The sequence below is a fragment of the Paenibacillus sp. JJ-223 genome (assembly GCF_927798175.1).
GTDB lineage: Bacteria > Bacillota > Bacilli > Paenibacillales > Paenibacillaceae > Paenibacillus > Paenibacillus hubeiensis.
Window position 1 is genome coordinate 288,358 of the sequence record NZ_CAKMMP010000004.1, and the last position, 97,087, is coordinate 385,444.

Sequence of the window (97,087 nt, forward strand, 5' to 3'; positions counted from 1 at the left end):
CGCTTATTACAGGCGCGATCGCGCTCTTTTTTCCGAATGTTCCCATTAGCCATGTCGCGGGCTGGACCGCCATCGCTGTCTGCGTACACGTGTTTACCGATCTGTTCAATACGTATGGAACCCAGGCGGGCAGGCCGTTCACGGAACGCTGGATTGCCTTGAACGTCATTCACATCTTCGATCCGTTCATGTTCGCTTCCCATGTCGTGGCCATTCTCTTATGGGCTTTCGACCTTGTCGCACCTGCTCCGATGTTCATCACGCTGTACGTCGTGATCGCATTGTATTACGTCTGGCGCGTGGCCGCTCATGCCAAAGCCGTCGCGAAGGTGAAACAATTGGATCAGGCCAAGGGCAAAACGAAGGCCCATTACATGGTCATCCCTACGATTTCGTGGAATCAATGGCATATCGTGAAACGGTATGCTGACGGCTCCTATGATATCGGCAAGATGGAGCACGCTCAACTGATATGGAATCTCCATGCAACGTCATCGACCCATGCCGCCGTGGAAGCGTCACGGAAATCACCCGAGGTGGCTGCGTTTCTGTATTTCACGTCCTATGCCGTCGCTGAAGTCGAAGAGCTGTCCGCAGGGTATAGAGTCCGGTGGGCGGACGTAAGATATCGGCATCGCAAGCAGTATCCTTTCGTTGCCGTCGTCGTTATGGATCGAAATTTCGAAACGATTGATACGTACGTCGGCTGGTTAAGCGAAGAGAAGATGAACAAAAAACTTTTATCTGCCCGGTCTTGACGAAAGTTGCGGGGAAGGGCAAAATCAAACATAGGAGCCGGTGCAAAAGCAAAGCCCGGAGCGTTTCCCGCTCCGGGCTTTTTTTGGAGATATTGGTACTGCGAAAATTATGATGGATTATTTGCCAGACCCAGCCAGAGACTGCTCAGCCAGTTGGACCAGACGTTTAGTGATATATCCACCCAGAGAACCTGTTTCGCGGGACGTGTAGTTACCGTAGTAACCATCCTGTGGGATTGTTACGCCCAGTTCTTGCGCAGCCTCCATTTTCAATTGTTGCAGAGCTGCTGTTGCTTGAGGTACCACCAAGTTGTTAGAACGAGATCCTTGAGCCATATTTAAAATCTCCTTTCAATCTGTGTCTGTGATGTATTGCAAGCTTGCAAGATTATTATGGCTCTCCCGTATCAGGTTATACGGAATTTTCAACAAAATCATGATGGAGGTTTTTCCCAATGAGCAAAGGCTTGTCTTTATGGTTTGCGTTTTCGTCCATTGTTTTGTTAACGGTTACAGCAATTACGATGTCTTATTCCGGTTGGCTTGCTGCACTTCTGTTTGTGGCATCTATCGGCAATATCGGCTGGGGCTTTGTCATTCGCGCCAAAAAAGAGCGCCAATCCTTGGGATCGCCGAATTCCGCATCCTGAGTATTCCCAAGCCTGCTGAATTTTTCAGGCTGCAAGAGAAGCCGCCATTCGGCATTTTTTATGACAAAAGGAGCGAATCGCCCAAGCAACCATTGCCGGCGAATCCCGCTCCTTTTTGTCATGTTCGCAGAATCCTTCCGCAAGATGGCTCAAGCCTACTTGCGTTTAGGCACAAACCCCATGCGTTCCTTAACTTCGCGAATGGTTTTGTCGGCCACTTCTTCGGCACGGCTTGCCGAAACCGCCAAGATTTCGGTCAGTTCGCCCGATTCGCGAATTTCGCGATACCGCTGTTGCAGCGGCTCAATGACCGAAACGACGGCTTCTGCCAATTCCTTTTTGAAAGGACCGTACATTTGCCCCTCGAAGCGCTCAGCCACTTCGTTCAGCGTAATTCCCGCGCATTCCGCATAAATGGTCATCAAATTGCTGACTTCAGGTTTGTTCGCAGGATCATACACGACCTCGCGTCCCGAATCCGTCGTGGCACGGCTGATCTTTTTGCGGATTTCGGCCGGTGTGTCCAGCAACGAGATGTAACTGCCCGGATTCGGGTTACTTTTGCTCATCTTGCTGGATGCGTCATCCAAAGACATGATGCGTGCGCCAACCTTCGGAATATACGGCTCCGGAATCGTGAAGTAGTCCCCGTAACGATGATTGAACCGTCCGGCGAGATCGCGCGTAAGCTCCAGGTGCTGCTTCTGGTCGTCCCCGACCGGAACGAGATCGGCATTGTAGAGCAGGATGTCCGCAGCCATCAACGACGGATACACGAACAAACCGGCTCCGACCGATTCTTTGCCTGACGACTTGTCCTTAAATTGCGTCATGCGTTCCAGCTCGCCCATCGCGGTGAGTGTGGTCAGCAGCCATCCAAGCTCGGCATGCTGCGGAACGTGGGATTGCAGGAAGACGTTGGACTTGGTCGGATCGATTCCTGCTGCAATAAACAGAGCAGCAACCGCCTCGGATTGCTCGCGAAGCGCTGCCGGCTCCTGCGGAACCGTGATGGCGTGTAAATCCACCACCATAAAATGGCACTGATAATCATGTTGCAGCTTGACGAAATTTTTGATCGCGCCAATGTAATTGCCCAGCGTAAGCTTGCCGCTGGGCTGAATTCCTGACAAAACGGTTTTCATACGACAAATTTCCTCCCTTAGATCGTGTCGAATTACAATCGTTATATTTTTGTACGCAAAAAGATCCCACATCCGCAAGGGACGTGAGACCGTGGTGCCACCCTAATTCACATTTCTTCCTTCAAAGAAATGCCTTCCATTTCCGTAACGTGGAATAGACGTCAGATCCTACTGCAGACCTGTCCTGCCTTCTCGGCTGCCGGCCTGGTTCAAACCCGCGCTCCAGAGTCCATTCGGCAATAAGTCCCTCATCGGTTCGCATCCTCCACCGACTTTCTGAAGAGAGCTCTCATAGCTTACTTGTCCCTGTCATCGCTTTATCGTGTTTCAAATTCATTCAAACAACTTCTGTCTAATTCATATTAATGCGCAAGCGGCGGATTGTCAAAACCGGAAGAGCTTTTTTTACCCCCGGCCCTAAAATCTGTTATGATGGAATTGTTCATTGAAGGTAAGGCACATCATGATCCGACGGTTCCGGGAGACTGTTGTGCACAATTGACACGCCTGCAGGCGGCATGCTATCTTTGAGCCGCGCAGACAGATTTCAAGTGGGAAAAGGAGCATCCAAATATGAAACAAGTGACCAAAGGCCAATGGAATGGTTACGACACGTATATTCTACATAGCCGTGAACTGGAGATTACCCTGCTGCCTCGTCTGGGGAATAATATCATTTCGATTCGGGACATGGTACAGAATCGCGATGTTGTTCGCAGTCCAGAGGAAGACGAGCTTGCCTTTTATCTGCAGAAGCCTTATCACTTCGGCGTACCTTTGCTGGTTCCGCCAGGGCGTATCCATCGTGGCTCCTTCGAATACGAAGGCGTCCCCTACCAATTTGTTCAAAATACGGCCCATGACAATCATATCCATGGACTCCACCGCACTCAAGCCTGGTGTGTCAGTGACATAGAAGAAGACGAAGACGGCTGCGCGATCACCACCGAATTTCTGACTTCCAGCGATGAGGACTGGATGGCGCAATACCCCATTCCGCTTAAGCTTGAAATGACATTCAGGCTGCAAAACGCTGTCCTGAGCCAGAAGCTGAAAGTGACCAATCTAGGTTCGTCTCCCGCCCCGTTCGGGATGGGTTATCATACATGGTTCTTGCTGGACGGCAAACCTGCGGAATGGACGCTGCAAATCCCCGTTTCCGGAGAATATGCCCTCAATGAGGAACAACTGCCTACAGGCGCGATAGAACCGCCAGGAGAGTGGGCAGCCCTTAATGAAGGGATGAACATGGAAGGACGCAACTGGGATAACATTCTCAAGGCGACACCGGGCCAGCCGGCGATTGCCCATTTAATTCGCCAAGATGGTTATCAAATTAAATATTCAACAGATGAAGCCTATTTCAAGCATTGGGTACTATTCACAAAGGGTGAATCCGATCAGTTTTTGTGCATCGAGCCATATACCTGGCTGTCGGACGCCCCGAACTTATCTCTGCCCGCTGAAGAGACGGGGCTAATTCGTCTAGAACCCGGATACCCTGTCGAGCTGCTCACGCACATTGAAGTCGTTCCGCCCGCAGAATAGCTGCTTCTTTCTGCTGCATTGCCGGGTTTCACATGAAACTGCTTGGCCGATCCTTAACGGATCGGCTTTTTCTTCGTTTAGGAGCATTTCATTCCAAATGTTACCTCGCCCTCTATCGGGTATATTTCTCGCACCTGCAACCATACTAACATCACCAAGACATAAGGAGGTGATACACATGTACGGAGGTCAAAACCAAGGTAGCGGAAACCGTTCTTCCAACAACCTCGTTGTTCCCCAAGCTACAGCAGCACTGCAGCAATTGAAAATGGAAGCTGCACAGGAGCTGGGTGTGACAATCCCTCAGGATGGTTACTACGGTAACTACACGTCCCGCGAGACAGGTTCCCTGGGTGGATATATCACTAAACGTCTGGTTCAAATCGCTGAGCAGCAATTAGCGGGTCGTTCCTAACACTCGGAATAATTGCTTGGATTACCTACAGCAACATGCGGCCTTCTTCGGAAGTGCCGCTTTTTATGCTCATCGTCATGAAGTCGATCCCAAGCCGGAATCCTTGTATGTATTGGTTCTAGGGTAGCGGATCATAAGATTGGCCATATTGTAGTTGGACTCCATCGTAGCGTCTACCATGATCATGCCTTGCCTCACCGTAAAATCAAAAGAAATTTCTCCGTGCGTCCAATTCCGCTTGAACTTCAGCGTCTCTAGGGCCATGGCCCGGAATGAAGCACGCTGGGTCTCGTTCAAACCTTCGTGATCGGATTCCATTTGCCCATTGCGTCCAGCTATCGGATTATGTCGAATACCAAACTTCCCAATGACATTATTTCGTATTTGCACAAACAAAATTCCTGACCCCACCCCGCCTAACTCCTGATCCACTTCTTTGAACACCAAATCCAATTGTCTTGCTAACGAAATCTGGTCAATTTTTACCACATCTATTCCTCCTTTATGCAATAAGACCTGAAAGTTCAGGACTTACGGCTCATTATATGACATCATATTGGCCTATTCAACAATAATAAACAAATTTGGGTATTGCTTACTATATGTTGCGCAAATAATTGCCATTCTCCGACTTTTATACGAGTTTTTTCTTTCTATTACGACATCGGTATTCGACAAAAAAACCTGCAACCCTGTGTGAAACACAGCATTGCAGGTTAAGATTACTGGATGCTTGCAGGCGCTGCCTACTCCGTCATGGCAAGGAACTGTTCGATATCATCCGTAACGAGCCGGGCAGCATTCTGCCAGAAATCAGGCTTCGTCAAATCGGTGCCGAGATGCTTCTGCGCCAGTTCCTCAACGGTCATTCGTCCGGTATCCCGCAGCAAGTCATCATACTTGTCTGCAAATGCGGTACCCTCTTGTTGCGCTCTGGCGTAAATGCCCGCGCTGAACATATAACCAAACGTATAGGGGAAGTTATAGAACGGAACACCTGTCAAATAAAAATGCAGTTTGGATGCCCAAAAATGCGGATGGTTCGACGCGAGCACGCCGCAGAACGCTTCATCCTGCGCCTCAGCCATGAGTTTGCACAATTCATCGGCGCTGACCAGCCCTTGTTTTCGTTTTTCATAGAAACGGGTCTCAAACAGAAAACGTGCATGAATGTTCATAAAGAACGCGACACTGCGCTGAATTTTGTCTTCCAGCAAAGCCAGCTTCTCCTGCTCGTCCGTCGCGGCCTGAACAAGCGCATCGGCCACGATCAGCTCCGCAAAGGTGGAAGCCGTCTCGGCTACGTTCATCGCATAGCGCTGGTTCAAGGCAGGCAGCTCCTCCATGATGTGCTGGTGGTACCCGTGGCCCAATTCATGTGCAAGCGTGGATACATTGGAAGGCGTGCCGGAGAACGTCATGAAGATTCGGGTGGCTTTGCTCAAAGGAAGCGAAGTACAGAACCCTCCAGGACGTTTGCCGGGGCGATCCTCGGCTTCAATCCACCGTTTCTCAAAAGCCATCTCCGCAAATGCGGACAATTTGGGACTGAACTTGGCAAACTGTTCGACAATATTCAACGCGGCTTGGTCATAAGTCACTTTTCCGCCCGCTGTGCCCACAGGAGCATCCACGTCACTCCAGCTGAGTTTGTCTACGCCCAGCAACTTGGCTTTTCGTTCGAGATAACGCACGAGCGCCGGTTTGGCATCGTTAATAACGCCCCACATCGTATCCAAGGTCTGGCGGCTCATGCGGTTGATCGCGAGCGGTTCCTTCAAAATATCCTCCCAGCCGCGATTCTCATACAGCTTCAGCCGGAAACCAGCCAGATGATTCAGCGTATCCGCGCAGAAATCTTCCACATCGGTCCAGGCCTGTTCCCATTTGGCGAATACGGATTCGCGAACGTTCCGGTCGCTATCGCTCAGCTTATTGGAAGCTTGGCCTGCAGACAGCATCACCGTTTCACCATTTTGTTCAAATGGAATGTTCACTTTGCTTACAATGGTGTTGTAGAACTTGCCCCATCCATGGTAACCATCGACACCCAGATCCAGAGCAAGCCCCTCCATCTCAGGCGACAATTTCTCCCGGGCCAGACGACGGCTTTCGTTCAAAACAAAGCTTAGCGGCTGCCATTCATCTCTGGCGATCCATGCTTCCCATACCTCATCTGGGGTCTGGCTAAGCAGGTTGTCAAAACGCGCTTTGCTGCTATTCAGCATGGCTGCAATAGAGCTGACGGTTCCCTGGAGCTGGGCGGCCTTTTTGTCAGCCTGGTTTTGCGCGGACAGACAGCTCACGAATGCGGAGCCTTCGGAAATGCGAACGTAACAGCTTTGCAGCAGCTCCAGTACTGGATCGAATACATGTGTAGCCTTGGCAGAGGTAGGTACAGGCGTTTCCTGCAAAAGCTGCTGCAGTTTCCGCACGTCCTGTTCCAGATCCTTCAAATAAGCAGCAAATGCTGCGGAGGAGGATCCCCCGCTAAAAACGGACTCCAAATCCCAAACGGGCTGTAATGGCATTTTCATATTGCGCGACACCTCTCCCTTATCACAATATTCGAAATCAATGAATTCAAACTGGTGTTATGCATGATCGTTCACTATACTATAGAGACAGTTCAAGCCACACTCAGGAGGTTATATTAGATGAAACCTTTGCAAATATCGGCAGACACTGCCGTCAAATTAGCGGAATCTCTCGGCGTACCGCTCGAGCACTTGATGCATATGCCGCAGCATATCCTGTTGCAAAAAATCGCGGAATTGGCAAAGACGGAAGCAAGCACTCCCAAACCATCTTCTTCGGAAGGCGATCAGCAATGATTCCTTTCGAAAACAGCTGGCCCTACGACATCGTTATGGGCGATATCTATATGCCGCAATGCCCGTTCTGCAACGCGCACAATGTGCTGCTTCCCTTGAAACCGAAGGAGCTTGTTCGCATCCGGGAAGGCAAAAAGAAGCTGCTCGTCCTGCCCTGCTGCAACGGCAGCATGACCATCGTCGACAATGATGCCGACTATCTTCTTGCCAGCTCTCCGCTTCGCAAAGCATAATCCAGATTTGCCTACAAGGGGCTGCGCTTCGCAGCCTCTTTGTCTGCTTCGAGCATTTCCTCGGGCAATTCCATCTGTCCGGAAATCATCTGTTCGCGAAGCAGCGCCCACTGTTCCCTTGACGCGCGAATCATGGCCGCATCCGTGATACGCTTATCATGGATCACCCGGCCGAACCATTTGACCGCTTCATGAAAACGGCCTATTCTCCGGTTCAGCTCACCGATCAGGTAGAGCAACCTTGCTTCATTGCTGCCCGCGCCTTCCATTTCGAATACCTTGACGTAGGCATCCAGGCTGAATTCCAGAAAACGGCGCTCCTGTTCATGATCTTCCCGATACCGGTATAACCAGGCGATATGGTGGAGCAACCCGGCAATGACCCTGTCCTTCTCTTTGATGGCCTGAGCACATAATAACCCAAGCTTGTACGTTTCCAAGGCGTTAGCCAGCGTGCGCGGTCCGCTGTAATCGCGTTTTTCCCAACGGCTGCCGACCTGATCCATAAAGTTTTTCTTCTGCAGATCGCTCAGCTTTTCGGTGGAATTTTCCGTCGAGGCGAATCCGCACTCCGGGCATATGCGCACGACGTAGAAATCCGGGTTTTCTTTTTTATAATAGGCGCAAAAATCGGAATCTGAACGGTAAGGCCGCTTCAAACTCGGTCTTACCCGCGAGGTTTCGAATACATGCTCGCAATAATTGCATGTGATTTTCACTTTATACAGAGGTTCCAGTTCCAGATCCACTTTCTCCACTCCTCTCCGAATGCCTGATAGCAGGCTAAGGCGTATTTACGAAATGGTAAGCCGGCCCCGACAAACGTTGGAGAATAAAGGAATGCAGCGGCTCTTCCACACCAATCTGTGTCAATGCTTGATCCATGCAAGCGAGCCAAGCCTCTGCCCGCTGCACCGTCACTTCAAACCCCATATGGCGGGCACGCATCATCGGATGACCATATGCTTCGGAAAACAGAGCAGGCCCGCCAAAAAATTGCGATAAAAACATAAATTGTTTCTCCATGACCGGTCTGATATCCTCAGGAAACAGAGGGGCCAGCTGTTCGTTTTGCTGCACAATGGGATAGAACGCTTCGACCAGAGCACGAACGCCCTGCTCACCGCCAAGGTTGTCATAAATACTTTGTCCTGGGTTCATTGGGCAAAACCTGCTTTGATCGTGTCGAATTTTGGCATTTATTACACTCCTATGCTTAATCTTAACAATACCTGCATGACTCGTAAGGCTCAGGCTGCAGTTGACCTAAACCTCATTCTATCAAAAAAATCCCAAAACTCCTATCTAACATGACATAGCTTTCCTTCAATTTATCCGCTATATAAACCACACGAATCAATCACACAAGGCCTCTGCGAGTGCAGTACCATCTTCCGATCGCTGTTATCCTCAGATTTTTTTATTCCCCTTTTCTAAGGGAACATCCGGTGATAAGCCTATGCTTCCGATGCAGCTTTCTTTCAGAAAGCTTTTAAGCGACCGCTTCGCTTCTCCAGATTGGTTCTGCCTCTCCGTTAACGTGTGTTTGTTTTTTGCGTTTATATAGACGCCGCCTAACGTAAACAAAAAAAGCACCAAACCGAAGTTTGGTGCATCACTCGATTTAATAGCTTCTCCAGTCCTCTTCCTCGGAAGGGACCAGAGAGGCTCGGATTACATACACAAATGCGCAAACCAAGATTCCCATGACAAGGCTCATCATCATCGCTCCATCCGTTCTGAATTCCACCGTCTGGACAATTGGGTGACGTATAGGCGTTGGGTTCATTTTAGCATACATCGTTTAAAAATACAGCCATTTATGCAAGCGTTTTCTTTATGAAAATGGTACTGTTTGTCCCTGCCGTTTCATATTATCGGAGAGACGAGCTTTTGTTGATTTCCGCCTTCATTCCAAACTAAAAAAGGAGAACTTTATGGCCGCAACCCAAAAGTGGATTCCCGCAATGATTGCCTTTGCGCTGCTCCTGATGTGTGGACTGATGGCCATGTTCCCAGCCGAAACCTGGCATGCGGGAGTGCGCGGACTCTCAATCTGGTGGGACGTGTTGTTCCCTTCCTTATTCCCGTTTCTGGTGCTGTCCGAGCTGTTGCTCGGATTCGGCATCGTTCATTTTCTTGGCACGATGCTTAATCCGTTGATGCGGCCGCTGTTTCGCGTGCCGGGAAGCGGAGGATTCGTATTTGCAGTCAGCTGCGCCTCCGGATATCCGACAGGAGCCAAACTTACGGCACAGCTGTATGAACAAAAGCTGGTTACGCGCGAAGAGGGCGAACGTCTGGTCTCTTTTACAACATCATCCGATCCGATCTTTATGATCGGGGCTGTATCGGTCGGTTTTTTCCACAACGCGGCCATTGCTCCTGTGCTGGTAATCGCCCACTACGCTTCCGCATTCATTGTCGGCGTGCTCATGCGCTTTCACGGCTCCTCAGGCACGATTCCATCGGCTCCCGCATCGGATGCGCATGTCCTCTCCTCCGGTGAACGGCGGAAAAACAGGGTCGCAAGGGCCATTCGGGCCATGCATGAAGCACGCCTGGCAGATGGGCGACCGCTGGGGGAACTGCTGCGTCAGGCGGTCGCATCTTCCCTCCGCCTTATTATTATCGTCGGCGGGCTGGTTGTATTCTTTTCGGTCATCATGGAGCTTCTGGTCCAGACAGGGGCACTCGGTCAATTGTACCGGTTTACCGAACATTTGCTTCAGCTTGCCGGCCTGCCTTCTGCCGTTTCCCACAGCCTTGTCGGCGGATTGTTCGAAGTCACCTTGGGTGCCAAAGAAGCGGGAGCTGCCGGCTCGGCAGTCCCCCTTCCGTATAAAGTGGCAGCCGCCGCGTTTGTACTGTCCTGGGGCGGGTTATCCGTTCATGCCCAGATTATGAGCGTGCTCAGCCACACTCCGCTCAGGTACGGTCCTTTCCTGCTCGCTCGGGTTATTCACGCGTTGATTGCACCCGTACTCGTTCTTCTGTTATGGTCGCCCATCACGGGAAGTTTGACGCAATCCGTGTTCCATCCGTCGGGCGTGATTTCCGGGCAAAGCATCTATAGGGCGGACTGGTCCTTGATCCTGTTTTCCGGGATCGGCGTGCTTGCAGGCATGATACTGTTTATGCTAAGCATCTCTTTCATGTGTTCGCGGTTCCTGCCTCGTCGCATCGAAAGGTAGGCCCCTTCGTCACCATTTCGTCATTTAGTTTCCGCTAAACGTTGTGTTCTTCCGTGGAATTGATTATCATCGGTAATATAATGACCACAAAGGAGCTTTCATCTTGAGATACTATGTTCAAGACCGCGGAGACCAGTTATCGATTGAACTGAGTCAGCAGTTCCACGCGCTGGCCAAAGAAGCCGGATTCAAGCTTGATGCAGAATCCCCGCAGATCGTCATTTCCATTGGCGGAGACGGAACCATGCTGCAGGCCTTTCACAACTTTATCGACCGGATTCCGGAAATCGCCTTTGTCGGAGTCCATACAGGCCATCTCGGGTTTTATGCCGATTGGAAGAAGGATGAGCTGCGCGAACTGATTGATTTGATGAGCGGCAAAGGAGACCCGGAACTTCTCAAGCCCCGCATTGTGCAATATCCACTGCTCGAGCTCGAAATTCGCAAAAAATCCGGCAACGCCTCGTACATTGCCTTGAACGAATTCACGCTCAAAGGCGTGGACGGCACGGTCGTCGCGCAGGTGGACATCAATGACGTTACCTTCGAGATGTTTCGGGGTGATGGAATCTGCGTATCCACGCCGTCAGGCAGTACGGCCTACAACAAGGCGCTTGGAGGCGCCATGGTTCATCCCACCATTGATGCGATTCAAATCGCGGAGATCGCTTCGATCAATAACAGGGTCTACCGGACGCTCGGTTCGCCCATCATTTTGCCCAAACATCACCACTGCGACATTTTTTCGCGAAAAGAACAGCGTTTGCTGCTGACGATCGATCATGTCAACGTGATGGTTGAGGATTTGATTTCGGTACGCTGTCAAGTATCCAGCCAAAAGGTAAGCTTTGCGCGTTTCCGTCCCTATCCGTTCTGGAGCCGGGTACGTACTGCATTTTTGGACTAGCCCTGCCAAAACACTTCGGGCACCTGTCGAACCAACAGCACCCCCAATAATAAGCAAACCAAAAAGCGGCCCTGTTCAGGAGCCGCTTTTGGCTTTCGGTGGCTGATCCTTGCTCTTTTGCAGCACGAAATATGCACAACCGAAATTGCAGTATTCATTAATGTAATCGACCATATGCGAAATGGCAGAGTCCTTGTTGGCCTTGGGATGGTTGTCCCGGTAAAATCCCTTCAAGCGCAGCTGGCTGTATCCCCAGTCCCCGACGATATAGTCGTAACGCTCCAGCACTTCGCTGTAACGATCGCGAAACACCTCGGGATTCCAGCCGTTTTTATGGTTCTGCACGATCTCGTAATTTTTGTTGCCGACCTGTACGATCACTTTTTCCTTGGGCCGCTCTTCGGGCTTTTCCTGAATTTGATCCTGGATCTGCTCCTGCTCGGGCACCATGCTTTTCTGTTCTTCCAAGCCTGTATCCTCCATCATGCGAGTGTTGCCGCTTGCTCCGTATGCTTCGTCGCAGATTTGACTTGCTCATGGGCATGATAGGAGCTGCGCACCATTGGGCCGGATTCGACGTGGCTGAAACCGCGCTTCAAGCCTTCCTGTTTCAAGGCCGCAAATTCTTCCGGCGGATAGTATTTTTCCACGTACAAATGCTTCTCTGACGGCTGCAAATACTGCCCTATCGTCATGATATCACAATCCACAGCCCGCAGGTCGTCCATCGTTTGCAAAATTTCATCATATTCTTCGCCTACGCCAAGCATAATGCTCGATTTGGTCGGGATGTTGGGCTGCATTTCTTTGGCGCGTGCCAGCAGCTCCAGAGACCGTTTGTATTTGGCCTTTGCCCGGACCTTATCCGACAGGCGTTCAACCGTTTCAATATTGTGATTCAGAATGTCCGGCTTCGCATCCATGACGATTTTCAAGGAGTCGCGATCCCCCATAAAGTCAGGAATAAGCACTTCCACGCTGCAGAGCGGCAGACGCCGACGCACGGCTTTGACCGTTTCTGCAAAAATGGATGCCCCTCCATCCTTCAAGTCGTCCCGCGCCACGCTGGTGATGACGCAATGCTGCAGATTCATCTGCTCGGCTGCTTCCGCTACCCGTTCAGGTTCCTGCAAATCGAGCTCCGTCGGCAAGCCGGTATTTACCGCGCAGAACCGGCATGCCCGTGTGCAGATGTCGCCCAAAATCATAAAAGTGGCCGTTCGATTGGCCCAACATTCGTAAATGTTCGGGCACCTCGCTTCCTCACATACCGTATGTAAGGTTTTGGAACGCATCATGTTTTTGATTTCCTGATAATTATCGCCGGTTGTCAATTTGATCCGAATCCAGTCCGGTTTCGGCTCCTTAACACGTTTAGCCAATGTATAAACCTTCTTTCTACTGAAGTTAGGCTGTTCTCGGAACATATTATACCATGAAAGCGTTGGAAAAACTCCCATTTGTCACATCTTGTCCGATTCGGCCCCAAATGGGATAAAATTCACGCTTTTGTAGAACGCTACGAAAAAGTGCGATTCAGACGGAAAGGAGGAAGCTTCTACCGTGAAAAAGCGTTTGAACGCGCGATTATACCGTCATCGCTGGATCTACATCGGTTTTGCCGTCCTGCTGCTAATTCCTGGTTTGTCCGTGCGAACCTACGCCAAACCCGCAGCACCCGAACCAAGGCCGCAACTTAAGGAATTGAAGCCTGCGGAAATTTTTGCCGAAAGAAGGCATTTGTACGAAAGCATCGGCCAAATGACCGACATTCCGTGGTACAGGCTCGCCGCAATCGATCAGTATGAGCGAACGCTCACCCGAGCTCATCCGAAGGACCGCAAACACCCGGAGCGGCTGACAGGCATATTCATGACGTCTCCGGCCTGGAGAGGCTGGCTGAATCCGGATGAAACGGATCAGAAGCCGCAATCGATCCTGGTCTTCGGCGGTTACGGGCGCGACGGCTCCGGCGACGGTATGGCCGACGCCAATAACGATGTCGACGTGTTGTACAGCATGGCTGAATTTATTCGAAAGCACGGAAACCGGCAGGAGGATTTCAACATCGCCCTATGGGAGTATTACCACAATTCCCGCGCCGTGCAGCGGATCCAGCAATTCGCCAAGCTGTATGAGCATTTCGATACGCTGGACCTGTTTGCGCACGCCTTTCCCGTGCCCCTCGGTACCAATTATTCCTATCGCAGCACCTGGGGAACGAAGCGCAGTTGGGGCGGCTACCGAATCCATGAAGGAACCGACATTTTCGCGCCTTATGGTCTCCCTGTTCGCAGCACCTGTTACGGGATCGTGGAAGTCAAAGGCTGGAATCCGTTCGGGGGCTGGAGGATCGGCATCCGGGACTTGAACAACCATTATCATTATTACGCGCACTTGTCCGGTTTCGACAAAAAGACGCATATCGGCCAAATCGTTACTCCAGGCCAGATCGTTGGATGGGTGGGCAGCTCAGGCTACGGCAAACCTGGCACGCAAGGCAAATTTCCGCCCCACCTTCACTATGGCATTTACAGGGACAGCGGGCTTGCCGAGTGGTCGTTCGACCCCTATCCGCTGTTGAATCATTGGGAGAAGGAAGAATACCGCCAAATCAAAGCAGGCAAAAAAAATAAATGATGCGCAGGCACCGACCAAACAGGACCTCGGTGGAACGAAACCGTTTGTTTCTTTCCATCATGAGGTTCTGTTTGTCATTGTTTTAATGGCTTTCATGCGCCGCGTCCGTCTGCAGTTCCTCCTCCATGCCGGGAATCGCGGGCTGCGGCTCGTGTTGTCCACCAGGCAGAGTCTGCTGTGGCACGACAGGCGTGCTCACGCCTCCGCTGCCCGATACGCCGCCGCCTTGGCCCGACGGCAGGGCAATGGCAGGCGCACCGTTTCCGTTATCTCCTACAGGCCTTCCTTGGTTATCGTAGTAGTACATGGGAACATCCCCTACGACTAACAGGTAGGAAATCGGAATTTCCGTATCCACCGTTTCGGGTTCCATATCAAACGGGACAACGACCGCGACTTCCGCAATAATGCGGATGTATACTTCGACCAGTATCATATTGATGCCCGCGTTCTGTTGGCGGGTATTCAGGTCGACTTTGACCGCGCCTTGAGGCTCTACCCGGAGCGGAATGCTGGGTCCGAACGATGCCAGAACGGGGCTTCCCAACGCCTGGCCGAGAGGGATCTTTTCTTTCAACATATGGATGTTCTGCAGCGTGGACTGCACGATGTTCATCGTACTTGCGGTGATGCGCATATGTTCGTCATAGTTCAGCATGAAACCCGAAACTTTTCCGGTTTGATCCGTCTTCCAATCGATCAGCCCTTCCGTTGTTTTTCCTTCGGCCACTTGTGCGGTGATCGCGCTGTTAATCGCCTCCGTCGCAATCTGCTTGACCCGGATCTTGGCCAAATGCATGATTGGCGGCTTCATTTTTTTCTCGACGTAGGCAAACCCCTGCAGCACGCAAAAAACCGATACCAGCAAAATAATCAGCCATATGCGCCGCTTTCCGCTTGGCAGCTTTCGTGGTTTCCTTATCCTGCGGCTTCTCCAGCGCATTCTTCTTCTCATCATCGGGCAATCCTCCCCTGCAGGATGAGCTGTAATGTATACGTTATCCTTATGCAGGACATGGCCGAAAAAGAAGGACAATGCCTCATCTCACCGCAAGCAACAGGACTAGGCCGGGCAAACGCAAAAAAGCCTCGCGGGCAGCTTCGCTGCCGGCAAGACTTTTTTCGCACGGTCCGAACCCTTATACAGGCCAGCTCATAGGCCCAAGGTTACGGAATCATTCATGCTATTATTTTTTTTCGACAGCATGTCCGCCGAATTCGTTGCGAAGCGCCGCAACGACTTTACCTGTAAACGTATCTGTTTCCAGGGAACGATAACGCATCAACAGGGACAACGCGATAACCGGGGTAGCGGTTTGCAGGTCGAATGCCGTTTCAACCGTCCAGCGGCCTTCACCGGAAGAATGCATAACCCCTTTGATTTCGTCCAGGTTAGCGTCTTTGGAGAATGCACGCTCCGTCAATTCCATCAGCCACGAACGGATAACGGAACCGTTGTTCCACACGCGAGCCACTTTTTCGAAGTCGAAGTCGAAGTCGCTTTTCTCCAGAACGTCGAAACCTTCGCCGATGGAAGCCATCATGCCGTACTCGATGCCGTTATGCACCATTTTGAGGAAGTGCCCGCTGCCCGCTTTACCGGCGTACAGGTACCCATTTTCCACAGCAGTGTCGCGGAACGCAGGTTCAACGATTTCCCAAGCTTCCGGATCTCCACCGATCATGTAACAAGCGCCGTTGCGTGCGCCTTCCATACCGCCTGATGTTCCTGCGTCCATATAGTGAATGCCTTGCGGTTTCAGTTCTTCGTAACGACGGATGGATTCTTTGTAGTGGGAGTTGCCTGCTTCGATGATGATGTCGCCTTTGGACAGCAACGGAGCAACTTCTTTCAATACAACGTCAACCACGTTATGTGGAACCATGATCCACAGTACGCGCGGGGATTCGAGGGATGCCACCATATCTGCATAAGAAGATACGCCTTGTGCACCGTATTCTTTCATTTCTGCTACAGCTTGTTCGTTCAGGTCGAAGGCAACAACCTCATGTTTATGGTCGATCAAGTTTCTGCCCAGGTTCAAGCCCATTTTACCAAGTCCGATAAGTCCAAGTTTCATTCCAAACTCCTCCTATTTTATCAACATTTTTTTCTATATCTAAAGGGCCCGGAAGCGAAAACGGCATTATCAACGCATTAAAGAAAAATGACAAACTCGCCGTTTTCGCCGTTTGGAGCCACTTATCGCTATATCACACGCATGTTCTAAATATATAACAGTAAAATGAAAGCTAATTTCCTCTAACGGTTCGGTTTTTCGTCTTACCACCAACGGAATCCGTCTGCCGCCGTCAGGCGATCTGCGGATTCAGGGCCTTGAGATCCTGCCGCATACGTATCCAGCGGTATGCTTCCTTCCTGGAAGGCTTCCAGGATCGGTTGTACCCACTGCCAGGACAGCTCCACCTCTTTCCAATGCGCAAAGAATGTGGAATCACCGCGCATGGCATCATAAATGAGGTTCTCGTAAGCTTCAGGAATGTTGCGCTTGCCGGAGGAGAACGTCAGGTTAATCGGCTCCACCTCGCCATGATGCAGCGGATTTTTCCCGTTGAGCTGCAAGGAAATGCTCTCGCCTGGACCGATTTCGATCGTCAGCAGGTTCGGATCGGATGTTCTTTCCGATTCATGACCCGTTTTGAGCGGCTCTTTGAATTCAATGACGATGCGCGTCGATTTCTCCGCAAGGCGTTTACCTGTGCGAATATAGAACGGAACTTCGCTCCAGAACGGATCGTCGATCCACAATCTTGCGGCAACGTAAGTTTCATTTTGGGAACCGGCAGGAACGCCAGGCTCGTCCAAATAACCTACAACGGATTCGCCTTGAAGTTCGCCGGCAGCATATTGTGCACGCACGACTTGGGAAGCGATCTTTTCTTTCGTCAGCGGACGAAGCGATTCAACGATTTTCCGTTTTTTGAAGCGGATTTCATCAGGCGTGCAGCGCTTCGGCAAGTGCAGGGCCGTCATCATCAGTATTTGCAGCATATGGTTTTGGAACATGTCGCGCGTTGCGCCGCTTTGATCGTAATACGCTGCGCGTTCCTCGACGCCAACCGTTTCGCTTGCCGTAATCTGTACGTTCGCGATGTAACGGTTCGACCACAAGGCCTGAATGACCGGGTTGGCATAACCGAGTACTTCGATGTTCTGCACCATCGGTTTGCCAAGGAAATGGTCAATCCGGTAAATTTCTTCTTCCGCAAACGTGCTGCTTAATTTCTCGTTCAGTTCGCGTGCGGATTGCAGATCATGGCCAAACGGTTTTTCAATGATCAATTTCTTCCAGCCTTTGGTGTTGCCCAAACCGCTTTGCTGAATGTTCTCCGCGATTGGCTCGAAGAACTCAGGAGCGACCGACATATAAAACATGCGATTTTCCGGAATATTCAATTCCTTCTCACGCTGCTCCACAAGCTCCAGAAGCTTCACATAATCTTCAGGCTTCGTATTGTTCAGCGAGCAGTAACGGAACGCCCCGATAAAATCGCGTACGACGGATTCTTCTTCCGGCGTCTGGCGCGAAAAGGTATGCAACGATTTTTCAACATTGCCCTGGAACTCGACATCCGACAGTTCACGCCGCCCCAATCCGATCACGGAGAAGGATTTCGGCATTTTCTGATCAACGAACAAATTGTATAAAGCAGGATAAATTTTGCGCTTGGCCAAATCGCCAGTTGCCCCAAACAAGACAAATGTCATTGCGTCCATTGAAGTGCCTCCTGTGTTCTGTGCAGTATAGTATATGATGTTGCAAAATGTTCAAATCCAAGCATGACAAAAGACGGAATTAGTGGGTATGTGCCCCGCCTTCGCTCCGTTTCGTGCCTTGGTTGAATTTAAACATCTGACATTCCTTCTCTCCACAACCCGAGTGATCAGGTTATAAAATGTAACCTACTTGAATTGCCGTAACCCATAATACACCCGTCGTCACATTTCGTCAATAATCGTGGCAAAACTGTGAACCCCAGATCCAGCAAGGGTTTTCAGTGTTGTTAACGCTTAAATTGGTAATATAAACTAACAATTGTATGTGATTTTTGACACATTCCGCGGTGGACATCTTGGTTACAATAAGTATACTAATGCTATATAGAGCCAAACTTTGAATAAAGGAGCACGTTTATGAGTGATGATAAGAATGCCAATCAGCTATGTGGAAAAGTGGAACAGTCTTATCTGATCATTGGCCGAAAATGGGTCGCCCTCATCATTCACGCATTGATGGAAGAGCCCAAACGTTTCAGCGAAATACACGCTTATATTCCAGATCTGAGCAAGCGTGTGCTGAATGACCGAATGAAGGAACTTGAAGAAGAGGGGATCGTCGTTCGCCATGTGGTGACAGAGCGCCCGGTTCGTACCGAATATATGCTAACGCGCAAGGGTACGGAGCTTGGGCGGGCATTAGGCGCTGTCGAGCAGTGGGCTGAAAAGTGGCTGTAACGAATGCATGGCATCTAAGAGGTAAATATGATGCATCATACCGTCTAAAAGTTTAGTGGTTTTCCCAAATGGAACATAAAGACAACAACAAAACCCCTTTGTCTGAACATGACAGCAGCGTCCGACTCATTTGCGGATCTTCGCCATTTCATCACAAAGGGGTATTCGTTCTTCTAGTCCGACAGGATGACTATAGGGTTGGCCGTATATTCCTTCCTATCGTATTTCAAGGCCCAGCCTCTTCAAATAAACGCTAATGCGCTGTGTAAGTTCGTCTAAATCCGAACGCTGTTTCTCGGACAGTTGCTCTTCATTTACGGTGCCATCACTGGTTACGGTCAATGCTTCAATGCGCTTCATTTCCTCGTAGACAGCTTGGAAATCGGCATAGTCTTCCGCACTGAACATTTCCTTGGCCTGGGCAAACTGTTCTTTCCAAAACTGCTCTTCACCCATGATGATGTTATGTGACATCCTTATATCATGTGAACTAACTTGCTCTAGTTGAGTAAAATAAGGTTCTAACTTCACGGCCAATGCTTCGTACTGCTGTCTGACTCCTTTATCCCATTGCTCGGGATGCAGCTGTCCATCCGGACCGGCTTGAGCAAGTGCAATTTTCCCCCACTGCTGGAGCAGACTCATAAAGGCGGTGTAATCTTCATTGCTAAAATGAGCCTTGGCGCCCTGCAATTTGGCTTCAAGCCGGGCATACTCTTCTACCGTCACGCCCAACGCCGCAACCGATTGTTGACTGCCATAGATGCCATCTGCCAAATAGGTGTAACCTGCATAGGCAGCGGTAGGGATTAACAAGGCGATGCTAATGATGCCCGCAACCATCCATCTGCTGCTTCTTCTTTTGTTTATGGAACTGACTCTTTTTTCGATCTGCTGCATTAATCGTTCCTTGCTTTCCGTCGGCACGGTCCATTGACCTGTCTGATCCTTGTATGCTTCGCGTAATTCGTTCTCCAATTCCTTCATCCCCAATCCTCCACCTTTCTGCCTTCGATGAATTGTAAAATGCGCTTCTTCTGACGCAGCTTGCCCAATCCGGCATGGATGCGGGATTTCACCGTTCCAAGCGGAATATCCAGAATCGTTGCAATCTCTTCCTGCGTATACTCGCTCAAATAATGGAGAGTAATGACTTGCCGCTGTTTGTAGGGTAATCGCTGTACTTGTTCAAGCAACGGACGATGGGCCAGTTTGCTAACCAATTCGCCTGTAAAGTCTTGTTCCATGGCTGTGTCCGTTTTGTTCACCCGCTCGTTAAAGCGCAGACGAAGCAGTTTTTTTCGCCGATCGTTCTGAACGATACGCATGGCAATGCCCATCAGCCACGGGCGAAACGGACGCTGGACATCAAATTTCTCCAGGGAGCGATACGCCTGAATGTAAACTTCCTGCACCAAGTCCTCCGCATCGCTCGCATGCCTCACCAAAAAACGAACGGTGCGATACACGTCCTGCACTGTCTTTTCATAGATTTCCCCATATGCTTCGTGGTTCCCCGCACGCGACAGTTTAACCAAAGTTATGAATTGTTCATTGTCATCCATAAGTCTCTCCTCTCTGCAGCCTTTACTATATATTGTCGCGGGAAGCAGATATCGTTCGATTTATTTGAACAGCTTAACGAAAAATGGAGCAGCTTGCCAACCGGCAAACTGCTCCATGACGTTCTAAGCTAACGTTTCCCGTTAGCTGAAGTCCTTAACCTTCGGATCTACCAAACAAACAGTTTAGAATGGAATCCGCACATTCCTCTGAAGAATGTATGTGTGTGTTGACAGTACAGTCATACTGTATATCTTTTGCCATAATTTCGTTTTGCCAGTCTGATTGATCTTCGGTTCGATCTCCTCGTTCAATATTTCTCTGGCGACAAATTTCCAATGGACAAAACACTTCAACAATATGAAAGGGATAACCAGCAAATATTTCCTTAACTTTTTCATAATGAGGCTTTAACTCAGGTCTTTCTACCAAAATGCCATCGATAAGTACATTTTTGCCATGGTCAGAAAATAGTTTGGCGGTATGATACATCATAATAATGGCATCACTTAAATATTTCCAGTAATCATCCCGAAGATAGTTATCGCCAATTGTATTTTCAAAAAGGTCGTTTGCAACAACGTAAAAGAACTCATCTGAGTTTAACTGGATAGCATCTACTATAGAAGTTTTTCCTGAACTAGTTACTCCGTTCAAAAATACAATTTTTCCTCTACTCATATCTTATCCCCAATTCATGTAAAGTTATAACAGTTCCAACGTAATAAGAATTGCTACCGTGGCTGCCGCAGAGCAATTTTCCTGTCAGAATAATCGATATAGTTCTACAGCCCACACTTTATTATTCAGTAAATGAAAAGGAGTATTATTAAAAGTATGGGCCCCGAAAGTGTCATTATTATAGAAAACTTCTTGTTTTGTATAAATTGGACTAAATAAAACACCAAAGAACCTGCCATAAAAATAAAGAATAGCGGCCAGTATCCTATAGATGCTATACCTCCTAAAAGTATATATAGTAAGGAACATAGGAAAAACTTTGATTCTTTATTATATTTAACGAGAATGGCATATAAGGCGATCCCCAATATACAACTAACGTAGACGTATAATGTGATCATTCCAAGTTGAAATTTGATGTATTCACTATGAATGGGGACGGAAAGGAAATAAATCAGTATACCTACCAATAAAGAACTGCCAGCCCCCCTTAAGTATCTAACAAACAAAATTAGGCCCCCTTTCTTTAAATAACTATTTTTCCACCCTCCAATGTCGTACTCGAACATATATTGTTTGAATATTACTCACCTGCCTGAAGGTCTTTTTATCGAGATTAAACAGGCGTATTTTCTTCCCCATATTCCCCTGCTTACACGGTTATATCTTAACACATTCTGGAAGTTTCCTGCCTGTATGTTGAACAAAAGCAGCCGATCATTTTGATCAGCTGCTTTCTTGGCTTTATTAAGCTACAATTTCTGTTAGTTTATAGCCTCAATAGAATGAAATGCAAACATTATTTCTGCTTCACAAACCAATTCATAGTTTACCTTGGCGATGCCGATTCCTTTGACAATTTGTCCCTTGGTTCGGATCACTTCGAATTCAAGGTGGAGTTGATCCCCTGGTTTTACTTGCTTTTTGAACCGACAATGATCAATCCCCGTCAGTAATCCTATCTTATGGTTATTGCTCTCTACGTTGGACATAGCGATACCACCCACCTGTGCCAATGCTTCTAAAATCAAGACTCCAGGTATGACGGGATAATCGGGAAAATGACCAGAGAAATATGGTTCATTGAAAGTTACATTTTTAATTCCAACGGCTCTCTTTCCCTCAACAATTTCTAAGATTCTATCGACCATAAGAAAGGGATATCTATGGGGAATAAGCTCTTTAATTTGATTAATATCAAGCATGGATTACCTCCTCTGATAATGGTTTATAACCATTCTAACGTCATTTGGAGGAATCAGCCATTTTTGTACTAAACTGTACGTTACTTGAACAAAAGCAGCCGATCATTTTGATCAACTGCTTTCTTTTTAAGTCATCGTTTCCCGTTAGCGTACCAGCTTAAGTGACAAGGTCATCTTACCGTCTGTAAACGACCTATGGCTCCAGAATCAAAGGTCTTGTTTTCGATTAGCTTAAGATTGATCTTCTCCTTGAGGCCTTGGAATAACGGCACTCCCTTACCGATCAGGACTGGAGAAACCGTAATATTTTACTCATCAATCAAATCAAGTTGCATAAGGTGGTGTGCAAATCTAGGACTGCCGAGGATGGCCCATATCCTTGCCTGGCTGCTGTTTGAGGTTATTGATCTCTTCCTTGACTCCTTCTTTCACGAGTCTGGAATTATTCCATTCGACTTTCTCCAGCGTCGTGGAAAAAATGATTTGGCTGTCTTTTCGATCCACTCGGCATGATTCCGTTCATGGTGCGAAGCTGAGGGGTTCGAAGGCACAGATTGCCAGTAACTGTGCATCATCTGATAAGTCCCACGCCCCCCAAATGACAATGTCGCTCCAAATCAGCATCGTAGGAAACCCAGCCAATGTCCATTTCACCATTCCGCCCTTCTACAAAACCGTCAAGCGATAAGTGAATGTTTTTGCCAGATTGCCTACATTCACCAGGCGTTATCCCATATTCGCGTTTAAACGCACGTATGTAGGTTTGCTCATGTTCATAACCGCATTCGATGGCAATGTCTAGAACCCGCTTCTCAGTTTGCATCAAATCTTCTAAGCTGAAGGCTAGCTTTCGAGAGCGGATATAGCTTTGCAGCGGTACGCCAAAAGCGAACTTGAAAAGTCGACGTAAGTGAACCGTGGAGATTGGAAGATCGTTCAGATATTCTGTCTCGCTCGTACCAGTAATATTTTCTTCGATTCGGGACAGGAGCTCAGAAAGAATTTTGTATGGTTGTATAGCCTATGTCACTCTCCTAATATGTTTTTGTTCCTTAGAATTTATAATGGACCTTATTTGCTACTAGTGAAATAGTACCACAGATGGGAATCATATTCATTTCTTGAATACTGACGATGAAGATCCGATTATCTACATTGTCAATCTTTTCGACGGGCGACATGGAGAACAGCGCCCCAGTGACGGGAAACCGACTTTTCTGGACGACTTTTAAGACGAACTCGGATTTCGTTGAACAGTTTGTCGCGTTTCCATTCTTCCATACAGCCCGCTTTTCTCAATCTCATCGTTTTGAATTTCACGGAAGAAGGGTCTCCACCGTCTGGAAATACGTGATCTGCGTTCCAAAATGCGAGGTATCCGCCGGGACGAAGGACCTGCAATGTCTTAATGTATTGTTCAAATGACTCACGCAACTTCATTTGAGATAAACTTGGACACCAGTTTAAGCATCTCCGGTTCTCGCATCCCTCTACTCCTTCAGCGTAAAGAACCACTGAATATCTTTCTTATTTAGAAATGCTCCGTTTTGTCTAGAGATTCAAGTACCACAACGAGGATTTCACTACCCTTTTTTTCTTTGTCTTTCACTTCACTTATTTTAAGTAGAATTACGTATAATCAGCGAAGTTTTGTAGGTTTTCGCTATAGGAGCAGATCGCATCCCCTTCAATCTCCGGGTAAGACATGCTGTAACATCCCTGGCCATTTCGGGAACACAATTGGTTAATGTGGTCAGTTCCGGATTAGTCATCAATCCCACAGGATGATTATCAAATCCGATGACGGACATTTCTTGAGGCACGGATATCCCCTTTTGCTTTGCTGCTTTCAATAAACCTGTAGCTACAAAGTCACTACCTGTTATCATTCCATCCGGCAATTGATCAGAAGTAAATAATTGTTCTCCCAAGGCATAACCATCTTCCATAGTCACCAGACCCATATAACATTGTGATTTCGTACACGCAAGGCCGAATTGTTGGTGAGCCCGTTGAAACCCGTTCCATCTTTTCTCTTGCAATAGTGTCAGATGATCCATACAGAAGAATAGATGACGGCGCCCCTTGGACAGCAAATAGGCTGTCGCTTGAAAGACCGCATCTTCTTCATCCAATCGAAAGACATCGAGAAACTCTCCGTCCATCGCTTCGTTGCATATGATTCCAATGTAAGAACCTATATATTCTTTAATTTCTCTCTCCGAGAAATGGGAATGAGCAATAACAACGGCATCCATTTCTCGACGTAACAATCGGGCATACACATCACGTTCATACTCGGGGGATGATTCAGTCTGATAGATGACAAGTTGATACCCCATCGAGCCTAAAGATCGACTTAATGCACTAACAAGCTGACTGAAATAGGGATGCTCCACATCCGGGACAAGCACACCGATATGATTGCTGGCTTGTAGACGCAACTGAACCCCCTGCGTATTGCGGACATATCCCAGCTCCGTAATGGCTCTCTGTACTTTTTGCCTGCTTTCAACAGATACATGAGGATGGTCGTTTAACACACGTGATACCGTCGACTTGGAGAGACCGCTTATACGTGAAATATCCATTATGGTAGGCAAAATTAACACCTCATCTAAAGTATTGACCTGGGAACGTTCCCTGCAATTATGATATCGTTAACAAACTGTAGGAGGAGTCACACTTATGGAAGTCATCTATACCCCCGCTGTAACCGAATATCTGATATTGTTTGATTTTGACGAAACGTATTACCCGCATGAATGTTTGCCTGAACAACTCAACATGGTGTACGAACTGGAAAAATACCTCCAGCAGCTTGCCAGAAATCATCAAGTAAAGATAGCTTGGGTCACCGGAAGCAGTGTTCAGCAAATTCAAGCAAAAATGAAAATAGCCGGTATGACACAGCTCCCCCATTTTATAGCGAGCAATCTGGGCACAGAGATGTGGGAAGTCGAGCCTGACGGACAACTGGTCACTGTTCCTTCATGGGCAAAGATTATACAGGCATCCGGATTCTCTCGAAGAGATGTAGAAGATTTAATTAGCGAATTAAAATCAACATTTAACATTGTCCTTCACGAACAGACTCAATTTGGTCAATCCGGATATAAAATGAACTACTATTATTATCCGGTATCGGCAGCCAGAACCCAATATGATATAAGTATCATCAGGCACCTGGCTGCAAATTACGGGATCGGAATTAATATTAATATTTGCAATCCCAAGGCGGGTGATCCGGAGAACGCATATGATGTCGATTTTATCCCCGCAGGAACTGGAAAGAAAGCGGCTGTGCAATTCCTGATGGATTATAGTCAGGTACTCCTCTCCAAAACATTGGCCTTCGGTGACAGTGGAAATGACATCGAGATGCTTCGGATGGTTGCCCATGGATATCTTCTCCAGAATGCAACGGCAGAGGCAAAGTCATGCCACAACAACATTGCCCCTTTTCCTTACGCCGAGGGAATTTTGCATGTATGCAGAAATTTCTTTGGGGAGTAATTCATATTATGGCGTTTGCTCAGCTATTGTACAATATACAAATACCGCCGCTTTCCTTTAGGGAGAAGGGCGGTATTTACATATTGACGGTTGGAAATCCAGTTAGCCTGTATCCATGGCCTTTAAAAATTGAAATGGATACATAACTTGAGGTTATTCCAGAAGCCCAGCCTCCTTGGCTTTCAGCACCGCTTCCTCACGGTTGCGGACTCCCAGTTTCAAATAAGCCGATGACGCATAGTTTCGAACCGTACCATCGTATAAATACAATTCGGAAGCAATGCTTTTATATCGCAGCCCTTTGGACACGAATTGTAAAATTTCAAGTTCCCGCGGTGATAAATCATAGGCCAAGGAGACTTTGATTGACGAATGGTCATCGCCGCTATTGTCCGCTTCCAGTTGGGCAAATAATTTGTGCGACATGCCCTGATCGATCAGCGTGCCCCCGCGGTGGACGGTGCGAATCGTTTCAGCCAGCTCTAACGGCTGCATGGACTTCAATAGGTATCCATCCACCCCGCTTCGCATTGCCTCCATAGCCTGTTTGGTATCCTCGAACGTGGTGAAAATCAGAATCCGGATGTTGGGCCACGATTCTTTTATCGGACGGGATGTTCGGCATTTCAACATCCATAAGCACCAGTTGCGGCCTAACTTGCCTGCACAGCTCGATCGCTTGCTCCCATCCTCAGCCGTCCCGACAATACTGAGCCTGAATGATTTTATAAATAATTAAAGGGAAAAATGCCAAATGTGGTCTGGCTGCAAAGAAGGCACGTCGATAGAAGGTTTTTAACAAGAAATTTTTTTTGACTGTGTCGATTTCAGTGATACGCATTCGTCGTATGAATGTAAGACAAAAAACAGATGAAAGGTTGTTGAACAATCATGGGAGCACAAATGAACGCTTATCTGATGTCGGGGGATGCAAGAAGCCAGGCAAAATACTATATCGAGGCACTCGGTGGGGAAATCCAGTTTGTCAGTACATACGGGGATGCGCCCGGCGCGCCCGAGGCAATGAAGGATAAAGTGATGCACTTGGCGATCACGGTGGCGGGAACGAATTCGTTGATGCTGTCCGACGTGTTTGAGCCGGTATCGTATAACCGGAGTGTCAGTCTCTCATTAACGTATAATGATGAGGCTGAAGCGAGAGCGGCCTATGCCAAGCTAAGCGAAGGCGGAGAAAGCAAGTATCCTTTTGCCCTTCAGCCATGGGGTGCTTATTATGGAGAGATTATTGATCAATTCGGAGTTACGTGGATGATCACTAAAAGGTAGTTGTAGGAATCAACCCTTTGAGAATTTGATGATGATCATTTCCGGAAGGCAGTCGACATTAGGATCGGCTGTCTTTTTCGTTCGGAAACTTCTAAATCATACATGTTCCTTTTTGTCATTAAACTAACCTGCCCGTTTTCCGCTCCCCCATCTCCATATTCTTCAGCAGTATCAATCAGAGTAAGCCCATTTCTAATACCATAACGCAGCTTACGATACTGCATTGAAACAAAACCTCCCGCAAAATAATAGGCACATTATGTGTTGATCTACCGTTAATAACTTAAAACAACCAATCACAGTAAGCGGCTACGTTTTTATGTAATCGTCCAAATAGGTTAATCCAACCTTACTGCTAATTTTGTATTACCTGTTTGCTCCATCTAACCTTAGAATACAAGTATTTCCTTACTACTTTTCTTCTTTATTTGAGATTACATTAAGAAGATTATTTAAAGAACCTATACCATGTACCTGCTCAAGCAACGCTTTATCAATGTATTGAAGAGACTCATGAGCAATTTGCTTAATTTGAGCAATGCTATTATTATCAATCCCCGATAATACCTCACGAACAATATCCAATGAGTAAGCTACTCTTTGAACCGTTCGAATAATAAATACCTTGCGAATATCAGATGGACTGTATATACGGAATCCACTATCTTTGTCTCGCTCAGGTCTGATTAATCCTTCCTTCTCCCAATGCCGAATTGCAGAAGTAGACACATTCGCTTCTTTAGCTAACTCTCCGATTGTAAACGAATCTTTATAACTGTACTTGGGGAGATCTGTCATTTCTTTCAAATCAAGCATATCGACAGTTCTTTGTGCGACTTCCCTTTCTGCATGAAGGTTAACTTGAGCTTTATTAATCAGCCATAAAGCATTAAGTATATCCCCATTTATGATGAGTGGCATAACCTCTCGGACCAAATTCATTCCAAAACCTGCGTACATTGCACGTATGCACTCAAAATAAGCCTCATGTTCCTTTGTATAATTGCGATACCCGTTGGCCGCTCTTTCGACCTTTGGAATAAGTCCCCAAGCTTCATAATGCCTTAATGCGCTGGTACTTATCTTCAATTTCCTTGCTATCTCGATCCCTTTCATCTCGCTTCCCCTTTTATCCTTTACTTAATCGTTAAACCAGATGACGGCTTTTTCTCTCTTATCATTATAAAAAAGGGATATAATAAATAAAACATTAGCATTTGCATGAGTGTTTTATGATAAGAGAGTAATTATGTTAATCAGCCACTTTTCGAGGAGGTTGTACTCTTGTCAACAAAACAATCCGGTACCACGATCCCCATTTTGCCCAGCAGATCTATAGACGAACAACTGGATTTTTACCAAGCATTAGGTTTCGAAGTGACGTACCGTCAAGCCAAACCCAACCTATACGCTTGCGTCCGCCACAGAATCGTAGAACTACATTTCTTTGTACTCAAGCAACTGAATCCAGAAAATTCTTACAGCATGTGCTACGTACACGTTCCAGATGTGGATGCCGTATACAAGGAATTTAGTGAGAATTTAAAAAATGTGTACAGAAAAATCCCCACTAAGGGATTTCCTAAAATTTCAAAACCAAATGACCTGTTGGAAGATCGCAGATTTAATCTCATCGATCCTGCCGGTAACCGTCTGTTAATTGGAACTAAGCATACCGAGAATAGACAAATCGTAAAAGGGACCTCCAAATTTGAAGTTGCCTACGAAGCTGCCTACCGAATGATGTATGCCAAAGATGAACCAGTTGGTGCAGCAAAAGTACTAGATGTAGTGCTTTCAAAAGCTCAAGATGCATCTTCATTACTTCATTTTAGAGCGTACGTATTACGTGCAGATATCGCAGTTGCTATGGAGGAATGGTCAATTGTGAATCACTTTGTCCAGAAAACGGATCAGATTTCATTATCTGACTCAGAACTTATTGAAAAAGTCACAGAAGAAGAATTTATTAGGCTAAGAGAAATTAAAAAAATGCTTGAAATACAAGGGGAATATTAAAGTTCAATGAGCGTTCAATCACTTACGAAATTTATAAAGAATTCCATACGTAAGAGTATCCGCGGAATCATTGAACTAACCTGCCCGTTCGTTGAACAAAAGCAGCCGATCGCGTTGATCAGCTGCTTTCTTGATATTATTGAGCAATCGTTTCCCGTTAGTTTAATGACGGTCTACATATTTTACTCTTGTTTTGAGGCATGGTAACTGAGTCCTTATCTACAAATATTATTTTGTAACTCCATTATGCTGCTTAATTTTTGAAAATCACGACCATATGCTTGCTCCCCATATATTCAACGGAAGTATTTAACTGCTCCGCCACAAAACGAACAGGAACGAACGCACTGCCGTTCTTCAGAAGTAAAGGAGCATCTTGCATCACCGTTTGCTGGTTTACTTTTACCTGCCTGTTCCCTACAACCCAACGAATCGTTTTACCATCCTTCTGAATCGTTACCTCTTTGGTGCTCTGCTTCCAATTCACGGCTGCCCCAAGCTTCTCGGAGATGAAACGGATCGGCACATAGGTACGTCCTGTCTGAATAAATGGCGCTGCGGTAATACGATAAGCACTTTCTCCAACATAAGCAGTCGTGCTGCCGATCACCAAGCGCTGTGTCTTACGCTGACCGCCAGGCAACTCATTTCCTGCCATTTTCACAAATAATTTATATGTTTTCGATCCCTTGCTTAAATCTAAATAGTTATTTTGCAGTGCAAGTGGTTCAATGAATGCACCCGTATCATAATACGGTAAAAAACCACGTTGTTGGAGCGGCTCTAAATCCCAGACTCGATTATTTTTCAAATAGAGGTAAGACAATCTTTGAAGATTTCTCAACGGCTCCAAATCATAGATCTGGTTAGATGATAAATCCAGAGAAAGTAAGTTAGTTAATTTAGATAAAGGAGCAAGATCTTTGATGTTATTATTCGCAGCATCGAGTCTCCAAAGATTAACCAATCCTGCTAGCGGCTTTAGATCTGTGATCTTGTTAGAACTTATGGACAACGTATTCAGATTAACTAGTCCCGCTAGCGCTGAAAGATCATTGAATTGGTTCCTAGATACCGATAAATCTGTCAACTTCGTTAACTTCCTGAGGGGCTTAATATCCTCAATTTGATTGTCACTCAAATCCAAAGTCGTCATATTGACTGCATACTCCAAACCCTGCAAACTCTTAATTCCTTTACCCGATAAATTAACGTCGGTCAGTGACTCTAAATCCTCTTTTGTCAGTGATTCATCGTCGTTTTTATTCAATAATGACTTAATCGCTTGTTCTAGGTTGATATCCTCAAAAGCCAAAGGCTGTTGGTTAAACGCCTCCATGTAAGCCTGTCTTGGTAAGCCAAAACATAGGACAAAAATAATTAATAATCCAGCAAGGTATTTCTTCATTCTGACCATTCCTCTCCAATCACTGTATAAACTAGCCAATGTTGCTTGAATTAAGACGCAGTTTGCAAAGAAAAGTTGTATTGAAGAGTAATGTAAGTATTCTGCTCGTTAGTTGAACAGCCCATCAAAGTTGATTCTTTCGGAGACCAATTGTCCTGCAACGCCAAATAGGCCCTTACCACTTTTTAGTGAATACAATGTTTTTAAGTAGGAAATAATTGTTGGTATAGAAGGGCGGGGATAATATGTTTAAGAAAATATATTTAATAGCCTTTGCAGTGACTATTATTTCAGGCGTGTCATTAATTTCCAATTCAAAAGCAGACACCTATCCAGAAATGGAAACCGTAAATAAGACAGATAAAAATCCTGTTAACACGAATTTTTTAACAAATAACGTGAAATCCGAAGAATCAGTAAAAAACGTAGAATCCGTAGAATCAAAAATCGCAAAAGGGTATTATAGTCAATTCTATACACCTCATGGCATGTTCGTGCGAGCAGATGAACAAAGTATCTTTAAGGAATCAGAGATAGCAAGAACTATAGATGAAATCGGGCCTAATACGAATCAACTAATTTTTGAAGGCGAGTTTTTTTTAAAAGTAGATGAAGCAGAATTTTCTAAAAATTATCCCAATTCGTTGCTCTTAGGTAAAACCTTAAATGATGAAAAACCGACTGATACTGATGTTCCATCAAGTTCATCAAAATAGTAATTTCATTTCATAAAGAAGGAGCCATTGTTTTCGACAATGGCTTCTGATTTTTTTATTTTGGAATTAGCGTGACTCCAGTGAATGTTTCGACTCCCGGCCGCTGTTGTCCCCAGATATTCACGGTAGAAATCCGGTGGCAAAGGCGGACGCTATCGCTCCTACAGTTCCAAACTTCTCCTCCGTCTCTCTTCCCTTATAAGATAGTTTCAAGTTCAATCTATATAGATTGATAAGCTCCGTTTCATTCACGTCCCTATCCTACGTTAACCTGCCCTTTAGTTGAACAAAAGCAGCCGATCACATTGATCAGCTGCTTTCTTGATATTATTGAGCTATTGTTTCCCTTTATCTTATCCTCAGATGCGTTTGGTGTAGGCAATCAAATCCAATATTGAGGCATCCATACGCTGCTGGATTTCGTGATCTAATTGGAATTGAATGTCTTGGTTAGGAACTTCAATACGTTCGATCTGACTGTCGATGGCAAATACATTTTCCGCAAAAGATTTAGTTCCCATCGAGGCTAAAAGGGGCTTCAACGCATAGTCGATGGAAAGCAAGTTCGAAAGGGTACCTCCTACAAAATAGGCAGCTGCGATTTTATCTTTAAAGGCTTTTTGCGGTAATAAATCAACGTAAGCTTTAAGGATGCCTGTATAGGTTGTTTTATACACCGGGCTTGCAATAATGATTCCTGTCGCTTCTTCCACTTTGGCATGTGCGCTTAATATGGGCTTGCTGTTGAAATTGGCGTGCATCAAATCAGCCGGAGGCAAGGAGTACACATCGATGATCGCTACTTCGCAGCCTTGCTGCTCCAATTTCAGTTTGGCATATTGAACAACGCCGTTTACCCGAGATCTATTGTTGGGGCTTCCAGAAATGATCGCTATTTTACTCATTCTGCTTTAGCTCCAGTAGTTGATCCTAGAGACGATGCGTAAGCTAATGTCATCCCATGCTGTGGCGGTAAGCCCATTAGTACTCTTCCGTATAGCTCAAGCCCGGTAGATGCCGTAGTCAGCGCATGATTAGAGCCGCCTCTAATGTCACGGAAGATTTGAGACAAGCGATTGAAATCGGCAATGACACTCCCTCCGCTCTCCGCCATTAGCATATCTACGGCTTCCCAGCATAACATCGCTGCATAGGTCATATCCGTCTGAAGCTGAGCCACTTCCTTTAGGCTGAATCCTTCTGCATTTTGCACATGACGCTCCAGATGATCAATGGCTCGACTGATATGAAGATGAGCGGATTCGACTTTCATGGCGGCAAGCCCTACTTTATACTGAATATGGCCCACTTCCGCCTGAGAATGATGGATGGTCATCGTTATTCCTCGATGAGGCGCTTTTTCAACAAAATACTCGACAGCCCCTCTGGCCAGTCCGAGAATCGCACTGATCCCGGTCGTAATACTTGTAATAAGCTGTACATAAGGTTTATATTTGTCACGCCCTTTTAATTCAACAGGCAAAGAACTCATTTGTTTCGTGTCCTGGCTGACGACATATTTCTCTGGAATAAAGACATTTTTGATTTCCAGACTATTACTTGCCGACCCTTTTAAACTCATCGTGTACCAGTCATCTACAATGGTAACTTCACTCATCGGAACGACGGCCAACATCATCCCCAAATTTTTGCTTTTCTGCATGGACTTTGCGTCATTCAAATTTAACAAAGCATGGGTTGCATGCTTGGAACCTGAACCGAATCCCCAAAAGCCCTCCTCTACCAAATAGCCCCCGTCTACTTTTTTCACTACAGCTTTGCGTGCTCCCAAGACGGAACAAAAACGTACTTCCTCTTGCTGACCAAAGAGAGAATCCAATGCTTCGGAAGATAAAGATAATGAAGCCGTATAGTTGTTGCCGTTAATGATTTGAACGACCCAGCCAACAGAGCCGTTCCCCTTGGCCACCTCGGAAATAATTTCAACCATGGCACGGATACTAACCTCATGACCTCCGTACTCTTTCGGTGTGCCAAGCTTAAACAAACCCGCATCCGAAACTTTCTGAATAACCTCTTCAGGAATATGTCTTTCTTCATCAATCATCGTTCCGAATTTTTGAAGATAGGGAACTAACGCTGTAGCGTTGTTTAGTAATTGACGTTCAAGTGTGGTGAGCTGATGGTCGCTGCTTAAGTTAGCCATTCGTATATCGCTCCTTGTTTTCGAATTATACATCTGTATATTTAAAATGTATTTGTAGAATAAATAATATGATGTATAATAGGCCTCATCAACCGATAAAAACGCCAATATGTCGAAAAACGATACACAGAGAGGAATCTGTCATGGTAAATAAAACAACGGAAGACCTTAGAGTCAGAAGAACCCATAAGCTCCTGTACAATGCTCTATTTGATCTCATGGGCAAACACTCATTTGAACATATAACGGTGAAGCAAATTTGTGATTTGGCGATGGTGCACCGGACTACGTTCTATACGCATTTTCAGGATAAATTTGATTTACTTTCACGTGCCGTGCAGCAAATTGCCGAGGAAGAATTCAAGAACTTTGCCGAGGTATCCCTTTCTCCGTTCGATAATTTTCGGGAATTGTTTTCCGTTGCAGCGAAACATAAAACATTATTTTCACAGCTTTTATTTGAGGAAAGAGATTCCTTAAGGAATTTGCTGCGGAGGGATATGGGGGCAGGTATGAAGAAATACTTGGTTGAGCATCACTCCATTGAAGTAGATTCCATAGAAATACAAATTAAACTGGAGGCCTACATCGGAGCTGTTCTTGGTGTGTTAAATTGGTGGATGGAGAACAACATGTCTATTGATGAAGAGGAATTATACAAAAAGATGAATATCTTTTCAGAATGGACTTTCGCAGAATAGTCTCTCATTGCACCAAAAAACCGATCACGATGGAACCGACGGACAAGCCAGTCCCTAACGTTGAACGAAGAACCCTTCAAAACCACCATTAACGTGGGTTTGAAGGGTTCTTGTGCTTCGCTTATTTCTCATCTAAATGGTAGATGACTTGCACGACACCGGAAGCAAACGTTCTTGTATCCACCGTTTTCAAGTTTATTCTCTGTTTCATATCCATAAATAGCGGTTTTCCTTCTCCTAATATGACAGGGTGAATGGATAATCTAAATTCGTCAACTAACCCTAAATGAATAAACGTAGTCATCAGATTGGCTCCGCCATATAACCAAATATCTTTACCCGGTTTATTCTTTAATTTAATGACTTCTTCAACCATATTATTATTAATGTAGGTGGCTTTAGGACCTGTCTCGTTTTTAGTTCTGGAAAATACATATTTCTCTTTCGCATGAACCAGATCCCAAAACTCTTTCTCAGCATCGGTAGATTCGTTTTCTGGAGTAAATTGTCCCCATAAATCATAGCTTTTTCTTCCGTAGAAAATCGTATCAATTTGACTCAGAAAGTGATTAAACTCCATATCAGGATCCATGATGCACCAATCCACTTCCCCATTTTTCCCTTCAATGAAACCATCCAACGTAACGGCTAAATCTAAAATTACTCTTCGGCTCATCACTTGCATCTCCTTTCATTCATCTACGTTCAGTATAGATCTGAATTACGACAAATCACGTCGTAGTTAAGAAGAGAAGGTTCTTTTCAATTAGGCAAGCAGGGCTTTAAATTCATCCATTGAATTAAGGGAATCCTGAATGACGTCAGGTTCTTTCAGCATTCGGGCTCTTTTAAAACCAAGGTAATTCAAATAAAAATAAATATATTGCGTACTTTTATATAAGTTTACTTTACTTTTATAAAAATTGAGTTTATAATCGATCCATGAGGTGATGGTCGTGAAGAAAGATTTTGGTGATTCGATATCAAACAAGGTTTACGAATATCGTGTACTTGCCAGAATGTCTCAGCAAGAATTAGCAGAGAAAGTCGGGGTTTCCAAACAAACCATCTTCGTCATGGAAAAGGGAAATTATGTTCCAACTCTGCTGTTAGCTTTTCGAATTGCCGATTTTTTTAATGTCGATGTAAACGATATTTTTACTTATGTGAAAGGAAATGATCAAAATGATAACTAAGTTCTTCTCAGATGCCCATAATGCTATTTTTTCCCCTTTAAAGTCCTGGGCTGAACAGTCTACGGCAAATTGGAACATTCTCATTGGAGTTGGTTTTTTACTGGTTATGGGGAGCGCAATTTTAGTGTATGTATTGTATAAGAAAACCGGGCAAGACGACGAACGGACCAATAAAATCTTTTTGAAAAGCAGTTCCTACATGCTGTTGGCCATTATTCTATGTGACATCATTTTTCCTAAAGACGATATGTGGACCATCTTCTTCTTGTTCAAATATACGCTGGCATTTCTAGCCGGTGGAATTTACATGGCCGTCCAATATAAAAGGGATTTTTCATAAGGAAAGATCGAGAAGCGAGATTGGGGTGCAGTAGGGCTCGTTATTACTGGTTGTACTCATGTTTTACCTAATGGGCATGGATTTACGAATGAATTTGCTCGATACAACGATGAATTGTTCCAAGTTTACACCAAAGCAGCTGATCACTGATCGGCTGCTCTCTTGGTTATATTGAGTTTACGTTTCCCGTTAGTTCAATGTCGTGGCGCATAAATACGGTCAGTATCCGTATCAATTACAACATTTGGCCTGACATCTATTTCTTCTGAAGAAGGTAGACGCTCAAATTGAAACATCCTACAAAAAATATCTGCAAATTCACTTATGTTTGTACAACAGGTTTTGGCTATTTCATATTTCTTTCTTAATTCCGAAATTGAACATGTTTTGCCGATGATAAGTACATTTTCAAAATAACCATCAATTTCAACGATCAAGTTCATCACCGCCAGTTGCTATCCAGCCTGTAAGCTCAAAAGTATTGATACATAAAGATTAATAACGGCACCTCTTAGTTAAACTAAAGTTTCCCGATAGTTGAATCTAGAATCTTTAGATTGCCACTTCTTCCATAACTCGACTCAATTTCTTTAGACAATACTTTTGTTTGTTCCCCTAGATATTTCAAGGCGTTAGTCAAAACTGTTGTATCGTCGCCTAGCCGAGCCATAACGGTTACACTTACAACATTTCGAACATCAACATCATTACTTAAAGCCATTTGTTCAATAAACCCAAAAATTATAACAAGTAAATTTTCCTCACTTTTGGTTAATTTATAGTTAATTTGGAGTCGGTTGATTAAATATGGATTCAGTATATTGCCAAATGCAACGTGAGGCGGAATCTCCCCCTCTTCTTTCCATAATTCATTTAGCTCTTTTATGTATAGCGTATTTAATACCGGCAATAGCCTACGCATTTCGTGAACAACGTTTTTATAATTCAACGTCATCTCTTTCCTCCTTTAGCAAGGTTAATCCCTCTTAACTCTTCGACTTATTTGTTAAACTAACCTGCCCGTTAGTCGAACAAAAGCAGCCGACCATGTTGAGATCGGCTACCTTAATGTTTTTATCAAGCTATCGTTTCCCGTTAATTTAATCACTTGGCAGGCTTCTCTGCATCAATAATCAATGAGACAAAGCCTAATTTACCATTAATATTTCTATGATCAAAACGTTGGGAACGGAAAATTAAACCTTTGTTTTTGTCCCATTCCTTGTAACGAAATTTACCTTCTTCATCACAATATTCGAGTAAACGCACATTGAATCCGCATACACATTCTGGATATAAATGGATCTAACTCACTTCGGGATGGAACGATGTGATCTCTATCTTAATGAAATAGTTTTTGAAAAGAAAGAGATCACAAAAACTCCTTGTTCAAACAGAGTGCTTCCGAGCGAATTACGTCAACCATCACCTTAGAAAAGCTTTCAAGCTCCAACTGTGAAATTGCAGAATCATTGTGCTAACCTCCCGTTATGCTCCTGCGAAAGAGAGCAGAAGTTGATATGGTCGACAAATTAGAGGAAGAATTCAATAGCATGGAAGAAACCATAAGTGGCGATGTTTACATAGGCTGTGGAGAAACCGACGCCATGAAACAGATTGCACAGGTAGCAAAAGATATCCAAATATACGGTATCACCTCTACAGCGGAAACGAAGACGATGTGACTGAAAGGCTTGACAAAGGATTGATTGACTTTGGCATATTAATTCAACCCGCTGATTTATCAAAATACAATTATATCAATATCCCCGCCAAAGATGTTTGGGGCGTTATCATGAGGAAAGACAGTCCGCTGGCTTTCAAAGATACGATTCAAGCCGTGGATTTATTGAATGTTCCCCTAATCTGTTCACGTCAGGCTTTGAAACAGACGTTTTCCAAAAATGAATTTTCGGATTGGTTTGGTGAATATTTTGATAAACTCAACATCGTGACTACATTCAATCTTGCTTATAATGCTGCTATGATGGTTGAAGAAGGCCTTGGTTATGCCTTATCCCTTGATAAAATAGTGAATACATCTAGCGATAGTAACCTTTGTTTTAGACCGCTAGAACCCAGACTTGAGTCTGGGTTAAATATCGTATGGAAAAAGTATCAGGTTTTTTCGGCCGCTGCTGAACAGTTTTTAAATGAAATTCAGGAGAGATTTTCAAATCCTTAAACACGATCCGTCCCCAAATTCATTACGTTAATACACCATTAAAACATCATGAGTAACCCCCGTCGCAGGATACCGGCTAGCGGATCGAATGCAGAACGGGGGTTAGCATATTTATTGTCTTACATAAGCAGAATGGCACATTTATTGCACGGCTGTAACCGTGATATTATCCACATTCGGCCCTTCCGTGCCGGTTGTTACCACTGTAATCGTATTGGTTCCCGCGTTCATGGGAACCTGAATGGTTTTTTCACTCCAAGTCGACCAGCTGCCGGTTGCCGGGAAGGGTTCGTTGCTGATGACTTTGGTCCCGTTGACATAAATGTCGAGATTACGCGTTCCGCTTTCCAGCGCATAGCGAAACTTTACGTTTTTGGTACCTGTTATCACGTTATTGATGGCATTCCATTGAATGGCCGAACCTGTCAATGCGTTGAAGTTCACGTATCCAGACCCTGTGTATCCAGGATAGAGGGTCTCAATGACAGCATCGGTAAGTGTGGTGCCCGTCTCTGCCTCGTATGTGGTTCCACTACCCGGGTTCACGCCGCCGCCGGTGAGATCGGCTACGAACGTGGTTACGCTTTGGGCTGGCAGTTGTGCCGTAAAGGCTCCACCGGACACCGTAATCGGTGCTCCGCTTGCCAGGTTTCGACTGCTGTCCGTAACCCATGAGGATACCGTAGAGGCGTTCCCGTTCTGCAGAACGAATTTTTGGCTTGCAGCCGAGGTGCCGCGATTAATCGCCACAATGACCACCTTGTTGTCGCCTTTATAGGCCGAAACGAAAGTATTGGTATCCGGATTTTTGGTAGCATCTACTCTGTAGTAGCCTGGCCGTACAAATTTCGAGAAATGGGCCATATTATATCCACGTTTGCTAATGGTCCCGTTCTCATTCATCGGACCGTATTGTCTCCGAATGTACCACCATACATAAGCCTGGAAATCCCCTTCAACCATGGCGTTATGCATATGGTAAGATACGTCCAGTGCCTCAGGCCAGCGGTCCGACGAGTTGTTGTCACTGTTCGGGTAATACACCTCGGTCATCCACAGTTCTTTGCCTGCTCCTTTTTGCTTAAAGAGCGGGTATGCAAAATCTTTGAACTGAGTTCCATAGGTATGTGCTCCCAGAATGTCCATGTTGGCGAGTGCCTGAGGATCATTCAGGATCGGGTCAGACATGTTTTTCAAATACTGGAACGATTCAGGTGCCATGACCTTGGTATTTTGAATGGAACCGGCATTCTCCTTCATGAAACGAAGCATCTCCTGCGGTGTCCACCAGGTCCAGTCATGGGCATAATCCGGCTCATTTTGTACCGAGATGGCATACAGGTCTATGCCATTATTTTTCATATAAGTGACAAAGTCGTTCAGATGCTGCGCGTACGCGGCATATTTGTCGTATTTCAATCGTTTGGCGTTCGGATCCCCATTGTGATTAAAGGTTTCGACCATGTCGCTTGGCGGATTCCAAGGTGAAGCGAATACGAGGGCGCCTTGCTCTATCGCTCTTTTCGCGGTAGCAACCTCTCTGTACCAGTTGTTTCTATTTTCGTCGACATAGATTCTTAAAATGGAAAACCCAAGCTGATTTTGTCCGTTACCAAAGGCGGTTTCACGCTGAGCTGCCGTCAAGTCGCCGATCCAGGCCGGATGGTTAATTCCCCCAAAACCCTTGATGAGCTGTTTTTCGGAGGATAAATTAATGTTGGCATCACTGGCTGCTGACACGTGGGTCGGAGTTAACATTAGGGGCAGAGCCGTCAAACAGGCTAACAGAATATGGACGGATCTTTTTAAGTTCAATTTCAACATGTTCACCTTCCTCAAATGGATATACATACGAAAGCGCATTCAATACTATAAACTTGTTCAGTGCCCAATAGAATTGTACGTACCACACCCTCTCGAATTGCAAAAGAATTTGACTTATATTTGTAAATATTACTATATTATTCCCCGCTCCAAAACCTGACAAATTATAGTTCATTCATTTTTTGATCTCAAGCATGTCGGATTTCAATGACAATAAAAAAGATGACCCCTAATGAACATAGGAGTCATCTGCCGATTACGAAGCAAGCTCAAGTTAATATTCCAAAAATGTATACAACAAGGAGGTTCGTTCAGATGTGAATCGAATTGGTCCCTTTTTCAGCGGAGGCCGTTGGGTTGTTCTTTTCTTTGTAAACAAAGTAATCAAAATCAGCGTGTTTCCGGGTCCCGCCAAGATCCTGCGCACACAGACCGATATAGGTTCCCGTGAACCGGATGTATTCCGGGGATTCATCACACAGATGTGTGATATCCGTCCACCCGCCTGCCGGAACCCATGACGGATCATCGTCTAACGCATAGTAAAAGCAGGCACGATCATGATCGACCACGGTTTTTAAGCGAATCCGATGCCCCGATTTCAGTGGAATGTCCTCCTCCAAAACTTCATCATACACCCCGTATTTGGACTGAATGATGCCAAGGCACAACCCCTTGTCTTCATGATGCGTTACCCGTAGGTAGAGGTAATCCTGAGTATCGTAATACAGAATAAGTCCTGCCATTTGCTGCGGATGGTCCGGTGCGAATTCAAGGCACGTCTCGGCTTCGCACTCAAAAGCCTGCAACCTGCGGGCAAGCATGCTTTGTCTGTGCGTTGAACTCATCGATTCCATCCCATGCAAGCGTAAATAACCTGGACGTTCTGTCAGACTAAGCCATGTTGCATCCGGCGGGATGCGAAGTGTATTCCAATCGTGGCGAAGCTCGGCCTGATCAAAATGGTCCATCTCCCCTGGCGGTTCAAACGGGTGCGGCTTGATCATCGGTGCTGTCACCTGAAGCTCCGGATACCGATCCCCGCTTGCAAGCCTTAGCCATCCGTCATCACTCCAAGTACAACGCTGCAGAGCCGTCTCACGACCAAGGATGCAGTGTTTCTCCTGAACAGGTCTTCCCACTAGGTGCGCCATGTACCATTCGCCCGTGTGCGTCTCGACGAGACTGCCGTGACCCGCCTTTTGCAGCGGTAAATCCGTCCTGCCGTGTGAAGTGAGAACCGGATTAGCCGGATCAACCTCATAAGGGCCTTGTAACGAACGAGAGCGGGCAACTGTAACGGCATGCTCGTATCCGGTTCCGCCTTCAGCTGTAATCAAATAATAGTATTCGTTGTGTTTATACAGATGAGGCGCTTCCGTCAGTCCCAGTTCCGTTCCCTTAAAAATGTTAACCGCGGGTCCGACCAGCTTTTGTTCCTGAACCGAATATTCCTGCAGCACGATGCCTGCAAACCGGTTTTTGCCTTTGCGGTGATCCCAGATCATATTGACCAGCCACTTGCGTCCATCTTCGTCATGAAACAAGGAAGGATCAAAGCCACTGCTGTTCAAATATACCGGATCGGACCAAGGGCCCTCAATCTCCGTTGCTGTTACAAGATAATTATGAGTATCTTTAAAAGCGCCTATCCGGCTCTTCACATCGGTGTATATCAGATAAAACACGCCATTATCGTAGCTGAGACAAGGGGCCCATACGCCTCCCGAATTAATATTTCCCTCCATGTTCAACTGAGCCATGCGAGTCAACGGAGCAGCCATCGCGCGCCAATGAACCAGATCCCTGGAGTGGTGAATGCGTACACCCGGGAACCACTCGAAGGTAGACGTAGCGATATAATAATCTTCCCCAGCCCGGCATATGGAGGGATCAGGATGAAAACCGGGGAGAATGGGATTGGTAATCCTATTTTCGATCGTATTCATTAAAGAAACCTCCGGTAAGTAAGTGGGTAACTATACAAAACAGGTCAGAACATGATGCCAGAGTTGCTTGGTTCAGTGCCACCCCAGCGCTTTTTTGCCAGCCTCCAGAGCCGTTATGATCCGTTCGACATCGTACACATTGCCTCTCCACGTACCACCGCTGACGGATTGCAGTGCTGCCCACAATCGTGTATCCTCCGGCAGCGCTTCATCTGGCCGCATATCCGGATGAAAAGGCCGCTGTGCCAGGATGAGTGCTCCTTCTTCGGGGGAAACCTCCATCCCTTCTTCTCCGACAAAATTAATGCTTCCATCCAGGGTGCTTCGATCCACCACAATGTCAATCAAGTCACCGTTCCGCAGTTTACCGATCGGCCCGCCGGCCAGCGCTTCGGGACCAACATGCCCAATACACGCACCGGTGGACACACCGGAGAACCGGGCATCGGTAATGAGTGACACGTATTTTCCAAAGGACAGATGCTTGAGCGCAGACGTAAGCTGATAGGTCTCCTCCATCCCGGTCCCGGAGGGCCCGCGTCCAAGCAGAACGATGATGTCCCCTGCCCGAATTCCGCCTGTTTTGATCGCCCGGATCGCTTCACGCTCCGTTGTAAACACCTTTGCTGTACCCCGATGACGATATACCCCGTGCTCATCCAGTACATCCGGGTCGATGGAGGTGGATTTGATAACCGAGCCTTCGGGGGCAATATTGCCGGTCGGGAATGTCACGGTGGAGGAAATCCCGAGACGCTGCGAGTGTTCTGCACTCATGATGACGCTGTCCGGATCAATGCCGTCCTTCTCCTTCAATTGTTTCCGCATGACATGGCGGCGTTCTGACGATTCCCACCAATCCAGCACTTGCCCCAAAGATGTGCCGCTTACTGTCGGAACAGACTCATCAAGTAAACCAAGCTGCCTGAGGTGAAGCATGACCTCGGGGACACCTCCGGCCTGGAAAACACGAATAGTCGGGTAAAAGATGGGGCCGTTCGGCAGAGCACTCACCAGTCTCGGAACATTCTTGTTGACCTGAATCCAGTCCTGAACGCCGGGCAGCGTTAAACCAGCCGCATGAGCGATCGCCGGGATGTGAAGAAGCAGATTGGTAGATCCGCCGAACGCGGCATGTACAATCATTGCATTGCGAATCGATGCATCTGTGACAATGTCCGCCATCTTCATCCCTTGGGTCTCCATATGGATGAGTGCACGCGAGGATTGCCGTGCCATCTCGATCCAGATCGGCTGCCCTGAAGGGGCCAGAGCGGCATGAGGCACCGTCATGCCCATGGCCTCGGCTACCACCTGGGCTGTTGCCGCTGTCCCCAGGAACTGACAGCCGCCGCCCGGTGTAGCGCAAGCCCGGCATCCCAATTCCGATGCCATTTCCAGCGAAAGCTCACCATTGGCGTACCTTGCGCCGATGGTTTGAATTTTACCCGCGTCTTCTCCGTTTGTAGGCGGAAGGGTAACGCCGCCGGGAACGATCACTCCTGGCAGCTGCGGCATACCCGCAAGAGCAAGCATCATGGCGGGCAGTCCCTTATCACAAGTTGCAACGCCGAGCACGCCTTTTCGCGTGGGCAGGGATCGAATCAATCTGCGGAATACGATAGCGGCATCGTTCCGGTACGGCAGCGAGTCGAACATGCCGGCTGTTCCTTGCGACCTGCCGTCGCAAGGATCGCTGACATAGCCGGCAAACGGGATTCCGCCGCGGCTGGACAGTTCTTCTGCCGCCGCCTTCATCAGCAGACCAACCTCCCAGTGCCCCGTATGATAACCGAGAGCAGCAGGACTGCCATCCTCGTTTCGAATACCGCCTTGCGTACTCAGGATCAGAAACTGTTTTCCGTTTAATTCTCCAGGCTTCCAGCCCATTCCAACATTCTGGGACATGCCGAACAAGTCGCCGCTTGGAGCATTTCGCAGCAAATCGTCGGTCAAAGGCAGACGTCCTGCAGCCCCTGGAGCATGAGCTGTAATCCCGAAGAAGTCGGACTCCTTCTCCCCCATAATCGACATGATCTGTTCGTACATGATACCCTCCCCGCAGTTTATGACTTCACGAAGACGGTTTTGATGGCGGTGAAAAATTCGATAGCCGCTTGTCCCTGCTCTCTGGAATGCGAACTGGACATTTTCATCCCGCCAAACGGAGCCTGCAGCTCTACACCGGCCGTTTCCGCATTGATTCTTACAAGTCCGGCATCCATATCCCGGATGAACGAAAGCATAGCCCCGACATTTTGTGTGTAGATCGAAGCACTTAAACCATAATCACTGTCATTTGCCGACGCTATAGCCTCTTCAAGGGAATCCACCGGAATCAAGGCCAGTACCGGGCCGAATATTTCTTCCCGGGCAATGGACATATGTGATTCGACACCTTCAAATACGGTCGGCTCGACATAGAATCCTTCTGCAAGCTCAGGACTGTCCGGTCTTTTTCCTCCAGCGAGCAGGACTGCACCTTCATCCTGTCCTTTTTGAATATAGCTCAGTACGGTGTTGAGCTGTCCTTCGCTTGCACATGGGCCCATCCAGCTGCCGGCAGACATGCCGTCGCCCAACCGGATTTCTTGTATCTGCGACAGAAGCTTTTCTTTGAAAGCATCATAAACTTTGCGTTCAATAATAACGCGGCTGGTGGCCGTGCATTTTTGACCCGTTGATTTCAGGCCGCCGCTGATCGTTCCCTCTACAGCGAGATCCAGATCAGCGTCGGCTGCAATGATGATCGGGTTTTTGCCGCCCATTTCAAGCTGGTACTTGGCTCCACGAGCAAGGGCTGCAGCGCCGACCCGCTTTCCGACTTCATTGGAGCCTGTAAACGTTATGCCGTTCACATCCGGATGCTCGGCAAGTGCGGAACCGATTACCGAGCCTTTGCCGCACACGAGATTGAGAACCCCGGCCGGAATGCCGGCTTCCTCAAAACATTCCATTATTTTGGCTGCCGTAACCGCCGTTTCCTGGGCCGGCTTCAATACAACCGTATTGCCATAGATCAAAGCAGGTGCCGTTTTCCAGATGGGAATAGCCACCGGGAAGTTCCATGGCGCAATTACGCCGACTACGCCAAGCGGTACACGGGTCGTGAACATTAATGCTTCGCTATCCGTCGACGGAATCACATCACCCGTTTTGCGCATGCCTTCCCCTGCGTAATACCTCAAGATGGCGACGCCGCGCATCGTCTCTCCTTTGGCTTCAGGGAATGTTTTCCCCATTTCTCTCGTCATGGCTTCTGCCACCTCGTCGGCCCGGCGTTCCAGCACGTTTGCTGCCTGAAAAAGATAATTGCCCCGTTCTGCGCCGGTTAATCTCCGCCAGGTCTTCGCAGCCGCTTTTGCCGCTGCCACAGCATCGTTCAGATCCTCTACGCCGGAGACAGGCACATGCCCTACGATTTCTTTTCGATTCGCCGGATTCATGCTGGGTTCCGTCTTTCCGGACGCTGCCTTCACCCATTCTCCGTTAATAAAATTGTTATAGGTCTGCTCTAACTGAAAAACGCTCATCGCCTTCATCCTCCTTAAGTCAACTAGTTTGAAATGACAGGATTAACGAGAGTCCCAATCCCGCTTATGGATATTTCAATACGGTCTCCGGATTCAAGCGTAAAATCATTGGGCGGTACAATATTGGTACCTGTCAGTAGAACCGTGCCGTCAAACAAATCGTTGTCTCTTGCTAAAAAGGAAACCAGTTCATCCAGCTTTCGGTTTAATTCACTTGTACTGGCTTCACTCTTCACCACCAATTCCCCATCGCGGAATATTTCGCAGACGATGTTAAGGTCATAAGGATTCTGGACCGTTTCCGCCAGACGAATCGCCGGACCGATCGAGCAGGAACTGCGCCATATTTTGGCCTGCGGCAGATAGAGCGGGTTATCCCCTTCAATGTCCCGGCAGCTCATGTCATTGCCCACGATGTATCCCGCAATGGTGCCATCTGCGGCAAGCACCAGTCCGAGCTCTGGCTCCGGGATCTGCCAAGTGGAATCGCTGCGAAGGGTAACCGCTTCATTCGGTCCAACGGTGCGGGCTGCTGTGGATTTGAAGAAGATCTCGGGACGTTCTGCATCATATACCTTGTCGTAAAAGGTGTTCGCATCCAGCTTGCCATCCGTTGCTTCATAGTTTCGCGCTTCCCTGCTCCGCTGATAAGTTACACCCGCCGCCCATACTTCCGGAGCTTCCACGGGTGTGATCAGGTGCAGGGAAGTCCAGTCGCCGCTCAGCTCGTTTAGCGGTTTAAAAGCGCTTTCAACCAGTTGAACTGGAGAAATTCCCCGTTCCCTTGCTTGATAGATCAGCGTCATGAAATCTGCTTGCGGCAAACGATAGGCTTTTTCATCATCCGTAACTGCTGCCAGCCACTTCTGTTGTCCATCCAGAAATCGAATAATTCTCATTCATGCTTGCCCCCATTCTCCCCTTCGGGGTGATAACACTACCATAGCATCAGCTAAGATTCATGACGATGTGCTAATCACTCCGACGACTTACCCTTTTCACGCATTTTTTTTCTGTTAATATGAATTTATCAGTATTTGGAATACAGAGCATTAAGAGGAGGTTGCTGTGACCAAAATCCCGGAAGCCATGTATTTAGGCCGTCTACCCGATGTTCGCATGTCTTTTCAGTTACTGGGGCTGCATGCAAGAAAAGTAGATTCCAACTGGACGTATCCATCCCATGAGCATTCCATGTATGAAATCCACTGGATGTTGAACGGTCAGATGGACATGGTGGTTAACGGACAGTTGTACAGTCAGTCTGCTGGAGACCTTCTGTTCATCCGCCCCGGTATGACCCATTCCTGCACCGGTGCCGGACCGCAGGGCTTCTCTTACTTTTCCGTTCATTTCAGCGTACATGATATCTCCTTTTGCAGAGAGCTCAACCGGTCCAAGGATATTTATTATCCGGCAGATTCGAATTTAGCCCTGGGACTTTCCTCTTCACTGTGTACGCTGTATGATCTGGCCACGGAGCACTTATCCATCCCGCTGTCTTCCTCCAAACAGATGAAGGTGCATGCTGCCGTATTCGAATTGCTCGGCTCCCTGGTCGGCCAGTTATCTCAGAACGCATCCGTGACCTTATCCAGAAAAGAAGCCATCGCCCATCAAATCGCTGAGCACATTGAGGATTCCGTTAGATATATCCATCTTCATGGTGAAATCCGGGATAGCGAGCGAACCTGGATCCAGGACATTGCCAAGTCGCTGAACATTAGTCCGTCGCAGGTCAATCGAATTTTTCGGCAGGTATATGGCACAGCACCGCGCAAGTTTCTATCAGAAACCCTTCTGAACGAAGCCCAGCGGCTGTTAAAGCAAACCGACCTAAGCATTGACCACATTGCGATGATGTTAGGATATAAGACCAATGCGCATTTCAGCAGGCAGTTCAAGCGGTGGACAGGCATTGCGCCAAGCGAATTTCGCAGCCATTCCCAGCAGGCTCCAGCAGCCGACCATCCTGATCATTGAAGAATCCGCTCATATCAACGGAGAGCTGTACGAAACACGTCTCCGTATAAGATACTCAGGCCCCCACGTAGGGCATTACAAAAATCACATCGAAATATGCACTGCGGATGTTCAAATGAAATAGCAGCTGCTGGCGTCCAGCAGCTGCTATTTCATTACGCAGGTCGAACCTGCTAAGCCGTTAATTCCAAGGTAAATGAAGCCAATCTCGCGCCTTCTGTAAGTAATACACGTTCTCCCCTTTTCCTTCAAAAGGCCCCCATTCAAGCCGCAGGAAGCCATTTTCCGCCTGAAGAATAGTTCCGTCCACGTTAAAAAAGATCCGTTAGTGTGGATTTGATTTCAACAATCGAATGGTAAACGAGGTCCCTTGTGAGAGTTCACTTTTAACCGTGATCGTGCCGTTATGGGCTTGAATCAGCTTATAGACGATGGCCATGCCCAATCCCGTGCCCTCGGAAGCAGCATCCGTCGTAGTGCCACGGAAATATTGCTGGAATACATGTTCTACCGTATGGGGCGGCATGCCTACGCCGTTGTCTGCAATGCGAATCGTCGCATGCTCTCCTGTTTCCTCGATCTCGACGTAGATATCCGTATGTTCCGGGTTATGGATGATGGAGTTCATCATAATATTTTGCAGGATACGCTGCATGTATTTCATGTCAAAATCGACGTGAATGACCGACGGATCTGCTTGAAAATGCAAGCGGTAGCTGCTTGCTTGCGGAGTATTGCTGATATCCGCAACTGCCCTTTTGGTAAATTCGACGATATCCTGCATCGTCTTCTGCAGTGGCAGCGCGCCTTCAGCGCTATGGAGCTGTGTGACGAGGCTTAAATCTTGTATCAATTCCTCCATATGCTTCCCTTTGCCGTCCATTTCCCGGATGAACGACATCGCCTCTTCCTTCGACCACTCGTATTGCTCATTTAATAAGAGAGCCGAATATCCTCTGATATAGGTCAAGGGTGTTTTCAAATCATGGGATATCCCCGCAATCCATTCCTGCTTGGCTTGTTCGATCCGGTTTCTCTCCACTTCGTTTGCTTGCAAGGTGCTGCCCAAGGATTGAAGCTGCTGGAGCACCTCCTTATACAAGCGGTACCGCATGCGTAATTTTCCGGTTCGGTTATATATGTTCGCCATATTGCCGGGCTCCATGTAGTTGTCCCGCGAGAGCTGCTGAATCCAGGACATAAGGAAGCCGATCGGACCGCCGAAATACCAGCCGAACAAAGCGATGCATAGCAGCGTGCTAACCCCGAAAATCCCCCCTACGATAAGACCCTCATCATCCATGCTGATGTGAAAACCAAGCAAGGGAAGAAGGCCTTCCACAATAATAGCAATAGATATCCCCGTACCCAGAAGCCACAGCACGAGCCCTAATGCCAAGTGAATCGTGAATCGAGTTTTTATTCGCATAGCCGTACCTCATTCGGGGGGATGAATTTATAACCGATTCCTCTTAAGTTCACGATGATTTTGGGTTTTCGGGTATCGTCACCGAGCTTCTTGCGCAGCTTGGAAATATGAATCGTAACCGTTTTTTCTTCCCCGAACACATCATTTCCCCATACCAACTCGTATAGCTGGCCCGTCGTAAAGATATGATTGGGGTGCTTGCAGAAGAAATGAAGAAGGTCCAGCTCCTTCGCCGTGCAATCGACGGTTTGGCCCTTCACGGTTAACGTGGCCGACTCCGGATGAAATGAGAAGTACCCGTAATCGTATGCCGTATTTTGTTGATACGCGCGTTCGAGGATCTTTTGCCGGCGAAGGATCGCCTTGATTCGGGCAACGACCTCCAATGGATTAAAAGGTTTGGTGATATAATCGTCTCCGCCGATCCCGAGCCCCGTTAATTTGTCGAAGTCGGTGGAGCGGGCGCTTATGAAAATAATCGGTGCATTCGTATGTTTCCGAATCTCCGTACAGAGCTCAAAGCCGCTTAGATCCGGGAGCATGATATCCAGCAAAATCATATCATACGTCTTTTCTCTGACGCGCTGCAACGCGTCTCTGCCCGATGATGCCGTGTCCATATGCGTAAAATTCTCTTTCCGAAGCGTGATCTCCAGCAGCTTCAAAATGCCGATTTCATCATCGACGGCTAGTATGGATGCAGATTCCATGTTGATCTTCCCTCATTTCAAACGTGTCCTGAATCTTCTCTTTCTATCTTACTCCATTTACAAATTCAGGAGGTTGATTCAAGTAAAATGTTACGTGTTTTTTCCGTACCGTTTACTTTATTTTTACTTTCATTCCCTAAGCTTAGGGTAATACATCCATAAATTGATCGGGAGGAACTCAGGAATGGAAGCCATCATTCAAATCCATCAAGTCAGTAAGACGTTCCAGGGCACAGATACCATTAAGAACGTCAATATGAGCATCAGCAGAGGAGAAATTTACGGTTTTTTAGGTCCGAACGGGGCAGGAAAAACAACGATTATGAAAATGATATTAAATTTGGTCAAACCCTCTTCCGGTGAAATCCGGGTATTTAATCAGATCGTTACGCCAACGTCCCATCAATACTTAAAAAGAATCGGCAGCATCATTGAATATCCCGTATTTTACGATCGGCTGACGGCGGAAACGAATTTGGAGTTTCACTGCAGGTATATGGACTACAGCGATAAGCCTGCGATCAAGGACGCGCTGGAGATCGTAGGTCTGCAAGGAGTAGGGAAGAAAAAGATCCATGAATTCTCGCTGGGCATGAAACAACGGTTAGGCATTGCACGTGCGATCGTGACGAAGCCGGATATTCTCATCCTCGACGAACCGATCAACGGCCTTGATCCGATCGGGATTAAAGAAATGCGGGAGCTTCTGCTGTTATTAAAGAAAAAATACAAAACAACCATTTTAATTTCGAGTCATATTGTGTCGGAAATCGAATCGGTCGCCGATACGGTTGGCATTATTCATCAAGGCACTTTTTTACAAGAAGTCAAGATGGAAGACATCCGAAAACAACATGCGGGATCGTTAGAAGAGTATTTCATCAATCTCATTCATGGGGGCCAACGTTATGCTTAAACTTATCCAACTCGAATGGCAAAAAAACAATCTATCTCACAATCTTAAAGGGGTCTTCATTTGCATGGTGGCCATTTACGCTGCCGTTGTCCTTATGACGTTGGGTACCCAGGGCGAGAGCGAACCTATGGATTATGCCGAATTTATGTCTTTAACGGATATTTTGATCCGGATCACCTTTATCATTTTCGCAAGCGTGATTTTATCCCGTTTAGTGATTGAAGAATATAAGAGCAAGATGATCCAAGTGTTGTTCACCTATCCGCAGCAGCGAAAAAAAATAATGCAAGCCAAGTTATTGATCGTGTATGTATTCTGTTTCTTCAGCATCCTTGTAACGACGTTGATGATTAATCTGTTAACGTATTTCCTGAATCCGATCCTAGGGTTATTTGACGCACCGGTTCGTCTTGATGAAATGGCTGCCACCCTTCCGTCAACGCTGTTAAACGCCTTTATGATCGCAGGAATCAGCCTGATTCCGCTAATTTTTGGCATGAGAAAAAAGTCGACGGCTTCCACCATTACATCCGCTGTCATCATTGGATTTCTGGTTAACGCCACGGTGTCTGACGGAGGAAGCTCGTCCAGCCTGTTCCAATTCATTGCCATTCCGATCATACTCTGTCTGCTTGGTCTTCTCCTCGGCTATCTTTCTTTTTACAAAATCGATCAAAACGACGTGGCCTAAACATGTGTTCCAAGGAAAATGGCTGCACGTAGAAACAAACTCCGGAGATATCACCGTAGCTTATACTACACCTCCTGCTTCATTAAAGCTGATGGCAAGCAGTGACTCGGCGGATATCCGTGTTGGCTTCGATGGCTTTGTGGAGCAGCAGAACACGGAAAGATTGATGGAAGGCACAATTGGGGATGGATCTAACACACTGGAGCTTGTCAGCCATGCAGGAACGATAACCGTAAAATAATTCAATACCGGTTACCTTACGAATATTTCTCAAGCCTTTCGAACGGAGGGCGAGTAAAATACATCACTATGCATATGCTTGATTTTGTCCCAGTTGCCAGGATTCATCGTGTCTGGAGAGCGGTGCTCCAAAATGGCCTGATACAGGTCGGTTTTTTGTTCCAGATGAGCAACGTGCAATTTGGCTTCTTCAAGCTTGGCGATTGCCTCCTCTTTGTGCTTCATCATGAGTGCGTAGCGCTGCGGGAGGGTCGAATCCCCTTCAAGACAGAGATCGACGTACTTTTTAATGACCTCAATCGGCATCCCGGATTGCTTGAGGCATTTGATGCCATGCAGCCAGTTGATCGATTCTTCGTCAAACATGCGAATGTTGTTTTGATTGCGCTGCACGCTTGGCACCAGACCTTTATCCGTGTAAAAGCGTACTGCATGCTCGGTGAGTCCCGTTATGAGGGCGGCTTCTTTGACCGTATGCATGTGAAACCCTCCTTGAAAAATAAATGTATAAAGACACTTGCCTTCGTGTAACACGAAGGTGGTAGGTTTATTGTAATGCAAATCGACCGTAAGCGGAAGCCCCGCTGAGATACCCGATTTCCGAGTTTCGTGGCCGTTTGCGTTTTTCAATTAAACACTAGGAGGAATTACAATGCAAACCGTAACATTGAACAATGGCGTGAAAATGCCGATCATCGGTTTTGGTGTCTACCAAATTCCGGATGCAGAAGAATGCGAAAACGCCGTATACGAAGCGCTGATGGCCGGTTACCGCTTGATTGATACCGCTGCCGGTTATCTGAATGAGGAAGCGGTCGGACGCGCGATCAAGCGCAGCGGCGTGCCGCGTGAGGAGCTGTTCATCACGACCAAGCTCTGGGTTCAGGATGCCGGATACGAGAGTGCCAAGCTGGCTTTTGCCAAATCCCTGAAGAAGCTGCAGCTCGACTATCTCGATCTCTACCTTATTCACCAGCCGTTCGGCGATTACTACGGCGCTTGGCGTGCAATGGAAGACCTGTACCGCGAAGGCAAGATCAAGGCGATCGGTGTCAGCAACTTCCTGCCCGACCGTCTGATGGACCTCATTGTGCATAATGAAATCGTGCCCGCCATCAACCAGGTCGAAACGCACCCGTTCTATCAGCAAATCGAGAGTGCCGCTTTTATGAAAGAACAGGGAGTACAACATCAGTCGTGGGCACCGTTCGCGGAAGGGCTCAACAACATGTTCAGCAACGAAGTGCTGGCATCAATCGCGACAAAACATAATAAGTCCGTCGCCCAGGTCGTATTGCGTTGGCTTGTTCAGCGTGAAGTCGTTGTCATTCCAAAATCGGTGAAAAAAGAGCGGATCATCGAAAACTTCGACATTTTCGATTTTGAGTTAAGCGCGGACGATATTGAACAAATTGCGGCCCTCGATACGCGGGAAAGTCTTTTCTTATCGTACCGCGATCCGGAAGTCGCCAAGATGATGGGCAACTGGAGAGTGGATCTGTAAACCATGATCGAATCCTAAACTTATCACGTGTTTTTCCTTATCTAATGAAAAAGGACAGGTCGGTCTGAGTTGACCCCTGTCCTTATTTACTTAAAGCCTGCCCTGTTAAAGCCTCGCGAACGTGATGTAATCGACTTGGACTGGCTCTGCCGATTCGCTTCGAAGTGCCCGGTTGATCTGTCCCCGGTGATATTGCCCATGCAGGATAACCTGCGACAGGATGTCCCGGACGGATGATCGGAACGGCAACCCGCTCTGGTTCGCATAGTCGATCATCTCATCCAACTCGGATTCCTCGAGCCCTTCGATATAGACGCGATATTGCGCGGCATTTTCTTCGAACATCGTCCGGATTGCCGTCAGGTCTTCCGTTTCCTCCCAGAGCGAATATGAAGCGCTGCCCTTGCCCTGCAATCGGGATAACCAAACTAGTTCCGCGACCGCGACGTGCCTAACCAGCTTCAGAAGGTCTTTGTTCTTCGTCCCACTCTCTTCGAGCGCGTCCAGGATGCGTCCGTCCGCCCAGTACAGATGGTCCATCATACACTTGATCGTCTTCATTTCGGCTTCCCCCTCTTCGTTTTAGCAACTGGAACCTGCTGGGATCCATTCGTTTAATGGATTCTCGGTTGAGGCTATTCCATTCTGAAGACTATTTTTGTTCCCGTCTCATTTTCACTGAACGGCTTCCTATATTCTATGAACGTTAATTCAATTCCTGAAGTTTGATCGGGTAATGGCGGAGATATTACATAGTTAAATGAAGCATGACCTGAGTGGCTGCCGCCATTCATCATTCGGCAATCATACTGTTCTCCCATTTTCAATTCAAAATAGCTGTGATTGTTAGAAGTTGGAGGTGTCTCAGTCACATCCCAATCCATACTAAAAGTCACTACACTAGCATTACTATACTGCCTTATTGAGTTTACAGTATAAAAGCAGTTCCCTTCTTCGACTGATTTTAGCAGGGGGATATGTTTTCTAAAATCCGACGGTTCAACCATGGGCTTAAAATGCTCTTCACTGCTAAAAGTTCCAAAAACGGCTTTCAGAAAGTCCTCGTAAAGTTCAAACGTTTCAGCCCATTTAGAGATATATTCAAAGGGCGGGAAACCAGGATTGTTGTTGGATAGCTGCTTACGGAGTTTCAATAATTCACAAATTTGTTCATCAATATTATAAATTCGCTCGTCATAATGCTCCACTGGGCGTTCAAAAGGCATCCGTTTCAACATGGATCTCCCCTTTACATGGGTTCAATTACAGGAAAAACGACCAGCCCGCGTCTGGTTATAGGTGTTCCGTTAGCGTAACGCTAAATGGGATTAAATCAAAAGTAAAACTACACAAGAAAAGATACAGCTTAGTACGGCAATGAAACTATGAAGACAACTACATGAGATTTTTTCCAGTAGAATTCTTTGTTTCTTTTGAATGAAGTACGAGTAAATGAACACAGTAATCACAAGGGGCAAATATAAATAGAGATCCGGCCCATCACTACTCGGCAAGACTTTATTAATATATCCACCTATAGTTTCGTCAATTAACATACATCCGTATATAACTCCGATTATCCCTGAAACAAAAAACTGAGCTGCTACCTGAACTAGATTGTTCTTTAAGAAAAGAGGAACCAGTTTCCGGTAGAGGTCATTGATCATAATATATTTGGATCCTCCTCCATTTTTTAAGATTATCCTTCTATATTTTACCACATGGTTCCGATTCGCGCAGATCGCTTCATTTTAGCAATTCCGCGTGATAACGCCACACGTCGAAACGATCCTGCCCGTTAACGTTAAATGAACAAAGCAGCCGATCACAATGATCGGCTGCTACTTGCTCTTACTGTGCTATTTTTCCCGTTAGCATAATGACCTTGCTGATTAAACGATTGGTCATTCTAGCATTTTGCTACGTTTTATTTGCTAATCATGCAATTCTATCCATTTGATGCCTTGTGCTGATCATTATGATAGGCATCTTCATTAAAGTAATGTTCAAACTGCTTTTCCATTTTATTCGCTACCAATTGGGTGTGGCGTGAATGCACAATGGCTCTAATGACAAAATAAAGGGAGACTATTGTAATCATGAAATAAATGATTTCCATCGAAAAACTCCTCTCTGGAAGGTTTACCATTCAACCTGATCAAAACGCATATCTTTATAGTAGAACTCTTTATCATGATCCGTAATCTCCCGAAGAACTCTGCATGGATTTCCAACAGCGATTACATTCGCAGGAATATCCTTGGTTACCACGCTGCCGGCACCAATTACACTCCCTTTGCCAATGGTGACTCCTGGTACAATAATCGCTCCGCTTCCGATCCACACCCCATCCTCGATGACCACGGGTAATGCAAACATCCCGCCCTCTTTGCGCTTTTCTGGATGTACAGGATGATTCGTTACAGCAATCGTAACATTCGGGCCAAACATGACATCGTTACCGATGGTAACTTTATAGTCGTCAACCACGGTGAGATTGAAATTGATATATACATTATTTCCTACGGTTGTATTTGAACCGTACGACATGCGAATGGGCGGCTCCAACCATACATGTTCTCCAATGCTTCCAAAAAGTTGTTTCATTAACGTTTTGCGTTTTTCAACATCATCCGGATGCAAATGGTTAATTTCATAGCATAACGCCTTACCACGCTGGCGTGCTTTGGCCAACGCTTCAGCCTCTTTCGGATAATTGGCATCATCATCGGTGAATAATTGTTTGCAAGCCATTCGTTCCTGGATATTCATTCGAAATTTCTCCTTTGTATATAAATTTAGATTCAATTGCATAAGTCTTGGTTATGATCAGTTTTTTGCAAAGTTTCTGGTAAGATTGTTAAGCCACTTAAACTGTCGGTATCGTATAAAAGCAATGGGTAATTTAATCACCTCGTCTAAGCTGATGACGATATACAAAAGGATCGGTGGTACATGCCAAACAAAAGCACATAGGTAACTAAGCGGCAGAATAATGAACCACATAACAACCGTGTCACACCATAATCCAAATTTAGAATCCCCACCAGCTGTGAATATGCCCGCGATCGTTGTGGAGTTTATCGATTTGGCTATACAATAATAAGCTCCAATGTACAGCATGCCATCTAGGTAACTTTGAGCCGTTGGATTCAAATTAACGATGGTATATATCAATGGTTTAATGAACAGAATCGTGCAGCCTGCAATGACTCCAAATATCAAAGCATAAAAACACATTTTGTTGCCCGCATGCTTTGCTTTCTCGATTTCACCCTGCCCCAAATACTTTCCAACAAGTACAGAACCCCCAGTAGCAATGCCTCCACAGAGTACAACGGCTAGATTTTTAACTACAGACGCTATGGAATTTGCAGCTACCATATCGGAGTTCACATGGCCAATAATGGCAGCAGTCGCGGTAAGAGCTCCTCCCCAAACGATATAATTCCCCTGTACAGGCAGCGTATATTTCAAGAAATCTTTTAATAAATTCCGTTGAATGCCGTCATATATGGGCATCATACGAAAACGAATGGGGCCCTTGGTGATGGAGTGATACATACAACATGCGAGTTCAACAACCCGTGCCAAAACCGTGGCAAGAGCTACGGCTGAAATGGCCAGTTCGGGCCTGGACGGGAACAAAACAAAAAGGCAAATGGCATTCAACAAAATGTTTAAAATCAAACATAAGGAACTAATCCATGCACTAAGTTTTGCATTTTCCATACTTCTAATCACACTGAGATACATCTGGGATATTCCCATCACAAGATAAGAAAAGGAATTCATTTTCAAAAATCTTGAGCCGTATTGAATCAGTTCTGCATCATTGGTGAATAAACGCAAAAGTGTATCCGGAAAAAAGAAGGAAGATAAACCAAACAAAATAGAGACACAAAGGGAGAACATGCAAGCGATGTTAAAAATGCGCTGTATGGTTGAAGTATCCTTCTTCCCCCAGTATTGCGCAGTGAGGATACTTGCCCCCGCTGATATCCCCATGTAAAACAAGGTTAATGCAAAGGTAATTTGCCCTGCGAGTGATACCGCTGACATTGCAGATTGGCTAATCATACCCAGCATAAGTACATCAACGGATATGACGGTTGCCGATATTAAATTTTGTAATGCAATGGGAATGACGAGCGTCATTAACTCCCGATCAAAATCACGATGGCCAGATCCTTTGAGTCGTATGCGGTTTACCACCTATATCCTGTCCTCTCCGCTGATCTTCACAATATAAGGATAGGATAATATCGTTGTTGTTTCCATTAATATTGGCTATAATTTTATAAAAATCGTATATTTCTAAAGGATGGTCTCTTTGATGACAAATTTAGAGGTGTTTTCTGATTTATCGGAACGTTTGAATTATAATCTTCCTGATTTACCGCTCTATGTCCGAAAGGGAAGCCTGCATCAATTTAACAATTATGCTGCAGTCGCGCATTGGCATTTGGACATCGAGTTTATCTACGTATTGCAAGGATCGATGGATTTCTCTGTCAACGGAAAGATCACTCGATTGCATCAAGGGGATGGGCTTTTTGTGAATAGCCAGCGTTTGCATTTCGGTTATTCTCCTGCAGACCATAACGATTGTTTATTCCTTGTCGTCGTCGTTCATCCCTCGATCCTTGGTGAGAAGACTTCATTTATTCAAACATACTGGGGGGAAAAGTTTAGTTTAACGATGGCTGATTTTGTTGTGCTTACCGATCAGGTTGATTGGCAGCAAAGCATATTACGGTCCATTCAAGAAATCTATCAGGAAATGCACAAGCACCATGCTCCTCCCAATCCGCTTCGTCTGGCATCACAAGCTTTATCTTTGTGTGCAGCAATAGGGGACCATTTGCAGCCCATTTCTGGGCAACCTGGAGTATTGACGCATGTCCAAGAAATGACTCGTTTCATTCATCAAAATTATGATCAAAAAATAACTCTCGAGGACATCGCCTCTGCAGGAGCTGTTTGCAGAAGCCGCTGCTGCACATTATTTAACAAGTATGTGGGCCAAACGCCGGGCAACTATGTCACTCAATATCGCCTTCAAAAAAGCTGTGAAATGTTAAAAGAAACCCGAAGATCCATAAGTGAAATTGCACTTGCCTGCGGTTTTCAAAGTGCTAGTTATTTTTCGTCCATTTTCCGTAAACAGATGGGCATGGTTCCGCAAAACTATCGAAAACAAGTTGCGAATATCGACTTAACGTGAATCAAGGTAATAGGGGGCACCCTTGAAGGTGTTATTTCTTTAGCTAAAACAAAAAAAGACGGGACAATTATGGCCCCGTCAAGTCAATGCAGTACCAATGGATAAGAAAAGATCACTGCAAGTCCAGTAATTTTTGAACCGTGAGAAGAACACCATTTTCTTCGTTTGACTTCGTAATGAAGCTCGCTGCCTTTTTCGTATTTTCACAAGCATTACTCACTGCAAAACTGTATTTTGCGATGGCCATAAGCTCCACGTCATTCTCTCCATCACCAAATGACATGGTTTCCTCGTAGGTGACGCCCAACATTTCTTGCAGTTTCTTTACTGTCTCACCTTTATGCGTATGCAATGCCGTAATATCCAGCCATCTGGCTTCCGAATCAACGATGTAAATTTGTCCACCCAACGTATTCTCCACATGCGCTCTTAATGCTGTACTTCGCCCCTCCGTATCGAAGACCGTAATTTTGATAAAACGGGTATCTATGTTTGCAAAGGAATCTGTTTTCACTACACGTTCATAAGAGCCTTTAACCACCTTGTACATATCCTCTGAAATGGAAGAATGAACGTAAGCAGCGTCGCTTGCACAGACGATCAGGGTCATGTTGTTGTCAAAGTCTTGAATTCGATCAATCGCCTGTAGGGCGAGATCCCGATCAATACTAAATTCTTTAACCACTTGGCCATCTTTTTTAATTCGAGCAGCACTGTCACCCAGTATCCAAACGCCTTTGCCATGCTCGTCAAACAATTTCTCAACACGTTCACATTGTTTGCCGGTACATGCGACAAATGTGACTCCTTTTTGCTGCATCTCTGCATAAACTGTTTTGAAAAGCTCGACATCGTACAGACCTTCATTGTTCAGAAATGTTCCGTCTAAATCCGTGACTACAAGTTTAATCATTGTATTCGCCTCCTGTGAAATTGATAAAATACTTTTTCAGACACTTTATAATAGTAATTTAAAAAGTATCTAGAAAAAATCATAACGACTTGATAACATGCTTATCTATGTTCTACTCGCTACAAAACAAGATTAAAATATGTAACTGGTTTCATGTCAATAAATGAATTGCAGAAATGTTTTCCTTTATCCATGAACGCAACTGATCGGCATCGAAAGCGCGTTCATCTGGATCGGACGGAGAACCCTTTGACAGATAAAGTTGATCATTGAATCAAGGTTTCTTATCATCTAGATTTCTCTCCCCTTTATTTTTGCGGATATGAGGTTCTCTGAAATATGACGGTCTCTGCCTTTAATGCATTCGTAATCCGAATCATTTGTAAAAACAATGTTCATTATAAATCCCCCTATTATCACAAATAAGCTCTCTGATACATCATATCCCATATCCAATACAATTTTAAAAATTTTCTCTATTACTAAACTAAACTGTCCGTTAATTAAAACAGCAGCCGACCAGGTTGATCGGCTGCGTTCTTGGATGTATTGAATTAACGTTACCGTTAGTTTAATGATTATAGTCAGCTTTTTACTTACAAATGGCAGATCAAAATCAGCCAAGCACTGTACAACCCTAGTCCATATTAGCTATAATGCGTTCTTTCAATTCAATAGGATTGTCCGTTTTGACTGCTACATAGTTGTACTCTTTTTCAATTCCCATAAAGAGTGTCACTTTTTGAGGAGTTTTCATTTTTAAAATTAAATCGGGACATGCCTTTTCAAAATCACGTATTACAAAGTCAATAGTGTCCTTGGAGAGTTTACTTTCTAAAATTGTTGAATCTTCAATCATTAATTCAACACTGGAATAATCAATTTTTGCACGTTTCGTTAAACCTAATGACAGATAAAATGATTCATTAGCGAAATAAATTGGATTTAAACGCAACGCTTGTATATCCGCTAAGAAAAAAATAACCGAGTAAATGTTCAGCACTAATAAAAAAATCGATAAAACTGGAGCGATCTCATGCAGCCAGTAATGTACTCCTAATGTTTCTAATATCATGGCATGGATTAACATGATTTGGAATGCAATAAAACTCGATTTTTTATACATTGTGATTCCTATTGGCGCTGTATTTTTCCAACTGCCGAATGCGTAATAAAGCATAAGCAATTCAGAACAAATTATTTGAATAATTGGATTGTTTCGAACGTAAAGCCTCACGGCTTGCGAAAAAGAAAAAACGATAGGAAGATTACTTCTCTTTACTTCAGTTAGTATCTTCGGTATATAACGAAAAAATGTAAAAATTAACAAAATTTCAAAAATAATGATACAACCTTCTGCTATGATGCCTATCCAAGTAATCGTTTCATAAGGTTCTAGCAATGAAGTTGGTATAAGAAATCGAATTAAAATACACCCTAAGGCTGAAAGGATAATGGCTGATTTAACCGTGAATTTATTTCGATAAAGCATCAGGAACAAAGGCAATAAAATAATTAAATCTAACATTGAACCCAGAACTATACTATGAGATTCTTCGAGTAATATCTTTGAACCTATTGTAGTTTGATATAGCAAAAAGTTGCCACTAAAAATCAAAACCAGCATCATGAACCACATTGATTTTGCTTTCTCAATCCAAGTCATTCTGCTCATCCCCTGCTAACTTTATCAGTTTTTCGAGTATACGGGCTAAATGTTCCAGATCTTGTATCGGTAGCATCCCATATAGTTTTTCGTTCATTTCTTTCTCTAGTAATATTAATTGATCAAAATACTTTTCACTTTTCTCAGCTAATTGGAGTTTTATTTTTCTTCGATTTTCTTGGTCTATTGCTCTAGTGATATACGCATTAACTTCGAGTTTATTTAATAATTGACTGACTGCACTCGTCGATACATTTAAGTTATCTGCCAAAGCTTTTGTTGAATTAACCCCAGATCGAATTAATTCTAAAACTAACACTTGTTTAGCCGTTAATTGATTATCGATATGCTTTTCGTATTTGCTTGCTAATTGTATATTCAACTGCGTTTGTAAACTATTTATTTTCTCAACAAGCTCCAATATTAACCACCCTTTATTATTAAGTTAACTTAATAATAAAGGGTGGTTAATTTAATTTCAACGATTAAATTTTATGTCAATATTCACTTTTGTTGTCTGGGACATTCTCCATGCTATCGTTGGGATCGGCGCAGCGATCATATTGCTGTTTATTGGTCCCTTGATTGGTCTATTGTTTCACCCAATCCATAGTTTCATTAATTTCCTGCCGGCAGTCTGGCAACTTGATTAACTTGTTCAAATAACAAAGCGTTTACAGATGCCTCCATCCCCAATCTATAGCTAACCAACAGCACAGCAACCTTCAACGGTTGCTATCTTGCTATCTTTGCTTTTGGCTCTAGGGTCTTGCTGTACGTTTTGTATTATTCATGACCTTCGTTCATTTTCAAGTCATCTTTTAATCGCTCCAGCTGCAAAAGATGATGTCTGTAGTGCATTTCGATTAACAAAAACCACTCTTTAGCGTTTAATTCACCGAGTCTCGGGTGAGGAACTTTCTTATGATCGGGAGCTTGGTACAGATCAGGTTCCTTACTTTTCATACGCTCCATTACACGGTTAAGACCATCAGTCAGCTGCTCTTTATTCTGCGGCTGCTGTGGGGTGTATTGCGGCGAAGCAGGTACCCGTATCCGAACTTGCGGGAAGCTCCCTAGTTTGAATACCGCCTTCCCCTCCTCCGTTTTTTCTCCAACGGTACTCCATGAAAAATCATGATCTGCTAAACATTGGTCAACATTCTTCAAATGCATAAATAGTGCGGATTGAATCAAATGCATGTACATTTGCCCGACGGACCATTCCTCCTCACACCTTTTATGGAGCAATTGCTCCATATCGAGGTTATTTAACTCGCTTAAATACTGACCGATCGTCTCTTCAAGCGATTGCAATACTTTCTCTGTTTCTCTCATTTTTCGAACAACTCCTCTTCTTGTTTTGCTATACCTTCATCATAAAAAAACGCTGCTGACAACAGTGTGTCAGTAGCGTTTTGTCATTTTTTTGCCCCTTCTTGATCCCGATCACATAGTATGAGACTACTGCTTTTAATAGCTAATTCGAGATTAACATCATCAACCCGCTCCCCGCCCAAAGTAAGTACCCGGCTTGAATAATGATATATAATGCCTTTTCCAAAACCGTTAGTTTCCTTTGCCTTTTAACCTTTCGTAATTGCAGATAAGAAATGAAGGAACCAATGAGTAATAGAATCACTGCCACTTGATTAAGCGTATCTAATACCGTTATGATATTTCATTCCCTTCACAGTTATAAAATGAGTTAAAACCAAGAGTAATCACCCTCCGTTGCCAATCCACCTGTTTTTAATAGCAGCGCCCATAATGATAAAAGACTTTTCATGGCTTATCCCCTTCATATTTGGCTGCTGCAATTAGAACGGAATGGGTTACATAGATCGTTACGCTAATTTGAATTTCAATTCCAATTTTGACTTGAGGCAGATTTGCGCTTCCCCATACCTCGTTAAGCTTGTTCCATTTCAAGGTTCCTTTCATCAGACTTCACCGATGGTTCTGCCTGAGAAACTTTGTCCCGGAAAGCCCGGCGACTTAGCAAGCCTACCAAAAGCGCTAGCATGGTCAGGCCGGCCGCGAACAGGTAGAGATTCACGATCCCGATATATTCGGCAAGCCCAGCCATGCCCAGCAGCGAAATGCAAAATACGAGATGCATAAGAGAAGCTTGGGCAGATAACACCTTGGGCAGCAAAAGTTTGGCTACGCTGCGCTGAATTAAGGTGCGCCGGTTAATAACGGAAAGCTCTGCGAAAGGCCCCATTAACATAACCAAAATAAGTGCAACGTATGGCTCTGTATTGAGCGCGTAAAGTGCGGTTAGAACGCCATAACCGGCCATGCCGATCATCATCACCGCTAAATAGCGGTTGCCGATGGTTTTTGCCAGTGCCAGTACCAGCATTCCACCACCTATTGTTCCTGCAAAATAAGCGGCATTGATAAATCCCCACCATTCTTCGCCTTGTCCAAGTGCGACTTGAACGAACGCAAGGGTAAAGGCGCCAACCCAAATCGAACCGCCAAGCATGTCGATCATGTCCATAAACGTAAGCACCCGCAGGCGAGGTGTTTTCCATATCATCTTCCAGCCTTCGGTCAGCGTATGCCATCTGGATGGGCCAAGTGCCGGTATTTCGTCAGAGGACGCGTTCAATGCCTTATCTCCAGATCCCGATTTCGTTGGTTCTTTGACGCCCAGCGTAAATGCCGCGGCAAGACCATAGATAACAGCCGTCAGCAACAACGTGGGGCTGGCACCCAGAAATGCAACGACGATGCCGCTTAATCCCCAGCCTGCGAATTGTACGACCTGATCGCTGACGCTAATCAGCCCGTTGGCTTTAAGCAAACCTTGCTCACGCGTTACTAAACGTGGTATAAGTGCATTTCGGGCCGGGGTTGTCCATCCGTCGAGAAAAGACATTACGAATACGAGTGAAAATACCAATACAAGCGATGAAGCCTCTCCATGAAGCTGTAAATAAACGGCCAGGCAAACGAACAGCAGGAATTGCCCCACTTGCGACAATAAAAGAAGGTTGGACAACTTGAAACGATGGATCAGCAAAGGCGCAATCAGGCTGCTCAACATTTGAGCCCCGCTGCGCATCAGCGGCATCAGCGCCGCCGATACGAGAGACTCGGTCCGATCAAGGACCAGCACCGTAAGCGCCATTATGTAAAGCACATCAGCTGCATTCGCCGCGGTTTGGGTCGTCCACAGGAAATAAAAAGGACGGGTCAGATTCGATGACTTCATGACAAATTTTTCTCCATTTCTTAAAAGTTACTTATTAAACAACAATAAGAGTAATTCTTAAAAAATATTTAATAAAAATAAGATTAATGCAATTGAATTAGTTTTACAACAAGAAACAGGAAAAACATAACATAAGTAAGCAGCAGGGGTTCTCGAACGATTTATATGCATCTTCACATTTTTTTTGGTTTTCCACACATTTTTATAAATTCGAGCACACTGTTAGCTGTTGGCTTCGTCTTTTGTTTATGCAAGAGTATCCTTTATTCCTTTCGTTCCACTTTATACGGCAATTGAATGATGAATCGGGTTCCTTCGTTCACTTTACTTTCGACTTCAATTGTCCCCTGGTGGGATACAACGTATTGTTTGGCAATCGATAAACCTAAACCGGTCCCCCCGCTCTCTCTGGTACGAGCTTCATCGGTGCGGTAGAAACGGTCAAAGAGATACGGTAAATGTTCTGAAGCAATACCAATACCGGCATCTTCCACAATCAGTGTCAGTCTTCGATTGTCCTGATTCAACATTCGAACGAATATTTTCCCTTGATTCGGTGTATAGTGAATGGCATTTGTAAGCAAATTAATCAGGACCTGTTTCATTCGAGACGGATCCACGAATAGTATGGTTCTGTCAGTTGAAACCTCCATTTGAATCGAAATCCCTTTTTCTTCAGCAAAAGGCTCTAATTCAGAGCAGAGCTGCTGCACTAGATGTGCCAGGTCAGTATCCGTTTTATTTAGAGTTAACTTCCCCGCTTCTGCTAATGATAAGGTCCTTAAATCCTCGACTAATCGATTCAAACGAATAAGCTCGTCCTGCAAAGGCAGCAACATCTGGGGAGACACGGGTTGCCCCTTCTGCTGCAGATCGTCCAACTTCCCTCCAATAATGGTGAGAGGTGTTCTTAGCTCGTGAGCGATATCTGCGCTTATATTCCGCCTTAATTCCTCCGCTTTCTGTAGCTTTGCTGACATCTGATTGAATGCGTCTGCAATTTTTCCATATTCATCATTCACTTGAAAATGAGCCTGCACACCAAGCTCACCTTTTCCTAACCGTTCTATCGATGAAATAAGGACTCTTAACGGAGAAGCCAGCCACCTTGATAATTGGTAGGCGATAAGAAGAGCGAGTAAGATCAGTAGCAAACCGCTCCCGATTAAAACAATAACAACGGATATCGGAATGCCGATCAGCATTTTATTGAAATACGCCACCTCTGGATCGTAATAATACAACTGTCCAATGGGTTCTCCTTGATCGATGATTGCTTCCGTTACCCCAAGTCGAGTTATTAATTTCATAGGCGAGTTGCCCTGCAACAAAATGATTTGTTTATCGTTGTCCATCACAAGAAGGCTTGGACGCTCCTGATCGATCTCCTGCAGGAGATCGGTTTGCCCAACCCCTTCCCATGATCCATCATTATGCACATAATAGTCGGTTAGCTTGGACGCAAGAAGTGTCATTTCGTCATTGCGAAATTCATGAATGCTCGCCTCAATCGAACGTTGGACAACAAAGTGGGTTAGTGCAACAAAAATAAATATAATTCCCACAATCGTCAAAGCCATCGTTATGAAAATTTTAAGATGAAACCTCATGCCTGACCTCCAAAACGGTAACCAAAACCGTAAACGGTTTGAATGTACTTTGGATTCTCAATATCATCCTCGATCTTCTTCCTCAGTCGGCTGATATGGGCATCCACCGTTCGCTCCACGTTAATTAGATCATCATCCAGGGCAGCCTTTAGCAGCTGCAGGCGGCTGTACACAATGCCCGGTTTGGCGGCCAACGTGTACAAAAGCTTGAATTCGGTCGGCGTCATACTCATTTCGGCCCCCTGTTTCCATACCCGATACTGTGAACCGGAGATGATCAAATCACCTCTGACCAAATGATCTTCAACCGCAGAATTGCCATTTAATCTTCGCAAAACCGAACGAATGCGAGCTAATAGTTCTCTCAATGAGAAAGGTTTGGTCATATAATCATCCGCTCCCACCTCAAGGCCTATAATCTTGTCCATCTCGTCCGACTTTGCAGTCAGCATGATAATGCCTGCCTGACTTCTTTTACGAATTTCACGGCAGACATCGAGCCCGCTCATATTCGGCATCATCCAATCCAGAACCACCAATGCCGGGTTCACTTCCTCGACTTTCGAGAGTGCCTCCATTCCGGTTTGGGCCGTAACAATCTGAAACCCTTCGTTTTTCAGAAACGAACTCATGAATTCCAAAACTTTCTCTTCATCGTCTACTAACAACAGCGTTTCAGCCATGATATACACGCTCTCCTTTCCCTTCCCACCGGTCATTATAGCGAAAATATAAGGGCCAATGTAATTATCATGATAACCGCAAAGGATCGTAATAAGTTCACAACAATAGTTTGTTAAAGTAACGATAGCTCAGGCACTGCAAGATTCAAAACATCTGGATCGGTAGATTACATTAGGAGAGGAGTGAAACCTATGGCCTATCGACTAAGTCATAAAAAGAAATGCATATTCGTCGCCATACACGTTATTTCTGCATCTTCGTGGATTGGCGGTACATTGGGGATGCTCCTGCTGGGCCTATATTTGTATAGCGCTGCAAATGGAGAGCAACTGGCCTACACATTGGCCAGCATGGAAATCATTGACGAGAACTTGCTCAAATATCCGGCCCTGATGACTTTGCTGACCGGCATCCTGTTGTCGATATGGACGCAATGGGGGCTCGTCAAGCATTACTGGATCGTCATCAAATTGATTCTTACCTTAACCACGATCCTTATCGGTATCTTTTTCCTGAATCATTGGACAGCTTCTCTTGTGGATATGGTCAGCGAAACAGGATTTGCAACCTTGCAGGATCATAACTTCCGGTCGAAATGGTTAGCGATCTTACTCACGGCAAGCTTCAACTTATTATGCCTGTTTATCATGGTGTTCATCACTTATTTTAAACCATTCGGGAAAATCAAGAAGAGACGCGCTACCAACTCATATAAACCATCGGAGAGGAACTGATATGGAATGAGAACCAAAGACATTTTGAGGGAAAACTTGCTTTTGATCCTCGGACTAGGTGCTATAGCACTTATTAGACCTATTATGAAAATAACCGGGGTAATGGACTTAATCGGTCAATCATTCGGGAGCATTCTAATGACATTATTCATTTCCTTGACTTGGCTGATTATCGTCCTGATCAGGAAAGTTTCCGCGCCAGTAACCATTCTGATCGGAGCGGGTGTTTGTTATGCTTTTTTCGCAATTCTGCTTAGCGGCATCTTATCTCCCGTGCTTGATGGTAAATTACAGGGTCCTTTAACCAATCCTCTTACCATTGCAAGTGTCTTTGCGACAAATGCAATATGGGGATTCATTATTGGCGGAATAGCTAAAACGCTAAGTCGTAAAAGCTAAATCCAACACGCCTTGCCTTCTATAATCGCCAGGTATTCAACCACATATTTGCGATTGCTGCGTCCGCCTTCATACGCAACGCCGGTACGGACTTCTCGCCCATCCGAAAATGCTTATTTGGCTTCTATCCCATTGGTAGAAGCCGTTTTTGGATATATACACTGTAAAAAAAAGTTATAATCGAGTCGATAAAAACAGCCCTAAAAAATGAAATTATTAGGACTGTTCAAGTTAACAAAAGCTATTAAGTTGTAACTAGGCAAGGAGATGTTATCTCACTTTTATCTCACAACAGCAACATGTCAGTTTTACACCATCCTGTAAAAAACTAAAAATAACTGTCCCCAAAACACCCTCTCTCCAATCTCCCCCAATCCCTTCCCCCACAAGGCTTCATCGCCATTTTCGAGATAAAAATTCGTGTCCCAAAAACGCTGAGAAAAAGACCTGAAAACTGGAAAGAAACTGGTTCAATTGTGAACGAACACGACTAATAATTCGTGTCCCTGAAAGGATAGAGAAATGACTGAGAAAAGCAAAGATCAGCATTTAAAACGCCTGGGTAAGAGCCTGGGAAATGCGCCTGAGTAAAACCGTCCCACCTACCCAAAAGACTTGATTAGACTGGGTTCCTGCTTGAATATCTATTCGAGATTTGGATGAGAAACCCCTGCTGTGATGCTTTCAGGGATGAGAAAAAGACTAGAGAAATGGTTGGGACAATCGTCAACCAGGTTCCAGTCTTTGGTGGTTTGGGGACAGTTAATTTTAGTTAGGGACAGTTAATTTGAAATTGGACAGGAATTATTAGTTAGTTAAAAGGAAGTTGCGTTTTAATATCTCTTCATTCTTACTTCATAAATTTACTTAGAGTTATTTAATTGCAGAAATCTTAACCAATACTTTACTAATACGGCTATTTCATCTACACTGAATCCTTTTTTACTCTATGATTCCAACTATATAGAGTTAGACGCGACGTTTTGTCTGTCATACCCAAAATACTCTAAACCAGGAATTTTTTCTTTTATTCTCTCGCAGTCTTCTTCACTCACACTGTTTCCGCTTATAGTTAAATGCTTCAGGTTTCGCAGATTAAAGAGTGGTGATATATCACTAATTTCATTATTATGAAGATACAATGTATTTAACTTTTTCAGTTTAGACAAAGCCCTAATATCTTTAATTTTGTTAGAAGCAATATCCAATATTTCTAAATTTATCAACTCCTCTAAACCGCTTAAATTTGAAATATTATTTTGGAAAACAGAAAGATATTCGAGCTTCTGTAAGTTTTTAATTTTTTTTAATGATTCTATATTATTCGCATGAATTCCAAGATATTTAAGCTCTGTTAATTCTGATAAAAAGGATATATCATACAAATCGGTTCTGCCAATATTTAAAGATTCTAATTGAGTCATTGTGGATAGTAATTCTAAATTTTTTCTTTTTGGAATAGTATCGTCTTCATTTTCCATCCCTGAACCTTGAATAGATAATATTTTTAAATGCTTCAATTTAACAACATCCAGTATATTTATATCCAAATATATTGGAACCTCTAATTTTTCTAAAGGCAAATATATTTTTTTTAAATAATCAGCATCTCCATTCAAGTTTTCAAGAAGCATAATGAGGTTTTGAATCGATTCCAAATCTTTATTTTTTCTCTTTAAAATAAAATCACTTCCGTAATAGGTCTCAATATAACCTTTGATCTTAATATACTCATTCAAATACATATCATCATTAAATTCTATTGATTTATTAATTACCAATAAAAGATATTTTTCTAATAAGTTTTCATTTATATCTTTCTTTCTGTAATACTCTATATTTATTTGGTCATCTATAAATTTTATGAATACAGACACTTCTTTGATGAGTAGACTAATTTCTTTAGTGGAAATATTAATCTGATTGCCTTCTTTATTTTTCCCATTCCTATGCACAATATCATGTCTTATCTTTACAACCTTGATCAATTCTGATATGTCTGAGAATTCAATATTAAGCACTGATTTAAACATCTTTCTGACATTAACTAAGTTATGAAAAGTAATACCTAATAATTTGTCACTAACTTTTTCTTTTGATTTTTCAACCCATTCAAAAATATCAGAAATCACAACTTTTTCATTTTTGTAATCTAAATCATTTTCAATGTATTTTCTCAATAAGCTATTATCATTTAAAACGAGGAAAATAAAAACATCAGAAAGATATGTTTCCATAGCTGTGATCGCATTAACGTATAGCATCTTATTCAAGGTTGATTTGTTTTTTTCATCAATAATGAATTCGTTTGAAAGATTAGTTATGATGTTAATATTTTCAACAAAAACATTATAGTATTCAGTATTAGTAAAAATAATATCCTTTAAATACTCGTCCAAATCTTTATCTGCTTTTTTTCCATTACAAACAGTACATATAGTAACCCAACTATCAATATCATAATCTGCTCTCTTATCAACACAATCAATCAGCAACAATTCCTCTTCCAACTTCTTGCTGCAATATTTACAAACGCAAAAATCTCTTTCGAATATATCTTTATTTGTAAAATTCAATTCTTCCATAAATATCACTTTTACCTATAAATAAAAACATAATAACCTTATAATCTGTGATAATCAAGAATGCTACATGATGATTCCCCATCCATCTGGATACTATAATCACTCATAAGAGTTTCCTGAATTATTATGGTTAAAAACAATCAAGTTTCTATTCATAATCAATCTATATCCAGTAGATGCAAAGCTGATTTCGTGGTTTTCGCAATATATTAAACCGAGTCGTTACTATTATTTAACCCTTACGTAAATGGTTATCGATGCAATCACTTGATCGCTTTGATTAATCACAACAAATATCATCTGAGTGTTCAGCTATTTACTTTGTATCCGCCTAATTAAAAGTTTTTGATATGATATAATTTCATCAATTTAAATATCCAAGCTCGGTTTCCGAATAACTGTGAACAGGCTATTTGAGTTCTATAATCATTATCAACCTTCTTGAATATACGAGTAGTCCTCTGGTATTAATTTCAACCACTCATCCCAATTAATTTCAGGGAATATTAAATTTAGATTAAAAGAGTTCTGTTCAAACAGCTCAAGCGTTTTTGGATATTGATTCACGTACAGGTTCCAAGTTGCACTATATTTTGTACTCACTTTAGGGTTACTATGATTTCGCATATTCTCAAAAATAAATTTAATATGGAGGGTTTCTGCCATAACATCTCTTGTTAATCCTAATTCATTAATTAGCCAGCCATTTGAATGTCCTTCATACTCTAATCGGTGAAGATTCTGAGTTACGAATACAAAATTTAGATCATCGCTGTAACGCTGTGTCCGAAAAATATTATTTGATGCATTGCAACGATCAGTTATAAACAACCCCGTACATGGTATTTCCTTTTCCATGAGATATGCATCGATAAGTGCAGCTCCATAAAAACAAGGAATTTGATTAATTTCATAATTAATAAATTGCCCATATGTTATTACAGCTCTGAAGGTAATGTTCCTACCAATAAGTCTATGTTGAAGATCCTGAACAAACTCACATAGGAACATCACTGTATATGCTTTTGTTTTTTCGTCTGGAGTAGGAAAATTGTTGTATATTAATATCGTATCTGAAAAGACAATTGCCTTAAAACTATCATGTTGATGTACATTGAGACTGGCAATTACTTGATACAAATCTTTAACTTTATTGATATCATTATCGACCAGGTCTTTGAAACCTAAAATGTCTATATATAATAAGTATTTATCATCCATCTGCTTTCTCCTTTGATTCAATAATCAGATTACAAGGCTTGTGAAATTATGAGAATAGACACTAAGCTCTAACCATTCCATTGGAGTCAGGAACAAATTGTTTGATGTTCATAGTTGTCAATTTTTTTTTAGCTTCTTTGTTTAATGGTGGACAAGCTATATACAAAAAATCCTTCGCTCTACTCAATGCAACATATAGAATACGAGTGTCATCTTCGTTAGAATCAATATCAGGATTAATAATTTGATTAACTTCATCAATATCTGAGAGATATAGTAGCACAGATTGAAATTCCATCCCTTTTGCCTTATGAATAGTTCGTATATCTGATGATTTTTCTTCTGGCAAGATAAGATTATCTAAAAGTTTCTTTATGGATGTTGCATCGGAAAACTCTTTAATTTTCCCCCTTGTAATCTTCTTAATTCCATAGTTCTTAGTCTTTAACGTTTGGAATAAACTTTCATAAAAATCATATAAAGAGCCATTATAAAACTCATCCATCCTTCCAGCCATAAATTCAAGCAGATCCACTGCCAAACTTCGTTTCTTTATAGAGCTAATATGTTGACTCTCCTGAAAAGGTTCTTTTAAAAACCCATCTTTATCAGTTCTAAATACTTTTATGAGTTCCTTTACTCCTGCCTCTTGTCGGTTATCTTTAATCGATTTATACGCAGTAAATATCTTTTTAATAAACCTTTCCCTATTAGCATCTACTTCATTAAAAATCGACCAAATGTCCTCAACCTCAGCATTTCGAAGTCGCTTTACCGTGTCATTATTACGAGTCAATATACAATAATCTCCGTCAAGCCCAAACCTACTTCTCAATTCATGAAAGCTTGTTACGCTTATGTCTGTCGTTTCACTACATTCATAAAAATAAACATCAATCTCACTATCATCCCTTGTAGGCTTTTGCTCCAGCTCGTCGCCACTTCTAATGCAATTCAGAAAGTCTACAATTTTACTACCGCATCTCCTATTATTCTCTATTGAATACGTAGTTTGATTTGGAAGAGTAAATGAAATAAATTCCTGACGCGAAGCTCCCTGAAATTCATAAATAGATTGAGCTGAATCTCCGATTACACCAATTACAGAACCAGCATTGCTTAGCTTCTTTATAATTTCTGTCTGGATCGGATTTGTGTCCTGAAATTCATCTATAAATATATACGGATATTTAGAACTTAAATGTTCAAGTAGAACGGGATATTCCTCAAGAATTTTATAAGCGAAATAAAGCACATCCTCGTGATGAATTACGCCCTCTTTCCAAAACTGCTTCTTATATAAGAGCATTTCTTCTGACCGTATGCTATACCTTCCGATCTTGCTTAGATAGAATTTTCTTGGTTTCAATTTAATTTCACCATCTTCAAGCTTCCAATCCAAGTTTTCTAAGCATTTCTTGATCTTTATTTTATCAGTCAAATAGCTTCCATTCTTCGCTTCTTGTTGCCAAACGTATATCTTACCTTTTGTAGCTATGTTATCGTCATGACCATCCAACTCTTCAATATTAACCAACGTATTTCCGTTGTCATCTTTCATTAGATAAATATACGGCTTAACAATATTCGCATAAAGAAAACTATGGATTGTTGATACTTCAACTTTATTCTGATTGGTTCCCAAACGCTTTTGGATCTCTTCTCCTGCTACAGTTGTATATGTAATGCATGCAATTTTTGATGTGGACGTAAGATTCCTCACATTTTGAAGAACGTTCAGAATGTGCATAACAAGCCAATGTGTTTTTCCCGCACCAGGACCAGCGATAACTTTGAAATGATTCGTTAACTCTGAAATCCTTTCATCGGAAGAGATAACCCTGACCTTATCCATTACGTTCCTCCAATTCGTTTCTATAGCACACCCACTCAAACGCTCCTTTAATATGCGTGGGCACATTAATAACAGTAGACCTATTGTCTTGTATCCTGCTTGCTAATTCGAATGCCAGCTCACCCTTTACGCCTTGAGCATGAATCAAAAAGCTTGAGGCAAACTTTGCACGCTCCTTTTCCTTCTCAACCCAGGTACACACGCTCAATTCTTTTACCTCTACGATCTCAACATCATCTGTAAATAAAAGCTCATTTTCAGAATTATCCCATGCTAAATCATATTCAAATGTTTTCCCTTTTTCTGATTTATAGAATACCTTAACGTTTGGACTTGCTATTGTCTGTTCGTTAAGATTTCTTACTGCACCTGATATCGGCTTATAGTCAAAAATATCAGGACTACTGTCTAAATCAAAAGGCCAACATTTCTTCCAACTTCTTCGTTCTCCATCTTGCCTTTCCTTAACGATTTTTGATGGGTCAGAGTCTATAACACAGCTTACTCTCTTTTCCAAAGCATACTCTCTGTTTTCTGATTTAACCCCTGCACCATATAGTTTAATAAAATGTTTAAATGTTAGTGCATCAACCCGAACAAGAGCTACATGATGCTTGTCCAGATCACAATTCACCTTTTGAGCTAAAATCGGTAGTAAAATTAATTCAGCCATCCCTTCAACCAATACGACTGACTTCGCAAACAACATGGCTGATTTAGTTGCATCCAAAAATCTTTCTACATATTTCCTTGATTCCTGATCTTCATTACTTTCCGAGAAAACTTTACTGGGATACTTTGCAAATACAGGCTTCCCACCTTCTTTTTCCAGGCAGATGATCGGTTTCAACCCAACAGCAGAAGTAATCTGCGTGGAATGTGTTGTTATAAAAATTTGCCTACTGAAACTTTGATGATCCATCTCATCCTTCAAAAATTTCAAAAAATTGTACTGAAGAGCTGGATGAAGATGTGCTTCTGGTTCCTCAATTAGTAGAATAGGAAATGTCTTTGCATTTTCGCCGTACTCGGGGGAAGTTATCATTTTGAATTTCGATAATATCAATGAAATATAAATGAGATTGTTATAACCCATTCCATTATTAATGATCGGGATCTCGATTCCAGTCTGATCTCTAATGATAAGCCGTAAGGCTGACAATACATCTCCTTCCTGTAGATTCCCATCTAAAGCAGGTACGCCGCCAACAGATGCACCCGTTTTTTCTGCGAATTCTAAGAATTCTTTCTGATTTACCCGTCCAACAATATCATCAACTAATGAACGAGAGAGATGACCAAATTTATCATTACCAACAGTTCCATTTTGACCATCAGTCTTTTCACTATGATCCACAGCATGCATTGCTTTATCTTTAAAATGAGTGAGCAGTTGTTTCAGCAGGGTGTTTTTGCCTGTAAACATGTTGCTCTCAACATCACGAAGCGCATCTAATGTCTCACAATGAATTTTATCCAAATATTCAGGCTCAGCACGATTTTTATTAACAATATTCCCACCATAGATTCTTGTAACGTATCGTTTTAGATTTCTTTCTAACAAGAACCAACGTTCTTTTGGTGTAGATAAATTAGCACTTTCCTCAATATATTTTTTTTGATCCTGCTCTGGAAGGAAATATTTAAAGGTTAGCTCTGCCTCCCACGGTGTTTCCAATTTCGTAAGCCAGCTTGCAACTATAGCCTTATCATCCATAGTATCTGTATTGGAGGATCTAAGCGTTGCGGTAATTGTTATTTCTGGTGGGGTTGATACATCAAGGCTTTTATTAAAATCGTCTATGGTAGGCGCTTTGGCACTTCCTCTTTTAAAAAGAAACTCCAATGCTCTGATTACTGTAGTTTTCCCTGCATTATTACCGCCGATTAATACATTTAATCCTTCGTTAAATTCAACAGTAAAGTCTTGAAAACACCTAAAGTTTTGGATAGTTAGCTTAGAAATATACAAATAACCCTTCCTCCTTGGCCTCTCATTTCACCCGCTATAGGAAATGAGAATACTATACTTCACTAAAACTCTATTATTAAGCCATACGCAGTCTGTTCGCATTAGAATGATTTATTGCATTCATCTTAAAATTCAATCAATACCCAAAAATTTCAAAAAAACCAACCATTCTTATTGATTCGACAAATGGTACAAATGTCCTCCAAAAAAATAGGTATAATGTACTTAAAATTTCCGAAAACGTTCCTTTTCGGAATAAATAACGATTTGGTATCTGACATAGAGAGATGAACGCCGAATTATAGGTTAGAGAAAGACTGAATTTTTTGTGTAAAACAAAAAAGCCGAACGAATAATCAGGAATAAACACCTGAAATTCATCGACTCGACAATCAACTTATTATTCTTATGGACTTTCTGTAGAAGAAAACTCTAATTATAATTGAAATTAACTTTAACACCCAATAATTGGTTCAAGGACATCCTCACATAAATGCTGTAGCCCTTCTAATTGTAAGCAATTAGAACGATGATTAAAGAATAATGTAAGGATAATGGTAAGTTTCTTGTCTGGAAGAATTAACTCAGCTATCTCATACGATTTCCCATTTCTCAAAGTCTTTTTCGTGAATGTTAAATTTTCATTTCTGAAAATGAATTCCAACAGTTTCTTCTTAGCGTTCATATCTCCAACACCGATTAGTGTTGAGAAGGGGAATGTAACAAATACTTTCCTAATCAGCTCAGCACGATTCCATAGCATCTTGGAATACTCGTCGAGTTCTTCTTTTGCCAATTTACCGTTGTTTAATTCAGTTATTTTTTTCAAATTTGCATTAGCTAATTTGAAAGCTGAAATGTACTTCTTTTCGTCAATTCCATCGTATGGCCAAACATCCTCTGTAGAGCGAGGCAAGGGTCTCCAGTCTACTAATCCTGCCTTAATTTTAGTCTTGTTTGAATATAAGTGTTCTTTCAACTCTTGTATTTGATTCCATTGATTATTTAGAAGGTTTTTCTTAACATTGAACCAATTTTGATCCTTTTGTTCAAAATGCAATAGCATCCTTGCTTGGAATTCTAAGAACGGAGAAGCTGGAGGTGGAGGTGGGGCAACAGGTGACAGTCCACTTGCAGTTCTTATTTCATTCGTTATCCTTCCCAGGGTTAAGTACCCATCATGACTTGTTTCATCCCAATACCCCAGTCTCCAATCATTATCAATCCACGTATTTGGATCATATCCGTAAAGCTGACACCTTCCTAAAACTGCTTCAATTGGGTAGCCTCCCAGTCCTTCTTCATTTCCAAAAAAGACTACTTCTGCTTCATTAAAATTCCCATACCCAAACCAAGGTACTAATCTTTCAATGTGATGAGATTCCAATTTCACTATATGCCGCTCCTGTCCCGAATAAATATACAGCTATTGAACTACATTTCGACGAGAAACCAAAATATCCCTCCTATGTTGGGAATGATCGTCACACTTACAAAACTGCAATTCTTTCAACGATTTTATATTGCGGAAATCTTATTAAGGTCATGCAAATATTCCTCTGTTTGAATCAATTTTTAGTATGTATCCTTACGCTTCGAGTGTCTTTTCTTCATGAATTCGCCTTGTCTAAATAAATTAGTTTGAAGTTTTGAGCTCCTGTTACTTCTGCTTCAATGCCCAGGTTCGACTTTTTGATCTCTTCTTAGTACAACCCAACTGGCTATTCGTCCTTTTTGTATACCTACTAATTTGATCTTAATCCGTGGTAAAAACCTTCTCTTACGATGACTTATCTGGCTTAGATTCTCTTTTAAATAATCTATAAACTCAGAAGTATTGCACATGTATTTTTTCGCCAAATCCATGGCTAATAGCGGTTTATCGCATATTTTAATGAAATCATTTTCAAATGCCAAAGGATGATAGACATTATACTTATTACTACCTGTAATATGAATAGCTGGTTCATCTACTAAATTAAAATCAAAGAAATAGTCATCAGTCATTCCCCAACCATGTACTCCTGATGAGTAGTGGTTGACTTTTTCTTGAAAGTGAACTGATATATAAGAAGCTATAGCATTAACAACTGTATGACATTGTGATCTTTTGGGTTCACATGGTACAGGTAATAAATTGTAGCAATCTACCATCCAATCATCATAAACGTTAATAATTTCCTTTTCTATAGATTGTAAAAATGTTAGTGAGTTAATGATAATCCCTCCTGCAATAAAGCTGTATTGACTTACGATTTATTTTCTTTTCCCCCTTACAGGGCTATAGTAATTTATCGATAACCAATCTTTAAATTTTTGAGTAAAACACGTTTTCAGACAATATGGTTTCGCCATATAGAATTTACTTAAAATCATATAATTAATCAGTAAATTCATTCAGAATCAATTCCCGTTCAAACCAAATGCCCGTGACCCCAACTTTTGCTTGTATTTCTGTTCGAAACTAACAACCTCAGTTTGAGTTAATGATTTAGGAAGTGTTCGTAAAATCGAGTATTGAAAATTCTTATAACGCTCTGGATCTACCTGTAATAATGCCATCAATCTTATATTTCCTCCATGTTTTGTTTCAACATAGCTTCTCCAGCGTCCCATAATACCCAGTTTCCCTGATGCCGATCCTACATACTGACTTCCATCGGTCATATCAGTTATTAAATAAACACCTGCAACAGAGGATAGCATGGTGTGCCATATTCTATTTGGATCAGGACTATTAACAATCGTTTGAAGCTCGTCAAAAGCTAAGATCACATCTTCAAAGCCTGGGAATTCCTTAACATATCCAGCAGGGAGTATTTCAATCACTGGCTTCGGATTGTCTTTTCTTAACCACTGGCACCAAGTCCTCGTTGAGGCTCCCCAATCAATAACCAGCCGATCAGCCAAATCATTTAGTAAATCAATCTTCTCGATTTCATAATGGAATAATGTTTGCTCTAATACCTCCATATAGGGGTACTCAGGAGGAACCTCTGCTACTGATTTATTAAATCTTGATTTGCCAATTACTTTGTATGCCCCAATATAGATTGCTTTCGATTGCTCATAACCTAAAAACGAAATGAGATACTCACAATTACCAAATCTATCCTTACTTTGAATACTTTGATAAAAATCGAGCATGCCACGCTTATAAAGATATTTGGTATCATAATTCGGATCTTGATGCCGAACTAACTTTATCGATTTGGAAAGATCCAGCCCTCTCATTGAAAGCAATTCACTTAGTAACACTAATCTCACCTTGCCTTGTCTTCAACATCAGTTAATTATCAATCCAGCTAATGCGATATTCACTTTTTCAGATAAACGAGGTTCACAAAAGCTTTTTTCCAAGTCAGCATCCCTTCACTCCTGCCACCAAAAAACTTATTACTTTGTAGAAAACTAAAAATAACTGTCCCCAAAACACCCTCTCTCCAATCTGCCCCAATCCCTTACCCCACAAGGCTTCACCGCCATTTCCGAAATAAAAGTTCCTGTCCCAAAAACACTGAGAAAAAGCCCTGAAAACTGGAAGGAAACTGGTTCGATTGTGAACGAAAACGACTAATAATTCGTGTCCTTGAAGGGATAGAGAGATGCCTGAGAAAAGCAAGGATCAGCATTTAAAACGCCTGGGAAATGCCTGAGTAAGCCTGAATCAACTACTTTCAATCCCCAAAAGCCTTGATTAGACTGGGTTTCTGCTTGATTACCTATTCGCGATTTGCTTGAGAAATCCCTGCTGTAGTGCTTTAAGAGGAGAGAAAAAGACTGGAGAAATGGTTGGGACATTCGTCAACCAGGCTCCAGTCTTAGGTGGTTTGGGGACAGTTAATTTTAGTAGAGACAGTAAAAATAAAATTGGACAGGAATTATTAGTTAGTGAAACATCCGCTGTCTCATCGCCTCAAACAACAGGACCGTTGCCGCCATCGCGGCGTTCAGCGACTCGGCTTGTCCCTGCATCGGGATGGTGATCGCATCGTCGACCCGTCGGGCCGTGGCATCGGAAATGCCCTTACCCTCGTTGCCGATGACCAGCCAAACGGACTGCGTAAAATCATAACTGTAGCACGAGTGCTCTGCCTGCAGTGACGTGCTGACAAGTCGCACGCCCGCCGCTTTTGCCTCAGGCAGGATCGTCTCCAGGTCGCCTTCCACGATCGGCAAATGGAACAAAGAGCCCATCGTAGATCGAATCGTTTTCGGATTATATACATCGGCAGAGCCGGCACCCAGCACTACGCCTGCCGCTCCGGCGGCGTCGGCACTGCGAATGATCGTTCCGACATTGCCCGGATCCTGCACGCCATCCAGCACAACGACGAGTCCTTTCGCGTCTGACCACAGGTTTTGCAGCGGTTCGCTGCTTTTGCGCACCACGGCAAACACAGGCTGGGGCGTCATCGTATCCGTACATTTTGCAATGACCGCTGGGGAGACGCTAATCCACTCCACGTGCTGAAGCGGCGTTTCCAATCCGGCCAGTTCCTTCGGAATGCCGCGTTCCCCGTCGTAAGCGATGCATTCCAGATCCGCGCCTGCGCGCAATGCCTCCTGCACGAGGTGAATGCCTTCAATCATATATTTATGCTGACGGGTACGATGCTTCTTCTCCAGCAATTGTGCCCATTCTTTCACGCGGTTATTTTGAGGTGATACGATATCCATGATTCCATCCTTCCCGTTCTCGGGTCATTTCTTTCGCTTATTTGGGATACGCCAGCTCCATCTTGGTCAAATGATCCTTGTGGCCCACGATAATGAGCACGTCCCCTTCTTCGATTCGATCCTCGGCATACGGCGAAATGTTCATTGAGCTGCCTTGGCGAATCGCCATGACGTTACAGCCAAAGCGCGCTCGGATATTCAGTTCCAGCAAGTTTTTGCCGATCATCTGCTCCGAAGCCTTCATTTCGAGAATGCTGTAATCTTCGGACAACTCGATATAGTCCAAAATGTTGGGCGAAGTCAAATGATGCGCAACCCGCAGTCCCATATCCCTTTCCGGATAAATGACCTTGTCCGCTCCGATCTTTTGCAGCACTTTGCCATGAAGCTCGTTCTGTGCTTTAACAATCAACACCGGAACGCCCATATCCTTCAAAATTAGCGTCGTCAGAATGCTCGCTTGAATGTCCTCGCCAATCGCAACCACCACGACGTCAAAATTACGAATGCCCAGCGCCCGCAGCGCTTCTTCGTCGGTGGAATCGGCCGATACCGCATGCGTTACGATATTCGACATCTCTTGAGTCCGTTGTTCGTCCGCATCGATGGCGAGTACGTCAAAGCCCATGCTGCTGAGCGCATTCGCCACACTGGACCCAAAACGTCCCATGCCAATGACGGCATATTGCTTCTTTGCCATTAGGGTCTAACCTCCCGCTCCGTGCTTCAACATCCTTCGTAGTATACCACAAAGACCGACAAACTTGAATGCGCTCACGGTCTGCAGGGTACAGTATAAGGGCAGCCGAATATACGAGGAGGGACTTGCGATGCCAATTACTTTAAGCCTGCGTGAAGCGATTGTTCATAAGGTTCATGACAAAAGCGATGCCCAGCTCCGCGAAATGATTGAAGGTTCTGTCGACGGCCCTGAAGCGGCCTTGCCCGGACTGGGTGCCATTTTCGAAATGATCTGGAAGAACACCGATCCTGGCAAACAGGATGAACTGATCCAGGTAGCACAACAGCATCTGCACACGATTCCCGTTAAGCCCCTGCGATAATGTCGGGAATGGCCGGGAATAGACTGTCACCCGTTATTACGTTGTTCTGTCTGCACACAGCATTTGCCTGATCGGTCCGAATTATGCTCCGCGGTTCTTAACTTGCGGCATTGTTCAGTAAAGCCGATTGGCTTGGCTTACCGAATCACAAAAACAAGGTACAGCTCTTGATGAGCCGTACCTTGTTTCCTATGAAAGCCCAAGAACTGCACCATCAACTTTATCGGCGGCCGAACTGAATTAAAAAAAGACCGAAACACCCTTCACAGGGGCTTCGGTCTTCCTTTTGTTGCTTTGCATAACACACGTAACTTGTTTTATTAAACGCTACTCCTAGAAAAACGAGGCTTATGGCGCCGTCTCCAGGAATTGGGCGGTTGGGTTTTTGTCCATGGCCGTTCTCATCGCATATTCATTTTCGAACAGGACCACGTAATTTCCTTTTTTGTCCTTCACCAACGCCGAATTGATGCGGAACTTGCTCGGGTCCAGATTCTCGTCAATGATCCAACGGGCGAACTGATACGGCATGCGCTGAAGCTGCACGTCCACGCCATACTCGCCTTTCATGCGGTATTCGAACACCTCGAATTGGAGCTGGCCGACTACGCCGAGCAGCGTTTCATCGAAGTTGACCGTCTGGAATACCTGGATGGTGCCTTCTTCGGTCAGCTGGTCGATCCCTTTTTGATATTGCTTATGCTTGAGCGCATTCTTCACCGTGACTTTGGCAAAAATCTCAGGAGAGAACGTAGGCAGCTCGTCAAAGACGATTTCGCTGCCTTGGCTCAGGGAATCCCCGATGCGGAAGATGCCTGGGTCGAACAAACCGATGATATCGCCGGCGTATGCCTCTTCCACGATATCCCGGTCCTGTGCCAAAAATTGCTGCGGCTGCGACAGCTTGATTTCCTTGCCGACACGAACATGCTTGACGCTCATGCCGCGTTGGAACTTGCCGGATACGATGCGCAGGAACGCAATGCGGTCTCGGTGCGCAGGGTTCATGTTGGCCTGGATTTTGAATACGTATCCGCTGAATTTCTCGTTCGTCGGTTCAATTTCGCCAGCCGTGCTGCGGCGAGGCTCCGGTTTCGGTGCGAGCTGCAGGAAGTTCTCCAGGAACGTTTGCACGCCGAAGTTGTTGATGGCACTGCCGAAAAATACCGGCGTCAATTCACCGCGCTGTACTTTTTCCATGTCGAACGGATCTCCCGCCACATCCAGCAGCTCCAGGTCCTGACAGAGTTGATCATGCAGGTACTCGCCCGCCATCTCGCGGATGACCGGATCTTCATAACCGTCCACTTTTTGCACCTTGATCGTCGAATGGTCGTCCCCTTGGAACAGCTCCACCTGATTTTTCATCCGGTCGTACACGCCGCACAGATCACGTCCCGATCCGATCGGCCAGTTCATTGGCACGGAACGGATACCCAAGACGTTCTCCAGCTCTTCCATCAGATCAAACGGGCTTTGCCCCTCGCGGTCCAATTTGTTAATAAACGTAAAGATCGGAATGCCGCGTTTCGCGCAAACCTGGAACAGTTTGATGGTCTGTGCCTCGACCCCTTTGGCCACGTCGATCAGCATGACCGCGCTATCCGCCGCCGTCAGCGTGCGGTACGTATCCTCGGAAAAGTCTTGGTGACCCGGTGTATCCAAAATGTTGACGCGGTGTCCCAAGTAATCGAATTGCATCACGGAGGACGTTACCGAAATCCCCCGCTGTTTCTCGATTTCCATCCAGTCACTTGTCGCGTGTTTGCTGGCTTTCCGAGCTTTGACCGTTCCGGCGAGGCGAATCGCGCCCCCGAACAGCAACAGCTTCTCGGTTAGTGTCGTTTTACCCGCATCCGGGTGAGAAATGATGGCAAACGTCCGGCGTTTGTCCACTTCCTGTTGTAAAATCTGATCTTCAGCTTTGCTCATTCCCTCTATTCCTTTCGTCCGTTCATTCTAAAGTTCAGTCTCCGGCAGTCGCCGGAAGGTTATTCATCGATATGCAGTCCGGCATTTGCCGGTTGATGTGATCCGCTGGCGTTCAAACCTATGCTTGAACCATTTTACGCATTTACAACGGAGTTCATCCTCCCTGACCTGTTGTATTATTGCATGCCGTTACTTAATATGTGTATTCAACTTTCCTATTGTACCATAATCCCGGCCGAAAATAACCGATTCCATGCCGCAGAGTTCATCCTTTTTCGCAAAAAAAGAGCACCCGCGGCCCGGTTAAGGCTTATGGGTACTCAATCCTGCTTTTGAGCATACACTTCGTATTAGAAAATCAATGCATCCAGGGCATATTGACCGCCGCCTGTAAGTGCCAATGCAACCCCGACGGCCAGAATGGCCAGGTTGTATTCGTATCCGTTTTGCGTAGACCAGTAACCGTTAGCTCCATGCACTTTGACAATGGCAATGACCATCGTGAGCGCAATCAGAACGCCGCCAACCGGAGTGAGCAATCCCAGGGCCAGCAACAATCCGCCGCCAAATTCCGCAAGTCCTGCTAGCAAGGCAACCACCGCACCCGGTTTCATGCCCATCGATTCAAACCAACCGCCTGTGCCTTTAATGCCGTAACCCCCGAACCAACCAAACAGCTTTTGCGCGCCATGCGCCATAAACGACAGTCCAATCACCAAACGAAGCAACAACAATCCTACATCCAACATGCTTTTCTCCTCCTATCAAATATATGCAAAATAGTATTCTTAGAATAAAGATATTATGCTAAAATATTTCCTTCATGAATGATTCTGCTCTGTATCCCCTTCTGCCTTCTGCCGCGTCTTTTTCATCTCATGAATCTTTGGGTGATCCCCGCATCGTGCCGACATCACTTTTTCTTTTGCGTAATCTCTTTATGTCCTGGAATGAGTATATGTTATCTACTTACTTTTTGTCAATAACTTATTTTAGTAATGTTATTACCATTATTATCATCATCGCGAAAAAAGCCCGAAAAACGCATAATGATGCGCTTTCCCGAGCTTCGCATATCCCCTGTCCATACGTTCAACCAAATAGGTTGAGCCGTATTTCATCTATTTTTCACCTGATTAATGATTGAATTGCCACACCACTTCGTCTTCAGCCTGCCCGTTTACCGGCCACCAGTGGAATCCGTCTTGTTCCAGCAAAGCATTCGTTGCTTCCGGTCCCCAGGTTCCTGCCGGGTAGGTGTGCAGTTCCCCCATGTTGTTCGACCAAGCCGCAGCAATGCGATCAACGAAGGACCAAGCCGTCGCAACCTCGTCCCAACGCGTGAAATACGTGGAGTCCCCTTCCGCCGCATCGTGCAGCAAACGTTCGTATGCCTCCGGCGAATTGATGCCGATCATGCAGCTCTGGCAGAAATCCATGGCTAAAGGTTGGATTTCCGAATCCGAGCCCGGTTTTTTGGCATTGATTTTGATATAGATGCCTTCCATCGGATTCACGCGAATCACGAGCAGGTTCGGCTCCAATTTGTACTTTTGACCCAGGTACACGTTGCTCGGCATCGATTTGAACTCCACGACGATTTCGGTCGTTTTGACCGGCAGCCGTTTCCCCGTCCGGATATAAAAAGGAACTCCTGCCCAGCGGAAATTGTCCACGAAGACCCTTGCTGCAAAATACGTCTCGGTCGTGGACTGCGCATCCACTTTGTCCTCTTCGCGGTAACCCGGCAGAGGTTCGCCGCGGAACGTTCCTGCCCCGTACTGGGCCCGAACCACATTCCGGCGCACGTCTTCATCCGAGGAAAACGGGCGCAGCGAGCGAAGCACCTTTACCTTCTCGTCCCGAATATCCTCGGGATACAAACGGCTGGGCGGCTCCATCGCAATCATGGCCAACATTTGCAGCATATGATTTTGCCCCATGTCCCGCAGTGCACCCGAGTGGTCGTAATATCCGCCGCGCTCTTCCACGCCGACCGTTTCCCCGAGCGTAATCTGTACATTGGCAATATGCTTGTTGTTCCAGAGCGGCTCAAAAAAGGCATTGCCAAACCGGATTACTTCGATGTTCTGCACCATTTCCTTGCCAAGGTAGTGGTCGATCCGGTAAATCTCTTCTTCTTTGAACACTTCTCGAATCTGCTCGTTCAACTTCTCCGCCGAGGGCAGATCATAGCCGAACGGTTTCTCGATGACCAGCCGATTCCATCCGCTGCCGTCCAGCATGCCCCCATCACGGAGACTGTAAGAAACGCTGCCGAACAGCTCCGGCGCAAGAGCCAAATAGAACAAACGATTGCCCGGAATGTTGAATTGTTCTTCCAGCCGTGCAGTCTGGACGTTTAACTCCCTGAAACCATCCACATCATTGATATCCAACGAGGTATACTCGAAATGTTCGGCAAACCGATTCCACTTCTCTGTTTCCTCCACAGGGTAACGACAAAATTCCTTGATCGATTCGAGAAGATCTTCTCTGAATTCCTCGGGAGACCGTGGGCGGCGCGCTACGCCAATAACGGCGAAATCCTCGCCTAATTTCCCTTCCCGATAAAGACTATAGATTGCTGGAAACAGTTTCCGGCGCGCCAAGTCTCCGGTCGCCCCAAAAATGAGAAATATTGCGCCTGGCGTCTGAACTTCGTGCTGCATTTGTTTTTCGACCATGAGCTCCTCTTCCTCCCGCAAAAGCGATTCGTATCGCTTCTTTGATTAAGTCGTAGAAGTTACCAGTTTTAGTCAAAACATATGTCATCGCCTGCAGATTTGATGACATTTTAGCATAAAGCATGAATACTTGCATTAATTTTCCTGTTGCTTTCTATCAATATTCAATCGTTATCACCGGGAACCCTACCGTAATTCGATTCTCTTCCCGATTTTGGTCCGTGTGTACGGCCAGCTGCATGTTCAGTTCGCGAGAGGCGCTCGCGATGGAAAGCGGCAGCCCGGGTACTTCGTAAGATACGGCCACCGTGCCGTTGTCCGTATATCGCTCCGCCTCGTGTACATCAAGCCGGGAAGCCATCGCTCGTTCGGCCTGCTCCAGTTGTTCCCCTGCATTTGTCAGCGACGCAGTTTCTACTGGTGTACTGCCCTGCATGGCAAAATTCCACGCCGCCTGGAGCCCTGCTTCGTTCAGCAGCCGCCCGACCTCCTCATGCAGCGAGAGGAATGCGTTCATATCCGATTTCTCATCGCCCGTTAACTGCACGATGAGATAATACTCGCCTTCATCAACGACGGCTGCGTTTACAAGGACCCCCGCCTGCAGCTCTCCCCCTTGCCGTTCGCTGCGGTATACCTCATGTCCCGTTTGAATGGTTTGTTCGGGTTCAGGCAGCCCAAGCTGCCGGGACAATACGGATGCGGCTGTCTGCGCATTTCCCTTTCCCTGACCCTGCCATTTAACGATCATGCGATCCGCTTGATCCATGGCCAAATGGCCGGTATGTATAAGTGCTTCAAGCTGTGTTCTTTCGGATTCAGACTTAAGCGGCTGTTTGTCCGCGTACACCCGACTCACTCCGACCAAAACGATAACCAATGCAAGCATCATGCCCGCTTTCATCCAATGTGCCTTCATGTTCAGCCCGCCTTTTCTATAATCTATCAATCTATCAACAGCATGCCCCGGATGATCCGGCTGTAAACACAGCAACACAAAAAAGCCCAACCTGCCATAAAGAGGATGGCAAATTGGGCTTCCGACCGAGTCAGGAAGGTATACCTGATGATCAGTTATTGCATTTTCTGCAATTAGTGCAGTTTTCGGGTTATCCGTTCATTCGATATGTTCGGCCCTGCTCAAGGCATAGCTCGCTTTTATTCGGCAAGGCCGTTTTTATATGCATAAATCGCTGCTTGCGTACGATCATCCACGCCGAGTTTGGCCAAAATGTTGGTCACGTGGAATTTGACCGTTTTGATGCCGATCACGAGGTCGTCCGCGATGTCCTGATTCGACTTCCCTTGCGCCAACAGCCTCAGCACGTCCATCTCCCGATCCGTAAGCTCTTCATGGGCAGGCGCGGTCGCCTGCGGTTGACGGAAACGGTTCATCATTTTGGAGGCCACCTGGGACTCCAATACAGACTGGCCGCGAGCGGCAGCACGAATGGCATCGGCAACTTCGTTGGCCCTTGACGTTTTCAGCAAATAACTGAACGCGCCCGCCTCAATGACCGGATACATCTTCTCGTCATCCAAATAACTCGTAAGCACAATGACCTTGCATTCCGGATACATTTTAAGCAGTTGTCGAGTTGCCTCGATGCCGTCCATGCCCTCCATCACGAGATCCATAAGCACCACGTCCGGTTTGTACTCCTGAGCCAGGCGAATGCCTTCTTCTCCGCTGCCGGCTTCGCCCACGACTTCAATGCCGTCCTCCGTATCCAGCACCGCGGCCAGACCGATGCGCACCATTTCATGATCGTCCACGAGCAGTACCTTGATCGACGTTTCGTTATCCGATTCCATCTCGATTTCCGTTTCCGTTGCCATGTTCTTCCCCGCTTTCATCGTTCATCAAAGGTATCGTAATCTCAATTCTTGTTCCCTTCCTGGGAGCGGTGACAAATTGGATCGCTCCGCCGATTTCCGTAACGCGCTCACGCATGTTCGCGAGCCCATAGGAGGCCTGCTTCTGGTCATTCAACTCAAAGCCTTGCCCGTCATCGCGAATGAGCACCCGAATCGCATCCATTTTGCGCTGCAGCCGAATCTCCATTTTGTCCGCCTTCGCATGGCGCAACGTGTTGGACATGGCTTCCTGGATGATCCGGAACAAATGGTTCTCAATGCCCTTCACCAAGTGAATGTTGTCATCGATTTCAAGCACGATTTCCATCGGCACTTTCGTTTTCAATTCCATCACCAGGTCGCGAAGTCCCTGCTCCAGCTGTTTGCCCTCCAAGTATACCGGCCTCAAGTGGAGCAATAATGCGCGCATCTCCGATTGCGCGACGGATGCCATCTCTTCGATGAGTGCCACTTGTCTCTGTGCCCGATCAAAATCTTGGCCCATTTTGCGCCCGACTGCCGTCGCCGTCATGGAAATGGCGAACAACTGCTGTGATACGGCATCATGCAGTTCGCGAGCCAAGCGCTGTCGTTCCTCCACGATCGCCGTAATGCGCGCCTGTTCCGCAAGCTGTGCATTATTGGTGGACAAACGCTGCAATGAAGTCACCTGTTCTTCCCACTTTTTGCCGATGCGTCCGAGTTGTTCACTCAGGCGACCCACATCATCCGGGCCGAGATCGGGCACCGTACGGGAAAGCGATCCTTTCTCCCATTGAAGCAGCGTTTCCCGCAGCAGTTCAAGCCTTCGTTTGACGCGGTAGCTTTGGTAAAACCCGAATATTGCCCCGATGGCAACCAGGAGCAATAGCAGCGGCAGACCCGCTTGGAGCAAATGCCGCCAGCCTGCAAAAGGAGCCAAAAAACCATATGTATACAATACATACAAAATGACGGCCAGCACAACGAAAACAAGGAGGATCCCCTCACCCATGCTTCGGGTTACCATATCGGCATGTCGTTTCGTTTTCAACAGGGTCTCCTCCTCTTTGCTTTTATTAACTTACTACGGTTTACTGATGAATAAGTCGCCAACAATATAGGAAATGACAAATTTTGCTTTATGTTCACTGGATTCATATCCAGGAGTTCTCCATACCAGTTTGTTCATCATTCCGCTGTCCTGCTCGCCCAGAAATTGAATGCGCCCGAACAAGACAGAGGCTTCGATTTCGACGCCGTAATCTTCAGGCAAGTTTAAACGTACATTTCCCATGACACCTTGGAGCAGTACGACGGTTTGTTTTTCTTCCGGCAGGGAGAGGGACAGATCGGCATTCACTTCGCCGAGGACATGCCACAGGCTCATGCTGCGCAGCGTCCAAGGCGCACGATCCCAATAATAACGGGCCATAAAGTTTTGTTTGCGCATCACTTTTTGATGCAAATCCATCTTTTTGTTATTCGAATAAAAATAAGCGAGTGAACCAAGCACAATCAAAAACACGATCATTAAGTTGTCCAGCAATAGCAAGCCTGCGCCGATGCCCAGACAACGGTAACCTTTGCGCGTATCTCCTTTGCGGACTTGAAGCATCCCGATCGTTAACAGGATGAGTGCGGCAGCCGTCAGCACGTTAATATGGCGATTCAGCAGCATCACAACGCCGATGGCAATGATCACTACGGCAAGCCATTGCGCTTTTCTGTTCATATCTGCCACACCTCCTCTGTATGCTGGTGAACCCTTGTCGTTGGAAAAGCCATACCAGGCATCTTTCATCCCGTATGGCTTTACCTTTTACTCTACAAACCGTTCTCTATTCACGATCTATAGAATATCATATTGTTTGCTGACCGAACAGTTATTCTTTGGTTGTACCTGCATCATTTTTGGCGCCATTGCCCAATTTGTTTTTGAGGGCTTGCAGCTGCTGGTCGACTTTGAATTGTTTTTCAGCGTCCGCTGGGTTGGTGTACGTTGCGTTAGTCGCATGAGCATTGCGATACGGTGCACGCATTACGTCAGCCTCTGCTTCCATTTGCATGATTTTTTCTTCCATACGGTGGAACCCAAGCGATGCGCTTCCGCTCTCGATCGTATGCAGGCTGTTGATTTGCGACATTTGTTTTTTCGCTTTGGCCATTTGAGCACGGGATACAAGCTCATTGCGTTTGTTGCGCATTTTGTAAAACTCGTCTTTCATGTCATGCAGCTGTTGCAGCAGGTCTTTGGCTTGTGCTTCGGATTGTGCATGCAGCTCGCTGTACTCGGTGATCTTTTGATCGAAATAGATTTTTTCTTCCAGCAGCTTGCGTGCTACCTCTTCCTGACCGTTTGCCAAAGCCGCTTCGGCTTGAGATTCGCGTTGTACGGAAGTACGCTCAGCTTCATCCAGACGCTGCTTCATGCGGCGCTCGTTGGCCATTTGTTTCGCTACCGTTACTTCGGCCTCATGAATTTCGGCCTCCATATCGCGCAAATATTGGTTGAGCATTACGATTGGGTCTTCTACTTTATCCAAAAGATCATTCACCGACGCCTTTGTCATATCCTTAATCCGTTTAAATACTCCCATGTTATTTTTCTCCTTTCTCGTAACGAGATAATTTTTGGCGAAGCTCTTCGACTTCTTTTTGCAATGCTTTTTTCTCGATATCCTTCATCATGGAATCCAGTTCGCTTTCCTGCTGGTTTCCTGCGTAATTGCCGTCATAACGCGTTCCCTGATTAGGTCTGTTGTTATACCCTGGACCCGGTCCGAAACCGCCGGAACCCTGGTTGAACGGGCCTTGGTTGAATGGACCTTGATTGAACGGCCCTCTTGGCGGATGTTGATCGTGACCCTGGAAACCTCGGCCGGGACCTGGCCCGGGGCCATATGGATCATATGGAGGGTAAGGTTCCTTCGGCACAACCAGTGCGGCGATGAAGTAGATCAGTAACGACGTGCCGCCCGTAACGAAGATGCTGATGACAAAGATGATACGCAGCAGCGTAGAATCCATGCCGATCGATTCGGAGATGCCGCCGATTAATCCGGTAAGCATCCGGTCACGCGTTGAGCGATATAGTTTGCTCATGTCGTGTTACTCCTTTCTGTCATTTGTATCCTCTTCCGAAATCAGGGCCGTATCCGTACGACTCACCGGGGTAAGTTTCCTTCGGTACCAACAGTGAAGCGATGAAATAGATCAGCAGCGACGTGCCGCCCGTGGCAAAAATACTGATGAAAAAGATGATGCGCAGCAGCGCGGAACTCACGCCGAGGTTTTCGGAAATGCCGCCGATTAGGCCTGTCAGCCTACGATTACGCGTCGACCGAAATAATCTGTTCATGCTTGGTTACTCCTTTCTGTCGGTATTCAGCTTCTGTCTCAGGCGCTCCAGCTCTTTATCGAGCTGGGAGGATGAGATTCCGCTTGAGGTGTCTCCCTGCCCCATTCTTCGCAAATCCCGAAGACTCTGGGTTTCATATTCAAGATCCGATACTTGATCATCCAAACGATTGAACATGCGAGGAACATTTTGGCCGTTATACTGGCTGCGCTGATTCATCCGCTGCTGCAGTTGAATCGTCTGCATCCGGGCGTAATAATATTGGCGCTTGCTGTATACGGTTTGATATTCAACCTTCAGTTGGTTGATTTGCTCATCCAGTTCCTGCAAAGCGGAGTTGCTTTGTTGGTACAGTTCGTTGTACTGCTCCATCTTTTCTTCGTAGATGATTTTTTCCTGCAAGGCTAGCTTGGCAAGGTGCTCTTCCCCGGCTTTCAAAGCCATCGAAGCTTGCTCCTCCCGTTTGTGTACCATGGCGGCGGCCTGATCGGCCTGTTGTTTCATTTGTCTTGTGTGTGAAGCATACTGGTGACGGAGCTTCTCGGCTTCGCCAATATCCTGGCGGGTCGAGACCAGAAACTGGTCGATCAATTTCACTGGATCCTGACTTTGCTCCAAATGCTCATTCAATGTTGCTACGGTAATGTCCCGCATTCGACGAAATACACTCATTATGCTCTGGCCCTCCTTTTCATAATCGTTAATGGCTTAGTACCGACGATATCCGCGTTTGTTGTTCAGCATGGAGATTCCGAAGATGATTAATCCGATAGCGATGATCGGACCGATCAACCAGGACAGTTTGACCATCAGCGAAAGAATACCGATGAGGAGAACGATCCATCCCAGAGCCACATTGCCTCGCTTCACGCCGTAGTATCCAAGTGCAATCATCAGAATCGGAATCAGATAACCTGTCAGATGTCCCAACAATGGAGTCAATTTCCCGAAGAGAAGCAGTACGCCGAGTGCGATAAAGACGATCGCCCAGCCATTTCCTTTGTTCCATCTCATGTTCTTGTTCACCGCCCTTTCAGTTCGTTTGTTTCTTGTTTAACCTTATGTCCTTATTCTAGGGGAATCCGACGTTTTTCAAAACAGACCGCGGACGGTTTTTCATCCTAGACTCTGGTCGGGGAAGGATTTGGACCTTCGGCTGTCCGTACGCTGGACCTCGATTCTCTGCATGGATCCCGGCCTGTTATGCTTCATTAACCATGTCAAACGCGTCTTCATCCAAGATGAAATCGGTGCAGCGAAGCACATGCAAGCACTGTTCACGTTTCCTGTCCCTCTTTTATGAGGTAATGAACGGCAATCCTTCTTTAACACATTACTTTTTTATCCAATTAAACAAAATGTTGTTGTTCTTTATGTAAGCGTTTACTAAAATAGAGTTGAAACCAACTTCATTCCAGAACGTCAGGAGTTGACTATGGGAGCACACAGTTATCTTCATCGGATGATCATTTTTGGCATGCTGTTAAGCACTCTCCCCATGCTGTTAACCGGAATTGCCGCTTTTTTCTATACAACGAACCAGAGCGAGCTGCATCAGCTTCAGACGAACAAACAGCTGCTGAATCAGATGCAGTCCAACGTAGAACATAAACTCGGTACTATAAGCTACATGCTGGATCAAGCAACACGTTGGCCAGCCACGCTGGAGCAGCTGTCAGCCCCACGCCTCGACGCGAAGACACCCAGCGCCGACCGGCTGCAGACCGAATTTCAAAATATGCGTTCTTGGGAGCCTTCCATGGATATCGCGCTCATTAACCAAACGCAGGACTGGCTGATCGATCATGCCGGAATGTATTTAAGCACAGAATTTCCGCTGGCTCTTCCCATGAAAGAAATGCTCTCGAAAACGTTAACGTCCGGTTGGCAGCTCATACCCTCGAGCGTGTTCAACAACCCGGAACATATCTCGGATAACGGTTGCATCTATCATATTGCCCTTGCCAGGCCAGTTCCGCACCTGAGTGCGCCGACCCATTCCGCTGTCATTGCAGGAATTCCTGCCTGCTCGTTGCAAAGCCCGGCCGATATGGAGCAAACCTCGGCTGCAGGCTTAATTATCGTCAACCGGGAACAACGCATTTTGGCCCATCCCAACCCCGCTTATATCGGCAGGCCGCTTGCGGGAATGGATATGCGGGAAGAAGAGTCTGGAAGCAACATGTCTGAACGGCTGCCTTCGGCATCATCCCATGCAGCGGGAGAAGCCAAAGTACGTCTGGGCGACTCGCGGTACTCTTTGTCCTACACCCAATCCTCATTAAGAGGCTGGACCTACATGCTTTTGACGCCAATGAACGTGCTGACCCAGGAATACACGCGCATCGCCGAGCATACCCTGCATGTCAGCCTGATCATGTTGTTGGTTTCTTTAGGGTTAACCTGGCTAGGCTCCAAACGAATGCATGTCCCGATTCGCAAACTGTTGGCCCATGTCGGACTTCATTACCATCCATCCGTGCGTCAAGCGATGGCTAAGAAGCGTGCAGATGCTTTCCCCACTGAGTTCGAGCAGATTCAGGCACGCTTTACGCAGATGGTGGATTCCAGCTCACGGCTTGAAAACCGCCTGAATCAGTACGTGCTTCAAACGCGTGTTTTTTTTGTTATGGACATGCTTCTTGGCAAATGCTCCCCTTCGGCTCTTCAAAGCGGCTTGATTGAGCATGGGTACGGTCACTATCTGGACCAGTGGCAACATGTTGCCGTTATTGTCATTCAGGCAGATCTTGTGCATCAATCCAAGTATACGGTGAGCGATCTCGATTTATTGTTGTTCGCCGTGCAAAATATGATGGAGGAAACGTTAGACGAACATCACCAGCTATACCCTGTAGTATTGGAACAAACTGTAGTCACCATATTGGGGGACGCTGAATCGGATCCGGTGAAATTTGCCGCACATCTGCATGCCATGACCGGGCAATTGCAGCAGCAGGTCGAACAAGTGCTTCAACTCACAGTGAGTATCGGGTTCAGCCAACCTTGGACATCTCTCCTGCAAGTACATCGTGCCTATTCCGAGGCCTTAAAAGCACTGCACCAGCGTTTGCGGCTGGGCACAGGCATTATCATTCAATATGAGCAGCCGATTCATAGCAGCAGCCCCGCATCTATCAGTTATCCTTCATCCTTGGAGTACGCTCTCGTTCAAGCGATTCAGACCGGCGACGAAGGTGAAGCGGAAGTGCTGCTGTCCCAGATGCTCGAGCATGTTTTGGATCCGGAATGCCATTCTGAAGATTATCATTTGGCTCTGGCCCGACTGCTCACCCGTATTCTGCAGATGCTGCATGAGAGCGGGATTCGGCTTGATCCGACAACTTCCGGCTATGATTCATTGTACAAGGAACTATTTAACCTTCGATACGCCTCAGAAGTGGAGCATTGGTTCAGTCAGCGGATGATCAAACCCATCATTTTGCTTTTCAAGGAGAGACAAGTTACACAGTACCGTCATATTTCGGACAAAATGATTGCGATCATCCATCAGGAATATGATAGAGACCTCACGCTAGAGGAGTGTGCTGCCAGGCTTCACTATAATGCCAACTACTTAAGCAGTGTGTTCCGCAAGGAAACGGGATCGTCATTCAGCGAATATTTGGCCAAACATCGGTTCACCATCGCCAAAAGATGGTTGGAAGAAACGGATCTGACCGTAAAGGACATCTCTAACCGGCTTCAGTATAACAATCCGCAAAACTTCATCCGTTCCTTCCGCAAATGGGAGGGAATAACCCCGGGCCAATACCGGCTTCGGCAGCAGAACCTGCATGCCGAAAGACAGGTTTAATTTCTAATGAGCTGCCCAAGCCATGAAATACATTCGCTGTTCTATAGCTGCAATCCAGTTTTCTGAAGGATAATTTTTGGAAATTTTCGGGTTTCCTCTATCATATGAGCTTCAGCCCGTTCTAAAAACCTGTTTGAAGGCGCACTACGAGGGATTTGGTCTGTTATTTATGGGGAGAATCCATTTCGTGAAAGGGTACAAGGTATACCTCGGAACCATGCATGCAAAAGGGGCAGCTTCCACTGCCCCTCTTTGTTTTTCTGATCATACTATTATATGAACAACCGCTCGTAACTTCATGCTTATTTCCGTACAGTTTTCATCTGAGGTTCATCGAGTTGAATCAATATTTTTCCGAATCGTCCTCCCCGCGTAAACGTGACGACGCCATCCGGAAATGTCTTTCTAATGTGCTCTTCAGCAAGTCGCAGAGTCTGTTCATCCGTTGGCAGCTTGTACGTTTTGAGCCATTCCGGCAGCTTATGCACGACATCCTCCAACGGCATCTCCAACGTAGTCGTTTCTTTGGTGATCAGGCTCGTATAAGAATATCCCTTCAAATATAGAAGCTGTTGGATGTATGCCATATCTCCTGCTCTGAATGTCGATTTTACCCCCAACACCTCTTTCAACTCATCCATTAGGGTGTGCTCGCGTGGAGCCGCCATCGTGCTGATATACACATATTGCCTGGCACAGTTGATGGCTTGTTCCACCGTCTCCCAGTCGGACATGGCTGGACACATGGAGGCAAACACCAAGTCGAACTTCTTTTCCCAGCCTTTGTCCTGAATGGACAATTCCTCAAAACGTTCCGACACAATGTCGATCCTGGATCTTAATTCGGCAGGAATGGTTTCTTTCATCAAAGCGGTCAGAAAATGCGAAGGTTCAACAGCAGTAACCGTTGCTCCTTTTTCCGCGAATGGTATGCTGAACGCACCTGAGGCGGCGCCGACATCCAGTATCGTTAACCCCTTATATTCGACGCCCTGATTCTCAATCCAGCCCATAATACGACCAGAACGTTGTTTGCCTTCTTCCGTGAACGACTGATGGTGGTATTCTCTGGCCCACCGTTCAAAGGCTTCCTCCGTATCGAACGGATAGCTCCCTTTCCTGGGAGGCATGGACGCCTTTCTCTTTCTCCAGGCTTCTTCCCAAAGAGATAGGTCAAATAATAACTGCGAATAATCGTGTTCTGTATACAAATCCGGCACTGTACTCCCACCTAATCATTTCATTTTGTAAGCATATAGATAAACAAAAAAACAGCCCATTAGATGTAATCTCTACTGGACTGTTTTCTTAATACTGAATACCGGCGAGAGGACTCGAACCTCCACGGTTTCCCACTCGATTTTGAGTCGAGCGCGTCTGCCATTCCGCCACGCCGGCATATTTACTGGAGGCGCCACCCAGATTCGAACTGGGGATAAAGCTTTTGCAGAGCTGTGCCTTACCACTTGGCTATGGCGCCATATTCTATTGGAGCGGACGACGGGAATCGAACCCGCGACCCTCGCCTTGGCAAGGCGATGCTCTACCGCTGAGCCACGTCCGCAAATAATGGCTGGGGATATAGGATTTGAACCTATGCATGACGGAGTCAAAGTCCGTTGCCTTACCGCTTGGCTAATCCCCACTAGAGGGCGATCGAGGGGAATTGAACCCCCGAATGCCGGATCCACAAACCGGTGCGTTAACCACTTCGCCACGATCGCCATAATACATAATTAATAAAGAATTGGCAGGGGCAGCAGGAATTGAACCCACACTAACGGTTTTGGAGACCGCTGTTCTACCTTTAAACTATGCCCCTAAAAGCAATGGTGGAGGCTGATGGATTCGAACCACCGAACCCGTACGGGAGCAGATTTACAGTCTGATGCGTTTGGCCACTTCGCTAAGCCTCCACAATGGTGCCGGCGAGAGGACTTGAACCCCCAACCTACTGATTACAAGTCAGTTGCTCTACCAATTGAGCTACACCGGCATATTCGATTATTAGATTCAATGGTGGCTCGGGACGGAATCGAACCGCCGACACGAGGATTTTCAGTCCTCTGCTCTACCGACTGAGCTACCGAGCCATAATAAAGTTAATCTTGAAACGTTGCACTTTATCCAGGCGTCAGTGCCTTACAGCAGATTTAGTGAACAGCTTCCTCAATGTTTGAAAGAAAATGGCGGAACCGACGGGATTCGAACCCGCGATCTCCTGCGTGACAGGCAGGCATGTTAGGCCAACTACACCACGGTTCCAAGATCCCTTATTTAAAATAAGTTCAATTGCGGGGGCAGGATTTGAACCTGCGGCCTTCGGGTTATGAGCCCGACGAGCTACCGGGCTGCTCCACCCCGCGTCGTTAAAAAAATATATGGTGGAGGCTGAGGGGATCGAACCCCCGACCCTCTGCTTGTAAGGCAGATGCTCTCCCAGCTGAGCTAAGCCTCCATACTATTATGACCCGTAGGGGATTCGAACCCCTGTTACCTCCGTGAAAGGGAGGTGTCTTAACCCCTTGACCAACGGGCCTCAATAAAACCAAGCTGGCGGAGAGAGAGGGATTCGAACCCTCGAGACGCTTTTGGCGCCTACACGATTTCCAATCGTGCTCCTTCGGCCAACTCGGACACCTCTCCATAATGGCTCCCCGAACAGGACTCGAACCTGTGACAACTCGATTAACAGTCGAGTGCTCTACCAACTGAGCTATCAGGGAATGGTGGAGCCAAGCGGGATCGAACCGCTGACCTCCTGCTTGCAAGGCAGGCGCTCTCCCAGCTGAGCTATGGCCCCATGATATGTAGGATTTATTGATTTGTAAGTTAAATGGTGGGCCCTGGTGGACTCGAACCACCGACCTCACCCTTATCAGAGGTGCGCTCTAACCAACTGAGCTAAGGGCCCAAATTATATTCAAGACCTTCGAAGTATTTCAATACCCGAAAGGGTTTCGCTTGGCGGCTTCCTACTCTCCCAGGACCCTGCGGTCCAAGTACCATCGGCGCTAGAGGGCTTAACGGTCGTGTTCGGGATGGGAACGTGTG

General features: G+C 45.3%; 94 protein-coding genes, 17 tRNA genes, 1 rRNA gene, 6 pseudogenes and 1 other annotated feature (1 of these 119 cut by a window edge). Of the genes and pseudogenes, 29 read left to right on the forward strand and 89 right to left on the reverse strand.

All coding sequences use genetic code 11. The features are described from left to right. Positions 1–758, forward strand: partial view of a metal-dependent hydrolase gene (locus L6H98_RS09790; RefSeq protein ID WP_236414710.1) — the 3' portion only. It extends 229 nt beyond the left edge of the window; the window shows 758 of its 987 coding nt (coding positions 230–987); the start codon falls outside the window, past its left edge; the stop codon is at positions 756–758. 117 nt (positions 759–875) lie between these two features. On the opposite strand, the gene L6H98_RS09795 is transcribed toward L6H98_RS09790, so the two are convergent. After that, on the reverse strand, positions 876–1,094 hold the full coding sequence (locus L6H98_RS09795) for an alpha/beta-type small acid-soluble spore protein (protein ID WP_175399207.1): 219 nt from the start codon (positions 1,092–1,094) through the stop codon (positions 876–878). 119 nt (positions 1,095–1,213) lie between these two features. On the opposite strand from L6H98_RS09795, the gene L6H98_RS09800 reads away from it, so the two are divergent. Further along, the gene (locus L6H98_RS09800) at positions 1,214–1,408 is read left to right on the forward strand and encodes a hypothetical protein (RefSeq protein ID WP_236414712.1); all 195 of its coding nucleotides are present in this window, start codon (positions 1,214–1,216) and stop codon (positions 1,406–1,408) included. 155 nt (positions 1,409–1,563) lie between these two features. On the opposite strand, the gene trpS is transcribed toward L6H98_RS09800, so the two are convergent. Continuing rightward, positions 1,564–2,553 (reverse strand): tryptophan--tRNA ligase, encoded by a 990-nt coding sequence (trpS, locus tag L6H98_RS09805; RefSeq protein ID WP_236414714.1) that lies wholly within the window; start codon positions 2,551–2,553, stop codon positions 1,564–1,566. A 74-nt stretch (positions 2,554–2,627) separates the two neighbouring features. Beyond that, positions 2,628–2,875 (reverse strand) — a binding site (T-box leader). Positions 2,876–3,126: 251 nt separating this feature from the next. Here trpS and L6H98_RS09810 point away from each other — a divergent pair. Further along, entirely contained in the window at positions 3,127–4,101 is a 975-nt protein-coding gene (locus tag L6H98_RS09810; protein ID WP_236414716.1) for an aldose 1-epimerase, read from the forward strand. Positions 4,102–4,279: 178 nt separating this feature from the next. Next, positions 4,280–4,516: an alpha/beta-type small acid-soluble spore protein gene (locus L6H98_RS09815; protein ID WP_236414718.1), complete on the forward strand. Its 237-nt coding sequence runs from the start codon at positions 4,280–4,282 to the stop codon at positions 4,514–4,516. 75 nt (positions 4,517–4,591) lie between these two features. On the opposite strand, the gene L6H98_RS09820 is transcribed toward L6H98_RS09815, so the two are convergent. Both L6H98_RS09820 and L6H98_RS09825 read right to left on the reverse strand, forming a co-directional pair. Beyond that, a complete protein-coding gene (locus L6H98_RS09820; RefSeq protein ID WP_236414720.1) occupies positions 4,592–5,005 on the reverse strand; it encodes an O-methyltransferase in 414 nt (137 codons plus the stop codon). A gap of 257 nt (positions 5,006–5,262) precedes the next feature. After that, on the reverse strand, positions 5,263–7,053 hold the full coding sequence (locus L6H98_RS09825; RefSeq protein ID WP_236414721.1) for a M3 family oligoendopeptidase: 1,791 nt from the start codon (positions 7,051–7,053) through the stop codon (positions 5,263–5,265). Positions 7,054–7,173: 120 nt separating this feature from the next. Here L6H98_RS09825 and L6H98_RS09830 point away from each other — a divergent pair, with 120 nt between their 5' ends. Then, the gene (locus tag L6H98_RS09830; RefSeq protein ID WP_236414722.1) at positions 7,174–7,350 is read left to right on the forward strand and encodes a YycC family protein; all 177 of its coding nucleotides are present in this window, start codon (positions 7,174–7,176) and stop codon (positions 7,348–7,350) included. After that, positions 7,347–7,583: a hypothetical protein gene (locus tag L6H98_RS09835; protein WP_236414725.1), complete on the forward strand. Its 237-nt coding sequence runs from the start codon at positions 7,347–7,349 to the stop codon at positions 7,581–7,583. Before L6H98_RS09830 ends, L6H98_RS09835 begins: the two co-directional genes overlap by 4 nt. An 11-nt stretch (positions 7,584–7,594) precedes the next feature. Here the strand turns inward: L6H98_RS09835 and L6H98_RS09840 are convergent, their stop codons facing one another. Together L6H98_RS09840 and L6H98_RS09845 are read right to left on the reverse strand one after the other, a co-directional pair. Further along, entirely contained in the window at positions 7,595–8,326 is a 732-nt protein-coding gene (locus L6H98_RS09840) for a DUF2225 domain-containing protein (protein ID WP_236414880.1), read from the reverse strand. 40 nt (positions 8,327–8,366) lie between these two features. Continuing rightward, the gene (locus L6H98_RS09845) at positions 8,367–8,744 is read right to left on the reverse strand and encodes a globin (RefSeq protein WP_236414726.1); all 378 of its coding nucleotides are present in this window, start codon (positions 8,742–8,744) and stop codon (positions 8,367–8,369) included. Between the two features lie 776 nt (positions 8,745–9,520). Here L6H98_RS09845 and ylbJ point away from each other — a divergent pair. Further along, positions 9,521–10,777 (forward strand): sporulation integral membrane protein YlbJ, encoded by a 1,257-nt coding sequence (ylbJ, locus tag L6H98_RS09850; protein WP_236414727.1) that lies wholly within the window; start codon positions 9,521–9,523, stop codon positions 10,775–10,777. Positions 10,778–10,880: 103 nt separating this feature from the next. Further along, entirely contained in the window at positions 10,881–11,684 is an 804-nt protein-coding gene (locus tag L6H98_RS09855) for an NAD kinase (protein ID WP_236414728.1), read from the forward strand. Positions 11,685–11,759: 75 nt separating this feature from the next. Here the strand turns inward: L6H98_RS09855 and L6H98_RS09860 are convergent, their stop codons facing one another. Both L6H98_RS09860 and lipA read right to left on the reverse strand, forming a co-directional pair. Next, positions 11,760–12,152 carry a YutD family protein gene (locus tag L6H98_RS09860; RefSeq protein WP_236414729.1) on the reverse strand — a complete coding sequence of 131 codons (393 nt, stop codon included), beginning with the start codon at positions 12,150–12,152 and terminating at the stop codon, positions 11,760–11,762. A 14-nt stretch (positions 12,153–12,166) separates the two neighbouring features. After that, complete coding sequence (gene lipA, locus L6H98_RS09865) at positions 12,167–13,066, reverse strand: lipoyl synthase (RefSeq protein ID WP_236414730.1); 900 nt, start codon at positions 13,064–13,066, stop codon at positions 12,167–12,169. A 181-nt stretch (positions 13,067–13,247) separates the two neighbouring features. Between lipA and L6H98_RS09870 the strand changes: the two genes are divergently transcribed. After that, the gene (locus L6H98_RS09870) at positions 13,248–14,324 is read left to right on the forward strand and encodes a M23 family metallopeptidase (RefSeq protein ID WP_236414731.1); all 1,077 of its coding nucleotides are present in this window, start codon (positions 13,248–13,250) and stop codon (positions 14,322–14,324) included. An 82-nt stretch (positions 14,325–14,406) separates the two neighbouring features. Here L6H98_RS09870 and yunB read toward each other — a convergent pair whose 3' ends face one another. The 3 genes from yunB to zwf (L6H98_RS09885) all read right to left on the reverse strand — a co-directional run bounded on the left by yunB (position 14,407) and on the right by zwf (L6H98_RS09885) (position 18,063). Further along, entirely contained in the window at positions 14,407–15,279 is an 873-nt protein-coding gene (gene yunB, locus L6H98_RS09875; protein WP_236414881.1) for a sporulation protein YunB, read from the reverse strand. Positions 15,280–15,511: 232 nt separating this feature from the next. After that, positions 15,512–16,405: a phosphogluconate dehydrogenase (NAD(+)-dependent, decarboxylating) gene (gene gnd / locus L6H98_RS09880; RefSeq protein ID WP_236414732.1), complete on the reverse strand. Its 894-nt coding sequence runs from the start codon at positions 16,403–16,405 to the stop codon at positions 15,512–15,514. Between the two features lie 203 nt (positions 16,406–16,608). Then, complete coding sequence (gene zwf / locus L6H98_RS09885) at positions 16,609–18,063, reverse strand: glucose-6-phosphate dehydrogenase (RefSeq protein WP_236414733.1); 1,455 nt, start codon at positions 18,061–18,063, stop codon at positions 16,609–16,611. 417 nt (positions 18,064–18,480) lie between these two features. Between zwf (L6H98_RS09885) and L6H98_RS09890 the strand changes: the two genes are divergently transcribed. Then, the gene (locus L6H98_RS09890; protein ID WP_236414734.1) at positions 18,481–18,801 is read left to right on the forward strand and encodes a helix-turn-helix domain-containing protein; all 321 of its coding nucleotides are present in this window, start codon (positions 18,481–18,483) and stop codon (positions 18,799–18,801) included. A 216-nt stretch (positions 18,802–19,017) separates the two neighbouring features. Here L6H98_RS09890 and L6H98_RS09895 read toward each other — a convergent pair whose 3' ends face one another. The 7 genes and pseudogenes from L6H98_RS09895 to L6H98_RS09920 form a co-directional block, all read right to left on the reverse strand. Then, positions 19,018–19,788 (reverse strand): DUF3600 domain-containing protein, encoded by a 771-nt coding sequence (locus tag L6H98_RS09895; protein ID WP_236414736.1) that lies wholly within the window; start codon positions 19,786–19,788, stop codon positions 19,018–19,020. Further along, a complete protein-coding gene (locus L6H98_RS09900) occupies positions 19,785–20,366 on the reverse strand; it encodes a sigma-70 family RNA polymerase sigma factor (protein ID WP_236414738.1) in 582 nt (193 codons plus the stop codon). Before L6H98_RS09900 ends, L6H98_RS09895 begins: the two co-directional genes overlap by 4 nt. A gap of 154 nt (positions 20,367–20,520) precedes the next feature. Next, positions 20,521–21,045, reverse strand: coding sequence for an AAA family ATPase (locus L6H98_RS09905; protein WP_236414740.1), 525 nt, complete (start codon positions 21,043–21,045; stop codon positions 20,521–20,523). 764 nt (positions 21,046–21,809) lie between these two features. Further along, complete coding sequence (gene fabZ / locus L6H98_RS09910; RefSeq protein WP_236414741.1) at positions 21,810–22,250, reverse strand: 3-hydroxyacyl-ACP dehydratase FabZ; 441 nt, start codon at positions 22,248–22,250, stop codon at positions 21,810–21,812. A gap of 170 nt (positions 22,251–22,420) precedes the next feature. Further along, positions 22,421–22,899, reverse strand: a pseudogene (locus tag L6H98_RS09915) (dihydrofolate reductase family protein). 69 nt (positions 22,900–22,968) lie between these two features. Beyond that, a pseudogene (locus L6H98_RS31385) lies at positions 22,969–23,268 on the reverse strand (helix-turn-helix transcriptional regulator); the annotation flags it as partial. A gap of 601 nt (positions 23,269–23,869) precedes the next feature. After that, positions 23,870–24,853: a LacI family DNA-binding transcriptional regulator gene (locus L6H98_RS09920; RefSeq protein WP_236414742.1), complete on the reverse strand. Its 984-nt coding sequence runs from the start codon at positions 24,851–24,853 to the stop codon at positions 23,870–23,872. 85 nt (positions 24,854–24,938) lie between these two features. Between L6H98_RS09920 and L6H98_RS09925 the strand changes: the two genes are divergently transcribed. Continuing rightward, complete coding sequence (locus tag L6H98_RS09925; RefSeq protein ID WP_236414743.1) at positions 24,939–25,766, forward strand: HAD-IIB family hydrolase; 828 nt, start codon at positions 24,939–24,941, stop codon at positions 25,764–25,766. A gap of 153 nt (positions 25,767–25,919) precedes the next feature. On the opposite strand, the pseudogene L6H98_RS09930 reads toward L6H98_RS09925, so the two are convergent. Continuing rightward, positions 25,920–26,480: pseudogene (locus tag L6H98_RS09930) on the reverse strand (response regulator transcription factor); the annotation flags it as partial. A 177-nt stretch (positions 26,481–26,657) separates the two neighbouring features. Between L6H98_RS09930 and L6H98_RS09935 the strand changes: the two are divergent. Further along, positions 26,658–27,053, forward strand: a complete 396-nt coding sequence (locus L6H98_RS09935) for a VOC family protein (RefSeq protein ID WP_236414745.1) — start codon at positions 26,658–26,660, stop codon at positions 27,051–27,053. A gap of 35 nt (positions 27,054–27,088) precedes the next feature. Here L6H98_RS09935 and L6H98_RS09940 read toward each other — a convergent pair whose 3' ends face one another. Then, a complete protein-coding gene (locus L6H98_RS09940) occupies positions 27,089–27,277 on the reverse strand; it encodes a hypothetical protein (RefSeq protein WP_236414746.1) in 189 nt (62 codons plus the stop codon). 187 nt (positions 27,278–27,464) lie between these two features. After that, complete coding sequence (locus tag L6H98_RS09945; protein ID WP_236414747.1) at positions 27,465–28,169, reverse strand: MerR family DNA-binding transcriptional regulator; 705 nt, start codon at positions 28,167–28,169, stop codon at positions 27,465–27,467. A gap of 168 nt (positions 28,170–28,337) precedes the next feature. Here L6H98_RS09945 and L6H98_RS09950 point away from each other — a divergent pair, with 168 nt between their 5' ends. Next, complete coding sequence (locus tag L6H98_RS09950; RefSeq protein WP_236414748.1) at positions 28,338–29,072, forward strand: VOC family protein; 735 nt, start codon at positions 28,338–28,340, stop codon at positions 29,070–29,072. Positions 29,073–29,325: 253 nt separating this feature from the next. Here L6H98_RS09950 and L6H98_RS09955 read toward each other — a convergent pair whose 3' ends face one another. Next, on the reverse strand, positions 29,326–30,480 hold the full coding sequence (locus L6H98_RS09955) for a stalk domain-containing protein (RefSeq protein WP_236414750.1): 1,155 nt from the start codon (positions 30,478–30,480) through the stop codon (positions 29,326–29,328). Between the two features lie 245 nt (positions 30,481–30,725). Here L6H98_RS09955 and L6H98_RS09960 point away from each other — a divergent pair, with 245 nt between their 5' ends. Further along, positions 30,726–31,196 (forward strand): hypothetical protein, encoded by a 471-nt coding sequence (locus tag L6H98_RS09960; protein WP_236414752.1) that lies wholly within the window; start codon positions 30,726–30,728, stop codon positions 31,194–31,196. Between the two features lie 359 nt (positions 31,197–31,555). On the opposite strand, the gene ssuE is transcribed toward L6H98_RS09960, so the two are convergent. Continuing rightward, positions 31,556–32,101: an NADPH-dependent FMN reductase gene (gene ssuE, locus L6H98_RS09965; RefSeq protein ID WP_236414753.1), complete on the reverse strand. Its 546-nt coding sequence runs from the start codon at positions 32,099–32,101 to the stop codon at positions 31,556–31,558. Continuing rightward, the gene (locus tag L6H98_RS09970) at positions 32,098–33,363 is read right to left on the reverse strand and encodes an acyl-CoA dehydrogenase family protein (RefSeq protein WP_236414754.1); all 1,266 of its coding nucleotides are present in this window, start codon (positions 33,361–33,363) and stop codon (positions 32,098–32,100) included. Before L6H98_RS09970 ends, ssuE begins: the two co-directional genes overlap by 4 nt. A gap of 143 nt (positions 33,364–33,506) precedes the next feature. On the opposite strand from L6H98_RS09970, the gene L6H98_RS09975 reads away from it, so the two are divergent. Then, entirely contained in the window at positions 33,507–34,064 is a 558-nt protein-coding gene (locus L6H98_RS09975) for a TetR/AcrR family transcriptional regulator C-terminal domain-containing protein (protein ID WP_236414755.1), read from the forward strand. A gap of 121 nt (positions 34,065–34,185) precedes the next feature. Here the strand turns inward: L6H98_RS09975 and L6H98_RS09980 are convergent, their stop codons facing one another. Then, on the reverse strand, positions 34,186–34,740 hold the full coding sequence (locus L6H98_RS09980; RefSeq protein WP_236414756.1) for a dihydrofolate reductase family protein: 555 nt from the start codon (positions 34,738–34,740) through the stop codon (positions 34,186–34,188). A 274-nt stretch (positions 34,741–35,014) separates the two neighbouring features. Here L6H98_RS09980 and L6H98_RS09985 point away from each other — a divergent pair, with 274 nt between their 5' ends. The 3 genes and pseudogenes from L6H98_RS09985 to L6H98_RS09995 form a co-directional block, all read left to right on the forward strand. Continuing rightward, positions 35,015–35,260: a helix-turn-helix transcriptional regulator gene (locus tag L6H98_RS09985; protein ID WP_236414757.1), complete on the forward strand. Its 246-nt coding sequence runs from the start codon at positions 35,015–35,017 to the stop codon at positions 35,258–35,260. Beyond that, positions 35,250–35,600 (forward strand): DUF2178 domain-containing protein, encoded by a 351-nt coding sequence (locus tag L6H98_RS09990; protein WP_236414758.1) that lies wholly within the window; start codon positions 35,250–35,252, stop codon positions 35,598–35,600. Before L6H98_RS09985 ends, L6H98_RS09990 begins: the two co-directional genes overlap by 11 nt. Before the next feature lie 30 nt (positions 35,601–35,630). Further along, a pseudogene (locus L6H98_RS09995) lies at positions 35,631–35,711 on the forward strand (oxidoreductase); the annotation flags it as partial. 83 nt (positions 35,712–35,794) lie between these two features. Here the strand turns inward: L6H98_RS09995 and L6H98_RS10000 are convergent. From L6H98_RS10000 to L6H98_RS10010, 3 genes and pseudogenes are all read right to left on the reverse strand, one after another. Beyond that, entirely contained in the window at positions 35,795–36,037 is a 243-nt protein-coding gene (locus L6H98_RS10000; protein ID WP_236414759.1) for a hypothetical protein, read from the reverse strand. An 83-nt stretch (positions 36,038–36,120) separates the two neighbouring features. After that, positions 36,121–36,555 (reverse strand): hypothetical protein, encoded by a 435-nt coding sequence (locus L6H98_RS10005; protein ID WP_236414760.1) that lies wholly within the window; start codon positions 36,553–36,555, stop codon positions 36,121–36,123. 149 nt (positions 36,556–36,704) lie between these two features. Beyond that, a pseudogene (locus L6H98_RS10010) lies at positions 36,705–36,878 on the reverse strand (SAM-dependent methyltransferase); the annotation flags it as partial. A 212-nt stretch (positions 36,879–37,090) separates the two neighbouring features. On the opposite strand from L6H98_RS10010, the pseudogene L6H98_RS10015 reads away from it, so the two are divergent. Continuing rightward, positions 37,091–37,785, forward strand: a pseudogene (locus L6H98_RS10015) (LysR family transcriptional regulator substrate-binding protein); the annotation flags it as partial. A gap of 141 nt (positions 37,786–37,926) precedes the next feature. On the opposite strand, the gene L6H98_RS10025 reads toward L6H98_RS10015, so the two are convergent. From L6H98_RS10025 to L6H98_RS10045, 5 genes are all read right to left on the reverse strand, one after another. Next, positions 37,927–39,606 (reverse strand): carbohydrate-binding protein, encoded by a 1,680-nt coding sequence (locus L6H98_RS10025; protein WP_290371437.1) that lies wholly within the window; start codon positions 39,604–39,606, stop codon positions 37,927–37,929. 314 nt (positions 39,607–39,920) lie between these two features. Then, positions 39,921–41,558, reverse strand: a complete 1,638-nt coding sequence (locus tag L6H98_RS10030) for a glycoside hydrolase family 43 protein (protein ID WP_236414762.1) — start codon at positions 41,556–41,558, stop codon at positions 39,921–39,923. 72 nt (positions 41,559–41,630) lie between these two features. Continuing rightward, positions 41,631–43,607 (reverse strand): YjhG/YagF family D-xylonate dehydratase, encoded by a 1,977-nt coding sequence (locus L6H98_RS10035; RefSeq protein ID WP_290371434.1) that lies wholly within the window; start codon positions 43,605–43,607, stop codon positions 41,631–41,633. A gap of 17 nt (positions 43,608–43,624) precedes the next feature. After that, positions 43,625–45,091, reverse strand: a complete 1,467-nt coding sequence (gene gucD / locus L6H98_RS10040; RefSeq protein WP_236414764.1) for an alpha-ketoglutaric semialdehyde dehydrogenase GucD — start codon at positions 45,089–45,091, stop codon at positions 43,625–43,627. Between the two features lie 23 nt (positions 45,092–45,114). Then, complete coding sequence (locus L6H98_RS10045) at positions 45,115–45,990, reverse strand: fumarylacetoacetate hydrolase family protein (protein ID WP_236414765.1); 876 nt, start codon at positions 45,988–45,990, stop codon at positions 45,115–45,117. 169 nt (positions 45,991–46,159) lie between these two features. Here L6H98_RS10045 and L6H98_RS10050 point away from each other — a divergent pair, with 169 nt between their 5' ends. After that, positions 46,160–47,074 (forward strand): AraC family transcriptional regulator, encoded by a 915-nt coding sequence (locus L6H98_RS10050; RefSeq protein WP_236414766.1) that lies wholly within the window; start codon positions 46,160–46,162, stop codon positions 47,072–47,074. A 325-nt stretch (positions 47,075–47,399) separates the two neighbouring features. On the opposite strand, the gene L6H98_RS10055 is transcribed toward L6H98_RS10050, so the two are convergent. Beyond that, positions 47,400–48,503: a HAMP domain-containing sensor histidine kinase gene (locus tag L6H98_RS10055; RefSeq protein ID WP_236414767.1), complete on the reverse strand. Its 1,104-nt coding sequence runs from the start codon at positions 48,501–48,503 to the stop codon at positions 47,400–47,402. Then, positions 48,494–49,213 carry a response regulator transcription factor gene (locus L6H98_RS10060; RefSeq protein ID WP_236414768.1) on the reverse strand — a complete coding sequence of 240 codons (720 nt, stop codon included), beginning with the start codon at positions 49,211–49,213 and terminating at the stop codon, positions 48,494–48,496. Before L6H98_RS10060 ends, L6H98_RS10055 begins: the two co-directional genes overlap by 10 nt. Positions 49,214–49,397: 184 nt before the next feature. On the opposite strand from L6H98_RS10060, the gene L6H98_RS10065 reads away from it, so the two are divergent. Genes L6H98_RS10065 through L6H98_RS10075 form a run of 3 tightly spaced genes read left to right on the forward strand, consistent with a single transcriptional unit; the run spans position 49,398 to position 51,061 of the window. Further along, on the forward strand, positions 49,398–50,129 hold the full coding sequence (locus L6H98_RS10065) for an ATP-binding cassette domain-containing protein (protein WP_236414769.1): 732 nt from the start codon (positions 49,398–49,400) through the stop codon (positions 50,127–50,129). Next, complete coding sequence (locus tag L6H98_RS10070; RefSeq protein ID WP_236414770.1) at positions 50,122–50,820, forward strand: ABC transporter permease; 699 nt, start codon at positions 50,122–50,124, stop codon at positions 50,818–50,820. The genes L6H98_RS10065 and L6H98_RS10070 overlap by 8 nt, the downstream gene beginning before the upstream one ends. 4 nt (positions 50,821–50,824) lie before the next feature. Continuing rightward, positions 50,825–51,061: a DUF4097 family beta strand repeat-containing protein gene (locus tag L6H98_RS10075; RefSeq protein ID WP_236414771.1), complete on the forward strand. Its 237-nt coding sequence runs from the start codon at positions 50,825–50,827 to the stop codon at positions 51,059–51,061. A gap of 29 nt (positions 51,062–51,090) precedes the next feature. Here the strand turns inward: L6H98_RS10075 and L6H98_RS10080 are convergent, their stop codons facing one another. Continuing rightward, positions 51,091–51,540, reverse strand: coding sequence for a MerR family transcriptional regulator (locus L6H98_RS10080; protein WP_236414773.1), 450 nt, complete (start codon positions 51,538–51,540; stop codon positions 51,091–51,093). A 172-nt stretch (positions 51,541–51,712) separates the two neighbouring features. On the opposite strand from L6H98_RS10080, the gene L6H98_RS10085 reads away from it, so the two are divergent. Further along, positions 51,713–52,564 carry an aldo/keto reductase gene (locus tag L6H98_RS10085; protein WP_236414775.1) on the forward strand — a complete coding sequence of 284 codons (852 nt, stop codon included), beginning with the start codon at positions 51,713–51,715 and terminating at the stop codon, positions 52,562–52,564. A 105-nt stretch (positions 52,565–52,669) separates the two neighbouring features. Here the strand turns inward: L6H98_RS10085 and L6H98_RS10090 are convergent, their stop codons facing one another. The 5 genes from L6H98_RS10090 to L6H98_RS10110 all read right to left on the reverse strand — a co-directional run bounded on the left by L6H98_RS10090 (position 52,670) and on the right by L6H98_RS10110 (position 56,779). Beyond that, positions 52,670–53,125 (reverse strand): DinB family protein, encoded by a 456-nt coding sequence (locus L6H98_RS10090; protein WP_236414777.1) that lies wholly within the window; start codon positions 53,123–53,125, stop codon positions 52,670–52,672. 74 nt (positions 53,126–53,199) lie between these two features. Beyond that, the gene (locus L6H98_RS10095; protein ID WP_236414779.1) at positions 53,200–53,802 is read right to left on the reverse strand and encodes a hypothetical protein; all 603 of its coding nucleotides are present in this window, start codon (positions 53,800–53,802) and stop codon (positions 53,200–53,202) included. Positions 53,803–54,512: 710 nt separating this feature from the next. After that, positions 54,513–54,683, reverse strand: a complete 171-nt coding sequence (locus tag L6H98_RS10100) for a hypothetical protein (RefSeq protein ID WP_236414781.1) — start codon at positions 54,681–54,683, stop codon at positions 54,513–54,515. 23 nt (positions 54,684–54,706) lie between these two features. Further along, positions 54,707–55,336 carry a DapH/DapD/GlmU-related protein gene (locus L6H98_RS10105; RefSeq protein WP_236414783.1) on the reverse strand — a complete coding sequence of 210 codons (630 nt, stop codon included), beginning with the start codon at positions 55,334–55,336 and terminating at the stop codon, positions 54,707–54,709. Between the two features lie 57 nt (positions 55,337–55,393). Continuing rightward, positions 55,394–56,779, reverse strand: a complete 1,386-nt coding sequence (locus L6H98_RS10110; RefSeq protein ID WP_236414786.1) for an MATE family efflux transporter — start codon at positions 56,777–56,779, stop codon at positions 55,394–55,396. Positions 56,780–56,900: 121 nt separating this feature from the next. Here L6H98_RS10110 and L6H98_RS10115 point away from each other — a divergent pair, with 121 nt between their 5' ends. Beyond that, positions 56,901–57,791 (forward strand): AraC family transcriptional regulator, encoded by an 891-nt coding sequence (locus L6H98_RS10115; protein WP_236414788.1) that lies wholly within the window; start codon positions 56,901–56,903, stop codon positions 57,789–57,791. A gap of 112 nt (positions 57,792–57,903) precedes the next feature. On the opposite strand, the gene L6H98_RS10120 is transcribed toward L6H98_RS10115, so the two are convergent. The 8 genes from L6H98_RS10120 to L6H98_RS10155 form a co-directional block, all read right to left on the reverse strand. Next, positions 57,904–58,704, reverse strand: coding sequence for a Cof-type HAD-IIB family hydrolase (locus tag L6H98_RS10120; RefSeq protein WP_236414790.1), 801 nt, complete (start codon positions 58,702–58,704; stop codon positions 57,904–57,906). A 291-nt stretch (positions 58,705–58,995) separates the two neighbouring features. Beyond that, positions 58,996–59,328, reverse strand: coding sequence for a hypothetical protein (locus tag L6H98_RS10125; protein WP_236414791.1), 333 nt, complete (start codon positions 59,326–59,328; stop codon positions 58,996–58,998). A 13-nt stretch (positions 59,329–59,341) separates the two neighbouring features. Continuing rightward, entirely contained in the window at positions 59,342–60,370 is a 1,029-nt protein-coding gene (locus tag L6H98_RS10130) for a beta-carotene 15,15'-monooxygenase (protein ID WP_236414792.1), read from the reverse strand. Beyond that, positions 60,357–60,791: a MarR family transcriptional regulator gene (locus tag L6H98_RS10135; RefSeq protein WP_236414793.1), complete on the reverse strand. Its 435-nt coding sequence runs from the start codon at positions 60,789–60,791 to the stop codon at positions 60,357–60,359. The genes L6H98_RS10130 and L6H98_RS10135 overlap by 14 nt, the downstream gene beginning before the upstream one ends. A 365-nt stretch (positions 60,792–61,156) precedes the next feature. Beyond that, positions 61,157–61,708 (reverse strand): DinB family protein, encoded by a 552-nt coding sequence (locus tag L6H98_RS10140; RefSeq protein ID WP_236414794.1) that lies wholly within the window; start codon positions 61,706–61,708, stop codon positions 61,157–61,159. A gap of 574 nt (positions 61,709–62,282) precedes the next feature. After that, on the reverse strand, positions 62,283–63,596 hold the full coding sequence (locus tag L6H98_RS10145) for an MFS transporter (protein ID WP_236414795.1): 1,314 nt from the start codon (positions 63,594–63,596) through the stop codon (positions 62,283–62,285). Positions 63,597–63,859: 263 nt separating this feature from the next. After that, positions 63,860–65,206 (reverse strand): HAMP domain-containing sensor histidine kinase, encoded by a 1,347-nt coding sequence (locus L6H98_RS10150; protein ID WP_236414796.1) that lies wholly within the window; start codon positions 65,204–65,206, stop codon positions 63,860–63,862. Beyond that, complete coding sequence (locus L6H98_RS10155; protein WP_236414797.1) at positions 65,203–65,889, reverse strand: response regulator transcription factor; 687 nt, start codon at positions 65,887–65,889, stop codon at positions 65,203–65,205. Before L6H98_RS10155 ends, L6H98_RS10150 begins: the two co-directional genes overlap by 4 nt. 192 nt (positions 65,890–66,081) lie before the next feature. Here L6H98_RS10155 and L6H98_RS10160 point away from each other — a divergent pair, with 192 nt between their 5' ends. Continuing rightward, the gene (locus L6H98_RS10160) at positions 66,082–66,624 is read left to right on the forward strand and encodes a hypothetical protein (protein ID WP_236414798.1); all 543 of its coding nucleotides are present in this window, start codon (positions 66,082–66,084) and stop codon (positions 66,622–66,624) included. Positions 66,625–66,630: 6 nt separating this feature from the next. Beyond that, complete coding sequence (locus L6H98_RS10165; RefSeq protein WP_236414799.1) at positions 66,631–67,023, forward strand: hypothetical protein; 393 nt, start codon at positions 66,631–66,633, stop codon at positions 67,021–67,023. Between the two features lie 959 nt (positions 67,024–67,982). On the opposite strand, the gene L6H98_RS10170 is transcribed toward L6H98_RS10165, so the two are convergent. The 9 genes from L6H98_RS10170 to L6H98_RS10210 form a co-directional block, all read right to left on the reverse strand. Then, entirely contained in the window at positions 67,983–69,608 is a 1,626-nt protein-coding gene (locus tag L6H98_RS10170; RefSeq protein ID WP_236414801.1) for a leucine-rich repeat domain-containing protein, read from the reverse strand. A 432-nt stretch (positions 69,609–70,040) separates the two neighbouring features. After that, positions 70,041–70,829, reverse strand: a complete 789-nt coding sequence (locus L6H98_RS10175) for a hypothetical protein (protein WP_236414803.1) — start codon at positions 70,827–70,829, stop codon at positions 70,041–70,043. A 61-nt stretch (positions 70,830–70,890) separates the two neighbouring features. Further along, positions 70,891–72,684 carry an ATP-dependent helicase gene (locus L6H98_RS10180; protein ID WP_236414805.1) on the reverse strand — a complete coding sequence of 598 codons (1,794 nt, stop codon included), beginning with the start codon at positions 72,682–72,684 and terminating at the stop codon, positions 70,891–70,893. Further along, positions 72,677–74,656 carry an AAA family ATPase gene (locus L6H98_RS10185; RefSeq protein WP_236414807.1) on the reverse strand — a complete coding sequence of 660 codons (1,980 nt, stop codon included), beginning with the start codon at positions 74,654–74,656 and terminating at the stop codon, positions 72,677–72,679. The genes L6H98_RS10180 and L6H98_RS10185 overlap by 8 nt, the downstream gene beginning before the upstream one ends. A gap of 454 nt (positions 74,657–75,110) precedes the next feature. Beyond that, positions 75,111–76,049: a hypothetical protein gene (locus L6H98_RS10190; RefSeq protein WP_236414809.1), complete on the reverse strand. Its 939-nt coding sequence runs from the start codon at positions 76,047–76,049 to the stop codon at positions 75,111–75,113. A 278-nt stretch (positions 76,050–76,327) separates the two neighbouring features. Then, positions 76,328–76,663, reverse strand: coding sequence for a hypothetical protein (locus L6H98_RS10195; RefSeq protein WP_236414810.1), 336 nt, complete (start codon positions 76,661–76,663; stop codon positions 76,328–76,330). A gap of 396 nt (positions 76,664–77,059) precedes the next feature. Next, positions 77,060–77,914, reverse strand: a complete 855-nt coding sequence (locus L6H98_RS10200) for a GIY-YIG nuclease family protein (protein ID WP_236414813.1) — start codon at positions 77,912–77,914, stop codon at positions 77,060–77,062. 630 nt (positions 77,915–78,544) lie between these two features. Continuing rightward, positions 78,545–79,336: an RNA methyltransferase gene (locus L6H98_RS10205; RefSeq protein ID WP_236414815.1), complete on the reverse strand. Its 792-nt coding sequence runs from the start codon at positions 79,334–79,336 to the stop codon at positions 78,545–78,547. Positions 79,337–79,373: 37 nt separating this feature from the next. Beyond that, the gene (locus tag L6H98_RS10210) at positions 79,374–80,036 is read right to left on the reverse strand and encodes a TrkA family potassium uptake protein (protein WP_236414817.1); all 663 of its coding nucleotides are present in this window, start codon (positions 80,034–80,036) and stop codon (positions 79,374–79,376) included. Between the two features lie 130 nt (positions 80,037–80,166). Between L6H98_RS10210 and L6H98_RS10215 the strand changes: the two genes are divergently transcribed. Beyond that, entirely contained in the window at positions 80,167–80,400 is a 234-nt protein-coding gene (locus L6H98_RS10215; protein ID WP_236414819.1) for a small acid-soluble spore protein SspI, read from the forward strand. 348 nt (positions 80,401–80,748) lie between these two features. Here the strand turns inward: L6H98_RS10215 and L6H98_RS10220 are convergent, their stop codons facing one another. From L6H98_RS10220 to L6H98_RS10275, 12 genes are all read right to left on the reverse strand, one after another. Beyond that, positions 80,749–82,332, reverse strand: coding sequence for a peptide chain release factor 3 (locus L6H98_RS10220; RefSeq protein ID WP_236414821.1), 1,584 nt, complete (start codon positions 82,330–82,332; stop codon positions 80,749–80,751). A gap of 350 nt (positions 82,333–82,682) precedes the next feature. Further along, entirely contained in the window at positions 82,683–83,081 is a 399-nt protein-coding gene (locus tag L6H98_RS10225; protein WP_236414823.1) for a DoxX family protein, read from the reverse strand. Between the two features lie 387 nt (positions 83,082–83,468). Next, on the reverse strand, positions 83,469–85,019 hold the full coding sequence (zwf, locus tag L6H98_RS10230) for a glucose-6-phosphate dehydrogenase (RefSeq protein ID WP_236414825.1): 1,551 nt from the start codon (positions 85,017–85,019) through the stop codon (positions 83,469–83,471). Positions 85,020–85,176: 157 nt separating this feature from the next. Beyond that, positions 85,177–85,938, reverse strand: coding sequence for a YwmB family TATA-box binding protein (locus tag L6H98_RS10235; protein ID WP_236414827.1), 762 nt, complete (start codon positions 85,936–85,938; stop codon positions 85,177–85,179). A gap of 239 nt (positions 85,939–86,177) precedes the next feature. Beyond that, positions 86,178–86,858 carry a response regulator transcription factor gene (locus L6H98_RS10240; RefSeq protein ID WP_290371435.1) on the reverse strand — a complete coding sequence of 227 codons (681 nt, stop codon included), beginning with the start codon at positions 86,856–86,858 and terminating at the stop codon, positions 86,178–86,180. Next, on the reverse strand, positions 86,821–87,909 hold the full coding sequence (locus tag L6H98_RS10245; protein ID WP_236414829.1) for a sensor histidine kinase: 1,089 nt from the start codon (positions 87,907–87,909) through the stop codon (positions 86,821–86,823). The genes L6H98_RS10240 and L6H98_RS10245 overlap by 38 nt, the downstream gene beginning before the upstream one ends. 33 nt (positions 87,910–87,942) lie before the next feature. Beyond that, on the reverse strand, positions 87,943–88,590 hold the full coding sequence (gene liaF / locus L6H98_RS10250; protein WP_236414831.1) for a cell wall-active antibiotics response protein LiaF: 648 nt from the start codon (positions 88,588–88,590) through the stop codon (positions 87,943–87,945). A gap of 151 nt (positions 88,591–88,741) precedes the next feature. Next, the gene (locus L6H98_RS10255; RefSeq protein WP_236414833.1) at positions 88,742–89,455 is read right to left on the reverse strand and encodes a PspA/IM30 family protein; all 714 of its coding nucleotides are present in this window, start codon (positions 89,453–89,455) and stop codon (positions 88,742–88,744) included. Position 89,456: 1 nt separating this feature from the next. Then, the gene (locus tag L6H98_RS10260; protein WP_236414836.1) at positions 89,457–89,960 is read right to left on the reverse strand and encodes a PspC domain-containing protein; all 504 of its coding nucleotides are present in this window, start codon (positions 89,958–89,960) and stop codon (positions 89,457–89,459) included. 19 nt (positions 89,961–89,979) lie between these two features. Then, a complete protein-coding gene (locus L6H98_RS10265) occupies positions 89,980–90,216 on the reverse strand; it encodes a PspC domain-containing protein (protein ID WP_236414838.1) in 237 nt (78 codons plus the stop codon). Between the two features lie 6 nt (positions 90,217–90,222). Then, positions 90,223–90,888 (reverse strand): PspA/IM30 family protein, encoded by a 666-nt coding sequence (locus tag L6H98_RS10270; RefSeq protein ID WP_236414841.1) that lies wholly within the window; start codon positions 90,886–90,888, stop codon positions 90,223–90,225. Between the two features lie 36 nt (positions 90,889–90,924). After that, complete coding sequence (locus L6H98_RS10275) at positions 90,925–91,230, reverse strand: hypothetical protein (protein WP_236414843.1); 306 nt, start codon at positions 91,228–91,230, stop codon at positions 90,925–90,927. A gap of 421 nt (positions 91,231–91,651) precedes the next feature. Here L6H98_RS10275 and L6H98_RS10280 point away from each other — a divergent pair, with 421 nt between their 5' ends. Beyond that, entirely contained in the window at positions 91,652–94,033 is a 2,382-nt protein-coding gene (locus tag L6H98_RS10280; protein WP_236414845.1) for a helix-turn-helix domain-containing protein, read from the forward strand. A gap of 302 nt (positions 94,034–94,335) precedes the next feature. Here the strand turns inward: L6H98_RS10280 and L6H98_RS10285 are convergent, their stop codons facing one another. The 19 genes from L6H98_RS10285 to rrf all read right to left on the reverse strand — a co-directional run. Next, positions 94,336–95,163 carry a class I SAM-dependent methyltransferase gene (locus L6H98_RS10285; RefSeq protein WP_236414846.1) on the reverse strand — a complete coding sequence of 276 codons (828 nt, stop codon included), beginning with the start codon at positions 95,161–95,163 and terminating at the stop codon, positions 94,336–94,338. Between the two features lie 189 nt (positions 95,164–95,352). Further along, positions 95,353–95,431, reverse strand: a tRNA-Leu gene (locus L6H98_RS10290). An 8-nt stretch (positions 95,432–95,439) separates the two neighbouring features. Continuing rightward, positions 95,440–95,513 (reverse strand) — tRNA-Cys (locus tag L6H98_RS10295). A 9-nt stretch (positions 95,514–95,522) separates the two neighbouring features. Beyond that, positions 95,523–95,597, reverse strand: a tRNA-Gly gene (locus L6H98_RS10300). Between the two features lie 6 nt (positions 95,598–95,603). Beyond that, positions 95,604–95,678, reverse strand: a tRNA-Gln gene (locus tag L6H98_RS10305). 6 nt (positions 95,679–95,684) lie between these two features. Beyond that, a tRNA-His gene (locus L6H98_RS10310) sits at positions 95,685–95,757 on the reverse strand. Between the two features lie 24 nt (positions 95,758–95,781). Then, positions 95,782–95,855, reverse strand: a tRNA-Trp gene (locus L6H98_RS10315). Positions 95,856–95,863: 8 nt separating this feature from the next. Beyond that, positions 95,864–95,949 (reverse strand) — tRNA-Tyr (locus L6H98_RS10320). 4 nt (positions 95,950–95,953) lie between these two features. Next, positions 95,954–96,029, reverse strand: a tRNA-Thr gene (locus L6H98_RS10325). Positions 96,030–96,050: 21 nt separating this feature from the next. After that, positions 96,051–96,126, reverse strand: a tRNA-Phe gene (locus tag L6H98_RS10330). Positions 96,127–96,220: 94 nt separating this feature from the next. Continuing rightward, positions 96,221–96,298 (reverse strand) — tRNA-Asp (locus L6H98_RS10335). 27 nt (positions 96,299–96,325) lie between these two features. Then, a tRNA-Met gene (locus L6H98_RS10340) sits at positions 96,326–96,399 on the reverse strand. A gap of 16 nt (positions 96,400–96,415) precedes the next feature. Continuing rightward, positions 96,416–96,491, reverse strand: a tRNA-Val gene (locus L6H98_RS10345). Between the two features lie 9 nt (positions 96,492–96,500). Further along, positions 96,501–96,572: transfer RNA gene (locus tag L6H98_RS10350), tRNA-Glu, on the reverse strand. A gap of 15 nt (positions 96,573–96,587) precedes the next feature. Next, positions 96,588–96,679 (reverse strand) — tRNA-Ser (locus tag L6H98_RS10355). Between the two features lie 4 nt (positions 96,680–96,683). Continuing rightward, a tRNA-Asn gene (locus L6H98_RS10360) sits at positions 96,684–96,759 on the reverse strand. Position 96,760: 1 nt separating this feature from the next. Further along, positions 96,761–96,836, reverse strand: a tRNA-Ala gene (locus tag L6H98_RS10365). Between the two features lie 34 nt (positions 96,837–96,870). Continuing rightward, positions 96,871–96,947 (reverse strand) — tRNA-Ile (locus L6H98_RS10370). Positions 96,948–96,995: 48 nt separating this feature from the next. After that, a 5S ribosomal RNA gene (gene rrf, locus L6H98_RS10375) occupies positions 96,996–97,087 on the reverse strand; the annotation flags it as partial.

Excerpts from the sequence above, each read along its gene's own strand:
- L6H98_RS09795 (WP_175399207.1), bottom strand. The coding sequence starts at position 1,094 with ATGGCTCAAGGATCTCGTTCTAACAACTTGGTGGTACCTCAAGCAACA.
- L6H98_RS09800 (WP_236414712.1), top strand. The coding sequence starts at position 1,214 with ATGAGCAAAGGCTTGTCTTTATGGTTTGCGTTTTCGTCCATTGTTTTG.
- trpS (WP_236414714.1), bottom strand. The coding sequence starts at position 2,553 with ATGAAAACCGTTTTGTCAGGAATTCAGCCCAGCGGCAAGCTTACGCTG.
- L6H98_RS09810 (WP_236414716.1), top strand. The coding sequence starts at position 3,127 with ATGAAACAAGTGACCAAAGGCCAATGGAATGGTTACGACACGTATATT.
- L6H98_RS09815 (WP_236414718.1), top strand. The coding sequence starts at position 4,280 with ATGTACGGAGGTCAAAACCAAGGTAGCGGAAACCGTTCTTCCAACAAC.
- L6H98_RS09825 (WP_236414721.1), bottom strand. The coding sequence starts at position 7,053 with ATGAAAATGCCATTACAGCCCGTTTGGGATTTGGAGTCCGTTTTTAGC.
- L6H98_RS09830 (WP_236414722.1), top strand. The coding sequence starts at position 7,174 with ATGAAACCTTTGCAAATATCGGCAGACACTGCCGTCAAATTAGCGGAA.
- L6H98_RS09835 (WP_236414725.1), top strand. The coding sequence starts at position 7,347 with ATGATTCCTTTCGAAAACAGCTGGCCCTACGACATCGTTATGGGCGAT.
- L6H98_RS09845 (WP_236414726.1), bottom strand. The coding sequence starts at position 8,744 with ATGAACCCAGGACAAAGTATTTATGACAACCTTGGCGGTGAGCAGGGC.
- ylbJ (WP_236414727.1), top strand. The coding sequence starts at position 9,521 with ATGGCCGCAACCCAAAAGTGGATTCCCGCAATGATTGCCTTTGCGCTG.
- yunB (WP_236414881.1), bottom strand. The coding sequence starts at position 15,279 with ATGAGAAGAAGAATGCGCTGGAGAAGCCGCAGGATAAGGAAACCACGA.
- gnd (WP_236414732.1), bottom strand. The coding sequence starts at position 16,405 with ATGAAACTTGGACTTATCGGACTTGGTAAAATGGGCTTGAACCTGGGC.
- zwf (WP_236414733.1), bottom strand. The coding sequence starts at position 18,063 with ATGGACGCAATGACATTTGTCTTGTTTGGGGCAACTGGCGATTTGGCC.
- L6H98_RS09890 (WP_236414734.1), top strand. The coding sequence starts at position 18,481 with ATGAGTGATGATAAGAATGCCAATCAGCTATGTGGAAAAGTGGAACAG.
- L6H98_RS09895 (WP_236414736.1), bottom strand. The coding sequence starts at position 19,788 with ATGAAGGAATTGGAGAACGAATTACGCGAAGCATACAAGGATCAGACA.
- L6H98_RS09900 (WP_236414738.1), bottom strand. The coding sequence starts at position 20,366 with ATGGATGACAATGAACAATTCATAACTTTGGTTAAACTGTCGCGTGCG.
- L6H98_RS09905 (WP_236414740.1), bottom strand. The coding sequence starts at position 21,045 with ATGAGTAGAGGAAAAATTGTATTTTTGAACGGAGTAACTAGTTCAGGA.
- fabZ (WP_236414741.1), bottom strand. The coding sequence starts at position 22,250 with ATGCTTGATATTAATCAAATTAAAGAGCTTATTCCCCATAGATATCCC.
- L6H98_RS09925 (WP_236414743.1), top strand. The coding sequence starts at position 24,939 with ATGGAAGTCATCTATACCCCCGCTGTAACCGAATATCTGATATTGTTT.
- L6H98_RS09935 (WP_236414745.1), top strand. The coding sequence starts at position 26,658 with ATGGGAGCACAAATGAACGCTTATCTGATGTCGGGGGATGCAAGAAGC.
- L6H98_RS09940 (WP_236414746.1), bottom strand. The coding sequence starts at position 27,277 with ATGCAGTATCGTAAGCTGCGTTATGGTATTAGAAATGGGCTTACTCTG.
- L6H98_RS09945 (WP_236414747.1), bottom strand. The coding sequence starts at position 28,169 with ATGAAAGGGATCGAGATAGCAAGGAAATTGAAGATAAGTACCAGCGCA.
- L6H98_RS09955 (WP_236414750.1), bottom strand. The coding sequence starts at position 30,480 with ATGAAGAAATACCTTGCTGGATTATTAATTATTTTTGTCCTATGTTTT.
- L6H98_RS09960 (WP_236414752.1), top strand. The coding sequence starts at position 30,726 with ATGTTTAAGAAAATATATTTAATAGCCTTTGCAGTGACTATTATTTCA.
- ssuE (WP_236414753.1), bottom strand. The coding sequence starts at position 32,101 with ATGAGTAAAATAGCGATCATTTCTGGAAGCCCCAACAATAGATCTCGG.
- L6H98_RS09970 (WP_236414754.1), bottom strand. The coding sequence starts at position 33,363 with ATGGCTAACTTAAGCAGCGACCATCAGCTCACCACACTTGAACGTCAA.
- L6H98_RS09975 (WP_236414755.1), top strand. The coding sequence starts at position 33,507 with ATGGTAAATAAAACAACGGAAGACCTTAGAGTCAGAAGAACCCATAAG.
- L6H98_RS09980 (WP_236414756.1), bottom strand. The coding sequence starts at position 34,740 with ATGAGCCGAAGAGTAATTTTAGATTTAGCCGTTACGTTGGATGGTTTC.
- L6H98_RS09985 (WP_236414757.1), top strand. The coding sequence starts at position 35,015 with ATGGTCGTGAAGAAAGATTTTGGTGATTCGATATCAAACAAGGTTTAC.
- L6H98_RS09990 (WP_236414758.1), top strand. The coding sequence starts at position 35,250 with ATGATAACTAAGTTCTTCTCAGATGCCCATAATGCTATTTTTTCCCCT.
- L6H98_RS10005 (WP_236414760.1), bottom strand. The coding sequence starts at position 36,555 with ATGACGTTGAATTATAAAAACGTTGTTCACGAAATGCGTAGGCTATTG.
- L6H98_RS10030 (WP_236414762.1), bottom strand. The coding sequence starts at position 41,558 with ATGAATACGATCGAAAATAGGATTACCAATCCCATTCTCCCCGGTTTT.
- L6H98_RS10035 (WP_290371434.1), bottom strand. The coding sequence starts at position 43,607 with ATGTACGAACAGATCATGTCGATTATGGGGGAGAAGGAGTCCGACTTC.
- gucD (WP_236414764.1), bottom strand. The coding sequence starts at position 45,091 with ATGAGCGTTTTTCAGTTAGAGCAGACCTATAACAATTTTATTAACGGA.
- L6H98_RS10045 (WP_236414765.1), bottom strand. The coding sequence starts at position 45,990 with ATGAGAATTATTCGATTTCTGGATGGACAACAGAAGTGGCTGGCAGCA.
- L6H98_RS10055 (WP_236414767.1), bottom strand. The coding sequence starts at position 48,503 with ATGCGAATAAAAACTCGATTCACGATTCACTTGGCATTAGGGCTCGTG.
- L6H98_RS10060 (WP_236414768.1), bottom strand. The coding sequence starts at position 49,213 with ATGGAATCTGCATCCATACTAGCCGTCGATGATGAAATCGGCATTTTG.
- L6H98_RS10065 (WP_236414769.1), top strand. The coding sequence starts at position 49,398 with ATGGAAGCCATCATTCAAATCCATCAAGTCAGTAAGACGTTCCAGGGC.
- L6H98_RS10070 (WP_236414770.1), top strand. The coding sequence starts at position 50,122 with ATGCTTAAACTTATCCAACTCGAATGGCAAAAAAACAATCTATCTCAC.
- L6H98_RS10080 (WP_236414773.1), bottom strand. The coding sequence starts at position 51,540 with ATGCATACGGTCAAAGAAGCCGCCCTCATAACGGGACTCACCGAGCAT.
- L6H98_RS10085 (WP_236414775.1), top strand. The coding sequence starts at position 51,713 with ATGCAAACCGTAACATTGAACAATGGCGTGAAAATGCCGATCATCGGT.
- L6H98_RS10090 (WP_236414777.1), bottom strand. The coding sequence starts at position 53,125 with ATGAAGACGATCAAGTGTATGATGGACCATCTGTACTGGGCGGACGGA.
- L6H98_RS10095 (WP_236414779.1), bottom strand. The coding sequence starts at position 53,802 with ATGTTGAAACGGATGCCTTTTGAACGCCCAGTGGAGCATTATGACGAG.
- L6H98_RS10100 (WP_236414781.1), bottom strand. The coding sequence starts at position 54,683 with ATGGAAATCATTTATTTCATGATTACAATAGTCTCCCTTTATTTTGTC.
- L6H98_RS10105 (WP_236414783.1), bottom strand. The coding sequence starts at position 55,336 with ATGAATATCCAGGAACGAATGGCTTGCAAACAATTATTCACCGATGAT.
- L6H98_RS10115 (WP_236414788.1), top strand. The coding sequence starts at position 56,901 with ATGACAAATTTAGAGGTGTTTTCTGATTTATCGGAACGTTTGAATTAT.
- L6H98_RS10120 (WP_236414790.1), bottom strand. The coding sequence starts at position 58,704 with ATGATTAAACTTGTAGTCACGGATTTAGACGGAACATTTCTGAACAAT.
- L6H98_RS10130 (WP_236414792.1), bottom strand. The coding sequence starts at position 60,370 with ATGACTTGGATTGAGAAAGCAAAATCAATGTGGTTCATGATGCTGGTT.
- L6H98_RS10140 (WP_236414794.1), bottom strand. The coding sequence starts at position 61,708 with ATGAGAGAAACAGAGAAAGTATTGCAATCGCTTGAAGAGACGATCGGT.
- L6H98_RS10145 (WP_236414795.1), bottom strand. The coding sequence starts at position 63,596 with ATGAAGTCATCGAATCTGACCCGTCCTTTTTATTTCCTGTGGACGACC.
- L6H98_RS10150 (WP_236414796.1), bottom strand. The coding sequence starts at position 65,206 with ATGAGGTTTCATCTTAAAATTTTCATAACGATGGCTTTGACGATTGTG.
- L6H98_RS10155 (WP_236414797.1), bottom strand. The coding sequence starts at position 65,889 with ATGGCTGAAACGCTGTTGTTAGTAGACGATGAAGAGAAAGTTTTGGAA.
- L6H98_RS10160 (WP_236414798.1), top strand. The coding sequence starts at position 66,082 with ATGGCCTATCGACTAAGTCATAAAAAGAAATGCATATTCGTCGCCATA.
- L6H98_RS10165 (WP_236414799.1), top strand. The coding sequence starts at position 66,631 with ATGAGAACCAAAGACATTTTGAGGGAAAACTTGCTTTTGATCCTCGGA.
- L6H98_RS10170 (WP_236414801.1), bottom strand. The coding sequence starts at position 69,608 with ATGGAAGAATTGAATTTTACAAATAAAGATATATTCGAAAGAGATTTT.
- L6H98_RS10175 (WP_236414803.1), bottom strand. The coding sequence starts at position 70,829 with ATGGATGATAAATACTTATTATATATAGACATTTTAGGTTTCAAAGAC.
- L6H98_RS10180 (WP_236414805.1), bottom strand. The coding sequence starts at position 72,684 with ATGGATAAGGTCAGGGTTATCTCTTCCGATGAAAGGATTTCAGAGTTA.
- L6H98_RS10195 (WP_236414810.1), bottom strand. The coding sequence starts at position 76,663 with ATGACTGATGACTATTTCTTTGATTTTAATTTAGTAGATGAACCAGCT.
- L6H98_RS10205 (WP_236414815.1), bottom strand. The coding sequence starts at position 79,336 with ATGGATATCGTATCACCTCAAAATAACCGCGTGAAAGAATGGGCACAA.
- L6H98_RS10210 (WP_236414817.1), bottom strand. The coding sequence starts at position 80,036 with ATGGCAAAGAAGCAATATGCCGTCATTGGCATGGGACGTTTTGGGTCC.
- L6H98_RS10215 (WP_236414819.1), top strand. The coding sequence starts at position 80,167 with ATGCCAATTACTTTAAGCCTGCGTGAAGCGATTGTTCATAAGGTTCAT.
- L6H98_RS10220 (WP_236414821.1), bottom strand. The coding sequence starts at position 82,332 with ATGAGCAAAGCTGAAGATCAGATTTTACAACAGGAAGTGGACAAACGC.
- L6H98_RS10225 (WP_236414823.1), bottom strand. The coding sequence starts at position 83,081 with ATGTTGGATGTAGGATTGTTGTTGCTTCGTTTGGTGATTGGACTGTCG.
- zwf (WP_236414825.1), bottom strand. The coding sequence starts at position 85,019 with ATGGTCGAAAAACAAATGCAGCACGAAGTTCAGACGCCAGGCGCAATA.
- L6H98_RS10235 (WP_236414827.1), bottom strand. The coding sequence starts at position 85,938 with ATGAAGGCACATTGGATGAAAGCGGGCATGATGCTTGCATTGGTTATC.
- L6H98_RS10240 (WP_290371435.1), bottom strand. The coding sequence starts at position 86,858 with ATGGCAACGGAAACGGAAATCGAGATGGAATCGGATAACGAAACGTCG.
- liaF (WP_236414831.1), bottom strand. The coding sequence starts at position 88,590 with ATGAACAGAAAAGCGCAATGGCTTGCCGTAGTGATCATTGCCATCGGC.
- L6H98_RS10255 (WP_236414833.1), bottom strand. The coding sequence starts at position 89,455 with ATGGGAGTATTTAAACGGATTAAGGATATGACAAAGGCGTCGGTGAAT.
- L6H98_RS10260 (WP_236414836.1), bottom strand. The coding sequence starts at position 89,960 with ATGAGCAAACTATATCGCTCAACGCGTGACCGGATGCTTACCGGATTA.
- L6H98_RS10265 (WP_236414838.1), bottom strand. The coding sequence starts at position 90,216 with ATGAACAGATTATTTCGGTCGACGCGTAATCGTAGGCTGACAGGCCTA.
- L6H98_RS10270 (WP_236414841.1), bottom strand. The coding sequence starts at position 90,888 with ATGAGTGTATTTCGTCGAATGCGGGACATTACCGTAGCAACATTGAAT.
- L6H98_RS10275 (WP_236414843.1), bottom strand. The coding sequence starts at position 91,230 with ATGAGATGGAACAAAGGAAATGGCTGGGCGATCGTCTTTATCGCACTC.
- L6H98_RS10280 (WP_236414845.1), top strand. The coding sequence starts at position 91,652 with ATGGGAGCACACAGTTATCTTCATCGGATGATCATTTTTGGCATGCTG.
- L6H98_RS10285 (WP_236414846.1), bottom strand. The coding sequence starts at position 95,163 with ATGCCTCCCAGGAAAGGGAGCTATCCGTTCGATACGGAGGAAGCCTTT.